Raw genomic sequence first — 114,154 nt, forward strand, 5'->3', positions numbered from 1 at the left:
CATGGCCGTCGACATGCAGCGCCGTCTCGGCGAACTCAAGGACAGATGGCGCAGAAACGGCACCGAAGAGCCTTTCGTCGTCCGCATGGGAATCAATAGCGGTTATTGCAATGTCGGCAATTTCGGCAGCAGCGACCGCATGGACTATACGATCATCGGGGCGGAGGCCAATCTCGCAGCCCGGCTGCAATCGATCGCCCAGGGAGGAGAGATCGTCATCAGCTACGAAACCTATGCGCTGGTGAACGAAATCGTCGACGCCCATCCCCTGCCGCCGATCACGATGAAGGGCATACAGCGCGAGATCGTGCCCTATGCGGTGGATGGGTTGACGCTCGGTGCGGACCATAAAAGCCGCGTTCTCAGCGAGCACCTCTCGGGCCTTGACCTGCATCTGGATATGAGCCGGCTGGAACCTGCCGACCGCCTACGGGTCAGGACCGCTCTCAAGGAGGCAATTGCCGCGCTGGATGAAACCGCGCCCGAACCGGCCGGATCATGACCAGATATCAGGCGAAGCGTGATTTTTCCGCTCGCCTCCCATATCCCGTCTAGACTTCCCGTACCCGATCTGCTATTTCGCATCACCAATCGCAAGGCCCCGGCCGCGCGAACGTTATTGTTTTGCCTCTGGCCGCTGCGCCGCCTCCGGCATCAACCAACCAAAGGAACGTGATTCTCGTGCAGGTACTTGTCCGCGATAACAATGTTGATCAGGCTCTCCGCGCTCTCAAGAAGAAGATGCAGCGCGAAGGCATTTTCCGCGAAATGAAGATGCGCGACTATTACGAGAAGCCGTCGCAGAAGCGTGCTCGCGAGAAGGCCGAGGCTGTTCGTCGCGTTCGCAAGCTGGCCCGTAAGCGCGCCCAGCGCGAAGGTCTGGTCGCACGCTGAGCGTTTCCGTCGTTTTTTCGACGTTTTCAGATGCATTGTGGCGGGGGCGATGGGTTCGCCGCCGCTTTTTTAGTTTGCCGCTGAAGATCGCATATCCGCGCACCGGATATGCCGCATGGGGAAAGCGAGCCCGAATGGCTGTCAACACCTTCAATCCGTCCCGCGCTTTGCGCTTGCAGAAAACGGCATTCCTGCCCGCTTTGGCGCTGGCGGCAATGTTCGGCCTCGCCGGCTGCGAGACGACCAATACCTCGGATGCCGTGATCCGCATCGATAAGGCGCAGGGTTCGGAAGAGAATATCGCTTCCTTGACGGCTGTTATCAACGCCAATCCGAGGGATCCGGAAGGTTACAACGTCCGTGGTTCCGCCTATGGCCGCGCCGGCCAGTTCCGCCCGGCGCTGAACGATTTCAACACGGCGCTGCAGATCAATCCGCGGTTTTTCCAGGCTTACGCCAACCGCGCTCTCGTCTATCGCAATATGGGCCAGCAGGCCCAGGCGATTGGCGACTACAATGCCGCCCTGCAGATCAATCCGAGCTACGACGTCGCCTATATCGGTCGCGGCAATGTCTACCGCATGGCCGGCCAGGACGATCAGGCTTTCAACGATTTCGACAAGGCGATCCAGCTCGGCACCACCGACGGCCGCGCCTATCACAATCGTGGCCTGATCTATCAGAAGCGCAATCAGCAGGATAAGGCTATCGACGATTTCTCGAAAGCGATCTCGCTCGCGCCGAATTCGCCCGAGCCCTATAATGGCCGCGGCATTTCCTATATTGCGTTGAACGACGATGACAACGCCTTTGCCGATTTCAACCATGCGATCGAGCTGAACGGCAACATCGCCGAATCCTGGGCCAACCAGGCTCTCGTCTACGAACGCCGCGGCGACAAGGCAAAGGCCGCCCGCTCCTATCGCCACGCGATCGGCCTCGACCCCAAATACCAGCCGGCTCGCGACGGCCTTGCCCGCGTCGGCGTCGCCCAAGCCGGCTAAGGACAAAATTGGGCGGCCCGGAGCATCGGGCCGCCCGCAACAGCCACTTGCCGGTCGCACCACCATCGGACGCCGGCAAAGGCACTGATGATTCAAACGAATCTTCCGGCTCTGGATATCATCGAGGTGATATCGTGCCACGCCAGGCGGTGGAAGCGACGTGGCGCAAAGGCCGCCGCACCGCCATTAGGACGAGACGCCGAAAAAGCGTCCGTCATCGTCCATGGCCTGTCATAGTATGTTGCAAGCTGCTCTTGCTCCCCCTAACATGGACCTGCTTCGATAGCCCGCTATCGAGCGGTCGATCACGTGTTGGGGGCGGTTTGCGAGAGATGTGGATCTTTGCTGTCCTGGCCGCAAGCGAAAACCGTTGCGGGCAACGCGCATTACAGCGCCGCGCGTCTTTTCAGACGCGCAAAGGACGCTGTAACACTTTGAATTGCGACAGATGAAGATCGTCGCGCTGTTCTTTCCGAAAGCCTCGATCGGAACCTACCTCGTCGCCATGGCGGTGGCGATCGCATTGCCGATCTTCGCCTTCGTGGCGCTGCTTCTGCTGCAGCTGGAGGACAACCAGCGTTCGACGCTGAAGCGCGAGACGGCCCAGGATGCGCTTGCCCTTTCACGCATCATCGACCGCCAGCTTCAGGACATGGCGACGACGCTGCGGCTGCTTTCGAGTTCGCCCGAGCTTGAAAACGGCAATCTCGCCTCCTTCCACGAGCGCACGGAAACGGCCCTCAGAGACAATACGCTTTTCGTCATTGCTGTCGACCGCACCGGCCAGCAACTGCTGAACACGCGCCGGGCGTTCGGCACGCCGCTCGGCAAGACGGCGAACATGACTGCCCTCGAAGCGGTCATGGCTTCCGGTCGCATCGAGGCATCAGAGGTCTTTCGCGGCCGGACCAGCGGCGAATGGGTCTATAACGTCACCCTGCCACGGAAGAATGATCCGGTCGCAGCCCTCATCATCACGCAGGACGCCAAGGATCTGGGCAAGCTCGTGACCACCGAAGGCCTTGCGCCCGGCTGGTCGGCCGCCGTCATCGATGAGAGCGGCCACGTCGTTGCAGCGACCGGCCCTGCCAATCTCGAACCCGGCACGCCCTTCGACCCACGCATTCTACCGGCGCTCACCGTGTCCCGTGGCGTCTTCCAAGACGAGACAATCCTGCCGCACATGCTCCTCGGTTATGCCCAGATTCCCGGGTGGTCGTGGAAGACGGTGATCTGGGGACCGATCGCCCAGGCGTCGATCCTCAGCACCTGGCGTTTCCTCATCATCGGCGGCGTGGCACTGGTGCTCGTCGCCGTGTTGGGCGCTTATGCCGTCGCAAGACAGGTGCGCACCACCATCCGCGATATTGCCGACATGGCAAACCGCATGGGCGAAGGCCATATCGTCTCGCCAGTCGAGACCAGCGTCATCGAAGCGAACCAGGTGGCGATTGCCCTTTCGAATGCCTCTTTCGATCGTAGCCAGACCGAGGACCGGCTGCGTTTCGTCATGCACGAGCTCGTCCACCGCACCAAGAATCTTCTGACGCTTGCCCAGGCAATGATGCGCCAGCTCGCCAAGCAGTCCGACAGCGTCGAGTCCTTCCGCGCCGCCGTCGCTGACCGCCTCGAGGGCCTGGTGCGTTCGATCGAGCTCCTGACCAGCGAACAATGGGGAGGCGTGTCGCTGCGGCGGGTCGTCGACATCCATCTGCAGGCCTTCCCGCAATCGCGCGAGCAGATCGACATCAGCGGCAAAGACTTCGTGCTGAAGCCGGATGCCGTGCAGAATCTCGGCCTCGCCTTGCATGAACTCGCCACCAATTCGGTGAAATACGGTGCGCTTTCCGTACCGCAAGGCCGTGTCCGCTTCGAATGGCGCGACCTCAAGGAGGAAGGCAAGCCGGATGCCCTGCTCCGCTTCACCTGGGAGGAGCAAGGCGGCCCGCCGGTCACCGAGCAGCCATCGCGCTCGGGCTTCGGCACGACCGTTATCAAAGCCCATGCCGCTTCCGCCTTTCGCGGCACGGTTGAGATCGATTTCCGGCGCGAAGGCCTGTTATGGGTGCTGACGGCGCAACGCGCCACGCTGGAGCGGGAATAGAGCGCCGCGTCTCTTCAGACGCGCTAAGGACGCTCTATCACCTTCAATCTGCGCCCGGAACAATCGCTACCTCCACCCGTTTCGGACAGGTCGTTCCAAAGGAGAAAGACCATGTTCAAGCAAACGATGATCGCAGCCGCGGCATTGACGGCCGCTGCCTGGGGTAGCCCGGCGGGCGCGGAAAACTATGTCACGCTTGGCCGTCTTGTCTGCGGATCGGATGGCGGCCAGGGTCTGATCGTCACCTCGCAGAAGAACCTCATCTGCACCTATACGCCGGCGGCCGGCGGCGCCAAGGCGGTCTATGCCGGCAAAATCGAGAAATTCGGCCTCGATATCGGCCAGACCGGCAAGAGCGTCATGATCTGGCAGGTGCTGGCAAAGACCGGCACGGATATTCCGCAATTCGCCCTTGCCGGCGAATATTACGGGATCGGCGCCGATGCGAGCATCGGTGCAGGCGCCGGCGCCAAGGTTATCGCCGGCGGCACCAACAAGGCCTTCATGCTGCAGCCGTTGAACGTCCAGGCTCAGGAAGGCCTGAACCTGGCGATCGGCGTCGAAAAGATGACACTCGTGCCGGGAGAGACCTGACGAAAGCGGCCGGCCAGCCAAGGCAGACAGAGTGGCCTCCCACATAAATCAAGCGGCCGCCCGAAGGGCGGCCGTATCTGCGTCGATCAGTGCGCGATCGCCTTGTTGATATCCTCGGTCATCTTCTTCGCGTCACCGAGCAGCATCATCGTGCCGTCCTTGTAGAACAGCGTATTGTCGATGCCGGCATAACCCGAGCCGAGCGAACGCTTGACGAAGAGGCAGGTCTTTGCCCGGTCGACGTCGAGGATCGGCATGCCGTAGATCGGCGAGGTCTTGTCGTCTCGCGCCGCCGGATTAGTGACGTCATTGGCGCCGATGACATAGGCGACGTCGGCCTGGGCGAATTCCGAGTTGATGTCCTCGAGCTCGAAAACCTCGTCATAGGGAACATTCGCTTCGGCGAGCAATACGTTCATGTGGCCGGGCATACGGCCTGCCACCGGGTGGATCGCATATTTCACCTCGACGCCGTTCTTCTTGAGATTGTCGGCGAGCTCGCGCAGCGCATGCTGGGCCTGGGCGACCGCCATGCCATATCCCGGCACGATGATAACCTTCGATGCGTTTGCCATCAGATAAGCCGCATCCTCGGCCGAGCCGAGCTTGACCGTCCTATCTGATGTGTCAGGTCCGCCGGACGCCGTCTCACCACCGAAACCACCTAGGATGACGGAGACGAAGGAACGGTTCATACCCTTGCACATGATGTAGGAGAGGATCGCGCCGGAGGAACCGACGAGCGCGCCCGTGATGATCAGCGCCAGATTGCCGAGCGTGAAGCCGATGCCGGCCGCGGCCCAGCCTGAATAAGAATTCAACATCGAGACGACGACCGGCATATCGGCCCCACCGATCGGCACGATCAGCAGAACGCCGAGCGCCAGCGACAGCGCCACGACGGCCCAGAAGTCGAAATGGCTTTCGGTGGCGGCAAGCCCGATGATGAAGAGCACGATCAGCACCAGCAGGCTCGCATTGATCACATGCCGGTAGGGCAGCAGGATCGGCTTGCCGGACATGCGTCCATCGAGCTTCAGGAAAGCGATGATCGAGCCGGTGAAAGTCAGCGCTCCGATCGCCACGCCGAGCGCCATCTCGATGCGCGCCTCGGTGTGGATGTGGCCGATCTCGCCGATGCCGAAGGAAGCAGGCGTGTAGAGCGCGGAGGCCGCGACCAGCACGGCAGCAAGGCCGACCAGCGAATGGAAACCGGCGACGAGCTGCGGCATCGAGGTCATGGGGATGGTGCGGGCGACATAGGCACCGACGCTGCCGCCGATGGCAAGGCCAAGGATGATCAGCACGAAGCCGCCGAAATTCGGGGTCGCCAGCACCAGCGTCGTCAGGATCGCGATCCCCATGCCGATCATGCCGTAGAGATTGCCCTTGCGGCTGGTGGCCGGATGCGACAGGCCGCGCAGCGCCAGGATGAAGAGCACGCCGGAGACGAGGTAGAGGAAGGCTGCGATATTAGTCATCAGTCCTCACCGGTCCTTCTTGCGGTACATCGAAAGCATCCGCTGGGTGACGAGGAAGCCGCCGAAGATGTTCACCGAGACGAGCACGAGAGCGACGAACCCGAAACCGGTCGCAAGCCCGCTGGTCGAGATGCCGACCGCCAGAAGCGCGCCGACGACGATGACGGAGGAGATCGCATTGGTGACGGCCATCAGCGGCGTATGCAGCGCCGGCGTCACCGACCACACGACGTAATAGCCGACGAAGATCGACAATACGAAGATGGCGAGCTGGAAGACGAAGGGATCGATCGCCCCGCCGGTCGCAGCACTTGCCGCTTCCGGTGCCTGGGCCGCCGCCGTGATGACGGCGGTCACCGCCTGGTCGAGCTGCTCCAGCGCTCTGTCCATTGCTTCACTGGCCATCAGATGTCTCCCTTCTTCGCGCCGCCGAAGGCGGGATGAACCACGTCGCCGGCATAGGTCAGCATCGTCGCCTTGACCAGCTCATCGTCGAGATTAACGACGACGCTCCGGGTTTCCTTGTTGACCATGGTCTCGAGGAAGGTCACGAGGTTCTTGGCATAGAGTGCCGATGCGCTGGCCGCAACCCGGCCCGGCATGTTGGCGAAACCGATCACCCTGACGCCTTCGACATCGGCGATCTCGCCGGGGACGACGCCCTCGATATTGCCCCCGCGCTCGACCGCAAGATCGACGGCGACCGCACCTGATTTCATCGAGGCGAGCATGGCGCGCGAAACGAGCCGCGGCGCCGCACGACCAGGGATCAGCGCGGTGGTGATGACGATATCCTGCTTGGCGATGTGCTCGGCAACCAGAGCCGCCTGTTTCGCCTGATAGTCGGCGGACATTTCCTTGGCATATCCGCCAGCCGTTTCCGCCGCCTTGAACTCGTCGTCCTCGACGGCGATGAACTTGGCGCCAAGCGAGGCGACCTGCTCCTTGGCGGCAGGGCGAACGTCGGTGGCCGAGACCGCCGCGCCGAGGCGGCGTGCGGTCGCGATCGCCTGAAGACCCGCGACACCGGCGCCCATGACGAAGACTTTGGCGGCCGGCACGGTGCCGGCCGCCGTCATCATCACCGGCATGGCGCGGTCATAAACCGCGGCGACCTCGATGACGGCCTGGTAACCGGCGAGATTGGCCTGGGACGAAAGCACATCCATAGACTGGGCGCGGGTAATGCGCGGCATCAGTTCCATCGCGAAAGTCGAAAGCCCTGCGCTTGCCAAAGCCGCGATCGCTTCGTCATTGCCGTAGGGATCCATGATGGCGATGATCACCGCGCCACTTTTATAGCCGGAGATTTCCGATCCGCTGGGCCGGCGCACCTTTAAGACCACGTCGGCGGAGGCTGCATCTGCAAAACTGCCGATCCTGGCACCCGCGGCCTCGAACTCCCCGTCCGGAATGCGCGAAGCTGCACCGGCACCGGCTTCGACGACGACGTCGAAGCCGAAACTCTTCATCTTCTTCACGGTCTCGGCGGAGGCGGCGACACGTGTCTCCTCGCCCGTGATTTCCCTTGCAACGAAAACGATATTGCCCAACTGCCCCCTCCTCCGGGTCAGCCAGACCGCCGCAGATTTCCCTGCGCGGGCCAAGCACCTAATTCACAAAGCTTCGGAGAAGCTCTCCTCCCCTCAGAGCGCCGTGCGTCCTTTCGGACGCACAAAGGACGCTCTGACCCTCTGAATCCACGCGGTCAGCGGAACAGGAAGATGCCGGCGGCGAGAAGAATGATGAAGACGAAGAGGCCGCCAAGAAGGCCGGCGCCGCCGAAGAAACCGGCGGTCATCGCAAGCAGGAGGACGATGAGAAGCATCGAGCCGTATTTCGCGCCGGCGATGAACATGTCGTAGGTCTTTTCATGTTCTTTGTAATCCATCGGCGCGCCGGTCTCGACCGGTCCGGTATGATGTTCGGCCATAAATATCGTCTCCCTGAAATGCCTCTGCGCTGCCTAATTCCCTCACCTGGGCGAGGGAAGTCCCTATGTGCAGGGATTACACAATGACAGGCGAAAGCGCAATGCATGAGAATGCCGCAGGCGCGTGTGGCAACCGCCATGTCAAAGGCCCGGAATATGATCTGAGGACGGTTGATATCGCCTGTGTCCGTCGTCCTCCTCATTTGCCCCGGCGAAGATCTCTCGCCGTCAGGGACAAGGCAAATTACAGCGGCAGGTCGGTGCCGAGTTCGCCTTGCGGCACGAAACGCGCCGTCGGAATGATGGTGAGCGGCGGCAAGGTGTCGTTGGGATTGCGCGAAAACATCATGCGCTGCTCGCTGGCGCTGGAGATGAAGAAGGGATAGCGCGTCAGCAGCTTTCGTCCGACCTCGATCACATTCGTCGCCATCAGCGTCATGTCGATCCCGTAATTCTTCGCCAGCCGGCCGGGCACGACCGTATCGGCATAGAAGACCCGCTTGTAGAAGGCCGCATGCGGCGGCCGAACGAACTGAAGAACGCGGTCGGCACGGAAATACGCCGCCGCCACGATGGTCGGCCTCAGTGTCAGATAGGGAACCCACGGCAGATCGGCGGTGAGTTCGGGATCGGCCGCAAAACGCGCCGGATCGATCAAGGTCAGCCCCGCATCCAGAAGTTCATCCATCGCCTCGGGAAAGGCGCCACCGGACTGACTGAGGCGATGTTCCGGTGTCACATAATGAACCCGGATCGTACTGACCAGTTCCCCATAATAATACAGACCGAAGATATAGGCGTGGCTGTCGAAATCGCTGTCGTCCAGCAGCCCTTTCGGGGCGAGCGCCAGCACGTCATGCGCCTTATAAGCCTTGTAGCGCAACCGTTCTACCTGCTCCATGTCTTCGCTGCTTTCGACGCGGCGATACTCGACATGATCCAAAACTTCCAAAATTTTTGTGCTGAAATCACTACGCTTGAACAGTGTCTCTGACATTTCTCGATCCGCTTGTTAACGGATCATTAATCATATGCCGGCGACATTTAGGCAAGGAAATCCGATAATTTCCATTGTTTTTAAATCGTTAAGGTTAACGCGGGGCGCGCTGTTCAGGGGGAAACCGTCCGCTCAGACCGCTCAGGCGACCTTGTTGCGGCGGCGTTGCACGACGCGGCGGCCGATGCCCTGCTGCAATAGCGTGATATTCTGGGAAGGTACCGGCGGCGAGAAAACGTAGCCCTGAACAAGATCGGCGCTGCGGTGCTTGTTGAGCAGTGCGAGCTGCTCCTCGGTTTCGACGCCTTCGATGACGATCTTCAGGCCCAGTTCGCGGGCGAGATGGACCGTGCCGCGCAGCAGCTTCAGGCGGCGGTTATCCTCGACGATGTTGCGCACGAAGGAACGATCGATCTTGACGATATCGAGCGGCAGCGTGTCGAGATAGCTGAGGCTGGAGAAGCCGGTACCGAAATCGTCGATAGCGATGGTGATGCCGCAGGCCCTGAGCTCGGCCAGGATGGCGCGCACGGCCGCCGGCTCGTCGATCAGGCAGCTTTCGGTGACTTCGAGATGCAGCCGCGCTGCGTCGAGGCCGGAATGGGCAAGTGCTTCGGCGACCACCGAAAGAATATCGGCATCGCGCAGATCCCGCGCCGACAGGTTGACCGAGACAGCGATATGTTCCGGCCAGTTCATGCATTCGCTGCACGCCTTGAACAGGACGAAGCGGGTGATGTCGGAGATGATGCCCATATCCTCGGCGAGCCGGATGAAGACGTCGGGCGGGATCGAGCCCTTCTCCGGATGAACCCAGCGCGCCAACGCCTCGGCGCATTCGATCCGCGAGCCGTCGGCCCGGAACATCGGCTGGAAGGCGAGATGCAGCGCCTGCGCCGAGACCGCCTCGCGCAGATCCGCCTTCAGCTTCTGCTGCTCGATATAGCGGCCATCCATCTCCCGCTCGAAGCCGGAAATACCGCCCTTGAAGCGCGACTTGCTTTCGAACAGCGCCAGATCCGCCTTGACGCTCCATTCATCCATCGCAAACGCGGCACTTTCGAGAATCGCGTAGCCGGCGCTGAGCGAAACGAGGAAGGTCAGCTCGTCGACCGCGTAATTGCCCTGGATTGCGGCATGCACGCGGCGGATCTCGACGTCGAGCGAAGCCGGCTCCTTGGCATGCGGGAAGAACAGGATGAACTGGTCTCCCATCAACCGGCCGAGGATGGCGTTGCCGGAGGCCTGCTTGATGCGGGCGGCGATGGCGCAGAGCAAGTGGTCGCCCGTAACGTGGCCGCGCATGTCGTTGACATGTTTGAATTCGTCGATATCGAGGACCATGAAGCCGAGCGGCCCGGACTTCCTTTGATGTTTGGCGAGATACTCCTGCACCAGCTGCCCGAAATATTCGCGGTTCGGCAGGCCGGTCAGCGCATCGAAGCGGACCATGTGCATGATCTTCTGCTCGGCCTTCACTCGGCTCGACACGTCCTCGAAGATCAGCACGGCGCCGCCGTCGGCCCTTCGGCTGGCGGAAAATTCGAGCGACAGGCTCTCGGGGAAATGAATGAGCGTGCGCGAGAGGTTGCCTTCGGCGACCTGGGTGAGCTGGCGCAGGATGAGCTCCGGCTGCGAGGCGTCCATGAAGCTGTAGCGCGCGCCGTAGCGTAGCACGGCGCCGAGATCGCGGTCCTTCAACCGATCCGGCGCACCGATTTTCAAAAGCTCGCAGGCCTTGCGATTGACGACTTGGATGCGGTTTTCGGCATCGACCATGACCAGGCCATGCGGCATGTTGTTGAGCGCCGTATCGAAGCGGTCGGCGATGATGGTGATTTCCCGGCGCGCGATGACATTCTCATAGAGGAACTCGCGCACGCCGTTCGCCATGGCCCGCGTCGTCAGCCAAAAGGGAATGAGGAAGATCGACAGCAGGCCACGATAAAAATCCAGCGCCAACAGGCTGCAGACGATCATCGGCAGACAGCAGGAGAAGGTCTGGAGGTCGACCGCCAGGCGCGAACCATAGTTGCGGCCGACAACGGAAACCATGGTCGCCATGGTGACGGCAATGCAGGCGAGCTCCGCAAAGGAATCGTGGACCACGAAGATGGCGTATCCGCTGGCGATGCCAAGCAGGGCGGTGGTGCAGGCCGCACCAGCCACCAGGATCCGCTCCCAACGCTCGATTCCGGCGTGCGACAGGCTCTCCTTGTCGACGCGGTCGAATTGCCGGAAGACGACCATGCGAACGCAGAAGACCAGGAGGAAGGCGACCGACAGCAGGATGTAGACGAAGGACTGCGTCTTGGCAGCAACGGCAAGGCAGGTCGCGACATGCACGATCACGCCAGCAAGCAGCGTCATGCGGTTCCCGGAAAGGGAACTCACAAACGACAAATACACATCTAAAGGGACCCTGTTCGGGTTATCTGGCTTCATCCACACTTTCCCTGTGCGCGGGAATTCTAAGCCCAACCTTTTAAAAATTGATTTCAATGGAATCAAACATTTGGTCAAATTTTCTAAAACCATAGGATGAACAGCACAGCCTACGCGCGCTAGTGCAGCCTGTTGGCGAGATTATTGAAATAATTTATCCACGCCTGGGTTGTTGAAATATTTGACGGCTCTGCGGCCGGGCCGATGCGTCTAAGACTATACTCCAACGCCAGGCATTTATCCTTCCAATTTCAAAGGCCGTGGTCTACATCGATTGCAAGAGGGAAAAGCTGCCGGAAAACCGGCAGGACAAGAACAAGGGGAGGCGAATGTCGGTACTTCTGGCAGCAAGCCGGCTGATCGACTCGATCAGTCAGTTCATGGGCAAAATTTCCGAATATATGGTGCTGTTCTGCTGTCTGATCAGCGCCGGAAACGCCATCGTCCGCTATGCCTTCAACTACAGTTCGAACGGCTGGCTTGAGATCCAGTGGTATCTCTTCGCCTTCGTCGTCATGCTCGGCGCTTCGCATGCGCTGCGCAACAATGAGCATGTCCGCGTCGATCTGATTTATGGTTCGGTTTCCGACAGGGCGAAGATCTGGATCGACATCGTCGGCCTCATCCTCTTCCTGCTTCCCGCATGCGTCTTCCTCACCTGGATCTGCTGGCCGTTCTTCGCACTGTCCTACCAGCAGGGAGAAATATCGGGCAACGCCGGTGGGCTGATCCGCTGGCCCGTCAAGCTGGTCCTCGTCGCCGGCTTCGGGTTGCTTTCCCTTCAGGGCGTTTCCGAACTGATCAAGCGGATCGCAGCCGTTACCGGCCATATCAGCATCGATACAAAATACGAAAAACCGCTGCAGTAGCGCGGGCTGGGAGAAACGGATTTGTTTGATTTCGGCATTATCCCGCCGGCCATGTTCCTGGGCATGGTCATCTTCATGCTCTACGGCTTTCCGGTCGCCTTTTCGCTCGCCGCCGTCGGCCTGTTTTTCGGCATAGTCGGCATCGTCACCGGCCATTTCGGCGAAGTCTTCCTGCAGGCACTGCCGCTGCGCTTCTTTGGCATCCTTTCCAACGACCTCCTGCTCGCCATCCCCTTCTTCACTTTCATGGGGGCGGTGCTGGAGCGTTGCGGGCTTGCCGAGGACCTGCTCGAAGGCACAGGCAAACTCTTCGGGGGCATACCCGGGGGCCTCGCCTATGCCGTCATCCTCGTCGGCGCCGTGCTCGGCGCGATCACCGGCACGGTGGCGGCCTCCGTCATCACCATGGGGGTGATCTCGCTGCCGATCATGCTGCGCTATGGCTACAATCCGCGCCTTGCCACCGGCGTCATCGCCGCCTCGGGCACGATCACTCAGGTGATCCCGCCCTCGCTCGTGCTCGTCGTTCTTGCCGATCAGCTCGGCAGGTCGGTCGGCGACATGTATCTCGGCGCGATCGGTCCCTCGATCCTGCAGGTGACGATCTTCGTGCTCTTCATCCTGGTGTTGTCGATCATCCGGCCGAAATCGATGCCGCCGCTGCCGAAGGAGGTGCGCGGCGACTTCAACTGGGCGCTGCTCGTGAAGGTGCTGATGGGCATGGTGCCCTCGATCGTGCTGATCTTCCTCGTGCTCGGCACGATCTTCATGGGCCTTGCGACACCGACGGAGGCAGGCGCGCTCGGCGTCGTCGGCGCCATGCTGCTCGCCGCCATGAATCGCCGCCTCACCTGGCCGCTGATCCGTGAGGCCATGGCATCGACCACGCACATCACATCCATGGTGGTGATGATCCTGATCGGCTCCACCTGTTTCAGCCTGGTCTTCCAGGGCATGGACGGCTCACGCTGGATCGAGCACATGCTGTCGGGCATTCCCGGCGGACCGGTTGGTTTCCTGATCTTCGTCAACATCTTCATCTTCGTGCTCGCCTTCTTCCTCGATTTCTTCGAGATCGCCTTCATCGTCATCCCCATGCTGGCACCCGTCGCCTCCAGTCTCGGCATCGACCTGATCTGGTTCGGCGTGTTGATCTGCGTCAACATGCAGACGAGCTTCATGCACCCGCCCTTCGGCTTCGCGCTCTTCTATCTGCGCTCGATCGCCAGCAAGGACGTCAAGACCTCGGATATTTACATGGGCGCGCTCCCCTGGGTCGGCATGCAGCTGATCCTGGTGGCGATCGTGATCTTCTGGCCGCAATCGGTAACCTATTGGCTGGATCACGGCCCGAAGGTCGACCCGAACTCGATCAAGATCGAAGTCCCGGGTTTCGGCGGCCAGCTCGGCCTGCCGCCGATGGGCGGCGGCGGCAATGGCTCACCGCAGATCCCCGGCCTGACCCTGCCACCACTGAACGGCCTGCCGGGAGCACCGCCGCCACCGGCAAAATAGTCCAGCAAAAACAAAACCCCGGACGGAAATCCGGGGTTTTGGTATCGCCTTCGTCTAAAGCGTCGAGCCTGCCGGCGGAAAGCCTTAAAGCTTCCCGGCCCGCTGCTGGATCATCATGAACGTATCGAAGGTGTACTCCGACAGCTGCATCCAGAGATAGGCATCCCGCTTGAAGGCGGTCTGGTCGTCGTAGATCTTCTTGAAATACTGGTTCGTGCCCGAAATTTCGCTGTAGATGCCTGTCGCCGCCTGGAAGCAAGCTTCCATGATCTCCTGACTGAACGGCCGCAGCGTCGCGCCTTCCGCGACCAGCTGCTTCAGCGCGGTCGGGTTCTTCGTGTCGTACTTCGCCAGCATGTTGGTGTTGGCGAAAGCGCAGGCGTCGGTCAGCGCTGCCTGATAATGCTTGGGCAGGCTGCTCCATTTTTCGAGATTGAAGAACCCATGCACCGTCGGGCCACCTTCCCACCAGCCCGGATAATAGTAGTACTTCGCCACCTTGTGGAAGCCGAGCTTCAGGTCGTCATAGGGGCCGACGAATTCCGCCGCATCGATCGTGCCTTTTTCCAGCGCCGGATAGATGTCGCCGCCGGCGATCTGCTGCGGGATGACGCCGACCTTCTCCATGACGCGGCCGGCGAGACCGGCAATGCGCATCTTGACGCCCTTGAGGTCGTCGAGCGTGTTGATTTCCTTGCGGAACCAGCCGCCCATCTGCGCACCGGTATTGCCTGCCGGCAGCGCATACATGCCCTGTGTGGCATAAAATTCATTCATCAGCTTATTGCCGTTGCCTTCATAGTACCAGGCATTGGTCAGGCGGCTGTTCAGCCCGAACGGAATGGCCGTTCCGATGGCATAGGTCGGGTCCTTGCCGACGAAATAATAGGAAGTGGTGTGGGCTGCCTCGACCGTACCGGCGGCAACGGCATCGACGGCCTGCAAACCCGGCACGATTTCACCGGCCGCAAAGGGCTGGATCGTGAAATTGCCATCTGTCGCCGCTGCAACATGCTTGGCGATATCCTCGGCTCCGCCATAGATCGTATCCAAGCTCTTCGGAAACGACGACGTCATGCGCCACGCGATCTTCGGATTCTCCTGCGCGATCGCAGGCGCTGCCAATGCCGTTGCGGCGACCGCACCGGCGCTGGCGGTTCCCGCCTTCTTGAAAAACGAACGACGATCCATCAAAAACCTCCCATATAGATGACACTGCGCGGCCAATCTCACCCCTACCCGCAGCAAGGGCAAAGCTAAGCATGGCGCAAGCCGCGATTCAAGCTTTAGTCTATTAGCCTTTGGCATCAAGACAGCAATAAGGCAACGCGCACGTATCCATCAGAATCAGCGGCTTAGCCGTAAACCGGGAAGGCAGGGTGCCGCTTCCCTCGCAATTTGGCCACCTGATACAGCCAAGCGTTGACTTGACGGCCGTTCAGGCGGAAGAAACGACGAGCACAAAGATTTTGCCTGGGGCTGATATGACGAAACCGATCGTTGCCATTCCTGCCGATATCCGCAGCTTCGACGGCGCGACCTGGCATGCCGTCCAGCATCAATATCTGCGCGCCGCACTGAACGCATCCGGTGTCATGGCCTTCATCATCCCCGCTTTCGAGGAAGGCTACGATATCGACGCGATCCTCGACCGCGTCGACGGCCTGCTGGTCTCCGGTTCGGCCAGCAATGTTCATCCCTCGCTCTACGGTGCCGAGGCGAATGACAAGGACGGCCCCTTCGATCCCGCCCGCGACGCCACCAGCCTGCCGCTCATCCGCCGCGCGATCGACCGCGCCATCCCGCTGCTCGCCATCTGCCGCGGCATCCAGGAGCTGAATGTCGCCCTCGGCGGCTCGCTGGCAAGCGAGATCCAGGAGCAGCCCGGCATCTGGGACCATCGCCGACCGGAAGGCGTCGACCGGCACGGCATGTACGCCATTCGCCAGACTGTTCACGTCAAGGAAGGCTCCTGCATCGCTGGTATTCTCGGTCCGGGCGAGATCCGCGTGAATTCCCTACATCGCCAGGCAATCGCCAGAACCGCCCCACGCCTGCAGGTCGAAGCGATCGCCGAGGACGGCACGGTGGAGGCCGTTTCCGTCATCGACGCCAAGGCCTTCGCCGTCGGCGTGCAATGGCATCCGGAATATTGGGCTGAAACCGACAAGTCCTCGAACCAGCTGTTCGCCGCTTTCGGCGACGCCGTCCGCAGCTATGCCGCCGCCAAGCTGCCGGTTCTCCCGGCACAGGCGATCGCCTGATTCCAGGCGCCCGCGAAGCGCTATGTCTGTTGCTTGGCAGCAAGCATCGTCCGCCGAGCCAACCCGCGCCTAAGCCTTCTGCGGCGTCTCCGGCACCGGCGTCAAAGCCGCACCCTTCTCGAACCAGGCAATGAGATTGTCGGCGACGAGATCGGCCATCGCATTGCGCGTCGGCACAGATGCGGAGGCGACGTGCGGCAGCAGCACGGCATTGGTCGGTTCCAGCAGGTCGGCAGGCACGGTCGGCTCTTCATAGAAGACGTCGAGGCCGGCAGCACCGAGTGCGCCGGAGGCAAGAGCGGCACTCAGCGCCGCCTCGTCCACCGTCCAGCCACGGCCGACATTGACGAGAATGCCGTCAGGGCCGAGTGCTGCCAGAATATCCGCATCGATCGTCTTGTGCGTCTGCGGCGTCTTCGGAACGATGGCGATCAGCGTATCCACCGCTTCCGCCAGCCCCTTCAACGTCGGGTGATAATCGTAGGACACGTCGGCATGGCGCGAACGTGTGTGATAACTGATCTTCACCTTGAACGGCTCCAGCCGCTTGGCGATTTCGAGCCCGATGCGACCAAGGCCGTAGAGCCCGACATGGCGACCCTTGAGCGAGAAGCGCGACAGCGGATAGGCCGTGCCCGGTTTCCAGTTGCCCGCACGCAGCCACGCTTCGGCCCGTGGCAGTTCGCGAACCGTGTTCAGCAACAGGCCGATCGCCGTATCGGCGACCTCGTCGTTCAGCACATCAGGCGTATTGGTAACGACGATGCCTTTTTCGGCGGCATGTTTCACGTCGACGCCGTCATAACCGACCCCGAAATTGGCGATCACTTCAGTATGCGGCAGCTGCTCCATCCAGGCACCCGGGAAGGAACCGGAAACGGCGACGCCGCGGATGCGTCCGGCAGTCTCGCTGTCCAGCACAAGCTTCTCCTCGCGTGCGACGGCAATAATCTCAAAACGATCCTTCAGCCTTTCGAGAACACGCTCGTGTATCTTCCCAGGAACGAGAATGGCGATGCGGGACATGGCTTTTCCTCTTGGATGGCGGTCGTGGTTCAGGCGCGGGGCCGATGGGGACTGGTTGACTGGCGAATGCGCATTTCCGGCTTGATCAGATGCATGCCATCAGGCTCATGGCTGCCGGCAAGGCGATCGAGCAGCGCCCGGGCGGCCAGGCGCCCGACCTCGGCCTGACCATTCCAGACGGTCGTCAGCGCCGGGGTGGCGATCGAGGCCTCCTCGAGATCGTCATAACCGGTGACGGAAATATCGCGTCCCGGCACTAGCCCGGCGCGTGCAATGCCGTTCATCAGCCCGATCGCCACGAGATCGTTCCAGCAGACGGCTGCGGTCGGCTTCTGTGGTAGCGAAAGGAAATGCACTGCGGCCTCGAAACCGCCCTGCTTCGAGCGCGGTCCGGGAATGCGCAGGTTCGGATCGACCTCGATGCCGGCCTTGCGCAGCGAGTTGACATAACCCTGGTAACGGTCGCGGCCGGTGGATGTCTGGTCCGTACCGCCGATCATGGCGATCGAGCGATGACCGAGGCCGATCAGGTGGTTGGTGGCAAGCGAGATGCCGTAGCTGTCGTCGCCGCGATAGGTCGGCAGGTCCTGCCCTTCCATCGAGCGGGCGACCAGGATCGCCGGCATGCCGTTGTCTTCTGCCAGCTGCACGTCCTCAGGCGGCGTACCGATCGCCGGCGACATGATGACGCCGTCGCCGCCGAGCTGCAGAAGCGTCTCGATGAAGGTGCGCTGCTTTTCGACATTGTCGTAATGGTTGGAAAGGATGAAGGTGTGGCGGCTGCGGTCGAGCTCGCTTTCGATCGCCTTCAGGATCTCCCCATAGAAGGGGTTCATGATGTCGTGCACAACGACGCCGATGATGCCGGAGCGCGACGTGCGAAGGCTGGCGGCACGGCGATTGTAGATATAGCCGAGCGCGCGCGCCTGTTCCTTGATCTTCTCCCGCGTATTGCCGGCGACGAGCGGACTGTCGCGTAAGGCAAGCGATACGGTCGCCGTTGAAATGCCGAGCGTTTCGGCGATTGTCGAAAGCTTGATCTTCTGGACCACGTGTCCTCCTCCAGGCAGCACGCAAGCAGCAAGACCCCGCCGTCAAACCGGCGCGGCCCTTAAAATGTTTAATTAAAAGATTTAATCGATGGAAGCAATTCGTCTTTCGGGGAAATTTCAGTCTTCGTCCGGTTCTTCGATATGAATGGCTTCGGCTTGCAGATTGGCATCGATCGCCTTCAGCAATCGGACGAGATTGCGAATTTCCTTCTCGGAGAACTCCTGCGTCGCCAGCATGTCGCAGGCCGAAGCCGCCAACTCGATCCCCTGCACGCTGCCACGGCCGAGTTCGGTGAGATAGACCTTGGTGAGGCGTGCATCCTCGGCATCGGGTTTGCGCTCGAGAAAGCCCTGCGCCTCCATGCGGCCGATCGTGCGCGTCATCGTCGGCGCCTTGACGCCGAGCTTCTGGGCAAGGCCGCCTGCCGTCATGCCGTCACTTTCGGCAAGCGAGAGGATGACGCCATCCTGGCCGGCATAGAGGCCGCTTTCAAGCAGGTTGCGCGAGAGCACCGTCCGCATGGAACGCGCCGCCTGGGTCAGAGCCGGGGAGAGATCGACGAGCGTATACTCGGTCTGGTCCTTCTTCTTGGACTTGTTCTTTTTGCCGTCCTTGTGCTTCTTTCCCATAGCCATCCCTTTGATCTTTAAGCCCCGACGCCGCTGCGATATGACATTGCTCAGGATCTCGTCATAAACAAGAGGCAACGACCGGATGATGACACCTTCGCCGCGCTTCGAGGACGGCAACCCGGCCTTTGCACCTGACGGGCGCCGCTTGATCGCCGTGCTTCCGCTCGGCGCCTATGAACAGCATGGCCCTCACCTGCCCTTCGAAACCGACACTCTGATTGCCGAAGGCATCGCCGGGCGATTGAAGATAGCCTTGCCCGCCGGCCTGCCGGTCACCTTCCTGCCCGCCGAATCCATCGGCTATTCCATAGAGCATATGGATGTTGAAGGAACGAAGACGCTTGCCTTCGACGAGGCGGTAAACCGCTGGCTCGGCATCGCCGAAGGCCTGGCGAAGCAGGGCATCCGCAAATTCGTGATGCTGAATGCCCATGGCGGCAATTCGCCGGTCATATCAGTCGTCGCGACCGAGGCGCGGGTCCGCTTTGCCATGCTGGCGGTGGCAACGAGCTGGACCCGTTTCGGCGTGCCGGATGGCGTGGTCACGCCGGAGGAAAAGGCGATCGGCATTCATGGCGGCGATATCGAGACCTCGGTGATGCTGGCGCTTCATCCAGACAAGGTAGATATGGCGAAGGCGGCGGACTTTTCCTCGCGACAGACGGAATTCGCCAGGCGCTTCAAGCATCTGCGCGCCTACGGGCCGCACGCCTTCGGCTGGAAGATGTCGGATCTCAACACGGAAGGCGTGGCGGGCAACGCCGCTGCTGCGACGGCGCAAAAGGGCGAGGCGCTGATTGCGCATGCGGTCAAGGGACTGGTGGAACTGCTGGAGGATGTCGATGCATTCGACATCACTCAGCTGCGGTAAATATGGGTCGTCTGCGCCGCGCAAACGATGTGATCTTATAACATTATAAAACCCTTTGAACTGCCGCGCTCAAGCCATTATATGAGACCAACCGTTCAAGCAGCCGATCCCAAGCCGCTCGGCCGCACGCCTAATCCTAGAGGTTCTCATGACCGACGCGATCTCCACCCTGAAGCCTATTCCCGTTACCGTGCTCACCGGTTATCTCGGCGCCGGCAAGACGACGTTGCTGAACCGCATTCTCTCCGAAAATCACGGCAAGAAATATGCGGTCATCGTCAATGAATTCGGCGAAATCGGCATCGACAACGACCTGATCGTCGAGTCGGACGAGGAAATCTACGAGATGAACAATGGCTGCGTCTGTTGCACGGTGCGCGGCGACCTCATCCGCGTCGTCGAAGGCCTGATGCGCCGTCCCGGCCGCTTCGACGGCATCATCGTCGAAACGACGGGCCTTGCCGATCCGGTGCCGGTCGCCCAGACCTTCTTCATGGATGACGATGTGCGCGCCAAGACCGAGCTCGACGCCGTCGTCGCCCTCGTCGATGCCAAGCACCTGCCGCTGCGCCTGAAGGACAGCCGCGAGGCCGAGGACCAGATCGCCTTCGCCGACGTCGTCATCATCAACAAGAGCGACCTCGTGACCGCGGAAGAACTTGATGTGATCGAGGATATCGTCCGCGCCATCAACCCCGCTGCCCGCGTCTACAAGACCAGCCGCTCCGGTGTCGATCTCGCCCGCGTGCTCGATCAGGGCGCCTTCAACCTGGAACGCGCGCTCGAAAACGATCCGCATTTCCTCGAGCAGGGTCATGACGACCATGTCTGCGGCCCCGATTGCGATCACGACCACCACCATCATGACCATGATCATCACGGTCATCAGCATGATGACCACGGTCACGACCATCATCACCATGGCGCCCATCAACATGGCGCGATGTCGGCCATTCACGATGTGACGGTGCAGTCGGTATCGCTGCGCGGCGGCGAGATGAACCCGGAGCGCTTCTTCCCCTGGATCCAGAAGATCACCCAGACGCAGGGGCCGAATATTCTGCGTCTCAAGGGCATCATCGCCTTCAAGGACGATCCCGAGCGTTACGTCGTTCAGGGCGTGCACATGATCATCGAGGGCGATCACCAGAGGCCGTGGAAGGAAGGTGAGAAGCATGAAAGCCGTCTCGTCTTCATCGGCCGCGAACTCGACCGCGAGAAGCTCGAAGCCTCCTTCAAGGCCTGCGGGGCAGCCGCCTGATGCCGACAGTTGCACCGCTTGATCTCGACGGCCACGTTCTGGCCGTCGAATTTTTAGGTGATGTTCCCTTCTTCGCAAGCGCAAACGGTACTTTCCACCGGCTGGAAGGCGGCGACAGGGTTTCCGAAGCCCACCAGGGCATGCTCACCGCCATTCGTGATCCCTACAGCGAGAGCCTGATCTCGGGCGGCGAGGACGGCAAGGTGCTGCGCATTGCCGCCGACGGCAGCGTCAGCGAAATCGCGACCGCGCCGCGCAAGTGGATTTCGCAGGTCGCAGCCGGCCCGCAGGGTGCCGTTGCCTATTCCCACGGCAAGAGTTCGCTCGTGCGCCTTGCCGACGGCACGACCAAGGAATTCCCCGAGGAGCGCACGGTCGAAGGCCTTGCCTTTGCGCCGAAGGGCCTACGCATCGCGGCGGCACGCTACAACGGCGTGTCGCTGCACTGGATCGGCATGAACGCCAAGCCGGTCGATCTTGAATGGAAGGGTGCGCATACCGGCGTCACCTTCTCGCCTGATGGTAATTTCCTCGTCACCTCGATGCAGGAAAACGCACTGCACGGCTGGAAGCTCGACATCAAGCCTGGCACCGAAGCCCGCCACATGCGCATGACCGGCTACCCCTCCAAGGTGAAATCGCTCTCCTGGTCGGTCAAGGGCAAGTGGCTCGCCTCTTCAGGCGCGCCTGCGGCAATCGTCTGGCCCTTCCAGGGCAAGGACGGGCCGATGGGCAAGGCGCCGCTGGAGCTCGGCACTCGCGCCAATATCATGGCGACCGCGGTGAAGTTCCATCCGCTCGAGGATATCCTCGCCATCGGCTTCATCGACGGCATGATCCTGGCCGTGCGCATCGCCGACAGCAAGGAAGCGCTGCTGCGCCGACCCGGCAAGGGCGCGATCACGGCGATGAGCTGGAGCAAAAACGGCAAGCTGCTCGCCTTCGGCTCCGAAGCCGGCGACTGCGGCGTCATCGATATTGCGGCTTGAGACCCGCTGCCGGCAATGGACGACGCCCTGACGGAACCCGAAATCGTGGCGCTGACAGTCGACCACATGCAAGCCGCAGCCGAAATCAGACGTGCCTCACTGTGGCAGCGGCTGCCATGGCTGTCGGATCTGCACACGCCCGAGGAGGAAGAGCAGTACTGGCGCATACATCTGCTGCCGAATTGCTCGGTCCTTGGCGCCGCCCTGGGAAACCGGCTCGTCGGCATCATCGCCTATGGCAACAACTGGATAGAGCAGCTTTACGTTCTCCCCGACTTTCAAGGCAAGGGCATCGGCTCCTTGCTTCTCGGCTGCGCCAAGGAAGAGATGGACGAAATCAGGCTCTGGACGTTCCAGCGTAATGCGGGCGCTCGTGCTTTCTACCAACGGCACGATTTTACCGCCGAAGAGGAGACTGATGGCGCCGACAATGAAGAACGGGAGCCGGATGTGCTCTATCATTGGCGCCGGCTTCCGGAGCGGACACCGGACCTGCAACCGTCGGACGGCTAGACTATAATCAGGGCTTGCCAAATGCCTTGCCCGGGCGAAACATGAACCACACCGGAAGCGCTTGCGCGCCACCCTGGCTGACAGAGGAAACGGGAATGTCGAAATCGACCGGCCTCGGTTTGACTGAACAACAGCCGCAGCCTTTGGGCGACGCATCCGTCTGGACCGTGATCCGCTCCGAGGCAGCTGAGCTTGCGGCACGCGAGCCGATATTGCAGCGGCTGCTTGCCGCTCAGGTAACGGACACCGCCAACAACAATGAGATCATCGCCCGCGTGCTGGCCGCGCGGCTCTCCGTGGCGCAGGTGGAAACCGGTGATCTGTTCGATCTCATCCTGTCCACACTTGATGATGATATCATGCGGAAGGTCGAGGCCGATCTCATCGCCGTGCGCGAGCGCGATCCGGCCTGCACGACATCTCTGCACGCACTTCTCAATCTGAAGGGCTTTCATGCGCTGCAGACGCATCGCATCGCCCATGCGCTGTGGATCGCCGGCCGACCGGAGATCGCCAGCTGGCTCGCCAATCTCGTTTCGCTGGTCTTCGGCCCGGATATCCATCCGGCGGCGCGGATCGGCGCGTCCATCATGCTCGACCACGGTTCGGGCGTCGTCATCGGCGAAACGGCGGTCATCGAGGATGAAGTGTCGATCCTGCAGAACGTTACGCTCGGCGGCACCGGCAAGGAGACCGGCGACCGCCACCCGAAGATCCGCCACGGCGTGATGATCGGCGCTGGCGCCAAGATCCTCGGCAATATCGAAATCGGCGCCTTCAGCAAAGTTGCAGCCGGCAGCGTCGTGCTCAAATCGGTTCCCACCCATTGCACCGTTGCCGGCGTGCCGGCAACCGTCGTGCGCATCCACCGCGCCGACGAAATCCCGGCCGAGACGATGGACCAAAATATCTAGAGCAATTCCAGCAAAAGTGCGCAGCGGTTTTGCGTCCGGAATTGCGCAAAAGCAAAAAAGATAGAGCTGCTCCGAGATAGGAACATTCGCCCCGTTCCTACGCTGCCTGCTGATTCTCCCCGAAGGCTTCGACCCGGTTGCGGCCCTCGCGCTTCGAACGATAGAGCGCCTCATCGGCCTTCTGCACCAGCCGTTCAAAATCTCCGCCGCTTTCCGCGCGCGCGGCAACGCCGATGCTCAGGGTCGGAAAGACTGCCAGATCCGGCCGCTGCATGACGGCGGCGGCGAAGGCGAGACGGATGCGCTCGGCAATCGCCACTGCATCCTCCCGGGAAACATTTTTCAGCACCGCCAGGAACTCATCCCCACCTTGACGGGCAAGCAGGTCGTCGGAGCGCATGATGCTTCTCGAAACACTGGCGAAAAGCCGCAGGATATCGTCGCCGGCGGCATGGCCATGCCTGTCGTTCAGTTGCTTGAAATGGTCGATATCGATGATCAGCAGCGAGACCGGCTGGGAACCGAGAGCCGGCAGATGCTGGGCAAGGCCACCGCGATTGAGGGCGCCGGTCAGCGGATCGTGGTGAGCGAGTTCCGTCAGCTGATTTCGGCTGCGCTCGGCAGCCATCAGCACCATGGCCATGCTGCGAAGCATGATGAACGCGACTGCCGATACCGCCATCCAGCTGTGAATTGCACTGCCGCCGAAAGGATCCGGCCCACCGATCTCACCGGTCGCCGCGAGAATGCTGCGAACCGCAAAGATTGCCGCAGTGCAAATATAGAGGCCGACCAGCAGGGCTGCCGAATAGAGCCTCTCGCGCCGGGCAATGATGATTGCCTCCCTTGCGACGGCAAGATCGCAGAGGCAGCAGATGACGGAGACGTAGAGGAGCCTCCCCGAGACTGCCGAGGGATCGCGGACGATAAGGACGACAGGAACGCTGACGAGCAAGATGGCAAGCCAGAAAGTGCGCTGGTTGAGCGCTCGTCCCGAAAACACCCGCACGGCAAAGAACATCAGCATGTAGCCGGCGATGGTGACGATATTGCCGCCATCGATCGAGACGGAGTAGGGAACGAAATTGCGCAACGCGACGAGGAAGGACCCGACGCCGACAAGAAGGTTGCTCAAACCCCACCAGAGCGGCCACCTCTCGAAGCGGCCGGTCGCATAGGCTGCAAGCTGGAGAATGCCCAGCACGAAACAACTCACGGCAACAATGAAATAGATTGTCCTGAGATCCAGCAGCATGGCGCTTTCCCGAAATTCTTGCGGAATTTACAGGAAGCGTTTTGCGGTTTGATTGGGCGCTTCGCTAAGAATTTAACGATTACGGGTTTTTCCTGCGGCATAATGCAGCAATTCAAGCGTTACAGCGTCCTTTGCGGGTCTGCAAAGACGCGCGGCGCTGTCGTCAGGCGGCCCGCACCGCGCCGATAATGTCCGCCAACAGACCGTGCAGCAAGTCCCTGTAACCGTTTCGGGCAGATGGACCGCTCTCTTCCGAGGTCATGACGACGGTGAGATCGAGCGACGGCACGATATAGAGCATCTGCCCGCCATAACCCCAGGCGAAATGCACCTGCTCGCCGCCGATCTGCCGCGTGAACCAGCCATAGCCATATTCATCGCTCGAGAAGCGCGAGCTTGTGCGCTGCTGCCACGATTGCGAGATCCAGTCGGCAGGTACGATCTGGCGGCCGTCGGCGGTCTTGCCGCCGTTGCGGTAGAGTTCGCCGAAGGCAAGCAGCGACCGGGCGCTCATCGCCATCTGATTGCCACCGAGATAGATGCCTTGCGGATCGCGTTCCCATGCACCAATGCGGAAGCCTTCGACAGGACCCAGCCATTCGCGCGCCAGCGCCAGCGTCGACCGCCGGCCGACCTTGGTGAGAATGGCCGAAAGCAGATGGGTGGATGCGGTGGAATAGAGCATCTCGCCACCGGGCTGATCGATGAAAGGCTGCGAGAGCGCAAAGCGCACCCAGTTGCGCGAAGAGACCCAGCGGCCGTAGTTCGGCCCCGACATGCGATCGAGCCCAGCCTGCATGGAAAGAAGATTGCCGATGGTGATGTCGTTGATGCGCGGGTCCGGCGTTCCAGGCAGATCGGCCTTGAGGATCGGTGCGATCTTCTGATCCGGCCCCTTCAGCAGGCCTTTGTCGATGGCGATACCGACCAGCGCCGAAATGATCGATTTCGAAGCGGATTTGATATTGGTCGATTCCGATGGCGAATGACCACGGAACCCACGTTCGCTGAGCACGCGTCCGTCGCGAGCGACAATCACCGTCTTGAGAGGCCTCATCGCGGGGTCGCTCGCCGCGCGATCGAGACGCTGACCAAGCCCGCCGACGCCGGAAGCCGTGCTCTGGGCAGCCGCCGGCCCTGTTGCGGCAAGCGGCAGGCAGAAGAGAAGCAGAAGGGAGAGAAGGCGGATCATGCGGCGCAACATAAGATATCGTCGCGATATGTTCGCGTGCCGGCGCCACTTTTCACGCGATTGTGTTTCCGCGTGCGCCGGGGAGTTGGCGACCGCGCCGCTTCAGCCGCCAAAAAGATAATCCGCGCCGCAACCACACCAGGCCCGCCTGCCTGCCTGGGTGGTCAAACGGCGCGGACATTACCAGCCGGGGGAAAGATTCCCAACCTGGCCGGCCGGTCGGCGCAGCCTTACAGAGCCGCGCGTCTAAAATCATCCTGTTCTAGGCTGCGCGGCGAACCGGCGCGCTGGCCAGCATGCGTCCCGAAGGGACGATCATGCCGGCCGCGCCGTCAAGCCACCCTTCCGTGAGCTCGAGCGCAAGAAAGCGCGAACGTTCGAACGGACCCGGCATGACAAGATGGCGAGCCTTCTCGGCAAAGAAGCCGAAACGCTCGTAATAGGCAGCATCGCCGACGAGCAGGACGGCGCCATGCCCGCGCTTCTTCGTTTCGAGGATTGCCGCGCGCATCAGCGCCGAACCGATGCCCTTGCCGCCGTGATGGGGCGCAACGGCGAGCGGTCCAAGCAACAGCGCATTGATCGGCGTGCCTTCGTCATTGACGCCGGCCTCGATGTTCCAGAGCCGCACCGAGCCGATGACATGGCCATCGCGATCGCGTGCGACGAGCGCAAGGCCCTCGGCGGGAACGCGGTTGCGACGGATCTTCTCCGACGACTTCTTGCGGCGATCGGGGCCCATGACGCGGTCGAGCAGGTTTTCACGAGCAACGACATCCGAGGGATTTTCGGCGTCGATGGCGAAAGTGGTAGGCGCAAAGAATGCGCGGACAGAATCAAGAACAGCGGCCATCTTGGCCTCCCGTACCCAATACCGTTATCAGCGGCGATGAACGAAAATTGTGAAGTTGCCGCCCCGACTGGTTACGGGGCCGGCGGAAACGACCTTAGATGATGTAGGCCTTCAGCGGGTCGAAACCGTTGAAAGCGACCGCCGAATAGGTCGTCGTGTAGGCGCCGGTGCCTTCGATCAGAACCTCGTCACCGATCGAAAGGGAAATCGGCAGCGGATAGAGGTTCTTCTCGTAGAGCACGTCGGCCGAATCGCAGGTCGGGCCGGCGATGACGCAGGGCTCCATCTCGTCGCCGTCGTGATCCGTGCGGATCGGATAGCGGATGGCTTCGTCCATCGTCTCGGCCAGACCGCCGAACTTGCCGATGTCGAGGAATACCCAGCGGGCATCGTCATTGTCCGACTTCTTCGAAATCAGCACGACTTCCGCCTTGATGACACCGGCATTGCCGACCATGCCGCGGCCCGGCTCGATGATCGTCTGCGGGATCTGGTTGCCGAAATGCGTGCGCAGCGCCTGGTAGATCGACTTGCCGTAAGCTTCTGCGGACGGAACGTCACGCAGGTACTTGGTCGGGAAGCCACCGCCCATGTTGACCATCTGCAGGTGGATGCCCTGCTTGGCAAGCGATACGAAGACGCGCTTGGCATCAGCGAGTGCCGAATCCCAGGCATCGACCTTGGTCATCTGCGAACCGACATGGAACGAGACGCCATAGGACTGCAGGCCAAGCTGATGGGCGTAGACGAGAACGTCGACAGCCATCTGCGGAACGCAGCCGAACTTGCGCGACAGCGGCCATTCAGCGCCTTCGCCATCCGTGAGCACGCGGCAGAAGACACGGGCGCCGGGGGCGGCGCGCGAGATCTTCTCGACTTCCTCGTGGCTGTCGACGGCAAAGAGGCTGACGCCGAGCGCATGCGCACGGGCAACGTCACGTTCCTTCTTGATCGTATTGCCGTAGGAGATGCGGGCGGCGGTCGCACCGGCTTCGAGCGCCATTTCGATTTCGGCAACGGATGCGCAATCGAAATTGGAGCCGAGGCCTGCAAGCAGCTTCAGCACTTCCGGAGCAGGATTGGCCTTGACGGCGTAGTAGATGGCGCTGTCCGGCATGGCGTGACGGAACGCGTGAAAATTGTCGCGAACGACGTCGAGGTCAACCACGAGGCAGGGACCATCGGGACGTCGGGTTGCGAGAAAGTCGCGGATGCGCTGGGTGGTCATATCGATTCCCTCTTCCAATTCCAGAGCTCCGGTATGAACCGGAGGACAAAGGGCATACGATAGCTCGCATTGGAACCAGCCGGTGGAGACCCCGGAACCATAGCAAGCGCTCGATGCGCGGATAGTGAACCAACGCCGCGATGCGGTGTAAGTTCGGCTTTGTCTGCCATGGATTGGAGGGAGAATCCCAACCGCACTTCCGGCAATGATGGTGTGCCTCTTCAGTAACCCCCGCTGATGGAAAGCAGGGAGAGAACAAAAAGGCCCGCACCGTCGTTGCTTCAGGCGTCCTCGCATTTTCCGGTTGGCCGGAATAGCGACTGGAGGGGTTAATTCCAGGTACCTTACCGATTTCCTCACCAATTCGAGGGTTCGGCGGACACCCATGGGCACGTGCGACTTTGGGCTGAGTGGGAAATAAGAATATTCGCCTTCATAATCAAGCGATTTTTTGATCTTGGGCTAAAAAAATAATTGAACAAGACGAGCCAATTTGTTCAACATTCCGAAACAATCCGAGGGGTGCCATGGATACCTTGACCCGCATACGTGCCTTCATCGATGTCGTCGAGGCCGAAGGCTTCTCCGCTGCGGCACGACGCACCGGCCGCTCAAAGGCGCTGCTCTCCAAATATGTGCGCGAACTGGAGGATGAGCTCGGCGCCCTGCTGCTCAACCGCACCACCCGGCAATTCTCCATGACCGAAGCCGGCCATACCTATTACCGCACCGCCTCCGATATCTTAAAGGAGATCGACAACCTCGCCGATCTCGTGCGTGAGAACAATACCCAGCTCAAAGGACGGCTGCGCATTTCCGTGCCGCGCACCTTCGTTGATGCCGATGTCGGCCAGTCGCTGATCGATTTCGCCAAGGAGAACCCGGATCTTTCACTGGAGATCGCCGCCGATGACCGGTTCGTCGATCTGATCGAGGAAAGCTTCGACGTGGCGATCCGCATCACCAAGCTCGAGGATTCCGGCATGATCGCCCGCAAGATCTCGGATTTCCGCATCCATATCTGCGCCACCCCCGAGTTTCTCGAGCGTCATCCCAACCTCGAGCATCCGACGGACCTTTCCAACGTCCCTTTCATCGTCGATACCAATGCGCGCACCCAGGCGAGCATCCGTTTCCACAATCCCGACAACACCTCGTTCGCTGTCGCCGTTTCAGGACCGATAGAGGTCAACAGTCCGCATGCGACATTACGCGCAGCACTCGCCGGCATCGGCGTAGCCTTCATCCCGGATTTCATCGCCCGCAAGCCGATCGAGAGCGGCGAACTCGTCACGCTGTTCAACGATTACATCCCGACCGACCGCGGCATTTATGCCGTCTATCCGCACCGGCGCTACCTCCCGGCCAAGGTAAGGATCTTCGTCGACTACCTGCACAACTGGTTCAAGAAGCATCCGTAGGGCAGCGCCCTTGCGAAGCGATGCGACATTCCGCCCCGCATCAACGTCCGCCCGCGCCAAAGCGATGCTGAACCCGGTCCCAATTCCGTCCCAATTTCTGGCAAGAAGTCAGGGGCAGCGAACAGGGCAGCGGGATAGATGAGACATTCAACGATACTGATCGCCGCGCTTCTTTCGCTGGCGCCGGCGGCCGCCTTTGCCCATCCGCACATCTTCGTGGAGGCGCGTCTCGAAGTCGTGGCCGGCAAGGACGGCAGCGTCGAGGAACTGCGCAATGTCTGGCGCTTCGACGAGGTCTTTTCGTCCTCTGTGGTCATGGATTTCGACAAGAACACCGACCTGAAGCTGGAACCGAACGAGCTGACCGACGTCGGCAACACGGTCAAGAAGTCGCTTGCCGATTACGACTACTACATGAACCTGACGATCAACGGGAAGAACATCACCGTCCAGAAGCCCGACATCATCCATGTCGACTACAAGGATGGCCAACTGCTGATGTTCTTCGCGGTGAAGCCGGTGGAGAAGATGCCGCTCAAGGGCAGGCTCACTTTCGGCGTCTACGATCCGACGCTCTACACCTCGATCGATTTTCCCACAGACAACGAGCTTGCGATCGTCGGAGACGGCTTCAAGGCCTGCAAACATCAGGTGGTGCGGCCGGATGCCGACGAGGTGATCTCGCAAAACAAACAGTCGCTGACAGACGCCTTCTTCAACGATCCCACCGGCACCAACATGTCCAAACTCTTCGCCACCCGGCTGGAGGTCACATGCTGACGAAACGCCTGCCCCTCATCCTTTCCGCTGCGACCCTTGCGCTGGTGACGGCTGCAAGCCTCGCTCATGCGCAATCGCCGCTTGGCATCGGCACGGCGGAGCCGAGCTTCCAGCCGACAGGCGGGCCGTTTGCACCGCTATTTCTCTACGTCAATTATGAGCAGCAAGCCTTCTACCGGGCGCTGACCGGTGCCTTGAAGGCGATGCGCCAAGACCCCTGGCAGCTGGCATCGCTGATCGGCCTCTCCTTCGCCTATGGCGTCTTCCATGCCGCCGGCCCAGGCCACGGCAAGGCGGTCATCTCCTCCTACATGATCGCCAACGAGGTCGAGCTGAAGCGCGGCGTGGTGATTTCCTTCATTTCGGCCTTCGTCCAGGGCGTGATGGCGGTGGCGCTGGTCGGCGGCGCCTGGCTGGTACTGCGCGGCACCGGCATCACGCTGACGGCGGCGACCCACGCGATGGAGATCTCAAGCTTCGTCATGGTCATCCTCTTTGGCGGCTGGCTGCTGTTCCGCAAACTGCGCTCGCTGGCGGGCAACATGCCGCGCCGCCGGCTGATGGCGACGCCGGCCGGTCCGGTCAGCATGATGCTCGACTGGAAGGACAATGCCGCCGAACGCCAGGCCTATGCCTTCAACGGCAAGGCGCAGGCTGTGGAAGCCGGCCATACCTTCGTTCCCGGCATGGTCTGCGAGACCTGCGGCAATGCCCATGTGCCTGATCCGGCCCTGCTCGCCGGCGACAGGTTCAGCGCCCGCGAGGCCTGGTCGGCGATCGTGGCCGTCGGTCTGCGCCCCTGCTCCGGCGCATTGCTGGTCATGACCTTCTCGCTGCTCAACGGGCTCTATCTCGGCGGCGTGCTTTCGGTCGCCGCCATGTCGCTTGGCACGGCGATCACCGTTTCCCTGCTTGCCACACTTGCCGTTACCGCCAAGAGTGCTGCCGTCCGCCTCTCCGGACGCGGCTCGACCGCCTCGATCTGGATCGGCAACGCCATCGAAATCCTCGGCGCCGTGCTTGTCATGCTGATGGGCGCCCTGCTGCTCGGGGCCTCGCTGCAGGGCTAGAGCACCAGCAAAAGTGCGCAGCGGTTTTGCCTCCGGAATTGCGCAATGCTGTAGACCTATTTCCCCCGGCCGCGCTGGTAGCGCGCCCGCAGCCAGAAGACTGCGAAAAACGCCATGATCAGGCAGACGCCGACGACGATCGCCAGCGTCGGTGAGAAATTGCCGATCCACAGCACGATGGTCGGCAGGAAATAGATGACGAGAGCGGCGCTGAGCAGGATGATGCCGGCGGCGGTCGCCTGCGAACGGCTTTCCGGGCTCATACCAGCCTTTCCTTTTCAAGATCGGCGCGGATGTCCTGCAGGCGACGGATCTGGTTGCCCTCGGCATCGAAATTCCCAGGCGAAAGCCAGGCCTCGAAGGCATCGTTGATCATCGGCCATTCGGCATCGATCATCGAGAACCAGGCGGTGTCGCGGTTGCGACGCTTGGAGATCATGTGCTGGCGGAAGACGCCTTCGAAGCTGAAGCCGTAACGGGCGGCCGTCGTCTTGCTCGCCTCGTTGTTATTGTCGCATTTCCATTCGTAGCGACGGTAGCCGAGATCCTCGAAGACGTGTTTGGCCATCAGGTAATGCGCCTCGGTCGACAGCGGCGAACGCTTCATCTCGGCGCCATGTGCCACACCGCCGATCTCAACGACGCCGTTTGCCGGGTCGGCGCGCATATAATTGGCCATGCCGACGATCTTGCCGGTGGCGTTGTCGCGGAAGATATGGGTGAGCCAACCGGACTTGGTGTAGACGTTTTCCAGCCAGTTGGCGAAATCGTCGATACCGGAGAAGTCGTCCTGTGCAAAATAGAGAAGCAGCGGATTGATGCCCATGCCGCCAAGCCCATCCCAAAGCGCCTCAAGATGTTCGGCGCGCCGATAAGGCTCGACAGTGACGAAACGGCCCTTCAGCGTGACCGGCTTCGGCGCCGGGCAGCCCTTGAAATTTGCAAGATCGCGCATGTCCACTCCCCTTTTCGGAAGAGTGGATAGGCCAGCCGCCCGACAAAGGCAACCGGCCTAAAGCGCGTCGCAATCTTTCAGATTCGCTCCTCGCGCTTTAGGTCTTTATTTCCGACGCCTGTCGTTATCGCAAAACCGCTGCACACTTTTGCGCGACATGCTTTGGATGTCACTGTGACAAGGTCACCTTGGCGGAGGACACCGTTGCCTCGATATGATCAACCAGCTGGTCGGCAAGGCCGAGGCGGCCGGCAAGCAGATCGAGATAACCGCGCTCGGCGCGCGAATCCGGGTCGATGGTGAGCCGCGAGGCGGTGTAAAGCTCGACGCGCTGTTCTTCCGTCGTCGCGGCGGCAACGAGCGCATCGATATCCGTCGGCGAAGCGAGTTCATGTTCGATGAAGGCCGCAGCCTCGCCGCTGACGTCGGCGGCCTTGACCTTGTCCATGATGAGGGCGCGTTCGGCATCGTCGATATGACCGTCGGCCTTGGCGGCGGCGATCATCGCGCGGATCAGCACCAGCACGAATTCATTGCTGCCGGCAGGCGACGTCGGCCCGAAACCGGACTCGGCAGGCGGCGGCAGAAGAACCGGATTGTTTGCCGACGGCGCATCCGAGGGGGCTGCGGGCGCCTGCCCCGCCTGGTAATTCTTGTAGGCCTGGTAGCCGAGGCCGGCAATCGCGGCAAGGCCGCCGATCGCCAGTGCATTGCCGGCAATACCGCGGCCGGTCTTGGTGCCGAGAAGCACGGCGGCAATGGCGCCAGTCGCCAGCGGATTGTTCTTTGCCGTCTGCACGGCGTCGCCGGCCCTGTCGCGGACCGAACCCCCGAGACCTGGCATCTGTGAACCCAAGAACTGGTCGAGAAGCTTCTTTGCGTCGAACATTCCTCGTCGTCTCCCTGTTTGAAACTGGAGGAGAACATAGGTTTGCGACGGCTGAAATACAAACAGGAGGAGCGGGATTGGGCCGTGAGGCTCACCCGCCCCTGCCGAAACTCAGGCCTTCAGCGCCGCCGCCTCTGCCGCGAGCTTGGTAATGCCGGCCCAGTCGCCGGCCGTGACCAATTCCTTCGGCGCCACCCACGAGCCGCCGACGCAGATGACGTTCGGCAGCGAGAGATAATCATTGGCATTCTTCAGCGAAATGCCGCCGGTCGGGCAGAACAGCGTGCCAGCAAGCGGCGAAGACAGCGCCTTGAGATAGGCGGCGCCACCGGCCTGCTCCGCTGGGAAGAATTTCAGCACCTGGTAGCCTTCTTCGCGCAGCGCCATGACTTCGCTGGCGGTCGCAGCCCCCGGAAGCAGTGGCACGTCGGAATCGGCGGCGGCATCGAGCAGCTCCTGCGTCGTGCCCGGGCTGACGATGAACTTCGAACCGGCCGCGACGGCGGCTTCCCAATGGGCGACATTGAGGATCGTGCCGGCGCCGACTTCGGCGCCCTCGACCTCGGCTGCGACGGCGCGGACGGCCTCGAGTGCTGCCGGCGTGCGCATGGTGATCTCGATCGCCTTCAGGCCGCCCGCGACGAGCGCCCGGGCCAGCGGCACCGCCGACTTGGCATCGTCGACGATCAAAACCGGAACGACCGGCTGGAGTTTCAGGATGGAAAGGAGCTTCTCTGTTTTCTCGCCCATGGTCGTGCGACTTCCTTGAAACGATTGAATTCGGATCCCGAATAACGCCCCCGCGGAACCTTGTCGAGATAAAACCAGACCGCAGGACAAGATGGGTATGAAATGCGTGGAAATTGGTCTACCGTGACGCAATCGTCACAAAAGGTTCACCGGTATGGCGAAAGAGATCGAGCGGAAGTTTCTTGTACGCAGCGATGGATGGCGTTCCGCTGTCGAGACGAAGTCTGTCCTCAGGCAGGGCTACATCGCCTCGATGGACGACCGTTCCGTGCGGGTACGCATCCTCGATGACAGGAAAGCGAGACTGACGATCAAGATCGGCCGCAGCACCATCACCCGTGACGAATTCGAATACGACATCCCGATCGCTGATGCCGAGGAGCTGTTGCAGAACGCGATCGGCGTCGTCATAGAGAAGACGCGCTACCGCGTTCCGCATGAGGGTTTCGTCTGGGAAGTCGACGTCTTTACCGGGGAGCATCGCGGACTGGTGATTGCCGAGGTGGAGATGACGGCAGAAACCGACGATCCGGCCCTGCCCGCTTGGCTCGGCCGCGAAGTAACCGGAGATTTCCGTTATTCCAACCAGGCCCTTGCCACAGAATACGGGCACGACAGGCATGGCCTATCGCATTCGGCCTGACGCCGATTTCACCGAAGCGTTCCGTAATGCCGCGACCAGGCAGCTGGAACACGCCATCACTGTCCTCGGGGAACGCCCGGACGGCGCGCATGAGGCGATCCATTCTTTTCGCAAGAACCTGAAGCGACTACGCTCGCTCTACCGCCTCGTGGCTCGCGAGGTGCCGGATTTTCAAGCCCAGGAAAATGCGAGGCTGCGCGATGCCGCACGCTCGCTTTCGGCGATCCGCGACGCTACAGCCCTCATCGGCACCGCGCAATATCTGCAGCATGCAGCCCGTGGGAACGAGGAGAGCGAGGCGCTCGGCCGCATCGTCACCATTCTCGAAGGGCGCCGTGACTGGATGGCGGAAGCCGAAAGCGGCCTGGAACAGCGGCTCGCGGAAACCTCCGACGTTCTGAAGGAGGCGATCGCCGCCTTGGACGCAGTCTCCTTTGATCGCGGCCACCGCAAGAATGCACGCATGCTGGCAAAAAGCTGGCGCCGCACCGCGCGGAAGGCCCAGACCGCGCTTGCGGCTTGCCACGGCGAGGCATCGGCCGACGATTTTCACGATCTGCGCAAACGCACCTACGACTATCGGCTCTACCATGCCCTTTTGCGCGACGTCTGGCCAGGCGCGATGAAGGCCAAGCGTGAAGCGGCCAAGGAACTCGTCGAGGATCTCGGCCACATCCACGATCTCACCGTACTCTCCGAACTGGTCGAGGCCGAACCGCAGCTCTTCACTCGCAATGACGACCTGGCGCGTCTGCTCGACATCATCATCTTCCGCCAGCAGGAAGACCGGCGGCAAGCGCTGATCAAAGCCGAAGCCGTCTTCGCCGATGATGCCGACGAGGAAGCCCAGCGCATCGAGCTTCTCTGGCTGATGGCCGGGAGTTGAGAGACGGCGAAACCGGAAGTGCTTGCGCGCTGCCCCCCGCATTTCCCATCGCATCTGCAATATCACAAAGAACCCTGTTGACCTCAACCAATGTTGAGGTCCTAGCTTGCGGTGGTCGAACAAGCAGAGACTTGATCCGCGAGGAAAAAATGACCGCCGAAAATGCCGTGATGCCGAGGGTGCTGGGGCTTTACGAGACCCATCTGACCGTTGCCGATCTCAAGACCTCCACGGATTTCTACCGCGATGTCGTCGGCCTCGAACCGGTAGCGTCATTCGAGGAACGTAAAGTCGCTTTCCTCTGGGTGGACGATAGGAAGACCGGCATGCTCGGCCTCTGGGAAACCGGAACCGGGCCGCTGAAGATGCGGCTGCATATCGCCTTCCGCATGACCGCCGATGGCGTGCTGCAGGCACCCGCCATTCTCAAGGCAAAGGGTGTGGAACCTCTCGGCTTTACCGGCGAACCGGTGACGGAGCCGGTGGTTCTTGGCTGGATGCCGGCGCTGTCGATCTATTTCAAGGATCCGGACGGGCACTCGATCGAGTTCATCAGCGTTCTCGACGACATCCCCGACCGGAGCTTCGGCGTGCGGCCGTTTTCCGCGTGGCAGGCGCGGGCGTAATCGGTCACCGGTCAAGGCCGCCACTGGCGAAGGCAATTGCGCGGCCCGCCGATTTTCTGTATTTCCGGTCCATGACCGACAGCCTGACACACACTAGCCCGTTCCTCGTGGCCGCACTTTACCATTTCGTTTCCGTGCCGCGCTTTGCCAGCCTGCAAGCGTCGCTGCAGACGCTTTGCGAGGAGAACGGCGTCAAGGGAACGCTGCTTCTGGCGCATGAGGGCATCAATGGCACGATCGCGGGCCCGGATGCCGGTATTCACGCCGCGCTCGCCTTCCTGCGCGCCCAGCCGGAATTTTCGGGCCTGGAGCACAAGGAAAGCCGCGCCTCGAAAATGCCCTTCCTGCGCATGAAGGTGAAGCTGAAGAAGGAAATCGTCACCATGGGCGTCGAGGATATCGACCCCAACAAGGTGGTCGGCACCTATGTGGCGGCCAAGGACTGGAACGCGCTGATCTCCGATCCCGATACCATCGTCATCGACACCCGCAACGATTACGAGACGGCAATCGGCACCTTTCGCGGCGCGCTCGACCCGAAGACCAAGACCTTCCGTGAATTTCCCGATTGGGTGCGCAACAATCCCGGCCTGCACAACAAGCCGAAGGTCGCCATGTACTGCACCGGCGGCATACGCTGCGAGAAGGCCACCGCCTTCATGAAAGCTGAGGGCTTCGACGAGGTCTATCACCTGAAGGGCGGCATCCTGAAATATCTGGAGGAAGTGCCGCAGGAGGAAAGCCTCTGGGATGGCGCCTGCTTCGTCTTCGACGAGCGCGTCTCCGTCGAGCACGGGCTGAAGCAAGGCGAACACAGGCTGTGCCACGCCTGCCGCAACCCGATCACCGCCGAGGAAATCACCTCGCCGTTCTACGAGGAAGGCGTTTCCTGCAGCCACTGCTATCACTCGCGCACGGAGGAAGACCGGCTGCGTTACCGTCAGCGGCAGCACCAGATCGCCCTCGCCAAAAAGCGTGGCCAACGGCATATCGGCAGCTGAGCCGGACTTCTGATTGGATCAGCCTTGCTGTCTGAAGATCAGGCTACCGGTCAGACAGCGCCGATACGGCGCCGAGTTTCCGGCCCGGCTGCACGCCGCTCGTTCAGCATCTCGGTGATAAGGTCTGATGTCACAGGCTTTCCGAACCAATAGCCCTGCAGGCAGTCGCAGCCGAAAAGGCGCATGGCTATCGCCTGCTCCTCGGTTTCGATGCCTTCGGCCGTCACCGGAATGTCGAGCGAGCGGGCGAGCGCTACCGTCGCCTGCAGCATCTCGCGCTGGCGTTTGTCTTCGTTGACACCCATGACCAGCGAGCGGTCGATCTTGATGCGGTCGAAGCCGAACTGCCTGAGATAACCGATCGAGGAGAAGCCGGAACCAAAATCGTCGAGCGCCACCTTTACCCCCAGCCCCTTCAGCCGTTCGATCGACTGGCGGGTGCGCTGCGGATTCTGGATCATGTAGCCTTCGGTGATCTCGAGCGTGATGCGACCGGCCTCGATCTCCGTCTGCTTCAGCACGTAGCGCACATAGTCGGTAAAGGCGGGATTGCGAAACTGGCCGGGCGAGACGTTGACCGAGACGTTGAGCTCGGGCCATTGCTTGGCTGTCTCACAGGCTTTGCGCAGCACGAACAGGCCGAGCGATTCGATGAGGCCGCTGGTCTCGGCGATCGGGATGAACAGCTCGGGCGACACAGGGCCATGGCCCGGACGGTTCCAGCGCACCAGCGCCTCGACGCCGGTCATCGCATGCGTCGCAGCATCGATCAGCGGCTGGTAGGCAAGCGTCAGGTCACCGCTTTCGATGGCGATCCGCAGATCGAGTTCCAGCGCATTGCGCTGCTCTCGATCGGCGTCCATCGACGGATCGTAGAGCGTCATGCGCGCGCGGCCGGCCTCCTTCGCCTTGTACATGGCAAGGTCGGAACGGCGCACCAGCTCCTCACGCCCGATCGCACCGAAAGGCGACATGGCGATACCAATGCTTGCCCCGACGACGACGACACGGCGACCGATCTCCAATGGCTCGACTAGAAAATCGAGAATCTGTTCGGCAAGCTGCAGGGCGGCGGCATTCTCGCTGTCGGAGAGAAAGGCGATCGCAAATTCATCGCCGCCAATACGGGCGAGAACCGCACCTTGCGGAATGAGTACATCGAGCCCGGCCGCGACCGCGCGGATCAACTGGTCGCCGGTGCCATGGCCATAGCTGTCATTGACTTCCTTGAAGCCATCGAGGTCGAGATAGAGGAGCAGCACGTTGCGCTTGGTCTGGCGTGCCTCGACGACAAAACGATCGACGGCGAGCCCGAGACCGTCGCGATTGGAAAGGCCGCTCAGCCTGTCGCGCAGCGCCTCTTCGCGGGCGCTGCCTTCCTCTGCCTTCAGGCGGCGGCCGGCAAGCCAGCCGATAACCAGCAGCACTGCGAAAAACAATCCGACGAGACCGAGCGCCTGAATGACCATCGGCCGCACCTGTGCATAGGCGATATCGCCGGGTGAACGCGAGGCCCAGACGAGCTTGCCGAGCGTTGCCCCCGTCGGATCGACGATCGGTACGAGATAGTCGGCCGCAAAGCTCGGCGGCGCCAGCCGCAGCCCACCGATGACATAGGTCTGGCCGAGAGCGGCCACCCTGTCGTCATCGAGATGGCGGGCGAAAACGAGATAGCGATGCTGGCCGGCGGGCACGTCAAGCGCACCGGACTTTTTCCGAACCAATGCTACGCCGACGGCGGCCATGCCCCGTTTGGTGGTGACGAAACCGATCGCCTGAGGACGATCGGCAGGACCGGCCGCCTTCACCGTATCGAGCAGGGTCCAGAGCGACGGCGCGAAGAAATCCGGGAGCGGCTCCTCCATCGGCTTGCCGTCGCGATAGGCCATGATCGCCTTCTTCTCACCATCGATGACGATCGCCATGTCGAACAGCGAGCTGTTGACCGACATCTCGCCGTAATTGCTCACCGTCCAGGCCATGCCGTCAGGCGCGTAGACGTTGACGGCGGCGTCGTCCCAGGCAGCGTAATCGTCGAGCGTCGCGCCGAGCTGATCCTCGAAGGTCTTCAGCGCGCCGACAGTCGTTTCGCGCGAGCGCTCGTCATCGAGGAGATTGGCATTTTCGGCCACGCGTTCGAGCGCCGTCAGCACCATGATGGTGACGACGGCGACGATGACCGCGAAGGAGAAAAGCACGCCGGTGACGGTGATGTGACGGCTTATTCCCGATCCTTTGCTCTGCGACTTTCCGGCTGTCTGCATTACGACTCCCTGACCGTCGGACTTTGCCAGCCAAGGGTTCAAAAACGTTTAAGCAACCGGCTGTTGCAGGTTTCTGACGAGCTATTTTTGTGCCGCCGCCTGAGGACGCGCCCCCTAACCCGGCTTATGATTGCCCTTCGGGAATTTTGTCGCAAGTTCGCGATACCATTTGCCGCTCTTTTTTACCGTGCGTAGCTGGGTTTCATAATCGACATGGACCAGACCGAAGCGCATGCGGTAGCCTTCCGCCCATTCGAAATTGTCCATCAGGCTCCAGGCGAAATAGCCGCGTAGGGGATAGCCGTCCTTGATGAGGCCGGCAACGATTTCGAGGTGATCGCCGACATAGTCGAGGCGCATCGTGTCATCGACCTCGCCGTCGATGACATCGGTGTTGTCGCAGGCGCCGTTCTCGGTGATGTAGCATTCCGGCAGTTCGTAGCGACGGTAGAGGTCCTCGACCGAGAGCTTCAGGCCCGGTGCATAGATTTCCCAGCCGATATCGGTCTTGACGTCGCTTGCCGGCGGCGCTTCCACCGTCCAGGGGAAATCGCCTTTGCGTTCGGCATCATCAGTGACCCGCTCGGGCTTGTAATAGTTCAGGCCCCACCAGTCGAGTTTCTGGCTGATAAGCTTCAGGTCGCCATCTTCGATGACAGGCATACGGTCGCCGAGCGCCTCGACGAATTCCTTTGGATATTCGCCCTTGAAGACGGGGTCGAAGAAGGCGCCGTTGTGGAACTGATGCGCACGCTCGCCGGCGGCAAGATCGGCCGGGTTGTCGGAGCCGGGAATGACCGAAGCGGCATTGAGCACAAGCCCGACGGGCACGTTGGGGGCCTCCGAGCGGATCGCCTCAACGCCGAGACCATGGGCAAGGTTCATGTAATGCATGGCGTGAAGGGCGGCCTGCATGTTGCGCTCGCCCGGAGCATGGATGCCGTAGAGGTGGCTGAGCCAGACGATGCACCAGGGTTCGTTGAAGGTCGCGACCCGGTCGAGGCGATCGCCAAGGCGGTTCATCACCGTCTTGGCATAACGCTGAAACGCATAGGCGGTCGAGCGCGCGGTCCAGCCGCCCTCGCCGGCGAGCAACAAAGGCAGATCCCAGTGGTAGAGCGTCGCGAAGGTCTTGATGCCGCGCGCCTTGCAGCCGTCGACCAGCCGGTCGTAGAAATCGAGACCGGCCTCGTTCACTGGACCCGTGCCGTCCGGGATAATGCGCGGCCAGGCAATCGAGAACCGGTAGGCTTCGACACCCATCTCCTTGATGAGATCGAGGTCCTGTTCCAGGCGATTGTAGTGATCGCAGGCAACGTCGCCGTTATCGCGATTATGGACGCGGCCGGGCATATTGCAGAAAGCATCCCAGATGGATGGCTTGCGGCCATCGGCCTTGCTGGCGCCTTCGATCTGAAAGGCGGCGGTGGCAACGCCGAAGGTGAAGTCGCCGGGAAAGCGCTCTGCCAGTTGTTTCGGATCGATCATCTGTAAATCCTATCTCTAGGTTGAGGCTGTTTGCCGGGATTTAGCCAAGCCTGAAGGCAAAGTACAGGTCGGCGGCGAGAAAAACTGCAACGTTGCAGGAAGCGCCTCCTTCTCCGCCCTCTCGCACTCATAACGGCAATGTCAGCAGTCGTGACTTGCTGTTGGGACCACGATCTTTACACGGGAAATAGCATCACAAATATGAAAGGAATCCAATGCTGTCTTCGATCCATCTGCTGCAGCCCCATCTGCTCAGCTTGCTGCGCATTGTCTCGTCGCTTGTGCTTTTCAGCTATGGAACGCAGAAGATTTTGCATTTTCCGATTGCGGCAAGCGTGCCGCCCGTTGGCTCGCTTTCCTGGGTTGCCGGGCTTATCGAACTCACCCTCGGCTTCCTGGTCCTGGTGGGATTCCAGACCCGTATCGCAGCCTTCGTGCTCTCCGGCCTGATGGCCGTCGCCTACTTCATCGGGCATGCATCGAAGGGCATCTACCCCGCCCAGAACGGCGGCGTCGCGGCGATCCTGTTCTGCTTCGTGTTTCTTTATCTGGTGGCGGCAGGTGCCGGACCGCTGAGCGTCGACAACCTACTGAAGCGCGGCCGCACTGCTGCTGCCTGATCAAAATAAAACAAAACACCGAGGCGACTTGAGATCGCCTCGGTGTTTTTCATTGGCCACGTGGATCATTAAATTCAGACCTTGACCCAGGCGCCGTTCCTCTTCGAAGACGCGACGCAGGCTTCGACGAAAGCCACACCCTTCACGCCGTCATCGACTGTGGGGTAGACCACCGCCTTGTCGACGGCCTTGCGCTTCTTGCGGGCGTTGATCGCATGCGCGGCTTCGGTATAGATCGTCGCAAAGGCTTCGAGATAACCTTCCGGATGCCCTGACGGCACGCGCGTGACACGGCCGGCAGCCGCGCCTGAACCGGCGCCGCCCCGGGTGATCAGCCGCTTCGGCTCGCCGAAAGGCGTGTACCACAAGTAGTTCGGGTCCTTCTGGGTCCATTCCAGCCCGCCCTTGGTGCCGTAGACACGCACCATCAGGCCGTTTTCATGGCCGGGGGCCACCTGGCTGCACCAGAGCATGCCCTTGGCCGGCTTCTCCGAGCCCTTTGCCTTGAAGCGCAGCATGACATGCGCATTGTCGTCCAGCCGGCGGCCCGGAACAAAGCTGTCGAGGTCGGCGGCGAGGCTGTCGAGCTCAAGACCTGATATGAAGGCGGCGAGATTATAGGCATGCGTGCCGATATCGCCGGTCGAGCCGCCGACGCCGGACTGCGCCGGATCGGTGCGCCAGGCGGCCTGTTTCTGGCCGGTTTGCTCGACCGCTTCCGTCAGCCAGTCCTGCGGATATTCGGCCTGGACGACGCGGATGTCGCCGAGTTCGCCATTCGCGATCATCTCCCGCGCCTGGCGGACCATCGGATAGCCGGTGTAATTATGCGTCAGCACGAAGAGTGCGCCGCTCTCGTCGGCGATCTTCTTCAGCTTCTTCGCATCGGCAAGGTTGGATGTCAGCGGCTTGTCGCAGATGACATGAATGCCGCGCTTCAGGAATTCCTTGGCTGCATCGTAGTGAACATGGTTCGGCGTGACGATCGCCACCGCCTCGATGCCGTTCTTCAGCTTCGCCTCGCGGATCGCCATCTCGCGATAGCTGGAATAAGTCCGCGACGAATCGAGACCGAGGTCGCGTCCGGATGCGATCGCCTTTTCGGGCGAAGCCGACAGCGCGCCGGCGATGAGATCGTACTGATCGTCGATACGTGCCGCGATACGGTGCACCGCGCCGATAAACGCGCCCGCCCCGCCGCCCACCATGCCGAGCCGGATGCGCGGCTCGCGTGTCTGTTCGGATGATGCTTCGATTGCCATTCTGTCCTCCTGAAATTTTCTTCCCTTCTCCCCTCGGGGAGAAGGTGGCCCGGAGGGCCGGATGAGGGGGCCAATGGCGACAGATATTGCCTTTCGCTTGTCGCTCAAGGCCTTCGTCGCTAACGCTCCTCATCCCCTCATCTGCCCTGACGGGCATCTTCTCCCCGCTGGGGAGAAGGGAAATGAAAGCCTAAAGCCCCAGCATCCGCCGGTTCGCCGCCTGGTCCGTGCCGCTGCCGGCGAAATCGTCGAAGGCTTTCTCGGTGACGCGGATGATATGCGCGGCGACGAATTCGGCGCCTTCGCGGGCGCCGTCTTCCGGATGCTTCAGCGCGCATTCCCATTCGACCACGGCCCAGCCGTCGAAATTATTCGCCGTCATCTTCGAGAACACCGCGCCGAAATCGACCTGACCGTCGCCGAGCGAACGGAACCGGCCGGCGCGTTCGACCCAGCCCTGATACCCACCGTAGACGCCCTGGCGCCCGGTCGGATTGAACTCCGCATCCTTGACGTGGAACATCTTGATGCGGTCCTTGTAGATGTCGATATTGTCGAGATAATCGAGGCACTGCAGGACATAGTGCGAGGGATCGTAGAGCATGTTGGCGCGCGGATGGTTCTTCACGCGCTCCAGGAACATCTCAAAGGTGATGCCGTCATGCAGGTCCTCGCCCGGGTGGATCTCGTAGCAGACGTCGATACCGTTCTCGTCCGCATGGTTGAGGATCGGCGTCCAGCGGCGGGCAAGCTCGTCGAAGGCAGTCTCGACCAGACCGGCAGGACGCTGCGGCCAGGGATAGATGAAGGGCCAGGCAAGCGCGCCGGAGAAGGTCGCATGCGCCTTGAGCCCGAGGTTCTTGGATGCCGTCAGCGCCATCTTGACCTGCTCGACCGCCCATTCCTGACGCGCTTTCGGATTGCCGCGCACCTCCGGTGCAGCGAACCCGTCGAAGGCTTCGTCATAGGCCGGATGCACCGCGACGAGCTGGCCTTGCAGGTGAGTGGAGAGTTCGGTGATCTCGATGCCGTTTTCGCGCGCCTTGCCGGCGAATTCGTCGCAATAGGCCTTGGACGTGGCAGCCTTTTTGAGATCAATGAGCTGGCTGGCCCAAGTCGGCACCTGGACGCCCTTGTAACCGATGTCGGCCGCCCATTTGGTGATCGCGTCCCACGAGTTGAATGGAGCAGTATCGCCCGCGAACTGGCCAAGGAAAAGGCCGGGGCCCTTGATCGTTTTCATGTCAGATTCCTCCCTGAATATCGACCGTAAACGTTTCTGAAGTGTTGTAGCACGCTATTTGGCGGGAGCAAGGCACCTCCTCGCCCTTGGCTCGTGATTTGGCGCGAGGCCAGATGCGATATGGCTGGGAGCTAAACACGATGGGCTTTGGCGGGCAAGAGGTACGTGCAGCATTTTCGGCCAGCCACTGTATGGAAGCATAAAAAATGCGCCCATCCTTTCGAATGGGCGCATGTCTCAAGTCGATGGATCAGAACGGCGAATCCGGGAAATAGAAGTCCTTGGCATTCTCCTTGGTGACGAGCGTCGCATCGAGAATGTAGCTGCCATGAACCGGGACCTGATCGTAAAGTGCCGCCGCCGTCAGCTCCATCGCCGTGCCAACCATTGCCGGCGGATAGAGAACGTCGACCGGGATCAGCTTGTCGCCGTCCATGACCTTCTTGACCATGTCCTTGGAGCCGGCGCCGGCGACGACATACTTGATGTCGGTTCGCTTGGCCTGCTCGATCGCCTGCAGAACGCCGACGGCCATGTCGTCATCCTGGCACCATACGACGTCGATCTTCTGGTACTTGGTCAGGTAGTCCTGCATGACCTTGAAGGCATCGTCGCGGTTCCAGTTGCCGTACTGGCGGTCGAGAACCTTGACGTTCGAGCCGGCAATGCCCTTGTCGAAGCCGTCCTGGCGCTGCTGGTCGATCGGGATCGGCAGACCGCGGATGATGACCACTTCGGCGTCCGGCGTCGTGTCCTTGATGTACTTGCCGGCGACTTCGCCGAGAGCCGGGTTGTTGCCGGCGACATAGAGGTCGCGCACGGAATTGTCATTGTTGCTCGGCGCACGGTCGACGAGGGCGACGAACTTGCCCTTGCCCTTGACTTCCTTGATGGCGTTGACGAGCGGATCCGGGTCCGACGGCAGGATGACGAGGGCGTCGATGCCCTGCGTATCGAGATCCTGCACGGCGTTGGCCTGGCTTGCGGCGTCCGGCGAAGTCTTGACGATGACGTTGAGACCGGGATGTTCGGCCATCAGCAGCTTGGCGACGCGTTCGGCATGGAACACCACGCCCGACGTCCAGCCGTGGTCGGCGGCCGGAATGGACACGCCGATCGTGAATTTCTTGTCCTGGGCGTGAGCGGCGCCGGCGAACGTCACCGCCGCAACCGCCAGGCCCAACATCAATTTACGCATGCTATTTCCTCCCAATAACTTCAGGGACTTTTCCATATCGGGACCGGACGCCCTGTAAGCCCGGTCAATTCATGATTTGCGCACCAGCGAGCGCTGGACGAACATGGCGATGATGATGATCGCACCCTGGATGGCGCCGATCAGATATTCGCTGATGAAATTTGAAAGCAGCATGATATTGCCGACCAGTTCGAGAATGAAGGCGCCGCAGATCGTGCCCCAGACCCTGCCCGCGCCACCCTTGAGCGCCGTGCCGCCGACGACGACGGCCGTGATCGCCTGCAACTCCCACAGGATGCCCGTCGTCGCCGACGTCGAGCCGAGACGGGGAACATAGAGCAGCACGGCGATGGCGACGCACAGTCCCTGGATGACGAAGGCGATCGTCCGCACGCGATTGACCGCGATACCTGAATAGCGGGCGACATCGCTGTTTGATCCGACAGCGACGACATGGCGCCCGTAGCGGGTGCGATAGAGGATGAAGGCCGCAACCGCTGTCACTGCCAGGATCACCACTATCGGCACCGGAATGCCGGCGACATTACCGAAATAAGCAGGGCGATAGAGCGTCTGGATATCGGCGGAGCGAAGCGTGATCGCGCCGCCTTGCGACAGCCATGTCGTCAGGCCGCGATAGATGCCCATCGTGCCGAGCGTCGCGATGAAGGGCTCGATCCTGCCCACCGTCGTGATCAGGCCGTTTGCCAGACCGCAGAGCGCGCCGGCGACGATCGTGAAGACGGCGGCGACCGTCAGCATCAAAGCCGGGTTTTCGATGGCGCCCGAATTCATCAGCAGGATCATCAGGCTGGCGACGAAGGCGACCATGGAGCCGACAGACAGATCGAGATCCCCTGCTGATATCACGAAGGTCGCACCGACCGCGATGATGGCGATGAAAGCGCTGCGCGTCGCGACATTGGCAAGGTTGGTGATGCCGATGAAATTGGGATTGACCAGAGCTCCGACGATCAGCAACAGCGCCAGAGCGACGAAGGGCGCGACCGCACGCAGGTCGACATCCCGCCAGGATCGGCGCCGGATTTCCCTGGTCTCCTCGTTGACACTCATTTCCAAAATCAACCTCCCGCCCCATATTTTCTGGGCATCTTATGTGTCGTCCTGATTGGCAAAGCCCTGCTTCAGCCTTCAGGCGGCCACCTTTTTCTTGAGCCCGGCGGCGTAACGCATGATCTCCTGCTCGGAAATCTCGTCTCCTTCGAGCACGCCGACGATACGCCCTTCGCGCATCACCGCCACTCTCGTGCAGAGACCGATGACCTCCGGCATCTCCGAGGACACGACGATGATCGAGCGGCCGTCCCGGGCGAGCGCCGAGATGAAATGATAGATCTGCTGCTTGGTGCCGACATCGATGCCGCGCGTCGGCTCGTCGATGATGATAATGTCAGGATCGGTCTCCATGACCTTGGCCAGCAGCAGCTTCTGCTGGTTCCCCCCCGACATCCGGCCGGCGACGATATTGCCGTCGCGAACCCTGATATCGAAACGGCGCTTGGCCTTTGCCATCGCCGCCGCCTCGCTGCCCGGGCTGAGATAGCCGTGACGCGCGTGCCTTCCGAGCGATTGCAGTGTCAGATTGGTCACCATGCCGGAGCGCAGCAGCAGGCCTTTCGACTTGCGATCCTTGGTCATGTAGGCGAGCCCGCAACGATTGGCGGCATGCACGTCGCCGGACGGAACCGTTTCGCCCTTGATGACCACCTCGCCCTCGAGGCGGGTCCGCAACCCGGCGATCGCTTCCATCAGTTCGGTGCGGCCGGAGCCGATCATGCCGGAAAAACCGATGATCTCGCCCTTGCGCACCTCGAAGCTCGCATCCGTCACATAGCCCGTCGACACCGAGGCGACGCTGAGGACGATCTCCTCGTCGACATCAGGCTCGACCTTGGCGGGATAAAGGCTGGAGAGTTCGCGGCCGACCATCAGCTGCGCAATCGATTCCCCGTCCAGAATGGACGTCGCCGAAGTCTTGATCCACTGGCCGTCGCGCAGCACCGTGACGCGGTCGGTCAGTTCCATCACCTCGTCGAGCTTGTGGGACACGAAGACGAAGCTAGTACCCTGGTCGCGAAGCTTGCGAACCTGCTTGAACAGCATATTGGTCTCTTCCCGCGACAGCACCGCGGTCGGCTCGTCCATGAACACCACCCGCGCATCGCGGCTGATCGCCTTGGCGATCTCGACCATCTGCTTGTCGGCGATGGAAAGCGTGCTGATCAGCGCATTCTCGTCCACATGCGAACCGAGCACGTCGAGAACCTTGCGTGTCTCCGACCGCATATATTTGCGGTCGAGCATGCCGAAGCGGGTGACTTCACGCCCGAGAAAGAGGCTCTCCGTCACGGTCAGATGTTCGGCGAGGTTGAATTCCTGGTGAATGATGACGATGCCGAGCGCCTCGGCGGCGCCATTGGGCGGCAGGACGACGGGCTTGCCGTCGAGCAGGATTTCGCCGGAACTCGGCTGTTCAAAACCGGACAATACCTTGACAAGCGTGGATTTGCCGGCGCCATTTTCACCCATGAGCGCATGGATTTCGCCGGCACGGAGATCGAAGTTCACGCTGAAAAGGACCTGCACTCCACTGAAGGATTTGCATATGCGCCTGGCGGACAGCACCACGGGTGCGGTGTCGGCGATCTCCACGGTCATCTGATCCTCCCCAAAGCGGCTCTCCGGCCGCTCCGAAGCCTTATGTAAACCTTTACATACATCATGTAAAGGTTTACATCGTTGATTTACACAGATCAGTTGAAGCGTGCCTTTGACCTCTCGACAAGTCTGTGTAGTGTCGCGGCGAAGACAGCCCAAGGCAGAGCTCAGTGTCGAATTCCACGCCCGCAACCATCGAAGACGTCGCCCGGATCGCCGAGGTCTCTATCGCGACGGTTTCCCGGGCAATCCACATGCCGGAGAAGGTCGCCAACTCCACGCGTCTCAAGGTCAACCAGGCGATCGCCATCACCGGCTATACGACCAATGCCATGGCGCGCAGCCTGAGGCTCGGCCGCTCCAACATGATCCTCGTCGTGGCGCCCGATATCGGCGATCCCAATTTCTCCAACATTCTCGTCGGGCTGGAGAACGAGGCGCGCGCGCACGGCTACGGCATCCTGATCGGCCACACGCAGAACGATGCCCAGCGCGGCCTGGAATATCTGAAATTCTTCAATTCCAACCAGGCGGCCGGATTGATCCTCTTCACCGGTATCCTGCCCTTTGGGCATCAGACGATGACCGCGCGGCTGCCGCCGAGCGTCGGCGTTTTCGAGCCCGTCTTCAACGGCGGCATTCCCTATGTCGGCGTCGACGATACCGAGGGCGCGCGGAAAGCGGTGGACCTGCTGCTGGCCGAAGGGCATCGCAAGATCGCTTTCATCGGCGATTCGCGCACCCGGCTTGCCTATACCAGGCGCCGCATGGGTTACGATGCCGGTCTCGATGCCGCCGGCATCCCGCCCGACACCAGGATCGTGCTCGAAGGTGACGGCACGATCGAAAGCGGGCGGCATGCGGTCGAACAGCTTTTCATGCGTGACACGCTTCCTACCGCCTTCATGTGCGTCAACGACCAGACGGCGATCGGCGTCATGGTCGGGCTCGGCGCGCGAGGTTACGATATTCCGCGGGATTTCTCGGTGACCGGTTTCGACGACGTGCCGCAGGCCGTCTTCATATCGCCACCGCTGACCACGATCCGCCAGCCGAGAACGGCAATCGGCAAGCAGGCGATGGCGCTGCTGCTGGAACTCCTGTCCGATGGCCGGCCAACCGAAACGGAAATCCTGCTGCGGCCGGATCTGGTGGTTCGAAACTCAGTCTCAGCGCCATCGCGCAACTGGTCGAAACGTTGAGCCGAATATAGGCTGAGGGCTTTCCGCCAACGAGCGGCCGAAGAGGCTTGCGCCGGCGGTCGATGACCGCCGGCGCGCTTCATCAAACGTAACGGTTGACGACGTTCTCCAGCAGTTCCTGCTTGCCGGATCTCGGCTGCGGGTTCACGTCGTGGCTCTCGACATAGTGGGTGATCTCGTCCAGCGAATACTCGCCGCGGAAGAGCTTCTGCGCCTCGGCGGATTCCCACCCGGCATAACGATCGGCGAGCGGCTGCGACAGAGCCTTGTCCTCGATCATCTTGGCAGCGGCCTTCAGGCCGCGGGCGCAGCAATCCATGCCGCCGATATGGCCGATCAGCAGGTCCGCCGGGTCGAGAGACTGACGGCGCAGCTTCGAGTCGAAGTTGGTGCCGCCGGTCTTGAAGCCGCCGCCTGCCAGAACATGGTAGTAGGCGAGCGCCATCTCGGGAACATTGTTCGGGAACTGGTCGGTGTCCCAGCCGGACTGGTAGTCGTTGCGGTTCATGTCGATCGAGCCGAAGATGCCGAGCGCATTGGCAAGCGCCAACTCGTGCTCGAAAGAGTGGCCGGCAAGGATCGCGTGGCCCTGCTCGATATTGAGCTTCACCTCGTTTTCAAGGCCGTGCTTCTTGAGGAAGCCATAGACGGTCGCGACGTCGTAATCATACTGGTGCTTGGTCGGCTCCTGCGGCTTCGGCTCGATCAGGATCGTGCCCTTGTAGCCGATCTTGTGCTTGTATTCGACGACGAGGTTGAGGAAACGGCCGAGCTGGTCGAGCTCGCGCTTGATATCGGTATTGAGCAGCGTCTCGTAACCTTCGCGGCCGCCCCAGAGCACGTAGTTTTCTCCGCCGAGCTTCTGCGTGGCATCGATGCAGGTCTTTACCGTCGCGGCCGCGAAAGCGAAGACATCGGGATCCGGATTGGTCGCAGCACCCGACATATAGCGGCGGTGGGAGAAGAGGTTCGCCGTGCCCCAGAGCAGCTTGGTGCCGGTTGCGGCCTGCTTCTCGGCGAAATAATCGATGATCTCGTTGAGGTTTTTGGTGTTCTCGGCGAAACTCTTGCCTTCGGGACGCACGTCGGCGTCATGGAAGCAGTAGTAGGGCGAGCCGAGCAGCGAGAAGAATTCGAAGGCAACGTCGGCCTTGAGTTTGGCGGCCTTCATCGTGTCCTCGAACCAGGGACGCAGGAAGGTCTGGCCACCGAAGGGGTCGCCGCCCGGCCAGGTGAAGGTATGCCAATAGGCCACCGCAAAGCGCAGATGGTCTTCCATGCGCTTGCCCATGACGATCTCGTCCGGTTGGTAGTAGCGGAAGGCCAGCGGATTGGTGCTGTCGGGGCCTTCGTATTTTACTTTCTGGATATCGCCGAAAAATCCGGTGCTCATGTTGATTCTCCTTGGGTTTGTATTTCAGTCTTATCGTTCGCTGCATCCAGCCCCCTCATCCGACCCTTCGGGCCACCTTCTCCCGGAGGGGGAGAAGGGGAATGAGGCATCGCTGCGAGTCTCTTCTCCCCTCGGGGAGAAGGTGCCGGCAGGCGGATGAGGGGGCCGCTGGCTCCAGTTCTCAATGCGCCAGCGACTTGATCGCCGGGTAGAGCGCACGGTAGCGCTTGTAGGCATCCTCGTAAGCGCCGCTCAGTGCCGACACCGGCTCGATCGTGCCCGCCGTCACCGGCGGCGTGCAGACGGCAATGGGATCTGCCCCCGTTGCTGCAATCAGGCCGAGGCGGGCTGCCCCGAAGGCCGCACCGAAATCCCCGTCGGCCGGCAGGTCGACCGGAACGCCGAGCGCGGTCGCGATCGACGCCAGCCAGTAACGCGAGCGCGAACCGCCGCCGATCGCCGTGACCCGGGATATGCCGGTGCCGGCCGAGCGCAGCGCTTCGAGATTGTCGCGAATTGCGAAGGCGACACCTTCGAGCACCGCCTGGGTGAGAACGACACGGCTGCTTTCGTGTTCGAGGCCGATGAAGGCGCCGCGGATGACGGCATTATTGTGCGGCGTGCGCTCGCCGGAGAGATAGGGCAGGAAAGTGACACCGGTGGGCGCCTTCAGCGTCTCGCCGACTTCGCCGGTGAGATCGGCCGCCGATTTGCCGGTCACACCGGAATGCCAGTTCAGCGCATCGGTGGCCGACAGGATGACACCCATCTGATGCCAGGTGTTCGGCAACGCGTGGCAGAAGGCATGCACGGCGCTTTCCGGCTTCGGCAAATAGGAAGCGTTGGCAGCAAAAAGCACGCCTGATGTACCGAGCGAGACGAAGGCAGCACCATCGCTGACCGTGCCCATGCCGCAGGCCGACGCCGCATTGTCGCCGGCACCACCGGCAACGACGACATCGCCTGATATACCCCATTGCGCCGCCAGTTCGGACCGCAGCTTGCCGGCCTGCTCGGTGCCTTCGACAAGCGCCGGCATCTGCTCCTCGGAAAGCTTGGTGGCGGCGAGCAGTTCGGAGGACCAGGCGCGTTTGCCGGTGTCGAGCCAGGAAGTGCCGGCCGAATCCGACATTTCCGAGATATATTCGCCGGTCAGCCAAAGACGCAGGTAGTCCTTCGGCAAGAGCACCTTGGCGATCTTGGCGAAGACATCGGGCTCATGTTTTGCGACCCAGGCGAGCTTCGGCGCCGTGAAGCCGGGAAAAACGATGTTGCCGGTGAGCGCGCGAAAGCGCGGATCGGCATCGAGTGCCGCAGCCTCGACGTAGCTGCGCGTGTCGTTCCAGAGGATGCAGGGGCGCAGGACCTTGTCGGTGGCATCGACAAGCGTTGCGCCGTGCATCTGGCCGGAAAGGCCGATGCCCAGGACCGCGGCAAGCTCCTTCGGATGTTTTGCCTTGAGGCCGGCGACGGCCTCCTCCGTGGCGCGCACCCAGTGGGCCGGCTCTTGCTCCGACCAGCCAGAATGCGGACGCGAGACGTCGAGCGAACCATTGGCCGAGCCGACGATCTTCTGATCACCGTCGATCAGCATCGCCTTGACGCCGGAGGTTCCGAGATCGAGACCCAGATACATGTGGTATTTCTCCCTTTGCCGTTACGGCAGATTGTCTTTCAGGAATATGTCGAGGCGGATGCGCTCCTGCGCTTCGATGACGGCAAGCCCGTCCGCCTTGGCTTTCAGCACGCGGATCGCGCTGCGCACCTCATGGCCGGCATCCTGGTTGAGGATCGCGTCGATCGTATTGTCCATGAGTGCTGCGCGCGTATGGGCGGTCAGCTCGTGGGCAATCACGGTCAGTACACGATCGACGGCCTTCTCCTTCAAAGCCCGGATCAGGCCGCGATTGCCGGCGCCGAGGCTGTAGACGCCGATAATGCCGGCATTCCCGAGCGCGTCGGCAACGAGCCTATGGGCGACCTCCGGGTCGTCGCGGCCTTCGAGAACCGGCAGGATCGCAAGATCGGGAAATTCCTCGGCCATGACAGCGGTGAACCCCTCCAGCCGCTCGCGATGGTCGCGCACCAGCATCGAACCGGCGAGCACGGCGATTTCGCCCTTTCGCGGCCCAAGGAATCGTCCGAGCAGGCGGGCGGCTGTGCGGCCGGCTGCGATATTGTCGACGCCGGCATAGTGATGGCGCAGCGACCCCGTGAGATCGGAAACCAGGGTGACGATGGGAAAACGCTCGCGCACCAGCCTGTCGACGGCGGCGCGCACGTCAGGCGCATCGGTCGCAACCAGCGCGATGCCGCATGGCTTTTCGCGGGAAAGCTGTTCGAGCACGGAGACGAGGGCGGCCGGATCGAAGGCCGGCACCTCGATGGTGCGGATATCGGTGCGCTCGGCCGACGATCGGAGGACTGCCTGGCGGATCTCGGCATTGAGCCCGTGCATGAAGGAGTTGTCGCTGGCCGGAAGGATGAAGACCAGCGGATAGGTGCGCCCCTTGGCAAGATTGGCGGCGGCGACGTCTCTGACATAGCCGAGCTCGCGGATCGCGGTCTCGACCTTTTCCCGCGTGACATGGCGCACACCGGGCCGCTGGTTGAGAACCCGGTCGACAGTCGCGAGACTGACACCGGCCGCGGCGGCGATATCGTGAACGGTTGGCCTCATCATTCCTCCTGACGAGACCATTAGCGCCAATTTTGATGTACGTAAATCAAAAAATCCAACAGGCCGGTTTCCACGTCGTTTTTCCGATCCGGCCGGCCATCATCCGACGGATGGCGTAGCGCATAATCCCGAAAATCGGAATCCATTTTCGGGGTTATGCGCAGATTAACGAGTTTGAAAAGACGCGCGGCGCTCTAGAGGCCGGAAAGCGGCAAACAAAAAGGCCCTCCGAAGAGGGCCTTTTCAAGGGGCGGCAGGCCGGAGGTCAGTGGCCGCCACCGCCTCCCCCGCCTTGCGGCGCGGGTTTCTTGATCATGGCGACACCGAGGATCATCGCGAGGAAAAGCGCGGTCAGGATCAGGAACACGTCGCTGAAGGAAAGGATGATCGCCTGCTTGGTGGCAAGCCCAACCATCTGCTTGATCGCGACCGAGGCGCCATCCATGCCATAGGTGTTGAAATTGGCGGCCATGTTGTTCATCTGGTCGATCGCCGCCGGATTGCCCCAATCCATATTCTCCCGCAGCCGCTCGTAGTGCACGTCCTGCCGGTTGGTGAGCACGGTGTTGATGACGGCAAGGCCGACGGCGCCGCCGAGATTTCTGGTCAGATTAAACAGGCCGGACGCGCCGCGAATGCGCGAGGGCGGCATCGTGCCGAGCGCGATGTTGTTGATCGGCACCATGCACATCATCAGCCCGAAACCGCGCAGGATCTGCGGGATGAACAGCTCGTAGAAATCCCAATCCGCCGTCAGATGCATCATGATGAAGGTGCCGGCAGCGAAACTGACGAAGCCGATCACCATCATCAGGCGCAGGTCGATCTTGGTCGACAGCCGGCCGGCGATCGGCGCGGTGAAGAACATCGCAAGCCCGGAGACAAACATCGTCTCGCCGATCATCAGCGAGTCATAGCCACGGATGCGCCCGAGATAGACCGGATAGATATAGGTGAGGCCATAGAGGCCGATGCCCATGACGAAAGAAAACACCGAGCCGAAGGAGAAATTCCGGTTCGAAAAGGCCTTGAGATCGACGACGGGGAAATCCACCGTGAAGGCGCGATAGAAGAAGACGATGGCTGCAACGCCGGAGGCAACCGCTGCGATGGAGATGGAGCTGTCGTTGAACCAGTCGTTCGAATTGCCCTCTTCGAGCACATATTCCAGTGCGCCGAGGAACACGCCCATCGAGATCAGCCCCCACCAGTCGAACTTCTTGAAGAGCGACAGTTCCGGCTTGTCGAAATCGATGAAGTTCCAGGTGACGATCGTGACGATGATGCCGGGAACGATATTGACGAGGAACAGCCAGTGCCAGGAGAAGGCGTGGCTGAGATAACCGCCGACCGTCGGACCGATGGTCGGCGCCAGCGTCGCGATCAGGCCGATGATCGGCGAGACGATGCTGCGCTTCGAGGGCGGGAAGATGGTGAAGGCGGCCGCAAAGACCGACGGGATCATGCCGCCGCCGATGAAGCCCTGGATGACGCGGTAGACGATCATCTGGTCGATATTCGTCGCGGTGGCGGCAAGCGCGCTCGCCATGGTGAAGCCGGCGGCCGAGATCGCGAAGAGATAACGCGTCGAGATGATGCGCGCCAACGTGCCGGAAAGCGGGATCATGATCACTTCGGCGATCAGATAGGACGTCTGCACCCAGCCGATCTCGTCGCTGCCGGCCGATAGGCCGGCCTGGATTTCGGCAAGCGAGGCCGAGACGATCTGGATGTCGAGGATCGACATGAACATGCCGAGCACCATCGCGAAGAAGGCGATGAGCTTCTTCGGATCCATGCGCTCGTCGGCATGGGCAGGCGCTGCCGGAAACGTCCCCGCTGTTGCTGTCGCGCTGCCGGCCATCAGACCACCTCCGCCTTTCCCAGAGCAATTCCGTTTTTCTTCGAATCACGGAATTGCTCTATCTCTTTGTTTTCACGCAATTCCGGACGCAAAACCGCTGCACACTTTTGCTGGAATTGCTCTGAAGGCTTACTTGCTCGGCGCCGTACGGGTGTCGACGTCGACGACGACGCTGAGGCCCGCGCGCAGACGCCCGCTGTCGAGCGCATCCTGCGGCAGCGCGATGCGCACTGGCACCCGCTGGATCACCTTGGTGAAATTGCCAGTGGCGTTTTCCGGCGGCAGCATCGAAAAGACCGAGCCGGAAGCCGGTGAGATCGATTCGACGGTGCCGACGACCGGATGATCGCTATAGGCATCGACCTGGACGTTGACCTTCGAGCCCGGCACCAGATGCTGGATCTGCGTTTCCTTGAAATTGGCGTCGATATAGAGCTGGCGCACCGGAACGAGTGCCATCAGGCGCTGGCCGGGAGAGACGAGGTCGCCTTCCTGGACGGAGCGGTTGCCGACAATGCCGTCATAAGGCGCCTTGAGCACGGTGAAGGAAAGGTCGCGGACGGCCTTGTCGCGCGAGATTTCCAGCGAACGGACCGAGCCTTCTGCTTCCTTGCGCTGGGCCTGGAGGATGGTGATGTTGGCCTGTGCAGCGGTGATGTTGGCGTCGCCGCCGGCAAGATTGGCCTTGGCCTGGTCGAGGGCGATATTGGCGTTGTCGAGATCGGCGGCGGTGCCGACCGACTTCGCCTGGAGGTCGCTCTGGCGCTTCTGAGTGATCTCGGCACCGCGAACGGCCGCTTCGAGTGCCACCTTCTGCGCCTGCGCCTGCACGAGGCTCGCATTCGCGCCTTCGATCTGCGCGTCGATACGCTGCAGCGAAAGCTGTTCGGTGACGATCTGGGCCTGGGCCAAGTCGAGGGCGTTCTGATAGTCGCCGTTATCAAGCGTGGCAAGCACGTCGCCCGCTTTGACTTCCTGGTTGGCGACAACGTTCACCTTCGCGACGTAGCCCGTGACCTTCGGCGAAATCGTTGCGATATCGCCTTCGATATAGGCGTCGTCGGTCGACACCATGAAGCGGCCGTTCGTCCACCATTCGTAACCATACCAGCCGCCGCCTGCGAGAAGGGCGAGCACGACGATCGGCAGCACCGGGCTGCGGCGCTTCTTTGCAGCCGCAGGTGCGGCGGCGACCGAAGCCGGCGCCGACTGCGCGGGAGCAGAGGGAACTTCGCGGGCTTCCGCCGTCGGAGCTTCTGCAACGGCCGCAACCTCGGCCTTTACCTCTTCGGTCTCGGCGTTTTCGCTGACGATACGCGCGACGTTGCTCTTCTGGTTGCTCGACATAGCCACTTTACCGATCTTGGAGTAAATAATCGAACTGAACGGTTCGGTTCAGTTGACTTAAACCTGTTTTATCGTCATATCAAGATGTATAGAACCAATCGGTTCGATTTCTTTTAAAGAAAATCCGAAACCGTCAACACGGTTAAGAGGACATGACGCTAAAACCCGACCACGCCGCCGTATTCAGCCCTCCCGCTGCCGGAGGCCGATTTGCCGCAGGCGAAGATCCGGCCAAGCGCCAGCAGATCCTCGCCGGCGCCAAGCGCGTCTTTATGAAGATGGGTTTCGACGCCGCCAGCATGAACGACGTGACACGCGAGGCCGGAGTCTCCAAGGGAACGCTCTACGTCTATTTCACCAACAAGGAAGAACTGTTTTCGGCGATGATCGAGACCGAGCGCGCCGCCTTCGTGGCGGCCGTGCGCACAGCACTTGCCGAACATGACGATCCCGAAGCCGGCCTGTACGAATTCGGGATAAGCTTCGTCACCCATATGACCGATGAAAAGGTCATCAATGCGATGCGCACCGTTCTTGGCGTTCGCGACCGCATGCCGGTGCTCTGTCAACGCTTCTTCAAGGGTCCGGAAAACCTGCGCACCATCATGCGCGACTTCCTAGAACGTCACATCGCCGAAGGCAGGTTTGAGATCGACGACATCGATCTCGCCGCCGGCCAGTTTCTCGATCTCGCCAGCGGTAGTTTCTTCAAGCTCCGCCTGTTCGGAAGCATGGAAGAACCGCCGTCTCGCGACGAAATCGAGCGCGTCATCCGCGGCGCGATCCGGGTCTTCATGGCCGCCTACGGCGCGCGCCAGCACGAGACCGCCTGACCGCACCCTTGACCGTCGCGCTCCATCGGCCAAAATCCCGCAATAGCGATCAAATCCGGCTGCCGGCCTTCCTCTAAGGAAGAAGCTGCAACCAGGAGAATGAGGATGAGCGCCGTCGGACGGGCGATCTGGTTCATCGAGAGCCATTTCGAAAGCGATATATCGCTGGAAGAGATATCGGAAGCAGCCGGATTGTCGCGCTACCATCTGTCGCGCGTCTTCGGGCTCGTCACCGGCCACTCGATCAGCAGCTATATAAGAGGGCGGCGCCTCAGCCGTGCCGTGCCCACACTGGTCGGCAGCTCATCCACCATTCTCGAGGTTGCGCTTTGCGCGGGCTACGGCTCGCACGAGGCCTTCACCCGTGCCTTCCGCGACCAGTTCGGCATGACGCCGGATGCGGTGCGCAGACAGGGGCACGCCCGTAACCTTGTCTTGCTGGAGCCAATCAGAATGGACCCCGCCCACCTCAACGACCTCGAACCGCCCCGCTTCGAAACCCTTCAGCCGATGCTGTTTGCCGGCTTGCAGGAGATTTACCCCTATGGCGGCAACGCCGCCATTCCCTCTCTCTGGCAGAAATTCAATGCCCATTTTGGTCATATCTCCGGTCAGAGAGGCAATGTCGCCTATGGCATTTGCACGCATATCGACGGCGAAGCGGAGAAATTCCGCTATATGGCCGCGGTCGAGATCTCCGATGCCGGCGATCTGCCGGGAGATTTTGCAACGCTCAAGCTTCCAGGTCAGCGCTACGTCGTCTTTGCCCATCGCGGCCACGTCTCCGGCATTCCGGCGACGATGAACCGGATTTTTGGCGCATGGTGGCCAACCTCGGGCCTGGAGCACGGCGAGACACCCGACATGTTCGAACGCTACGACGAGCGCTTCGACCCCTATACCGGCATGGGCGTCACCGAAATCTGGTTGCCGATCAGAGCATGATGCCGAAAAGTGCGAGCGGTTTTCGGACGACATCATGCTCTAACTCTTTAATTTAGAACAGGATTCAAATTTAAGGCCGACCCGGCCTTAAATCCTGTTCTAGGGAATAAAAGTCACATCGGTTTCGTATACCCCCTTGCAGCGCTTGCCTGGCAGGCCGGCAACATTACATTGCGAGCGTCATTCACGCATGTGACGCGAAAGGGATATACGCTGATGCAGGAAATCATGACGCTCATTCAGGATCCGGCCGCCTGGGTGGCGCTCATCACGCTGGTGGTGATGGAAGTCGTTCTCGGGATCGACAACCTGATCTTCATTTCCATTCTCACCAACAAACTGCCGCCCGAGCACCGGGAGAAGGCCCGCAAGATCGGTATCGGTCTTGCGCTCGTCATGCGTCTCGTCCTGCTCGGCACCATCGCCTGGATCGTGCAACTGACCGAACCGCTGTTTGAAGCCTTCGGCCACGGCTTCTCCTGGAAGGATCTGATCCTGATTGCCGGTGGTCTGTTCCTCGTCTGGAAGGCCACCAAGGAAATCCACCACACCGTCGACCCGGAAGACCATCAGGAGGATTTTATCGCCAAGTCGACCACGACAGGTTTTGCATCAGCCATCGGCCAGATCCTGCTGCTCGACCTCGTCTTCTCCGTCGACAGCATCATCACCGCCGTCGGCATGACGCCGCATCTGCCGATCATGGTGGTCGCAGTCGTCGCCGCCGTCACCGTCATGCTTGTTGCCGCGACCCCGCTTGCCAACTTCATCGAGAGGAACCCGACGATCGTCATGCTGGCGCTCGCTTTCCTGCTGATGATCGGCACGACGCTGATCGCCGAAGGCATGGGCTTCCATGTGCCGAAGGGCTACGTCTACGCCGCCATGGCCTTCTCGGCGCTGGTCGAGGTGCTGAACATGTTCGCGCGCAATGCCCGCAAACGCAAACGCGACGCCGCCCATTGAGGCTTGGGCAGGAGGGTGCGGCGGAACCGCCGCGCCCTCACGCGCTGCCATCAGGCCTTTGCAGGCGTGGTTTTTCTTGACGCGCCCGGTTGAATATGGCCTAAGGCCAGCCGAACGGACGATCGGCGGATAGTGCGGGCGCATGCCCTTTTCCGGCCGGTTTGCCGATGAAGATATCTGCATCCTTCGGCCGAACGTCGCTTTCCCATGAAAGCCGTCCGGCATTCATTGACGGGCACACACAATGACAGTTTCCGGGACAGCCGCCGGCGTCCGCGTCCGCATCGCTCCCTCGCCGACCGGCGAGCCGCATGTCGGCACGGCTTACATCGCTCTCTTCAATTACCTTTTCGCCAAGAAGCATGGCGGCGAGTTCATCCTGCGCATCGAGGATACCGATGCGACGCGCTCGACCCCGGAATTCGAAACGAAGGTGTTGGACGCACTGAAATGGTGCGGGCTGGAATGGAAGGAAGGCCCTGATATCGGCGGCCCCTACGGCCCCTATCGCCAGTCCGACCGCAAGGAAATGTACCAGCCTTACGGGCAGGAACTGCTGGACAAGAGCCATGCCTTCCGCTGTTTCTGCACGCCCGCGCGGCTGGAGCAGATGCGCGAAACCCAGCGCGCCGCCGGCAAGCCGCCGAAGTACGATGGTCTCTGCCTCAACCTCACGGCCGAGGAAGTCACCTCGCGCATGGCCGCCGGCGAGACGACCGTCATCCGCATGAAGATCCCGGCCGAAGGCTCCTGCGACTTCACGGACGGCGTCTACGGCAATGTCTCCATTCCGTGGGATTCGGTCGACATGCAGGTCCTCATCAAGGCCGACGGCATGCCGACCTATCATATGGCCAACGTCATCGACGACCATCTGATGAAGATCACTCACGTCGCACGCGGCGAAGAATGGCTGGCGTCCGTGCCGAAGCACATCCTTCTCTATCGCTATTTCGACTGGGACCAGCCGGTCTTCATGCACCTGTCGCTGATGCGCAATGCCGACAAGTCGAAGCTGTCGAAGCGCAAGAATCCGACCTCGATCTCCTATTATTCCGCGCTTGGCTACATTCCCGAAGCGTTGATGAACTTCCTCGGTCTGTTCTTCGTCCAGATCGCCGAGGGCGAAGAACTCCTGACGATGGACGAGCTCTCCGAGAAGTTTGATCCTGACAATCTCTCCAAGGCAGGTGCGATCTTTGACATTCAGAAGCTCGATTGGCTGAACGGCCGCTGGATCCGCGAGAAGTTGTCCGAAGAGGAGTTCCAAGCGCGTGTGCTGACCTGGGCGATGGAAAACGACCGCCTGCAGGAAGGCCTGCGCCTGTCGCAGACGCGCATTTCCAAGCTCGGCGAGCTGCCCGATCTCGCCGGGTTCCTGCTGAAGTCCGATCTCGGCCTGCAGCCTTCCGACTTCGCCAAGATCAAGTCACCGCCGGAGGAGATCCTCGAGATCCTCAACACCGTTCAGCCGGATCTCGAAAAGATCCTGGAATGGAACGTCGAGACGATCGAGGCGGAGCTGCGCGCGATCGCCGACCGCATGGGCAAGAAGCTGAAGGTCGTGGTCTCGCCGCTCTTCGTCGCCGTGTCCGGCTCGTCGCGCTCGCTGCCGCTCTTCGATTCCATGGCGATCCTCGGCCGGTCCGTCGTGCGTCAGCGCCTGAAGCTCGCCTCGCAGGCGGTCGCCGCCCTCGTCGGCTCGAAGTAAGAACAGTCAGAGGATTTCGACAATGGCTGACAACAAGACCGAAAACACCCTTTCCTCCGACGCGACGGAAGTGCGCGCCCAGAAGCTGAAGCTGCTGCGCGAGCAGATCGGCGAGGTCTATCCGGCGCATTTCCACCGCACGATGACCAATGCCGAGCTCATCGCGAAATATGAGAACCTGGAACCTGACGTCGAGACGCAGGATGTCGTCACAGTCGCCGGTCGTGTCTACTCGTCGCGCAACTCCGGCATGTTCATGGACATCCACGATGCCGGCGGCAAGATCCAGATTTTCAGTCACAAGGACACGACCCCGGAAGAAGCCCGTGCGCTTCTGCCGATGATCGACATCGGCGACATCATCGGCGTCACCGGTATCGTCCGCCGCACCAAGCGTGGCGAGCTGACGATCAACGCGCAGACGATCACCATGCTGACGAAGTCGCTGCTGCCGATGCCGGAGAAGTGGCACGGTCTCTCCGACATCGAGCTGCGTTATCGCAAGCGCCATCTCGACATCATGACCAACGAGGATTCGAAGCTCCGCTTCCAGCAGCGCTCGAAGATCCTCTCCGGCATCCGCCGCTTCATGGAAAATGACGGCTTCATGGAAGTCGAGACGCCAATGCTTCATTCGGTCTATGGCGGCGCCACCGCCGAGCCGTTCAAGACGCATCACAACACGCTGAAACTCGACATGTACCTGCGCATCGCGCCGGAACTGTTCCTCAAGCGCACGCTGGTCTCGGGGCTGACCGACAAGGTCTTCGAGATCAACCGGAACTTCCGCAACGAAGGCGTTTCCACCCGGCACAATCCCGAATTCACCATGATGGAGTGTTACTGGGCCTATGCCGATTACGAGGACATCATGGACCTCGTCGAGCGGCTGTTCGAGAGCTTGGCGCTCAACATTCACGGCGCGACGGAATTCCCCTTCGGCGACAAGACCATGTCCTTCAAGGGTCCGTTCAAGCGCGTTCCGATGCCCGATGCCGTCAAGGAAGCGACCGGCATCGACTTCCTCGCCATCAAGACCGATGAAGAGGCGCGCGCTGCCGCCAAGGTTGCCGGCTTTGCGGTCGAGAAGGATTGGACCTGGGGCGAATGCCTTGCCTTCATCTTCGAGGAAAAGGTCGAATCCACCCTGATCCAGCCGTCGCATGTCACGCATTTCCCGAAGGACATTTCGCCCTTCGCCAAGGAAGTGCCGGGTGAACCGCGCCTCGTCGAGCGCTTCGAGACCTATTGCAACGCCTGGGAACTCGGCAACGCCTTCTCGGAGCTGAACGATCCCGAAGAGCAGCGCCGCCGCATGGTCGAGCAGCTCGAACTGGCGCATGCCCGCGGCGAAAAGGAAAAGCAGCTGGACGAGGAGTTCCTTGACGCGATCGACCAAGGCATGCCGCCGGCAGGTGGCCTCGGCATCGGCGTCGACCGTCTCATCATGCTTCTGACCAATGCGCCGTCGATCCGCGACGTCATCCTCTTCCCGGCGCGCCGCAACAAAGCCGACTGAGAACCACATTCTTTAAATGAAAAAACGGGGCACCCGAAAGGACGCTCCGTTTTGTTTTAGGCAGACTGGTGAAAAACCGAGCCGATGGACCAAGACACAGTGGTTTGGTCGATCACGGAATGACGTTATTTCGTTGGCTTGTGTTATGACCGAGTTCGTCGTCACGCTTAGATCATGTAGCCGCCGGCGACCTCGATTGTCTGCGCATTGATCCATGCGCCGTCGTCGGACGCGAGCATGGCGATGACGCGGCCGACATCCTCGGCTTCGCCGATACGGCCGAGAGCCGTCTGTGAGGCGAGCAACGCGGCGAACTCCGGGTTCTTGTCCAGCGCGGCGTCGGCAAGATTGGTGCGGATAGGACCGGGCGAGATAGCATTGGCGCGGATCCCGCGATCGCCGAACTCCTTCGCCTGATAGCGGGTCAACGTCTCAAGTCCGGACTTGAGGGCTGCATAGGGCGCAACACCTGCTGTTGCGACGCGAACGGAAGCGCTCGTTACATTGAGGATCACGCCGCCATCGACCATCAGCGGCAGCAAGGTCTGCGTCAGGAAGAACGGCCCTTTCAGGTGGACATTCATCAGAGCGTCGAACTGGTCCGTCGTCACCGTCTCCATGAGATTGAACATGCCGAAACCGGCATTGTTGACGAGGCAGTCAAACGTATTCCGGCCCCAATAAGTGGAAAGCAGCCGTTTCACCTGCCCCGCGAAATCCGGAAAGCTGTCGGCATCACCGACATCGAGGGCAAGCGCAACGGCTTGACCACCTTCCGCCTTGATCTCGGCGATGGCTTCATCCGCACCTGGCTTGTGGCTGTTGTAGGTGAGGATGACACCCATGCCGCGCCTTGCGCATTCCTGCGCTGCCGATTGACCAATGCCACGGCTGCCGCCGGTAATGATTGCGATTTTCATCTCTGTCTCCTTTGCTTCGATGGCCGAAAGCTATGGGAAACAGCCCGCCTGCACTCCGCCGGAAACTGCCTCGTTCTTGCCTATTCCTGCTTCTACCTTGCGTCCTATCATTTGCTGGTTCAGAATTTCGCCATGCAAACAATGCTCGAAGAGATGCGCCGCTTGACGGCCCACGCTGAAAACCGCCCGACGGAAACCGGCATACCCGGCATACTGATGGTCAAGGGGGAGATCCCCGAACACAAGCTCGGCGCCGTTTATGAGCCAATGGTCAACCTGATTCTTGATGGCAGCAAGACGCTGACGATCGCCGGACAGGACTATTATTACGATCCGGCGAGCTACTTCGTGATATCGATCGATGTGCCGGCGACGGGCACAGTGCAGCAGGCAGGTCCCGACCGGCCCTATATCGGCGTCAGCCTATCGCTCGATCCAGCAAGGATCGCAGCGCTTCTCCTGGATCTTCCGCCGCAATCCTATCAGGAGGGACAAAGCGGCGGCTATTCCGTCTGTCGAATGACGCCACAACTTCTGGATGCCTGGCTGAGGATGCTCCAACTCATGGAGCGCTCGCAGGATATTCCTGCCCTTGCCCCGGCCTACGAACGCGAAATCCTCTATCGCGTGCTGCAGGGGCCGCAGGGCTGGATGCTGCGGGATATCGCAGCACCTGACAGTGCCCTGTCGCGGATACGGCTCGCCATCCGCTGGGTTCGCGAGCACTATGCCGAAGCAGTTGAGGTCGAAAAACTCGCCGCCCTCACCGCCATGAGCGTCTCGGCCTTTCATCGCCATTTCAAGGCTGTGACGGCGATGAGCCCGATCCAGTTCCAGAAGAGTATCCGCCTGTTGCAGGCCCGCCAGCTTCTGATTTCCCAATCCGGAAACGCCTCCTCGGTCGCCTATTCCGTGGGCTACGAAAGCGCTTCGCAATTCACCAGGGAATATGCGCGTTTCTTCGGCCGGCCGCCGGCGCGCGACGCCTCGCTGATAAGGGAAAATATCAGGCCTGCCGCCTGATGCTTTTTGGGTTTAGTGCCCGCTCTTGGCTGGCGGCTCCTCTTCGGGAGCGGCTTTTGCTGGAGTGGCCGCATCCTTGGCGGCTTGCTCCACAGCAGACCGCTCCTTAGCCTCCGGCGCTACGCCGTGCCCGCCGGCTGCCTTGCCCTCACCCTTTGTGGAAGCAACCGCGACCGGGTCGACGCAATCCTCGGGATCCTTGAAAGCGGCGCTGATCATGGCGATCTCGTCGAACGGCATCTCTATTCGCTCGCCGAAGAACAGCCCGTTTTCGCTGGCCTTGCCGTCGTAGTAGCGCGCTGTGTAGGACTTGTCGTCGAGGCCGGGAACGGTCTTGTCGGGATGCGGGATATAGACGACATCGGCGCCGATCGCCCGGCCGCGAATGTCGGCGCGCAACGTCGGTCCGTTCTCATCGAGCACCACCACCTGGACCAGATCCGGCTTCTGCGCGGCATAAACAGCCTGAGCGACACGAAGCGCGGTCTTGACGCGCGTCATCCCGTCGGTCGGTTCGGTCTTGATGTATTTGCGCACCCAGACGTGATCCTGCTTCTTGATCGTCACCAGGTTGACATCGCTGCATTCGAGCCCGTAGCCACCACCAGCTGCACCGATCAGCCTGTCCTTGCCGACATAGACCGCCGCGCCGCCGGAAACGCCCGCCAGAAGAGCGACTCCACCGATGATGATTGCCAATTTCCGGGAAGGCCGGAAGATGCGCAGTAAGGCCTTCACGCCAACTGCTCCGCCATCTGAAACTCCAACGCAGGACAAGTGTTGAGAACGCTAAAGAAATGACGTTTCCGAAAGTTTAAGTGGGCGTGTGAAGCCTGCGCCATTTTGAGAAAACACCAAAAAAGGTCCACTTTTTTGGGCCGCTTGCCACGGCCTATTCCGCCATGCTCTAAACGCCCATGGCCTTCACGCTTCGCCAGGTTCAATATTTCGTCGCCGTCGCCGAACAGGGTTCGGTGACGCGAGCGGCACAGAACCTTTCGATCTCGCAATCCTCGGTGACGGAAGCACTAAAGGAGCTCGAAACCGACCTCGGCGTCGAACTCTTCGAGCGCCATCCGCGCGGCCTGACGATCACCCATAACGGCCACCAGTTCCTGCGTCACGCGACGAAGATCCTGGCCTCCGTCTCCGATGCACGGACCAGCTTTTCCGGCCAGCAAAGCGCCCTCTCCGGCACGCTGAACATCGGCGTCACCTCGCTTGTCGCCGGCTACGTCCTCTCCGACCTGCTGGCGCGATATCGGCGCGCCTGTCCGGGCATCGAGGTCAGTGCCATCGAGGACAATGGTGGTTACCTCGAACATCTCCTGGTCGGCGGCGAGCTTGATGTCGCCGTCATGGTGATTTCCAACCTGCGCGACCGGATGGCGCTGCAGGCGGAGATCCTGGAAACCTCGCCCTATCGACTATGGCTGCCGATGGGCCATCCGCTGGTTTCGGCCGACATCATCTCGGTCGCCGACATCGCCCGCGAACCGCTGATCATGCTGACGGTCGACGAAATCGAGGAGAACACCGGCAAGCTGCTCTCAGCCCTCGGCGCCCGCCCGCATGTCGCCTTCCGCACCCGCTCGGTGGAGGCGGTGCGCAGCCTGGTTGCAACAGGAGCCGGCGTGGCCCTGCTTCCCGATCTCGTCTACCGACCATGGTCGCTGGAAGGCGACCGCATCGAGAGCCGCGACGTCTCCGGTTCGCTGCCGGTCGTGCAGGTCGGCATGGTCTGGCGCAAGGGCTCCAGCCTGCCGCAGGCGGCGCGCGACTTCGTCGGTATCGCCGAAACCTTAAGATCCGGCCGCATCCGCTGATATCGGAATTTCCGATACCGTCTTTCTGATAAATGAATTTGCGAAAGCGGCTTTTTCGCGTCACCTTTTCATCCGGGAACAAACCGCCACAGAAGTGGCAAACCGGGAGACGGATGATGACGAATCTGTTGAAATCCTGCACGGCAGCGCTCGCCTGCCTGAGCTTCGCGACGCAGGTGATCGCCGCCGAACCGCTGAAGGCGCTCGGCAAGGGCGAAGGTGCGGTCAGCATTGTCGCCTGGGCCGGCTATATCGAACGCGGCGAAACCGACAAGAACTACGACTGGGTCACGGATTTCGAAAAGGAGACCGGCTGCAAGGTTTCCGTCAAGACCGCCGCCACTTCGGATGAAATGGTATCGCTGATGAACGAAGGGGGCTTCGATCTCGTCACGGCATCGGGCGACGCCTCGCTCCGTCTCATCGCCGGCAAGCGTGTCCAGCCGATCAACACCGATCTGATCCCGAGCTTCAAGACCGTCGACGAGCGTCTGCAGAACGGTCCGTGGTATACGGTCGGCGGCGTGCATTACGGCGTCCCCTATCTCTGGGGGCCGAATGTGCTGATGTACAATACCGATGCCTTCAAGGACAAGGCGCCGACCAGCTGGAACGTCGTCTTCGAGGAGCAGACACTGCCCGACGGCAAGTCCAACAAGGGCCGCGTCCAGGCCTATGACGGCGCGATCTACATCGCCGATGCCGCCATGTACCTGATGGCCCACAAGCCGGATCTCGGCATCAAGGATCCCTACGAGCTGAACGAGGACCAGTACAAGGCCGCCCTCGACCTCTTGCGCGGCCAGCGCAAGCTCGTCTCCCGCTACTGGCACGATGCGATGATCCAGATCGACGATTTCAAGAACGAAGGTGTCGTCGCCTCTGGCTCCTGGCCCTTCCAGGTGAACCTGCTGCAAGCCGACAAGCAGAAGATCGCCTCCACCTTCCCGGATGAAGGCGTCACCGGCTGGGCAGACACCACCATGCTGCATGCCGACAGCGAACATCCGAACTGCGCCTATATGTGGATGGAACATTCGCTGAAGGCCAAGGTCCAGGGCGACGCCGCCGCCTGGTTCGGCGCCGTGCCCTCCGTTCCCGCGGCCTGTAAGGGCAATGAACTGATGGGTGACAGCGGCTGCGCCACCAACGGCTTCGATCACTTCGACAAGATCAAGTTCTGGAAAACCCCGGTCGCCAAATGCACGACGCAGGGCGAGTGCGTGCCCTATCATCGCTGGGTGTCGGATTATATCGGCGTGATCGGCGGACGATAACTTGCGTTCTCACTGAGGGGACTGTTGTAGCGTAGGACCCCTTCCCAACCCCTCCCCACAAGGGGGAGGGGCTTCAGCGGCGCCGCCTCGTCCCTGCTGTATGCAGCAGTAAGGTTGTATCCGGAGGGTGCCGCAGGTTAAGTCCCTCCCCCTTTCTGGGGAGGGGTTGGGGAGGAGTTTTTGCGTCTGCAAGAATCTCACCCGTTCAGTGCATCCCAAGAACCGGAGCCCCCATGACGTCAGCCGTCCGTTTCCAGCAGGTATCGCGCCATTTTGGCCAGGTTCGCGCCGTCGACGGCGTCGATCTCGAGATCGCGCCCGGCGAATTCTTTGCCATGCTCGGGCCATCCGGCTCCGGCAAGACGACGTGCCTGAGATTGATCGCCGGCTTCGAGCAACCAACCGCGGGCCATATCCAGATCTTCGGCGAAACGGCCGACGGCATTCCGCCCTATCGCCGTAACGTCAACACCGTGTTTCAGGACTACGCACTCTTTCCGCATCTCAATATCCTCGACAATGTTGCCTATGGGCTGATGGTCAAAGGCATCGGCAAGGCGGAGCGGATGAAGGCGGCAGGCGATGCCCTCGAACTCGTCAAGCTGCCGGGCTACGGCGCCCGCCGCCCCGGTCAGCTGTCCGGTGGCCAGCGGCAGCGCGTGGCGCTCGCCCGCGCGCTCGTCAACAAGCCGAAGGTGCTGCTGCTCGACGAGCCGCTCGGCGCGCTCGACCTGAAGCTGCGCGAGCAGATGCAGGAAGAATTGAAGAGCCTGCAGCGCGCGCTCGGCATCACCTTCGTCTTCGTCACCCACGATCAGGGCGAGGCCCTGTCCATGGCCGACCGCGTCGCCGTCTTCAACGACGGCAACATCGTCCAGGAGGGGACGCCGCAGGATATCTACCGCCGCCCGAAGAACCGCTTCGTCGCCGATTTCGTCGGCTCGTCGAACGTCATCGCACCTGATCTGATGGCCTCGCTCGGCGGCGAAAAGCGCTGGGCAAGCCTCCGCCCAGAGGCGATCCGGCTTGCGAGCGACGGCGTCGAGGCCCAGGTCGACAATGCAAGCTTCCTCGGAGCAGCCACGCGCCTCACCGTTGGCCTCAAGGGTGCGCGGCTGCATGTGATGCTGCCGGCGGGAGTTGATGTACCGATTATCGGCGCTGGCATCCACCTCGCCTGGCAGCCCGCCGATATCCACTACATGGATGACGCGGCATGACGGTGCTCACCATATCAAGCGGCGCGACATCGATCCTGCCCAGACGCGGCGGGTTCTTCGGCCGGCTGTCGGATGCTTTCTGGCGGCACCCGAAGCTGCTGCTCTTCCTGATGCTGACGCCGCCGCTGCTCTGGCTCGGCATCATCTATATCGGCTCGCTGATCGCCCTGCTTCTGCAGAGCTTTTTCTCGATCGACGATTTCTCCGGACTGGTGAATTACGAATTCACCCTTTCGACCTATGCGCAGCTTCTGAACCCGACGAATTTCGACATCATCATCCGCACTTTCGTCATGGCAGCGCTGGTGACCATCGCTTCCGCCTTGATCGCCTTCCCGATCGCCTACTACACAGCGCGTTATGCGCAAGGCAAATGGAAGGCGCTTTTCTATCTCGGCATCATGCTGCCGCTCTGGTCGAGTTATCTCGTCAAGATCTACGCCTGGAAGCTGATCCTCGCCAAGGAAGGCATTCTCACCTGGATCTTCGAGAAGCTCTATCTGTCCTGGCTGCTCGACGGCATTCTGAACCTGCCCGTCATCGGCGGCAATTCGCTGTCGGTCAGCTACCTCGGCACCTTCATCGTCTTCGTCTATATCTGGCTGCCCTATATGATCCTGCCGACACAGGCGGCCCTCGAGCGGGTGCCCGGCAACCTGATCGAGGCCTCGTCGGATCTCGGCGCCACGCCGCGCCAGACCTTCCGCACCGTGCTCCTGCCGCTGGCCTTGCCCGGCATCGTCGCCGGCTCGATCTTCACCTTCTCGCTGACATTGGGCGATTACATCATCCCGCAAATCATCGGCTCGTCGAGGCTCTTCATCGGCCAGGCGGTCTATACCCAGCAGGGAACGGCCGGCAATGTGCCGCTGGCGGCCGCCTTCTCCGTCGTGCCGATCGTCATCATGGCGCTCTATCTCTGGCTCGCCAAGAAACAGGGGGCCTTCGATGCGCTCTGACCAGAAGACATCGCCGCTTGCCCTGAAGATCGCCGCCGCCGGCGGGCTGCTCTTCCTGCATCTGCCGATCCTGTTGATCTTCGTCTATGCCTTCACGACGGAGGAGAAGAGCTATCAATGGCCGCCGCCCGGGCTGACGCTGCAGTGGTTTGCCGTCGCCTGGAACCGGCCTGATGTCTGGTCGGCGCTTGGCCTTTCCGTGCAGGTCGCCGTCATCGCCACGGCGATTGCGCTGGTGCTCGGCACGCTCTGCGCCGCAGCCGTCAGCCAGACGAAATTCTTCGGCCGCGAGGCGATCTCGCTGCTGGTCATCCTGCCGATCGCCCTTCCCGGCATCATCACCGGCATTGCCCTACGCTCCGCCTTCAGTCTGTTCGACATCCCGTTTTCGGTCTGGACCATCGTGCTCGGCCACGCCACCTTCTGCGTGGTTGTCGTCTACAACAATGCGGTCGCCCGCTTCCGCCGCACCTCCGGCTCGCTGATCGAGGCCTCGATGGATCTCGGCGCCGACGGCTTCCAGACCTTCCGTCATGTCATCCTGCCGAATATCGGCACCGCCCTTCTTGCCGGCGGCATGCTTGCCTTCGCCCTGTCTTTCGACGAGGTCATCGTCACCACCTTCACCGGCGGCCAGCAATCGACCTTGCCGATCTGGATGCTCGAAGAACTCATCCGCCCGCGCCAGCGCCCTGTCACCAATGTGGTCGCCATGGTCGTCGTGCTCGTCACCTTCCTGCCGATCCTGGCAGCCTATTACCTCACCCGCGATGGCGACCAGATCGCCGGCGCTGGCAAATAAAAGGGAGAACATCATGGATATCCAAATGCTGATCGGTTCCCGCTTCGAAAGAGGCACGGAGACGGAAGAGCACATCCTGAACCCGAAGACGGGCGAGACAGTGATCGACCTTCCGGAAGCCTCGCTCTCCCAGGTCGATGCTGCCGTCGATGCCGCCGAAAAAGCCTTCACAAGCTGGTCGCAGACGACGCCTGGCGAGCGTTCCGGCTACCTGCTGAAGATCGCCGACGCGATCGAGAAGGATGCCGTCGGCTTCGCCACGCTGGAGGCGCTGAACTGCGGCAAGCCGATCAATGCCGTGCTGAACGACGAAATCCCGGCGATCGTCGATTGTTATCGCTTCTTCGCCGGCGCCGTGCGCAACCTGCACGCACCGGCGGCCGGTGAATATCTGCCCGGCCACACCTCGATGATCCGCCGCGATCCGATCGGCATCGTCGGCTCGATCGCGCCGTGGAACTATCCGCTGATGATGATGGCCTGGAAGCTGGCACCGGCCATTGCCGGCGGCAATACCGTCGTCTTCAAGCCTTCGGAGCAGACGCCGCTGACGGCGCTGAAAATGGCCAAGCTGCTCTCCGAAATCCTTCCCGAAGGCGTCGTCAACGTCATCCTCGGCCGTGGCGAAAGTGTCGGCAACGCCCTGATCAATCATGCCAAGATCGGCATGGTCTCGATCACCGGCGATGTCGCAACCGGCAAGAAGGTGCTGCAGGCCGCTGCCAAGACGGTCAAGCGGACCCATCTGGAACTCGGCGGCAAGGCCCCGGTCATCGTCTTCGACGATGCCGATATCGATGCCGTCGTCGCAGGCATCCGCACCTTCGGCTATTACAATGCTGGCCAGGATTGCACGGCCGCCTGTCGCATCTATGCCGATGCCAAGGTCTACGACAATTTCGTCGCCGACCTCTCCTCAGCCGTATCGAGCATCCGCTTCAACCAGGCCGACGATACCGAAAACGAGATCGGCCCGCTGATCTCCAGGCGCCAGCGCGACCGCGTCGAGAGCTTCGTCGCCCGTGCTTCCGAGCACAAGCACATGGAGATCACCGCCGGCGGCAAGGTCTCCGGCGACAAGGGCTTCTTCTTCACGCCGACGGTCATTGCAGGCGCCCTGCAGGACGACGAGATCGTCCGCCGCGAGGTCTTCGGCCCGGTCGTCTCGGTCACCCGCTTCTCCGATGCCGATGATGCCGTTTCCTGGGCAAACGATAGCGATTACGGCCTTGCCTCCTCCGTCTGGACCAAGGATATCGGCCGCGGCATGAAGACCGCTGCCCGCCTGCAATATGGCTGCACCTGGATCAACACACATTTCATGCTGGTCAACGAGATGCCGCATGGCGGCCTCAAACAGTCGGGCTACGGCAAGGACATGTCGGTCTACGCACTGGAGGACTACACCGCCGTACGCCACGTGATGATCAATCACGGCTGACCGGCGAAAGATATCCCATGGATATGAAGCGCGCCTCGGGCCGACCGACTGCTCGACGGCGACATCCGCATCATCGACCGCGAACTCGCTTTCGGCAGCCAGGAGGAGACCGGCCTGTTGCCGCTGCATCTAGAGCCTTTCCGGGTTAGATTGAAGCATTCTGCCGGAGCAGGTTTTCGTCAGGGCAAAGGCGATTGGCGACGGGCATACCCCAAGGTACGTCCGAGCCGATCGCCTTTGATCCTGGCGCAAAGATGCCCGGCCCTTCGGGTTGGCTGAAACGGGCCGGCTGATCGACCGGCCGGCTTGGCCGTAGAGCATGGCTACGACGCGCGCCGGCCGGTCGACCATCCGACTCCGTTTCAGCCAACAGAATGCTGCAATCTAACCCGGAAAGGCTCTAGGCGGTTCTCGGCGGTGGCGCCTGCCGGAATATCTCAGGCCGTGTGGCCGTAAAGCGCCAGCAATTGTCCGCCGCCGCTCCAGATCATGTCGAGCGCGACATAGACGATGATCGCAAGGCCGATCCAGCCGATCCACCTGAAGCGATTGAGCAGCTTGCCGACGAAATTCGACGCGACGCCCATCAGCAGCGCCGAAAGGATGAGGCCGAAGATCAGCGCGTTGATGTTCTCTTTCGCGGCGCCGGCGACGGCGAGCACATTGTCCAGCGACATCGAAACGTCGGCGAAGATGATCTGGCCGATTGCATGCCGGAAGAGCTTCGGCTTGATGTGGGAGACGTCGCCGGCATGCGCCTGCTCCTCGTCCGCCGAGAGCAACTCGCGGCCCATCGTCCAGCAGATCCACAGCAGCATCAGGCCGCCGACAAGCGTGATGCCGGTGATGGCAAGAAGCCTGGCGGCGATGACGGCGAAGACGATGCGGATGACGGCGGCCGCGGCGATACCGACAGCGATCGCCTTGCCGCGCAGCTCGCTGACGAGACCGGCAGCGGCCATGCCGATGACGATGACATTGTCTCCCGACAGCAGGAGATTGATCATGATGACTTCGAAATAAGCGGAAATCGTATGCTGGTCCGGAAAAGCTGGCATGATGACAGAGCTTTCATCGACGGGGCAAATCGATAGTCCCTTGAAACAGATCCTACAGGCTTTGAAAAGACCCGCATTTCTCCGGAGAGATCGCCATTCCATTCCAACGATCTGGAACATTTTCCCGGTTGCTGCGTCTTTCCCAGGCAAACGCAAAGGATGATGTCATGCTGAAATGGGCTCTGATATTTTTCGTGATTTCGATCATCGCCGGCTTCTTCGGTTTCTCGGGCGTCTCCGCAGCTACCGCGACGATCGCCCGCGTTCTTTTCGGCATCGCGCTGGTGATCTTCCTGATCTTCCTTGTCCTTGCGCTGATGGCCGGCCAGGCAATCCTATGAGCGGTCGCGGAGCCGCTTGAAGACATCGAGGCCGCATCACTTCTGCATGCGGCCCTTCCTCTCTGTTGTCGAACGTCTCGGCCAGTTCGGCCGTACATGGAACATGGCTAGGTCTTTTGCTCCTATCGCCTATTTCAACTCGGCAAGCAGGGCATCGGCACCTTTGCGGACGCCCACCATGGAGGCGTCCATCGCCGTGAAGCTTGCGCCGATATTCATCGCATTGGGATATTGCTTGGTGACATAGGAAGACAGGAGACGATTGCTCGCTGCATCATAGATCTCCACGGCATAATTCACCGAACCGGTCATCGAACCTTCTCTGCCGCGAGCGGCCTGGACGGTGTTGTACAATCCGCCTGCGACGTCGATGCGCGTGACCGTTCCGAGTACCGCAGTCGTCGCCTTGGCGCCCGTCAACGTCAGATGCAATCTGAGAGTTGCCGGAGCGACTGCACTGACGACCGCAAAGCGCGTCTTCAATTTTTCGGTGAATTGAGTCTGCATGTAATTGGCCAGGAAGATCCTGTCCTTTTCCGGAAGCTTGCCAAACTGACTGTCAGGACCGTTATAGACGGTAACGGGATCGACGATGATCCGGTTGTACTGGCTCCAGTTGACTTTCGTCTGATAGCGATACGGCACGCGGCCGGTTTTATCCTCAGTGTTCGGCTGGAGCTGTGATGCCGAAGCAAGTCCGGAATAAACCGTGGGGTCAGGGGTCGTGCATGCGGCAACGCTCGAACAGGCGAGCATCACTGCAACGCCGATTTTCAGATTTTTTATCAATGACTTGGCTCCAGCTTTGGAAATGCCGAATGGCATGGGATCTGCTGGCACCGGTTTTATGGAATTCGAATGTTGCTGTGTTTGCTATCATATGCGGAAATGTTCGCGAGCCGTCTTTTGCTGCGAAGGCAGCGCGATGTGTGACGACGCCACGACCACGACGGGCAGTAAGTCAATGTTATGAAGGGATCGACGGCGAGCCTCCGGGCTGGATCCCCTGAGGGGCGGGAAGATCGATCACGACGACCAAGCCGGTTGGCTTCCTGTCCAACAACGTCAATTGTCCATTGTGCGCTTTGGTGACAATTCCTTTGGCGATCGGAAGGCCGAGTCCAAGCCCGGAGCCGCCTTTGGCACCGATCTGGCGGGATTTGTCCACTTTGAAGAACGGCTCCAGAACTTTCGCCTTGGCCTCATCGGTCAAACCAGGGCCGTTGTCGCCCACCGATATTTTGATCCCGCCATCGTCGCTCTCTTGCAGATCGATTTCGACTTGCTTTGCATAACGAGATGCATTGTCGACCAGATTGGTAATTGCCCGAGTAAGGGCCTGAGGTTTGCAGATAAACGCCAGCCGCCGCGGGCCGGTGAAGCTCACATCGATGCCCATGTCGGAGAAGTCTGTCGCAATCGTCTGCAGCAGGCTTGAGATATCGACCTTTCGATCAGCCTCCGCAGTTGATGCGTCCTTGAAATAGGCCAGGCACTCGTCGATCATGAAACTCAAGGTGGCGATATCGGCCAGCATCAGGCTGCGAAGCTCGGGCTCGCCGGAACGCTCGGCACGCATCCGCAATCTCGTCAGAGGTGTCCTGAGATCATGACCCACGCCACTCAGCATTCTTGTTCGATCCTCTGCCATGCTCTGGATTCGATCGCTCATGACGTTCAGCGATTCCGCCAGACTTCTAATCTCGGATGCGCCGTCCGGCTCGAAAGGCTTTTCCCAGCTGCCCTCCATGCTCGCTCGCTTTGCAGCGGCGGCAAAGTGCCTCAGAGGTTCGGTGATCAGCCAGCTGCTGAAATATGCGAGCAGCACCAATGGGATGACGATTTTCAAAAATCCGCTCGCCGCGGCTGGAACAAACCACACATAGCTGGGAAAAACCGGCAGTTGAAAGACAAGGGCGCGCATGTCATCAATTCCGACAGTCAGCACATCAGGGTGTGATTGACCGATGACGAAGCGATGAAATGCCGCGAAAATATTGTCGGCGAGCATTGTGTTGATACGCGCCACCAGCTCGCCTGGAGATACCATCTGCTGTTTGCCGGCAAGCGGCCGGTCTAGCGACAATTTTTCGACCTCAACGCCGAGCGCTGCTGCTCTCTTGAGAACGGCAACTTCGTCTTGCGCTGAACTTGACTGGGCAAATTGCTCCGCGACCATCGCCGCTCTGGCAGCAAACAGGCCGTTTTGAAACCCGCGATCATGACGGCCATAGATATAGGGCTCCATGGCGGTCGCGACGACGGAAACGAGCACGACAAGGAAGGTCGCCAATATGAGGATCTGGCTTTGGATCGAAGCTCGCCGGAAATTTCTCAAGAGAGACGCTCTACCTTGGATGCGAAGAGATAACCGCCCAGCCGCACCGTCTTTATGAACGTCGGATCTTTCAGATTTGGTTCGATCTTTTGCCTGACCCGGCTGATGTGGGCGTCGATGCTGCGCTCGACCGGCCCCGCTGATCCGGCATGTGTCATCGACAAAAGCTGTTCGCGCGTCAAAACCTTGTTGGGATTGCAGCAGAAGGCCAGGAGGATATCAAACTCCGCGGTTGTCATGGAAACCTGCGCTCCGTCGGCGTCGTGGAGTTGACGGCTTTTTGGATCGATGCGCCATCCCGAGAACATCATCGGTCCGAGTGCTTCCTCCTGATGATGAGCATATGACGCTCTGCGGAGAATACTCTTGATCCGGGCCATCAGCTCGCGGGAGTTGAATGGTTTCGTGACATAGTCATCGGCTCCGAGCTCCAGGCCGAGAATGCGGTCGATATCCTCCTGGAGCGCCGTCAGGATCAGGATTGGCACCGAGCACGACGCACGAAGCCGCCTGCAGATGCTGAAGCCGTCCTCGCCCGGCAACATCGCATCGAGGACGACGAGATCGAATTGCTGTCGCGCCATCATTCGATCCATAGCTGCGCCGCTCTCCACCGACGAGGCCTCGAAGCCGCTGGTTCGAACAAGGTCCACCAGCATATCTGCGATTGCGGGATCGTCTTCGACGATGAGGATATGAGCCTGATTGGGAACTGCCATTTCTTATGCCATCGTCATTCGTTCTCTTGCCGGGAGATGTCTCTCGGCGCGAAATTACCACGTTTCACCGTGTCTAGGTCAGGCGGCCTCGGCCACTGTCAACCGCAGTGGTTAATCTCCCGGTCATCAGACACCACACGATCTGTCGCCGCGCCGACACGGCTCCGCCTTTAGGATATCAAGTATCGTGCAATGCTATATTCGATAATGTTGAGATATGTTGCGGGATTTCCGACACGGAGTCCGCCGTCAAAACTGCCTTTCGGGGTCACCGCTGACTTCCACATGGTCACCTCGGATTGCGCTATCGATGATGACGGTGGCGATGAAACACATCCGAACGACCAGCAGGCAAAAGAACACCAGAGAGACGATCGCCGTCGTGTAATGCTTCAACGCTGAGCGCTTCGGGAGCCGTGCGGTGAGCTTGTGGAGAACGTTTCTGGCGAGACGACCGATCGCCACCAGCACGAACAATGCCGTGATGATATATCCGCTCGCTGACGCTGCCCCGAGCAACTGAAACATGAGAAGACACCCGCACCAAGTAAGAAGTTCTGGTTTCGGAATGACGCTTTCAAGCCGACGAAACCCGGTAGAAAGATGCCCATAGGATCCGTCGGGAACGTGGCGCAGCGTGGACAGCCGGAGAGACGGGGCACGGTCATCGGGATCTGAACCGGATGAAGACCGGTCCGTCGGGGATGAGAATGCGCCCACGTCTAATCGGTCCGTTCTGCGCTGGGCGCGGCGCGGCGACTTAACAGAAGAGATGTGGCGGCCCGCCACCGTGATGCCTTCGCCGTGCTTGCAATCACTGTCTCGTTTGCGGCCGGATCTCTTCGGACTGCACTAACCCTGCCTGTCCTTGACTCCGTAAGAGCCGCGATCCTTCTTAGAAATGCGTCGCTGTCGAACTCCTTCGAGGAGCGGATGGACTTCGTGGCCGACTGGACAGTATGGAAGAACACCTCCAGATTGATGACCGGTATCGGCTTGATGTTTCGGACCATGTCTATATCCGATCGCATCGTTACGGCCAGAAAATATCGGTCCGAACGCAAGGCGTCGAAGAGTTCCGGCACCGAGGACACAGCCGCCGCGACATATCCGTTCTCATTCAATTTCGAGACGATGTCGCAGGCAGCGTCTTTTGGGAGAAAGACGAGAATTGGCTTTTGCTGATTGTTTTGCGCGGAAGACATCACTGGCACACTCCTGACCTGTCGCCAAAAGTGTAGCCCGCATCGACGCTTCTGTTTGTTCGGTTTTATTCGGTTTTATTGCGCCACCGAGGGCTCGTGAAATTCATCGGGCCTTCGGATTTCGGAGCGCATTCACGACAACACCGCCCTGAGCCAAGGATGCATTCTGTTTGTTTGCTTTCTCAGCAGCTTGTCGATCGATATCGATCCCGCACCCGAAACCGCCAGGACGAACATACCGCCGGCAATCGCCAGGTCCTTCTCGAAATGCAGCAGCTCGTTCTGGCTCTCAAAATTCGTGTGAAAGAGCAAGGCGGTCGCCAGACAGAAGAGCGCCAGCGCCAGTGCGCCAAGCCGGCTGAGGAGCCCGGTCGCAACGGAAAGGCCGGCGCCGATCTGAAGGGCAATGGTGGCAAGCGCGACCGGTGCCGACAGCCCCAGTTTCGCGAAAGTGTCGATGGTCGCGGTGACATCTGCCGCGAGTGACCAACCTTCGTGCAGGAAGATCAGCGACAGCAGAAGCCTGCCGAGGAGAAGAATGAGATCGGCCAGTCGGGGCCGGCTTGACGCGTTTTCCATCATACCCTCCGGTTTTGAAGAGCGGGTGGTTCGGCCCGCTCATGCGTTCAGCTCCTCAGAGCCTCGCAGCCGCTCTGGCAAGATGCATTATAGCAGGCTCGCCCCGACATTGATCGCAAGCGCCAGGATCGTCGTGTTGAACAGGAACGACAGCACCGCATGCAGCAGCGTCAGCTTGCGCATGCTGGTCGAACTGACCGCGACATCCGCCGTCTGCGCGGCAACGCCGATGGTGAAGGAGAAATAGAGGAAATCCCAGTAGCCGGGCTCTTCGATCCCGTCAGGAAACTTGAGCCCGCCCTCCTCGGCCGCCCCGCCGTAGAAATAATGGGCATAGTGGATGGTGAAGAGCGTATGCAGGAAGATCCAGGAGATCAGGATCGTCAGAACCGCGGCACCTGCCCGTGCCAGCGCAACATCAGGTGCCGCCTCCTTGATCGAATGAAGCTCCAGGCCGATCCCGGCAATGCTGGCAAGTGCCGCACCGATCGAAAGAGCCAGCAGGACGGTGTCGGAGAAGTCGAGATCCGCGGAACGTTTCCGGATGCTTTCGACCGTCGCCCGCAGCATCTTGCGCCAGCTGAGAGCCACAAAAACGCCGGCGCTGACATTCCAGCCGAACAGGATGTTGCCGGCGCTGACTTCGCGCGACGTCAGAAGCAGGAAGACCACCAGTCCGGCAAGGGCGGCAATGATGAAGCTCGCATGCTTGTAGGCAAATGCCGCCAGCGAATTTGCTCGTTCCTCATCCGCCATATCGGTCTCCGATAGCATATGCCCTTGATAACAACACGAAAAAGGCGCGACTGCCAACCGGCAGCCGCGCCTTCGATTTCATGCCACGCCTTATCAGGCGGCGGCGAGCTGCAGTTCCTTCTGCACCATGGTGCGCAACGTTCCCAGATCCTTGGCGAAGGCGCGGATGCCTTCGGCGAGTTTTTCCGTCGCCATCGCATCTTCGTTCATCATCCAGCGGAAGGTCTTCTCGTCGACCGAGACCTTCGGATCCGGCTTGCGGCTCTCCGGCGAGAGCTTGCGCTCCAGCTTGCCTTCATCCTTGGCCAGTTCGTCGAGCAGGTTCGGGCTGATGGTCAGGCGGTCGCAGCCGGCAAGGGCTTCGATTTCGCCGGCGCTGCGGAAGGAGGCGCCCATGACGATCGTCTTGATGTCGTTCGTCTTGTAGTAGTTGTAGATTTCACGGACGGAGATGACGCCCGGATCTTCCTCAGCAGTGTAGTCCTTGCCGGTCGACTTCTTGTACCAGTCGAGGATGCGGCCGACGAAGGGCGAGATCAAGAACACTTTGGCGTCGGCGCAAGCGATCGCCTGGGCCTTGCTGAAAAGAAGTGTCAGGTTGCAGTCGATGCCTTCCTTCTGCAGCACTTCCGCAGCACGGATGCCTTCCCAGGTGGAAGCGAGCTTGATGAGGATGCGGTCCTGGCCGATGCCGCGATCCTTGTAGGCGGCGATGATTGCGCGCGCCTTGGCAAGCGAAGCCTCGGTATCGAAGGAAAGATCAGCGTCGACTTCGGTCGAGACGCGGCCCGGGACGAGCTTCACCAGGGCTGCGCCGACGGAGATGGCGAGGCGATCGGCGACGGCTGATGAAACGGCTTCGGGATTGCCGCCCTGTTTCTTGCCCCAGGCGACGGCTTCCTTGATGGCGTCGGCGAACATCGGCGTGCCGAGAGCCTTGAGCACGATGCTCGGATTCGTCGTGCAATCCACAGGCTTCAGGCGTGCGACGGCTTCGATGTCGCCGGTATCGGCGACCACGGTGGTAATCTCGCGGAGTTGGTCAAGCTTGGATGTCATGGTCAATAATCCTTGTTGAACTTGGGCTGCGACCGGCGCGAGTTCCGCCGGGCAAAGGTGATCTACCGACAGGTTGTTTGCATGCTGCAGGCGAAAATGCGCGTATCCGTCACGGATGATTCATAAACGTGAAGGACAGTGGCCGTGTTCCGGCCGCGAACGAACGGCTGCTCAAACGCAAGCGATGCCGCTTGCGGCTGGAAGGCCGGTCGTGACTTTCGGCATGCCCGCACTATGTCCTCCTCGGACGGACAAGAACGACGTGTGTCACCCGGACTATCGCCATTCGCCTTACGAAAAGTCAAGGACATTTGTGCATTTCAATTGACATAAGTGTCACACCCGTCATTATCCCCGGCAACAAAAGCGTCGCTAAGGCCTTTCATCCCATGAGGGATCTAGGGCAGGAAATCGTGCGGAGGAGATGTGGTCAAGCTCAAACGCGGCACGCACACGGCCTATTCGGAGGCATCCTCGCTGCGGCTAAGGGCGGCATGGCTTTATTACAACGAGGGCCTGACCCAGAAGGACGTCGCCGAACAGCTCGGCATCAGCCGCACCACCGTCATCCGTCTGCTCGACGAGGCCATGAAGCGCAGCGAAGTCCAGATCTGGATCAACGATTCGATCGGCGACTGCGTCGAACTTTCGGTGAAGCTGGAGCGTGCCTATGGCCTCGACGAGGCGATCGTCGTCCCTGCGCCGGTCAATGGTGACGTCAATTCGCTGGCTAAAAATGTCGGCCTGGCGCTTGGCCAGTTCCTCTCCGAAGCCATCCCCGACGACTATACCATCGGCGTCGGCTGGGGCCGCACCATGACCGCCTCGCTGTCGAGCTTCCGGCCGCCACGCCGCGCCAATTGCAAGGTCGTCTCGCTGCTGGGCGGCATCGTCGCCGTGCACCAGACCAACCCGATCGATTACACTTGGCGGCTGGCAAACCAGCTCGGCGCCGAATGCTACATGTTCCTGGCGCCGCTTCTCGTCGATTCCATCGAGACCAAGCGCAATCTGATCGAGAAATGCGGGCTGGACACGATTTATCGTCTCGCCGAGAACCTCGATCTGGCGATCGTCAGCTGCGGCGATATCGGCCCGCATTCGACCTCGCTGTCGGAAGGCTGGATATCGAAGGGAGAGTTGCAGGAGCTGATCGATGCCGGCTGCGTCTGCGACACCATGTTCAACTTCCTCGACAGGGACGGCAATTCGGTTGACCACTCGATCAATCGGCGCGTCATGTCCGTCGATCTCGACACGCTGAAGGAGGCCAAGCACATCGTGCTCTCCTCCGGCGGCGCCCATCGGGCCGTGGCGATCCGTGCGACGATCAAGCGCATCGGCTGCAACACGCTGATCACCGATGAAAGTGCTGCCCGGGCGTTGCTGGAACTGGCCGAGACATCACCATCTGCCATTTCTCCGCAGCAGGGAGAAGTGGCAGAGCGATAAGCGGCGAACGACCCGCCGCTCCGCCCAGGAAACCCATTCAGGCGTGCGCCGATTCCCAGCCGAGCATCGCCCGTTTGCGGGTGAGGCCCCAATGGTAGCCCGTCAGCGCGCCATTCTTGCCGAGCGCCCGATGGCAGGGCACCACGAAGGAGATCGGGTTTGCCCCGACCGCCGCACCCACGGCACGCTGCGCCGTCGGCCGGCCGATATCGTTGGCGATATCGGAATAGGTAACGGCCTTGCCGAACGGGATTTTCAACAGGCTCTGCCAGACGCGCACCTGGAAGTCCGTGCCGATCAACACGACACGCAGCGGCTGGTCGGAGGACCATTTGCCGGGCTGGAAGATGCGGGCGGCATAGGGAACTGTCGCCTGCAGGTCTTCGACATATTCAGCATTCGGCCAGCGGCAGGTCATATCCTCGAGGCAGGCCCTCTCGTCGCCGGAATCGCTGAAGGCAAGGCCGGCAAGGCCGCGGTCGGTCACCATGATCAACGCCACGCCGAAGGGGCAGATGTGGAAGCCGTAGCGGATGATGAGACCACCGCCCTTGGCCTTCCATTCGCCGGGCGACATCGCCTCATGCGTGACGAAAAGGTCGTGCAGGCGGCTCGGCCCGGAGAGGCCGACCTCAATCGAGGTCTCGAGCAACGGCATGTCTTCCTTGCGCAGCAGTCGCTTGGCGTGATCGAGCGTCACCGCCTGCAGGAAGCCCTTGGGCGACAGCCCGGCCCAGCGGGTGAAGGTCTTCTGCAGCTGGGTCGGCGACTGGTTGAGCCGTGCCGCGATCGCCTCCAGCGAAGGCTGGTCGCGGTAATCCTCGGTGATGAGTTCGATTACCCGACGGACAATGTCATAATCAGGACCGTCAGGCGTGATGTCTGTCTGCAGGTTGGCAATCATATTCATCGTCTTTCTCCTTGTCACAAGGAGATAGTCAATAGGGGGTGAGCAAACCACCCGATTCTTGCGCATCCGTCGGATAGGTTCAGATCCGCTGCTTGACCGTCGCCAGTGCTCCCTTGAAGGCCTTGGCGAAGCTTTCGCGATCGTCGGGATTGAGGAAGGAGCCGATATCCGTGCGCCGGCCCTCGCCGAAGATATGCATGGAAAGGATGCCGATCTCCTGGTGCCGGCGAACGAGGAAACGCGTCCAGAACGGATTGAAATGATGCTCCACCATCCGCCCTGATGGCCCAAACTTGCGCACCGAAACGTCCGTGCGCGAAACCGTCACCTCCTCGCGTACCTTCCCGGAGCGGTAGCTTAGCCAGAAGGCGCCGTAGAGAAGCACGAAATCCAGTCCGAAGAAGAAACCGATCGGCCAGGCGCCTGTGACGATGAAGAACATGCCGTAGAGGAAGCAGACGGCACCGGACAGGGCAAGCAGCACCTTGAAGCCCCGGCGGCCAAGTGACCGGTGGGGAAAGAGTTCGGCAGCGAAAACAGGCTGCTCGTTGAAGCTCTCGGCGTTGCTTTCCATCATGGCTGCTGAGTATAGAGTTTCCATGGCAAATCCGAAACGCAAATCCGTTAGCAAGACGCCTCAGGACGCGAAAGTGATCGTCAGCCGCAAATCGGCGGCGGCGGTGCGCACGGCCTATTCATTGGCCGAGCGCGAGGAGATCTTCCGTCGCTTCTCGGTGCAGCGGCCTGAACCGAGGGGCGAGCTCGAGCACACCAACCCCTTCACGCTCGTCGTCGCCGTGGCACTTTCGGCGCAAGCGACCGATGTCGGCGTCAACAAGGCGACGCGCGCGCTCTTCAAGGTTGCCGATACGCCGGAAAAGATGCTCGATCTCGGCGAGGAGCGGCTGCGCGACTACATCAAGACGATCGGCCTCTACCGCAACAAGGCGAGGAACGTCATCGCGCTCTCGCAGATGCTGATCGACCAATTCGGCGGCAAGGTGCCGGAGACACGCGACGAACTGGTGAAATTGCCGGGCGTCGGGCGCAAGACCGCCAATGTCGTGCTTTCCATGGCCTTTGGCCAGGCGACGATGGCCGTCGACACCCACATCTTCCGCATCGCCAACCGCATCAGGCTTGCCCCCGGCAAAACGCCTGACGAGGTCGAGGCGCGTCTGATGAAGGTGATCCCGAAACACTACCTCTATCATGCCCATCACTGGCTGATCCTGCATGGCCGCTACACCTGCAAGGCGCGCCGGCCCGAATGCGAGCGCTGTATCATCGCCGATCTCTGCAAATCGGCGGATAAGAGTTGGGATGTGCCGGCGCCGCTGATTGAGCTACCGCCGCAGGTAATCGGCGAGGCCGTCGAGTAGAACAGCGATCGCCTGTTCGTAAGGCCGCCTTTCAGCGCCTGCCTCGATCGCGATCGCCGCCCGGTCGAAGGCCGCCGATAGCAGCGACGTCAGCGGTTCGAGCATAGTGCCGGCCTCCGGAAGCATGGCTGCAAGCCCTGCCCGCAGCGTCGCTTCCGCATTCTCTGCATCAATCGCCGCGGTCGCAGACAAGCCGAGAACGGCAGGTGCCTCGATCAGCAGCAGCCGCGTCCGCCCTTCTGCCCTCATCGCATCGAAGTAGGCCGAGGCACCGGCAATCAGCGTGGCACGCGGCGCATCGCACGACGCCGAATGCGCCTCGATCGCCTCGGCCACCGCTTTCGCCTCGCATTCGATAACCGCGCGAAAAAGCGCCCTCTTGTCTTCAAAATGATGGTAGAGCGCGCCCCGCGTCACTCCCGCCGCCGCCACGATCTCCGGCGTCGCGGTTTCGGCATAACCTTTCTCGACGAAGAGACGCCGACCGGCGTCGATCAGCGCCTGTCTCGTCTGTTCTGTTCTCTCGCGATTGCTGCGGCTCATACGCTCTCTTTACATACAAACAGAATGTATGTTAATAGTCAAAAACATACAGGCTGTATGTAAATCGAAGAGAGGAACAGATGAAGTTGACGAGCTATTATCCTGTCATCATGACCGACGACGTCGCCGGCACCGCCAGCTTCTATTGCATGCATTTCGGCTTCAGGGCGCTGTTCGAGAGTGACTGGTATGTTCACCTGCAATCGGCAGAGGAGGAGCATATCGCGCTTGCCATCCTTGACGGCAGCCACGAAACCATCCCGGCCATAGCCCGTAGCAGGGTGTCCGGCCTGCTCCTCAATTTCGAGGTCGCCGATGTCGATGCGATCTACGCAGCCTGCCGGAGCGCCGGCCTGCCAATTCTGAGAGAAATCCGCGGCGAGGATTTCGGCCAGCGGCACTTTATCACCGCCGATCCGAACGGCGTGCTGATCGACATCATCAAGCCGATCCCGCCGAGCGCTGAATTCTTGGCGATGTACGACGTCTCCGCTCTGCCTGGCTGAGCCTCAGGCGCGCAAACCGGTATCGCGTGCGGAAACCAGCTTGTGCAGATGCACCATCATACCGGCGGCAAAAAGCGGCGTCAGAAGATTGACGATCGGGATCGCCAGAAAGAGGGCGATCACCAGCCCGCCGAGAAAGACCGTGGAGGCATGCTTGGCGCGGAAGAGCCGTGCCTCATCAGGCGAACGGGAGCGCATAGCCGCGAATTCGAAGAATTCCCGTCCGAGCAGATAGCCGTTCACCAGAAAGAACGCGACCAGATTGACGCCGGGGATGAACAGCAGCAACAATGCCACGATATTGCCGAGGATCACCACGCCGAGGAACTTGATCGAGCTTGCCATCGCCGGACCGAGCGGCATGGCGGTGCCCGGCGCGTCCTTGGGATAGTCGCGCTTTTCGATGACATCGGCGACATCGTCGAGAAACAGGCCGGCGATCAGCGCCGTGACCGGCGACAGCAGCAGCGCCAGCATCAACGCAAGGCCGATACCGGCCAGGATCGCGAAGAGGAAAGCGAGCCACCCTGCCCAATCCGGCATATCGGGAAAGAAACCCGTGAGCCAGGGAAAGAGGAAGGCCATGAAGGCCCCGCGCAGCGCGAACCAGAGGCCGACGAGCACGAGAATCGTCAGGCCGAGCACTTTCCAGAAGACAGAACGTGTTTCCGATGCGAACAAATTGGCGAGCGAAAGGCGAGCGGCGTCAAGAATCATGTCTCAGGCGTCTCCGGTTGCGCCGAAGATGTAGGAAAGATGGAGGCCACCGACAAGAGAGAATAAAATTGCATGCAGTAATAGAAAACTTGTCGAAAACTAAATACTAATATAATATTGTGACGCATATAAAATACACACGGGCCTGAGAAGCAGCTTCCGAAATAGTTGCAAAGACAAGGGGTCGCAACAGCGCATCCACGGAACGCCTCTGAGGGAAGACGGGGAGGCTGACGTGGAAGACTTTGTGCAAAAACTCAGGCAATACGCAAAAACCGGCACACCGGCCGAACGCCGTATCGCGAAATATTTCACCGAACACCTGAACGACCTGCCGTTCGAGACGGCTGCGTCCGTTGCCGACAGGCTGGATCTCTCGCCGATGACCGTCGGGCGCTTCCTGCGCTCGCTCGGTTATCAGGGATTGGACAGCGTCAAGGTGGAGATTCGCGAGACCGTGACGACATCGCCGGCGCAATTGCAGAGCGCTATGAGCGAGCTGCATGCCGACGCTGCGGAGGGCAAACCGCTCGCCGTGCTGGTTGCCGAACAGATCCAGGCCCTCCATCATATCTATCATCTGACGGCGCAGCCGCACTGGTCGGAAGCCGTCGGCTTGATCAGCACTGCCCGCGAAGTGTCGATCGCCACGCATGCGCGGCTCTCAAGCCTGGCCAATCATTTCTGTCAGCGGCTGACGCAAGCCCGCGACGGCGTTCGCACGCTCGACGCTGCCGACAACCGTTTTGCGGAACTCTTCGCCCGGCTGGCGGTCGACGACGCGCTGCTTGTCATCATCGATTGCCGCCGCTTCGCCAAGGCGCGGCTGCTTGCCAGAACGGCGCGGCGCTACGGCTATAAGGTCGTGCTCATTTCGCCGCAGCAAGCGGACTGGATGGCGGACCAGTCGAACGTCATGCTGCCCTTGCCGCCCGCTCGCGCCCCCGATCTCGACAATCTTCCGCCGCTGATCGCGCTGCTCGATTGCCTGTCTGAATCCGTCATCCTCCAAGTCGGAGAGGAGGCGGCGCTTCGCCGCCGCCGCATGATGGAATTCGCAACCGTCCTCGGCGAGACGGCAAACCATTAATTTAAAAGGCCAGCGCATAACCCCGAAAATCGGAATCGATTGTCGGAAAGGGTTATTCGCAGATTCAAAGTCATAGAGCGGCGCTCTATTGCATCGTTTCCAATTCGGCGCGGTGCCGGTGCATAGCGAGAAGACGGCGGTAGTCGCGGTCGTAAAGCGCCTGCTTGGCCTTGTCGGGAAGCCGTTCGTCGCCGCCCGGATACATCACCTCGCCGGCCGCCGCCAGATCCTTGTACAAGCCGCACGCGACGGATGCTGCGATTGCCGTGCCGAGCAGCACCGCCTCGTTCATCTTCGGCACCACGACCTTGCAGCCGGTCGCATCGCTATAAAGCGCCATCAGCACCGGGTTCTTCACATGCCCGCCGGCAATATGCAGCGTATCGGGCATGTAACCGTATTCCTTCATCATTTCCAGGATATGGCGGATGCCAAGCGCAATCCCCACCGCAGAGCGCCAATAGAGCGCGCAGAGCCCGTCGAAGGACGTATCGAGTGTCAGCCCGCTGACGACGCCGACGGCGTGCGGATCGGCGAGCGGCGAACGGTTGCCATGGAAATCCGGCAGCACGAAGATCCGCGCACCGAAGTCATCGCCCTCCTCGGCCCGCAATTCGGCGATGCGCGCGACGATCTTCTGATGCAGCGCTGCCGTCGGCTCGCCACCGGCCGCATGCATGCGCACGATGTGGTCGAGCAACGCGCCGGTCGCCGATTGCCCGGCCTCCACCAGCCAGGACTGCGGGAAGACAGCCTCGTAATAGGGACCCCACATGCCATGGCTCGGCTTGCGTTCCCGCGAGAAGGTAACGATGCAGCTCGACGTGCCGGCAATCAGCGCCAGCTGGTGCTCGCGTTTGACAGGATCGGCGGCGTAGCCGCCGAGCGCGCCGAGTGCGCCGGCATAGGCGTCGATCATCCCGGCGGCGACATGGCAGTCCGTCGTCAGCCCCAGCGCTTCCGCCGCTTCCTGCGTCAGCCGGCCGACGCTGTCTCCGACAGGCGTGGTCTCATCCGGCAGATGGCCGCGCGCCTGAAGGTCCTCGAGGCCGATCCGTTCCAGGAAATCCTGCTGCCAGCCCTTTTCGAGATGGGCGAGATAGTTCCATTTCGCCGTCAGCGTACAGCGCGAACGGGCGGGCGATCCGGTCGATTTCCACGTCATGAAATCGGCGAGATCGAAGAAATAGCCAGCCTTTTCCCATGTGGCGGGCAGCTTCTTCTTCAGCCACATCAGCTTCGGCATCTCCATTTCCGGCGACATCACGTGGCCGGAATGTTCGAGCACCCTGTGCTGCGTCGCCGTGCAAAAATCGGCTTCCTTCAGCGCCCGATGATCGAGCCAGACGATCGTGTCGAAACGCCTCTCCCCGCCTGTGGAAACGCTGAGCTGCCGGCCCTCGACGTCACGGACGACGAGCGAACAGGTGGCATCGAAGCCGATCGCTCCGACCGAGGCGGCGGCGATACCGGATTGCTCCATCGCCCTGCGCACTGCCATGCAGGCGGCCGACCAGATATCTTCGGAATCGTGCTCGGCATGGTTTTCGCGCGGCCGGTTCATCACGATCGGATGCTCGGCCTTGGCGAGCAGGCGACCGTGTGCGTCGAAGACGCCGGCGCGCGCACTGCCCGTGCCGATATCCACCGCAACCACATGATCACGCATCAAGTCTTGGTCCCGTCCAGCTTATGGTTGCGGACAAGGTGTATCAAATCCGGCATGGCGTCAAACACCACTTCCGGCGAAAGGCGGTCGAGTTCGGCACGGTATCCGGCGAAGTTGGCGTGTGATCCGCCGGTGAAGGCGAAGACCGTCATGCCTGCCGCCTTGGCCGCGGCAACGCCGGCCGGGCTGTCTTCAACGACAAGGCAATGAGCCGGCTCGACCTGCATTTCACGCGCCGCATGCAGGAAGAGATCGGGCGCCGGTTTGCCGCGCTTGACCATCGTCGCACTGAAGATGTCGGGCAGCTTGTCGAGAAGTCCGGTCACCGACAGCGACAGCCGGATTCGCTCCATCTGGCTGGACGAAGCAACGCAACAGGGAACGCCAAGCCCGTCAATCGCCGCGGCGATACCCTCGATCGGCTTCAGTTCTGTGCGAAGGCGGGCGTAGAGATCGGTGCGGATACGCTCGAGGAATTCCTCGCCGGCATGAACGTTGAATTCGGTTTCCAGCGTATCGATGAGAGTAGACAGGCTGCGGCCGAGAAACCGCTCATAAGCCTGGTCTTCGGTGATCGAGACGCCGAGATCGTTCATCGCCCCGACGAGCACGCTGATCGAGATCGGTTCGCTGTCAACGAGTACGCCATCGCAATCGAAGATCACCAGCCGTGTTTCAGCATCAGCCATGGAACACCCAACCTGAGTTCAATTCGGACGTGTTACCGTCCCGCGTCGCTCGCAAGGCCGGACGAATGGCGGCAGCAGATACCGCCATCCGGATTCCTTACACTGCGAGCTTGCCGTCGAGATAGAGCTGCAGCGTCTCCCGCGTGCCCTTTTCCCACAGGGTTTTGAGAGCATGGGCGAAACGCTTGCGAAAAAGTTCCGATTTCGCCACTTCGCCGAAAATATCGTCGAAGACGAGAAAGGCCGACGGGTCGTCCTTGGCTTTCAGCGCCGCCGCATGCAGGCGCTCTGCGCTCGCGTCGTTGAAGACGATATCCTTGCCGCTGTCGGTCTTGCCGGCGAAATAGCGGCACCAGAGTGCTGAAACCAACGCCAGGCCGACGACGTCCCTGCCCTGACGCAGATTGTCAAGCGTCGACGGCAGGATGAATTTCGGCTGGCGGTTGGAGCCATCCTGCGCCAGCCGCGGAATAGTGTCGGCAATCTTCGGATTGAGCAGGCGATGTTCGATCAGGGCGAAATAATCCGTCAGCGACGTGTTCGGCACCGGCGGCACGATCGGGATGATCTCGTCTTTCTCTAGCTTGGCAAGGAAGGCGCGGATCAGCGGGTCTTCCATGGAATCATGAACGAAATGAATGTCCATCAACGCCGCCGGATAGGCGATCGCGGCATGCCCGCCGTTGAGGATGCGGATCTTCATGTGCTCGTAGGGCGTGACATCGGGGACGAAGGTGACGCCGACCTTTTCCAGCGCCGGCCGGCCGGCCGTGAACTTATCCTCGAGCACCCATTGCTTGAATTCCTCGCAATAGACCGGCCAACTGTCCTCGATCTGGAAATTGTCCCGGAGGAAATCGACCTCGCGCTGGCTGGTCGCCGGCGTGATGCGGTCGACCATGCCGTTCGGGAAGGCGACATTCGCCCGGATCCAGTCGGCAAAGGTAGGGTCCGAAAGTGCGGCCGTGCCGACGACGGCATTGGCGGTGACGACGCCATTATGGGGAATGTTGTCGCAGGACATGACGGTGAAGGGACCGATGCCCTTGTCCTTGCGCGCTTTTAGGCCGGCGACGATCAGGCCGAACACTGTCTTCGGCGCATTGGGATTTTGTCCGTCGGCGGCGATCGCCGGATGGGTCGGATTGAATGTGCCTGATGCGTCGATGAAATAGCCGCCTTCGGTGATCGTCATCGAGACGATGCGGATCTCGGGATCGGCAAGCTTGGCGATGATCGCAGTGGCATCGCCGACCGGCAGGATGTCGATCATCGGTGCCGTGACGCGCGCCGCCGTCTTGTTGCTGTCCTGTTCGACCACCGTCGTCAGGAAATCCTGCGCCGCAAGCTTTTCGCGCATGGCGGCATCCGACGGCAGCACACCGGCGCCGACGATTGCCCAGTCGTGATCCGTGCCGGCGTTGAAGAGATCGTCGAGATAGATCGCCTGGTGGGCACGGTGGAAATTGCCGACGCCGAAGTGCACGATGCCGGCTTTCAGCGATGCCCTGTCATATCCAGGGATGGCGGCAGTGCGTGCCACATCCGAAAGTGTTGCCAGCGATAATTTGCACGTCATGTTTCAGTCCTCTTGAAGGTCTTGCCGAGACGGCCGGGCGCCATCGTCCGGCTCGCATGCCTGCCCCCAGCCCGGCGGCCCGCTTCAGATGGCAAGGCCGCCCTCGTTGAATTTGTGAATACGCGAACGGTCCGGCGTCAGGAAGACCGTGTCGCCCGCTTTCGCCGGGAAGTCGCCGCTGCCGCGCGCCGTCAACATGCCGATGCCCTCGGCGTCGATATGCAGGAAGGTGTCGGAGCCGAGATGTTCGGCGACCACGACCCTGCCCTTCCAGTCGCCGCTCTCCATCGACAACAGCACATGTTCGGGCCGGACGCCGATGGTATGTGCGTTCAGCGCGGCGGCGTGCTGGCCTGTGATGAAGTTCATCTTGGGCGATCCGATGAAGCCGGCGACGAAGAGGTTGCGGGGGCGGCTGTAGAGTTCGAGCGGCGAGCCGACCTGCTCGATATTGCCCCTGTTCAGGACGACGATCTTGTCGGCCATGGTCATCGCCTCGACCTGGTCGTGGGTGACGTAGACCATCGTCGTCTTCAGCTGCTGATGCAGCTCGCTGATTTCGAGGCGCATGTTGACGCGGAGTGCCGCATCGAGGTTCGACAGCGGTTCGTCGAACAGGAAGGCCGAAGGCTGACGCACGATGGCGCGGCCGATCGCCACGCGCTGGCGCTGGCCGCCGGACAGCTGGCGCGGCTTGCGTTCGAGATAGTCGGTGAGGTTCAGCACCCGGGCCGCATCAGTCACTTTGCGGTCGATCTCCGCCTTGTCGACGCCCGCCATCTTCAGCGGGAAGGCGATATTGTTGCGCACGCTCATATGCGGATAGAGCGCATAGGACTGGAACACCATGGCAAGGCCGCGCTCCGAGGGCGCCTTTTCGGTGGCGTCCCTGCCGTCGATGACGATCTTGCCGCCGGAGACATCCTCGAGCCCGGCGATCAGCCGCAGCAGCGTGGACTTACCGCAGCCCGACGGGCCGACGAAGACGACGAACTCGCCGTCCTTGATGTCGAGATCGATCGAAGGGATGACCTTGGCTTCGCCGAAGACCTTGGAAACCTTCTGAAGGGTAATGCTGCCCATGTTTCTCTCCCTTTTATGTTATTTCACAGCGCCGAAGGTCAGGCCGCGGACGAGTTGTTTCTGGCTGAACCAGCCAAGGATCAGGATCGGCGCGATCGCCATCGTCGATGCCGCCGAGAGCTTGGCGTAAAACAGGCCCTCGGGGCTGGAATAGGAAGCGATGAAGGCCGTCAGCGGCGCCGCCTTCGAGGCGGTGAGGTTGAGCGTCCAGAACGCCTCGTTCCAGGCAAGGATGATGTTCAAAAGCAGCGTTGAGGCAATGCCGGGCACCGCCATCGGCGTCAGCACGTAGACGATCTCCTTCATCAGCGACGCCCCATCCATGCGCGCCGCTTCGAGGATCTCGCCGGGGATTTCCTTGAAGTAGGTATAGAGCATCCAGACGATGATCGGCAGGTTGATCAGCGTCAGCACGATCACCAAGCCGGTGCGCGTGTCGAGCAGGCCAGAATTACGAAACAGCAGGTAGATCGGGATCAATGCACCGACCGGTGGCATCATCTTGGTCGACAGCATCCACATCAGCACGTCCTTGGTCCGCTTGGTCGGCGAAAACGCCATCGCCCAGGCGGCCGGAATGGCGATGATCAGGCCGATCAGCGTCGAGCCGAAGGAGATGATCACCGAGTTCATGAAGTGGCTGAGATAGTTCGACCGGCTCTGCACCTCCGCATAGTTTTCCGTCGTCCAGTGGAAGAACAGGAATTGCGGCGGCGAGGCGATGGCGTCGGCTTCCGACTTGAAGCTGGTCAGGAACGTCCAGAGAATCGGGAAGAAGATCAGGATGCCGAGCGTCCAGGCGATCGCGGTGACGATGAGCTTGCGCTGCGTTGTGACTTTTCTGGCCATCTCAAGCCTCCAGATTCTTGCCGACGAGGCGCACGAGGAAGATCGCGACGATATTGGCGAGGATAACAGCCACAATACCGCCGGCCGATGCCCCGCCGATATCGAACTGCAGCAGCGCCTGGGCATAGACGAGATAGGTAAGGTTGGTGCTGTCGGTGCCCGGCCCGCCATTGGTGGTGACGAGGATTTCGGCAAAGACCGAAAGCAGGAAGATCGTCTGGATCAGGATCACCACGGTGATGGCACGCGCCATGTGTGGCAGGATGATGTAGATGAACTTCGAGATCGGACCGGCGCCGTCCATTTCGGAGGCTTCCTTCTGCTCCTCGTCGAGCGACTGCAGCGCGGTCAGCATGATGAGGGTGGCAAAGGGCAGCCACTGCCAGGCGACGATCAGAATGACGGAAAACAGCGGCGCATTCGCCAGCCAGTCGATCGGCTGCAGGCCGAGCGCCTTGGCAAGATGCGCAAAGAGCCCGTTGACCGGGTTCATGAACATGTTCTTCCAGACCAGTGCGGCCACCGTCGGCATGACGAAGAACGGCGCAATCACCAGGATACGCACGATGCCCTGACCGTACATCGGCTGGTCGAGCAGCAGCGCAAAGGCGATGCCGCCGATGACGGTGATCAGCAACACGCCGGCGACGAGCAGCAGCGTGTTGATCAGCGCGGCGAAGAAGGCCGGATCCGTCAGGAAATATTCGTAGTTCAGAAAGCCGACGAAGCTCTCCATGCCGGGGCTGAGCAGATTGTAGTTCAGCAGCGAGAAATAGATCGTCATCACAAGCGGGACGATCATCCATGCAAAGAGCAGCAGCACGGAGGGCGCGATCATCAGGCGCGCGGCGGAGCGGGTATGTAAGGTTGCCATGGCAATCACCGATCTGGACTGAAGCGGGGAGCGGCCGCAAGGCAGCTTTGTCTGAAAAAAGAGGCCGCCGATGCAGTTCGGGCAATCGGCGGCCCAGAGGGGCGGATTGTCAAGGATCCGCCTCTTGCTCAGGAGGCTTTATTTGATGTAGCCGGCCTTGGTCATTTCGCGGGTTGCCAGCTGCTGTGCGGCCTGCAGGGCCTGGTCGACCGAAAGCTGGCCGGCAAGAGCTGCGGAGAACTGCTGGCCCACTGCCGTGCCGATGCCCTGGAATTCCGGGATCGCCACGAACTGGACGCCGACATAGGGGACCGGCTTGACGGTCGGCTTGCTCGGATCGGCCGAGTTGATCGAGTCGATCGTCGTCTTGGCGAAGGGAGCCGCTTTCTGGTACTCCGCATTCGCATAGAGCGAGCTGCGGGTGCCTGGAGGTGCATTCAGCCAGCCTTCCTTCTCGGCAACGAGGTTGGTGTAATCCTTGCTCGTGGCCCAGGCGACGAACTTCTCGGCGGCTTCGGCCTTCTGCGAACCTGCCGGGATGGCAAGGCTCCAGGCCCACAGCCAGTTGCCGCGCTTGCCGAGGCCCTTGTCGGGAGCCAGCGCAAAGCCGACCTTGTCGGCGACGGTCGATTCCTTCGGGTTGCTGACGAAGGATGCAGCAACGGTCGCATCGATCCACATGCCGCACTTGCCAGTCTGGAAGAGCGCCAGGTTCTCGTTGAAGCCGTTGGAGGAAGCGCCCGGAGGACCGGCATCCTTCATCAGCTTGACGTAGAAGTCGAGCGTGTCCTTCCATTCGGGCTGATCGAACTGCGGCTTCCAGCTTTCATCGAACCAGCGGGCGCCGAAGGAGTTGGACATGGCCGTCAGGAAGGCCATGTTCTCGCCCCAGCCGGCCTTGCCGCGCAGGCAGATGCCGTAGACTTCCTTGTCCTTGTTGGTGATCTTGCGGGCAGCGTCGGCAATGAAGTCCCAGGTCGGGGCGTCGGGCATCTTCAGGCCGGCGGCGTCGAACAGGTCCTTGCGGTACATCACCATCGAGCTTTCGCCGTAGAACGGCGCCGCATAGAGCTTGCCGTCCATGGTCAGGCCGCTGCGGATCGCCGGCAGCAGGTCGTCGACGTCGTAATTGGCGCCGAGATTGTCGAGCGGCACCAGCCAGCCCTGCTTTGCCCAGATCGGCACTTCATAAGTGCCGATCGTCAAAACGTCGTACTGGCCGCCCTTGGTCGCGATGTCGGTCGTGACCTTCTGGCGCAGTACGTTTTCTTCGAGGGTTACCCATTCAAGGTCGATGCCGGGATTCTTCGCCTTGAAATCATCCGTCAGCTTCTGCATCCGGATCATGTCGCCGTTGTTCACGGTCGCAATCGTAAGCGTTTCGGCCGAAGCCATACCGGCAAACGCCAGTGCTGAGCAGGCGCCCAGCAGAAAAGTTCTCAATGTCATAATCTTCCTCCCAGAAGATGGGGTGTGAGCATTCGCTTCGCTCATGGGCAATTACTCAACAAACGATAAAGAATGTCAATCGGCAATCGTTGCTGCAACGCCGAAGGCGGTAGTGATCCCATTGATTTAACTAGAATATTTTTTGCTCAGTTCTTGAGCAAAAACTCAGCGGTCTCTTCGTCGGTGATCAGAGCGTTGATTTGATGGCCGACAACGGCAGCCCTGATCGCCTTGAATTTGCGCTTGCCCTTGGCCAGCCCAATGACCATCGATGCGTCGCGGGACGGGATCGGCGCCGACGCGACGCGCTCGTTGATAGGGTTGTCGATCAGCCTGCCGTCGACATCGAAGATCCAGCCGCAGATCTCGCCGACAGCACCCCCGCGCATCAGCTCCATCATCTCGTCCTTCTCGAGAAAACCGTCGACGCAGAGCGGCCCATCGATGCCGAGCTCGCCTATGCCGACGAAGGTGACATCCGCTTGCGCGCTCATATTAAGCGTCGAGCGCACCAGCTGTTGGCCATGCAGCAACTCGCGCTCTTCCGCCGAGGTGACGAGCACCGGCAGCGGCATCGGATAGTGTCGCGCCTTCACCGCATCGGCCATGCTGAAGATGACGTTGTAATAGGCCGCCGATCCGTCCGGGGCGATATTGCCGGTCAGCGAAACGATGCGGTGATTGGGACATTCGATCGCCGGAAGCTGGTCGACGGCCGCCTTCAGGGTGCGGCCGGTACCGATGGCGAGTACGATGGGCTCGGGCCGTTTCAGCCACCGCTCGATCTCGGCCGCCGCCGCCTCGGCGATACCGACCGTCGTCGACGACGACGCGGGATCGCTCGGCACCACCTCCACATGTTTCAGCCCGAATTTCCGGCGCAGCTGACTGCCGAGCTCCAGGCAGGCGGCGATCGGATGATCGAGCCGCACCTTGATCAGGCGCTCGGCGACCGCCAGCGACACCAGCCGCTGCGCCGATTGCCGCGAGATACCCATCGCAGCGGCGATTTCGTCCTGCGTGCGCCCGGCGACGTAGTAGAGCCAGCCGGCACGCGCCGCATCGTCGAGCCGTGCAGGGGTCTCGGATCTTTTTACCATCTAGTGCCTACCGCGCAAAGTGAGCCGGCGTGCCGTCGCCGAACATGATTTGAGTCTGTATCGCGCCAGATCAAAACAAAATTCCGGCAAATGTCGAGCCTGTTGCAAAGAGCCCCGCCAAATAACCGCCGTCACTCGGGCAAATCCGCTCAGGCAAACCATTGCACGACAAGATAGATCGCCGCCTTCACGAGACCGTAAATCACCCCGCCGGCGATGACGAGCGACACGGCTGTCATCACGAAGCCGATGAGCGCGAAGAGACCGTCACGGCCCAATATGCCGAAAGCGAAGACCGAGATCGTGATCGCCGGCAGAATGTTGCCGAGCGGGACCGGCAGCAACAGCACAATCGACAGCAACAGGCATGCCGCCCCGGCAAGATATTCCGCCGGCGGTTCGGCGAAGATCGCCAGCCGCGGTTTCAGCATGCGTTCGGCCCAGGCGAGCCAGCGGTGGATGCGGCCGACGATGGACTCGAAATCCTCCCGGCGCATCGAACGGTTGGCAATCACCTTCGGTAGCCAGGGTTTCAGCCCGAAGGTCAGTTGCGCTGCCAGGAAGACCAATGGCGCCCCGAGCACGGCCGAGGTTCCGGGCGGAGTGGGAAAGGCGTTCGGAAGCGCGAAGATCAGCATCAACGCGCTGATCGCCCTGTCACCCATCGTGTCGAATAGATCGCCGATCGAGATCCGTTCGCGGCTCTGATCGGCGGCCATCTGCCGCAAAATGGATGAGAGGCGGCGGCCTTTGGGACGTGGTCTTCGGATGGTACTGTTTTCTCTCGTATCGATCGTCGTGGGTCCGGCAGTTGATGAAAGTGTAGGGCCGGATTCTGGCGATGCAATATGCCAATTGAATGACTTGCGGGGTTAGAAATTGCAGCTGTAATCGGAGCCGATGGGCTTGGGCTCACCCGATTTCTCCAACGTCTTGCCATGACGGAATGGAAGACGGAAACCCGTCCCGCCTATCCGATCTCCCCACCTGTGGGAGAGGTGTCCGGCAAAACAGAGGGGGTGGCAGACGGCACGCCCCTTAAGCCGGCGACACCACCGCCGAATGAGCGCTTGAAATTCCCCGCCAACAATGCAAGCAGACGCTGGGAGACCAGAAAACGGCAGAGTGGCAATGATCATTTCATTCGACATCGGTGGCACCGCCATCAAGGGTGGCATCGCTCGTTCCGAGACAGACATCGTTCCCCTCGGCCGCCGCCCGACACCCAGGGATGATTTTGCCGCTTTCGTCGAGACCCTGCGCGGCATCATCGCCGAAACCGGCGAGCAGCCGAACGGCATCGCCCTTTCCATCGCCGGCGTCGTCGATCCCGATACGCAGCGCCTGATCTGCGCCAACATTCCCTGCATCCACGACCGCACGCTCGCAGCCGATCTCGAAGCCGAACTCGGCCTGCCGGTGCTGATCGCCAACGATGCCGACTGTTTCGCTATTGCCGAAGCCGGTCTCGGCGCCGGCCGCGGCCACCGCATCGTTTTCGGCGCCATCCTCGGCACCGGCGTCGGTGGCGGCCTGGTTGCCGACGGGCGCCTCGTCAACGAGGCCGGCGGCTTTGCCGGCGAATGGGGTCACGGGCCGATCATCGCATCCGCAGCCGGCAATCCGCCCGTCGCCATTCCCGCCTATGCCTGCGGCTGCGGCCAGAAGGGCTGCGTCGACACTGTCGGCGGCGCCCGCGGCCTGGAGCGCCTGCACAAGACGCTGCACGATCTCGACTTTGCCAGCGAGGAGATCATCGCTCAGTGGCGCCAAGGAGAGGAGAAGGCGACACGGACGATCGACGTCTATGTCGATCTCGTCGCCTCGCCGTTGGCGCTGACGATCAACATCACCGGCGCGACCATCGTGCCGGTCGGTGGCGGGCTTTCCAATGTCGAGCCGCTGCTTGCCGAGCTCGACCACGCCGTGCGCGCCCGCATCCTGCGCAAGTTCGATCGCCCGCTGGTGGTGCGCAGCGAATGCCGCATCGAACCCGGCCTGATCGGCGCGGCACTGCTGGGGCTGAAGGCCGAGGCGGCCTGAAGCAATTCGACGAAAAGTGCGAAGCGATTTTCCGTCCGGAATTGCGATTCCTTAAAGCACCGGCCACATCCGCACGATCGCTGCGAAGCGATCCCAGTCCTTGCGCGCGGAAGGCGTCCAGGCAGCCTCGGCGACCGCCGGGAGACGCGGAAAAACCAGCCGGTTGAAATAGGCGCGTGAGACGAAGTTCTCGGTCCAGATGCAGGCCTGGATGCCGCGCATCTTCTCCTGCAACGCCTCCGGCAGCTCGCCCTCGGCCTCGTAAGCGTAGGTGTGTTCCGGCGGCGCGTAGCCCGCCCAGCTGGCGCCCGGCTCGGTCCAGGCCTCAGCCTGCGCCATGTCGAGATAATAGGCCTGCCCTGGCGTCATCACCACGTCGTAGCCTTCCTCTGCCAGCTCGATGCCGACGGCGGGCTTCTCCCAGGCCATCAGCAGCGTGCCGTCGCGGTCGACGCCGCCGCCATGCGAGACCTCGTTCCAGCCGGCAAGTTTCCTGCCGCGTTCCGACAGCATGGCATTGATACGTTTCAGGAAATAGGATTGCAGCTCGGCGGTGCCGGCAAGTTTCTCCCGCTCCATCAGTGCCTTGCAGAGCGGCGAGGAAAGCCAGGAACCCTGCGCCACCTCGTCGCCGCCGATATGGAGATATTCACTGGGGAACAGCGCCACCATCTCGTCGAACACCTTGCCGAGAAATTCATAGGTGAATTCCACCGCCGGATTGAGGGCGTTGTTCGGATAACCCTGCACCGAGCGGTAACTGTCCGGCGCCTCCTGTCCGTCGACGAGCTCGGGCAGCGAGAACAGCGTTGCCATGCTGTGGCCCGGAATATCGATTTCCGGCAGCACCTCGATATGCAGCGAGGCTGCATGCGCAACGATCCGCCTGGCATCCTCCTGCGTGTAATGACCGGAGCGCGTTTGCGCCCCGTCGCCGAGCTGCGGCACGAGCACTTCATCCGGCCCGCGCCGCGCGCCGATCTCCGTCAGCGCGGGATAGGCCTTGATCTCTAGCCGCCACGCTTCGTCATCCGTCAGATGCCAGTGGAAGATGTTGAGCTTGTTCCAGGCGAGAATATCAATCAGCCGGACGACGTCTGCCACCGGATAGAACTGCCTGGACACATCGAGATGGCAGCCGCGCCAGTCATAACGCGGCTGGTCGGCGATCGTGCCGAAACTGGGGAATTTGAAGCGCTCGGGATCGGCGCGGGCGCCGTGCAGCAGTTGCGCCAGGCTGATCAGCCCGTAATGCCGCCCGGCGGCATCCGCACTCGAAAGCACGATCTCATGCGCCGTAAAACGCAACTCGTAGGCGAAGACGGCGATCGACGATTCGGTGACGAAACGAATGGCCCGCCCGCCTTCGACGACACTGAGGGAAAACGGCATATTGTCGCCCGGATAGAGCCGCTGGTAAAGCGCAAGAACCAGAGAGAGAGCCTTAACCGCATCGGGCCGCGTCCGCTCGGCCGGATAAAGGACGACTGGCAGCTCTCCCGCCTTCAGCCCGAGCGCCAGCGGCCAGGGCAGCAGCGAATAAGGTTCCTCGGCCCGGCCTGGCGGCAGAAGCGGCGACGCCACGCCGCCATTCCGGCCTTCGAGCATGAGATCGCCGAAACCAACAGGAACGTGGCGTCCGTCGCCAAGTGTCAGATAGGCCGATTTGACGCCTGATGTCCTATGTTTCGGCTCCCTGGTCAGCCCCTCGACGGTGAACCGCCAGCGCCCGCCGGGCGGCACGCTCAGGTCTTCGGGCGGCAGGAATTCATGGAAATGCGCGACCTGCCGCTTGAGGCTGCCGCCGTCGCAGACATGTTTGTCGGCAACCCGCGTCTCCGAGGTATAGGCGAGCGAGAAGCCGGACAGCCGCTCGGTCGAAAGATTGAAAAGCGTGAAGGTGAGGCGCCCAAAACTGCCCTCGATCGGGCTCCAGCTTGCTTCCAGATGGTAATCGGTCATGGTCATGCCTTGCCTCGTCAATGGGTGGCCGGGATCGCGGTCGGTCTCCCGGCATGCTTTCGCAGCTTAGCTTTTTCGAGGCGGCAATGGAATCGGCGCGCAGTTCCAAGACGGAGCAGGCGGTAAAGACGCGCGGCGCTGTAGGCAGCGACGCGCTTTGATGAGTAAGCTGTGACCTGCAAGGAAAACGGCGCGGCTTTCGCCGCGCCGTCCTCACTCTGCTGCCAACGCCGGCGGATGTCTGTCATCCGCCTCTTCCTGGATGGCGTCGGCATGCTGGCCCGGCTCGTCCTTTGCCTTCGGCTCCCGGCCGAAGAAAAGGGCGTAACCGGCGGGCAGAACCAGAATGGTAAGCACGGTCGCAACCAGGATGCCGCCCATCATCGCGTAGGCAAGCGGACCCCAGAAGACACCACGCGAGATCGGGATGAGCGCCAGCACGGCGGTCAGCGCCGTCAGCATGATCGGCCGGAAACGTCGCACGGCCGCGCCGACGATCGCCTCCTGCCGGTGCATGCCGGCCTTGATATCCTGGTCAATCTGGTCGACCAGGATGATCGAATTGCGCATGATGATGCCGAGCAGTGCGATGACGCCGAGGATCGCCACGAAGCCGAAGGGCGCGCCGCTGATCAGCAATGCAGCCGCAGCACCAATGATCCCGAGCGGGCCGGTGGCGAGCACCAGCATCGCCTTGCCGAAGTGCTGCAGCTGCACCATCAGCAGCACGACGATGACGGCGAGCATGATCGGCGCCTTGGCGGCGATCGACATCTGGCTTTCCGCCGCATCCTCGGCGCCGCCCTGGATCTCGACCTTGTAGCCGGCTGGCAGGCGGTCGCGCAGGTCCTTCATGTCGGCATACATCTTCATCACCACGTCGTTCGGCTGCACATCGTCAGGCAACGTGGCGCGCACGGTGATCGTCGGCAGCCTGTCGCGCCGCCATTCGATGCCCTGCTCCATGACGGGCACGACCTTGGCGACCTGCGAGACCGGCACGAAACCGCCGAAATCCGTCGGGACATAGACCGAGTTGACCGCCGACAGCAGCGAACGGCTGGCATTCGGCTCGCGGGCGACGATCGAGACCGTCTCCTCGCCGTCGCGGAAATCGTCGAGCGCAGCCCCTGACATGGCGGTCTGCAACATCTGTCGGACACGCTGCGAGGTGACGCCAAGTGCCCGGGCGCGGTCCTGGTCGATCACCAGCTTCATCGCCGGCACCTCTTCCAGCCAGTCGTCATGGATGGCGCCGAGCATTGGATTGGCCTGGAAGCGCGCCTTTACCTGGTTGGCGATCTCCCTGACTTCCTGGCGGTCGGGCCCCATGACGCGCATCTGCACCGGCCAGCCGGTCGGGGGACCGAGGAAGAGGCGGTCGACCTTGCCGCGAATATCAGGGAAGTCTTCGGCAAGGATCGTCCGCAGCTTGACGATCAGCCGCTCGCGCGCCGGTTCGTCATTGGCCATGACGAGCAGCTGGGCGAAGTTTGGATTGCGCAGCTGCTGGTCGAGCGGCAGGAAGAAGCGCGGCGCGCCTTCGCCGATATAGGTGGCGATGAACCGCTTGTCGGGATCATCCATCATCTTGGCTTCGAGCGCCTTTGCCTGCACTTCGACTTCCTTGATGCTGGTACCCTCGGGCAGCCAGAGATCGACGAGGATTTCCGGCCGCGAGGATTGCGGGAAGAAATTCTGCGGAATGAACTGGAAGGCCCAGAGGCTGGTGACGAAGGTGCCGAGCGTCAGCAGCAGCACGATGACCCGGTGGCGCACCGCCCAGCCGACCGTGCCGCGCAGCCTGCGATAGAAGCCGGTGTCGAAGGCGTCGTGATGCTCGCCGGCGTGATGGCGCTGCTTGAGGATCATATAGCCGAGCCACGGCGTGAAGTAGACCGCGACGAACCACGAGGTGACAAGCGCGATGCCGACGACGTAGAACAGCGACCGCACATATTCGCCGGCCGTCGAGGCGGCGAAGCCGACCGGAATGAAGCCGGCCGTGGTGATCAGCGTGCCCGTCAGCATCGGGAAGGCAGTCGAGGAATAGGCGAAGCTTGCCGCGTCGATCTTGACGAGCCCCTCCTCCAGCTTTCGCTCCATCATCTCGACGACGATCATCGCATCGTCGACAAGCAGGCCGAGCGCGATGATCAGCGCGCCGAGCGAGATGCGCTGCAGGTCGATGCCGAGTTCATACATCAGCGCAAAGGTGGCGGCGAGCACCAGCGGAATGGCGATGGCGATGACGAGCCCCGATCGCCAGCCGATCGACACGAACGAGACGACCAGCACGATGATGAGGGCTTCGCCGAGCGCATGCATGAATTCGCTGACCGCATCCGTCACGACGTCCGGCTGGTTGGCGATCTGATCGACGGCGACGCCGTAGGGCAGCGCCTCTTCGAAACGCTGATAGGTCGCCTCCACGCCCTTGCCGACATCGGTCACGTTGAAGCCCTTGGCCATCACGACACCGACCTGAACGCTATCGTGGCCGTTGAAACGGTACTTGCGCTGGTAGGGATCTTCGAGCCCGGAACTGACGGTGGCGATATCGCCGAGGCGCGTCACCTGACCGCCGGCGCGAAGGCGCAGCTCGCGGATGTCGGCGGCCTTCTTCACGTCGCCTTCGACCGATATGCGCACCGAGCGCAGGCCGGTATCGACCGAGCCGGCCGGATCGACATTGTTCTGGCCTTTGATGGCGTTCTGCAGATCGAGGATCGTCAGGCCGCGCTCGGCGAGCGCCTTGGACGAGACGTCGATATAGATCTTCTCAGGCTGGTCGCCGATGATGACGGCTTTCTCGACGCCCGGCGTCGTCAGCAGCATGTCGCGCGCCTGGATCGCAAATTTCTTCAGTTCCGGATAGGAATAGCCGTCGCCGCTGATCGAATGCAGCGTGATGAAGGTATCGCCGAACTCGTCGTTGAAATAGGGGCCGAGCAGGCCCTGCGGCAGCTCATTAGAGATGTCGCCGACCTTCTTGCGCACCTGATAGAAGGCATCCGCCACCTCTTGCGAATTCGTGTCGCCCTTGACCTGCAGGGTGATGATCGCACTGCCCGCTCGGGTATAGGACTTGACCCAGTCGATATGCGGCGTTTCCTGCAGCTTGCGTTCGATCTTGTTGACGACCTGATCTTCCATTTCCTGAATGGAAGCACCTGGCCAGAGCGCCTGAACGACCATGACGCGGAAGGTGAATTCGGGATCCTCGCGCTGACCCATGCGCATCAGGCCGAGCACGCCGGTGATGATGATCAGCCCGAAGAGGAAGCGGGCGATGCTTGGATGTCCGATCGCCCAGCGCGATAGATTGAAGGGTCGCTTTTCGGTGGTGGTGGCGTCCATGGTCTTGTTCCCTATCCTATGGCGCGATCAGCGGACGGTCTGGTCCGTGGCGGCCAGGGCCGACTGCTGGTTCGGCACCTTCACCTTCAGGTTCTCGCTCATGAACTGCGTTCCGGCCGAAACGACGAGATCGCCGGTATCGAGGCCCTCGGTCACGTGCACACCGTCGCCGGTGAAATCGGCGACCTTGATGTCGCGGCCATGCACGGTCGCCGTATCGCGGTCGACGGTCCAGACCATCTGCTTGCCGTCTTTCTCGGCCAGTGCGCTGAGCGGGATCGAGACATAGCTGTTGCCATTGCTGACGTCGGCCTCGATCGTCGCCGTCATGCCGAGCAATACGCGCGGATCGTTCGGCAGGCTCACCCGGACCGCAAAGGTGCGCGACTGCTGGTCGGCGCTTCCGGAAACCTCCCGCACCTGGCCGTCGAGCACCAGCCTGTCGTCGGCCCAGAAGCTTGCCTTGACTGTTTTGCCCGGCTTGAATTCGGCAATGTCGTTTTCCGGAACCGCGATCTGCACTTCCTTCTCGCCGTCGACGGCGACCGTGACGACCGCAGTGCCAGAGCCGACGACCTGGCCGGTATCGGCATTGATAGCGGTGACGATGCCGTTCTGACCGGCCTTGAGCTCGGTGTAGCTCACCTGGTTCTTCGCCTGGTCAAGTGCGGAAAGTGCGGCATCGCGCTGCGAGATCGCCTGGTCGTGGCTGAGCGAGGCCTGTTCGACCTGTGACTTCGGGGCGACGCTCTTGTCGAAAAGCTGCTCGGCGCGTTTGTTGACGAGATCGGTGGTTTCGACGCTCCTCTCCGCTGCGGCGAGATTGGCTTCCGCCGTCTTGACCGCCAGCTGGTAATCCGTAGCGTCGACGCGGGCGAGAACGTCGCCCGGCGTCACCCGGTCGCCGATATCGACGAGGCGTTCGGTGATCTTGCCGGCGACGCGAAACCCGAGGTTCATCTCCGTGCGCGACTTGACCGAGCCGGAATAGTCGAGCTTGCGTGTGTCGCCGGCCTTGGCGATCTCGACGACCTTCACCGGTCGGATGACCTCCTTGACCTCAGCCTTCTCTTCCGAGCAGGCAGAAACACCGATGCCGATGGCGCCGATGAGCGCGAGACTGGCGACGGATGGCATGCGATGGCTGAGGGTCTTGAGCGAAAACATCTTCCGCACTCCTGGATCGTTTCGGGGGTCCCGACGGCGGCTGCCGTCCATTATTTCTTCAGCGCCCTGATCACGTAGTCGATCAGTTCGTCGACGCTTGCGCGGTTGGTTTTGGCAAGACATTGCGCCACCATCTGCGGATGGCAGAGCGTGTTCGTCGCGGCACCGAAGCAGCGCGAGGCAACGACCGGGTCCTGCTCGGCGAACTCGCCGGCTGCAATGCCTTCGGCGATGATTTCGGCAATGAGATCATGGACGCGGTCGATATGTTTTTCGATGACGTGCCAGTCGCGCTCGATCGCGACGATGATCATCTCATGCACCTTCATCTCGTCGAGCATCAGGTCCAGCGTCAACTGATGCTGGGTCTCGACATAGCGGCGCAGCCGCTCGCTGGCGCTGATCGGCTGATGGCGGATGTCGTAGGCGATCTGATAAGCGGTGGCGAGCATGCGCCCGCAGAGCGCCTGGTGGATTTCCACCTTGGAGGCGAAGAAACGATAAATATTGGCCGGCGACATGCCGAGATCGCGGGCAATGTCGGCCACCGTCGTCTTGCTGTAGCCATAGTGCCGGAACAGCCGCTCGGCCGCATCGAGAATGCGCGTGACATTCTCCTGCCGCGTGATGTCGAGTGTATTTTCCGCGATGTCATTCATAAGTTTCGGGGCCTGAATTACGACTGACGATTTTCGAATTTCGTCAGTCGTAAAATATCAGGCGTTACTTGTCAATATGCCGCGGCGCAGCACGAGGCGTCGCGGATTGAGCACCATCCGGCACAAGCGACGACTCGAGAAGATCGATGCAAGGGGAGAAGGCCTGTACCGCACGCGTCATGCCGACAGCCAATGACTTCGGAATAGGCGGACCGAGAATGCGGGCCGCAAATGGAAAGTGCCGCGGCGAGAAGCGCGCGGCACTTCGTCAATGGAGTGACGTGTCAGACAATCTTGACGTCGAGTGTGATCGGAACAGAGGCGAGCGCCTTGGAAACCGGGCAGCCGGCCTTTGCCTTGTTGGCGAGTTCGGTGAAGGTCGCCTCATCGGCACCGGGAATACGGCCGGAGAGCGAGAGATGGATGGCGGTGATGGCAAAGCCGCCCTCGACGCTTTCGAGCGTTACCTTGGCAGAGGTTTCCATATGCTCGGCGGTAAAGCCGGCTTCACCGAGGATCAACGACAGCGCCATGGTGAAGCAGCCGGCATGGGCTGCGCCGATCAGTTCTTCCGGGTTGGTGCCGGCAACGCCTTCGAAGCGGCTCGCAAAGCCGTAGGGATAATCCTTCAAGGCGCCGCTCTGCGTCGAGATCAGGCCTTTTCCGTCCTTGAGGCCACCGGTCCAATGAGCCGAAGCCGTGCGATTGATCTGCATGCCGTCCTCCTGTTTTCGATTGAGCTTTCAGAAAGCGGCAGGGCGCCGCTCCATGCCCGCGGGAGATCAGAGAGCCTCCCCGATGGGCAATATAATGCTCTATCCCGAGAAGACGACAGGCTTGTAAAAATCTGCGGAATCGAAGCCCTTTCAGGCGGGATGCTGCAACACGCTGAGGCCGCCGTCGATCGTCAGGCAGGTGGCATTGATGAACGGACACTCGTCGGAAATCATGAACACGGCCGCCATGGCAATCTCCTCCGGCGTCGCGATGCGCCCGCCGGGATGCAGTTTCATCGTCTCGGCCTTTGCCGCCTCCGGATCAGGGAAACCGTTCCAGTAATCGATCACCTTCTGGGTCGAGACATAGCCCGGCGCCAGCGCGTTCACGCGGATATTGCGGGCCGCATATTCGAGACCCAAGGATTTGGTCATCCCGAGCAGGGCGTGTTTGGCCAGCGGATAGGGAAATGTGTGCGGGATGATGGTGAAGGCGTGCGTCGAGGCGATGTTGAGGATGACGCCGCCGCCCTGTTTGATGAGGCCCGGCAGCACCGCCTTGCAGCAGTTCCATGCGCCCTTGAGATTGATGTCGAAGCAGCGGTTCCACTCCTCGTCCGTCGTCTCAAGCGGTTCGGCGAAGACATTGACCCCGGCATTGTTGACGAGCGCGTTCAGCTGTCCGATCTCTTCACTCGCCTGAGCGACCAACGTCGTGATCGTTCCGGCATCGGTAATGTCGGCCGGCAGATAACCAAGCCGGCCGCCGCTGCTCTGGAGCTCTTTCGCCGCCTTCGCCAGCAGCGCCGCATCGCGATCAACGAGAAAGACGGCGGCATCTTCCCGCATGAAAGCCTTTGCGATCGCAAGGCCGATACCCTGCGCAGCACCTGTTATCAGGATGTTCTTGCCCTGCAGACGGCTGCCCATCTTGTCACCCCTTCGGTTGAACCGGCAGCGTCGACATCAGGATCGTCACCGTGCCGGCAAGCGCCTCACCTGGCGCAAGCGGCGTGAGCCCACCGAAATCAGGAAGGTGATGCCCGTTCGGCAGATGGCTCATCGGCTCGAGGCAGAAGAAATCGCTCCGGTTGACCGGCATATACAGCATGAAGCGATCGAGCGCACCGTCGGCTTCCAACGCCGCCTGAATTCCAAGTTCCGGCCAGGCGATTGCCGCCCGCCCATTCCAACCCTCGAAGGCGTTGTTCATCCATTTCTGAGGCAACAGCTTGCCGGATCTGAAATCGAAATCATCGGGCACAGGGCCGGGCATATCGGGAAGATGGTCGGGCCGCTCGTTCCAGTAACGATCGGCCGCGATCGTCAGCCTCGTCTTTGGCGTCCGCGCAAAGAAGGGATGTTGACCGAGCCCGAAGGGAAGAGCGGTTTCGCCGCGGTTTTCCACGGAAAGTGTCAGCACCAGCGCCTCGCCGGCGAGACGGATTTCCTGCCGGGTGAGATAGGCATAAGGTGAAACCCTGTCGGCGCTACGGGAAAAGGAGAATTGCGCATCCTCCGGGCTGGAGTCTTCAAGCTGCCAGAGGCTGAGCCAGCCGTCGCCGTGCCGATAGAGCGGATCGGAAGTATTCGGCTGGAAGGCATAGTCGCGTCCGGCAAAGGACATGGTGTTGCCTTCCACGCGATTGCCGAATGGCACCATCGCGAAATTCGCCATCGCTCCCTCCGGCCCGCCGGCCGCCACGAGAAAGGGCATGTCTCGATACGTCGCGGCGGTGACAGCGGCGCCCCGACGGCTGACCCGCACGGCGAGATCGCCGTGCCTCAGTTCGATGTCGTCCCCGGCTCGTTCTTGGTTCATCCGCGTCGCCCCGCAGCCGAAGACCTCAAATTGTCGAGCAGCACTGCGATCAGCAGGATCAGCCCGCGTACGACATACTGATAGAACGCCTGGATATTCAAGAGGTTCATGACGTTTTCGGCAATGCCCATGATCAGCACGCCGACGATGACACCGCTCATCGCTGCCCGGCCGCCGGCCAGCGAAACGCCGCCGAGAACGCAGGCCGAAATCACCGAAAGCTCAAGCCCTGTCGCCGCATTCGGCTGGCCGGAGGTGATGCGCGAGGCAAGCAGGATGCCGGCAATGCCGCAGACGAGCCCCTGCAGCGCAAAGATCCAGATGCGCATATTGACGACGTTGACGCCGGCAAGCCGCGAGGCCTCGGGATTGCCGCCGATCGCCAGGGTGTTCTTGCCGAAGACGGTGCGGTTGAGCACGAAACCGAAGAGGATGAAAAGGATCAGCATGATCCAGATCGGCGTCGGCACGGTCAGGAAGCGCGACAAGGCAAGCTGGTAGAAATCGGGATCGTTGATGCCGACGGCGCGGCCATCGGACGCGATCAGCGCCAGCCCGCGCACGATCTGCATGGTCGCAAGCGTGGTGATCAGCGCATTGATGCGAAAACGCGCAATGACGATACCATTGACGAAACCGACGACGGCGCCGCAAAGCAGGGCGGCGAGCAGCCCGACGGGAATGGAGCCCGTCGCATTCGAGACCATCACGGCAATCATGCCGGAGAAGGCGACGATCGATCCGACCGAAAGATCGAAATCGCGCGATGCCAGGCAGAACATCATCGTGCAGGCAACGATGCCGATCGTGACGACCGATTGCAGCAGCCCCAGCATGTTTCGCTCGGTCAGGAAGTTCGGTACGAAGAGCGAGACGATCACGAAGGCAGCAGTGAAGATCACCACCAGCCCCTGTTCGCCGAGAAGGATTTTTTTCAACGAATTTATCGTCCGTATTCCTGGTTCTAAAGGGTGCCTGCGGCGTTCTTGTCGGGAAGCGCTGCCGTCAGGATGCTGCGCTCGTCGAAATCCGGACGAGCGACATTGGCCGCCACCCTGCCCTGGCACATCACCATGATGCGATCGGAAATGCCCATGACTTCGGGCAACTCGCTTGATATCACCACGATCGCCATGCCGCCGGCGGCAAGTTCGTAGAGGATTTCGTAGATTTCCGATTTCGCCCCGACATCGATGCCGCGCGTCGGCTCGTCGATGACCAGGACCTTGATCCCCTGCTCGGACAGCCAGCGGCCGAGAATGACCTTCTGCTGGTTGCCGCCCGAGAGGTTGATGATGTCCTGCTTGCGCGACGGCGTCCGCACTCGAAGCTTGGCGATGAACCGATCCGCCAGCGCCGCCTCTTGTCTCGGGCTCAGAATGCCGAAAGGCGAAAAATGCCGGCGCGACGAGATCGCGATATTCTCCTCGATCGATCGCCCTTGGACGATGCCGTCGAACTTGCGGTCCTCGGGGCAAAGCACCATGCCGGCATTGATCGCCGCTTTCGGATTGTTCGGCGAAACGGCAATGCCGTCGATCGTGACCTGACCCTGATGCCTGGTGTCGGCGCCGTAAAGCAGCCGCGCCATCTCGCTGCGGCCGGCGCCGATCAGGCCGAAGAAACCGAGAATCTCACCCTGGCGGACGGAGAAGCTGATCGGGTTGGGCAGCCTTGACCCCGACAGGCCCTTGACCTCCAGCCGTACGTCGCTGAGGGCGCGTTCACGCCAGCCCCAGACATTGCTGATCTCGCGTCCGACCATTTCCGAGATGATCTGCTCACGCGTCGTTTCGGCGATCTGAGGATGGTGGGCGGCAAGTTTGCCGTCGCGCAGTACCGTCAGGCTGTCGCAAAGCCGGAAGATCTCGTCGAGGCGATGCGAGACGTAGAGAATCACCGTTCCCTTCGCCTTCAGCCTGTCGATGAGCGAAAACAGGATTTCGCTTTCACGCGAGGAGAGCGAGGAGGTCGGCTCGTCGAGCGCAATCACCCGCGCATCGAGCATGACGGCCTTGGCGATCTCGACCATCTGCCGTGCGCCGATCGAAAGCGAGGCGACCTTGGCCGACGGATCGACATCGATGCCGATCTCCTCGAGCTTCGACCGCACTGTCTCGATCAGCCTCTTGGAATGGATGATGCCGCCCTTGGCCGGAAAGCGTCCGAGCCAGAGATTTTCGGCGACCGTCAACTCCGGAACGAGTTGCAGTTCCTGATGGATGACGATGACGCCGGCATGGAAGGCGTCGCGGACGGACCCGTATCTCTGCTCCTCGCCGTCGATGAGGATGTTGCCGCCATCGGCGGCCTGATCGCCTGACAGTACGCGGATCAGCGTCGATTTACCGGCACCATTTTCGCCCATCAGGCCGTGGACGGCGCCCTTCTCGACCGTGAAGGAAACATTCGCCAGCGCCTGCACGCCGGGATAACCCTTGGAGATATTGCTGAATTCGAGGAAAGCCATCATCGCTCCGTCGAGAAAGATCCGACGGCACGCTGAGCGGCCGCCGGACGATATCATCTTGGAAGGACGATCACTCGATGCCAAGATCCTTGCGGACCTTTTCGTAATCGTCGCGCAGTGCCAGGGAACCGGAGGTCAGCGTCAGCTTTGCCGGCTCCTTGTCGTTCGCGATCCAGTCGTACATGTTGAGCGCCGTCTCGTAGCCGTGGCGCTTCGGCGAGATGATGACGGTGCCGAAGAAGCCCGTCGCCGCCGGCTTCTTGAACTCGTTGATCGCCGATTCCGCGCCGCCAATGCCGACGCCGATGACGTTGGCCGCCGGAATGCCGACCGATTCGGAAGCACGGACGGCGCCGAGGACGGCTTCGTCGTTGAGGCCGAAGGCGACCCAGTATTTCACGTCGGCATGCTTGTTGAGAACGGTGGTTGCCGCGTTGAGCGCCGCTTCCGTATCCGTCTTCGCCTGTGGCGCATCATAGATGTTTTCGGCCGGGAAACCGGCGGACTTCAGCACCGAGATCGCACCTTCGACGCGGTCGACAGCGGTCGGCAGCTGGTCATAGGAAACCCGCACGGCGCCGACATTCTTCATGTCCCAGCCGCGCTTCTTGATTTCGTCGACGATCGCCTGGCCGACGGTCTCGCCGATCTTGGTGGCTGAAATGCCCATATGCGGCACCTCTTCCAGCGGCTTGCCGTCGGCGCTGACGAGGCGGTCGTCGACCGTCATCAACTTCAACTGGTTGGCTTCGGCCTTGGCGACGATGCCAGGGCCGAGCTTGACGTCGGGCGTGCAGATGATCAAGCCCTGCGCACCTTGGGCGCCGAGATTATCGATTGCCGACTGGACCTTCTCGCCGTCTTCGGCGCCGATCTTGACGACGGTGAAGCCTTTTTCCTTGGCGGCCTGGTCGGCGAATTTCCATTCGTCCTGGAACCACGGCTCCTCAGGCTGCTTGACGATAAACCCTATCTTGACGTCCGCGGAAAATGCCGAGCCGGCTGCCAGAATGGCGAAAGTGCCAGCCAGAATGGCTGCTTTGAACAAGCGCATGTCTCTCTCCCTAAACTCTCAAAAACCGAGCAGCTGCCTCCCAGGCAACGTCCAATGAATTATGATAAATCATCATACCAGTCAATTGCCAATGTATGATGATTGGAATAATAGGATTATTGACGAGATGCCGGGAGGAAGCGTCGCAAAGCGGATCGAATTCGGATAATCAGGTTCGATTGCCTAGCACGCGAGACAGAGCGGAGAGGTGAGTTGGAAACAATCGAGCGACAGAGCGGGGCCGAAAGCCGCCGCATCGAGCGCCGCCCGCGCGTACGCCGCAACGTCACGGCGGCGATCGCTCAGGATATCTGCGCGGACCGCTATCCCGCGGGCTCGCCGCTGCCCCGCGAGAACGACCTCTGCGAACTCTACGGCGTCAGCCGCACGGTCATTCGCGAATCGCTGAAAGTGCTGGAATCCAAAGGCCTTGTCCGTGGCAAGCCGCGCATCGGAACCACCGTCTGCGATAAGGATGACTGGAATATCCTCGACGCTGACGTGCTTGAATGGATGGGGCCCTATATCAAGGATTTCGACCTGCTCGGCTGCATTCTCGAAGCCCGCCGCACCATCGAACCGGCAGCCGCCGAATATGCCGCCGAGCGCGCCAGCGCCCAGGAGATCGCCGATCTCGACAATGCCTGGCGGCAGATGCGCGACAGCGCCCGCGACCCGGAAAGCTTCACCGATGCCGACGTCATGTTCCACACGGTGCTGCTCACCGCCAGCCACAATCAGGTCTTCCGCCGCCTGTCGAGCGCCATTCACGCGGCGCTGAAATATGCACTGCATGCCTCCAATATCGGTGTCGAGAATCGCGAGGATGCAGTGCTCGTTCACGGTCAGCTGGTCGAGGCCCTGCGCATGCGCGACAAGGCGGGCGCCCGCGAATGCGCCAACCGCATGCTCGATCTTGCGGTGCGCGATCTTGCCGCCGCCGAAAAAGCGATCGGCAGAACGAAATGACCGATCACGACAAATCTGCGGACGTGCCGCCGATCGCAAACCCGCGAAGAGACTGAAAGAACAGCGATGAAGATCACCAAACTCACCACCTATATCGTTCCCCCGCGCTGGCTGTTTTTGAAGGTCGAGACCGATGAAGGCATCGTCGGCTGGGGCGAACCGGTCGTCGAAGGCCGTGCGCTCACCGTTCAGGCCGCCGTCCATGAGCTGGAAGACTACCTGATCGGCAAGGATCCTTTCCTCATCGAAGACCACTGGACCGTGATGTATCGCGGCGGCTTCTATCGCGGCGGCGCCGTCCACATGAGCGCGATCTCGGGCATCGACCAGGCGCTGTGGGACATCAAAGGCAAGGCGCTCGGCCAGCCGATCCACTCTCTGCTCGGCGGCCAGCTCCGTGATCGTATCAAAGTCTATTCCTGGATCGGCGGCGACCGTCCCTCGGATGTCGCCAACAATGCCAAGGAAGTGGTTGCCCAGGGCTTCAAGGCGATCAAGCTCAATGGCTGCGAGGAAATGCAGATCGTCGACACCAACGAGAAGGTGGAGAAAGCAGTCGAGACCATCGCCGCCATCCGCGAGGCGATCGGCCCGCATATCGGCATCGGCGTCGATTTTCACGGGCGTGTGCACAAGCCGATGGCGAAGGTTCTCGCCAAGGAGCTCGACCCCTACAAGCTGATGTTCATCGAAGAGCCGGTGCTTTCCGAAAACAAGGAAGCGCTGCGCGATATCGTCAACCACACCTCGACGCCGATCGCGCTCGGCGAACGGCTCTTTTCGCGCTGGGACTTCAAGCAGGTTCTGTCAGACGGCTACGTCGACATCATCCAGCCGGACCTCTCCCATGCCGGTGGCATCACCGAATGCCGCAAGATCGCGGCGATGGCCGAAGCCTACGACGTGGCGCTGGCGCCGCATTGCCCGCTAGGCCCGATCGCGCTCGCCGCCTGCCTGCAGGTCGATGCCGTCAGCTACAATGCCTTCATCCAGGAACAGAGCCTCGGCATCCACTATAACAAGGGCAACGACATCCTCGACTACATCTCCAACAAGGAGGTGTTCCACTATGCCGATGGTTTCGTCTCGATCCCGCAGGGTCCGGGTCTCGGCATCGAGGTCGACGAAGCCTATGTCATCGAGCGCGCGAAGGAAGGTCACCGCTGGCGCAACCCGATCTGGCGGCACGCCGACGGCAGCTTCGCCGAATGGTGAGAGCGCATAACCCCGAAAATCGGAACCGATTTTCGGAAAGGATTATGCGCAACTCAAAGTGATAGGGTCGCGCAAGCGGCCCTTTTTCATTCCCCGTGTAGGATATCGCGTGTCTCGTCCGTCATAGTGGAAGCTCAAAGAGGAGATTTCAGAATGGCCAGAGCAATCGCAATCATCGTCGCCCGCATCATCTTCAGCTTCATCTTTTTCATGGCGGCCGGCTTCAAGTTCGTCGATATCGGCGCAACAGTGGGCTATATCACCGCCGCAGGCTTTCCGATGGCGACATTCCTTGCCTGGGTCGCCGCCTTCTTCGAGATCGCACTGGCGCTCGCCTTTATATCAGGAGCCTTCTTCACCGAGGCCAGCCTGCTCGCAGGCATCTATGTGATCTTCCTCGCTTTCGCCTTCCACGGCCCATCCCATTGGCAGCAGAACCAGGCCGAGTTCGGCTTCTTCATCGATCACTTTACCTTCCTCGCCGGTCTGCTCTTTGCCGCGGTCCACGGGCCGGAGAAATGGGCGTTGAGCCACAGCCTCCTCAGGAAGCTCTAGCATCGGCCCGAAAATCGGAATCGATTTTCGGAAAGCACGATGCGAGGATTGAAAGAGTTAAAGCGTCCTTTGTGCGTCCGAAAGGACGCACGGCGCTCTAGCGACCTGCTCTCCTTCCGGAACCAAGAGCCGTGCGGAACATTGGCTTACCTGCAAAACGGCAACGCAAAAACGGCAAGGAGAGCCCACCCATGGAGCTGAAGGGAAAGATCGCATTGGTGACAGGCGCCGGTTCCGGCATCGGCAAAGCGGCCGCGTTGCGGCTCGCTGCCGAGGGTGCAAGGGTGGCCGCACTGAGCCGCGCCACCGACGAGGTCGAAAAGACCTGTGCCGAGATCAGGGCCGCCGGCGGCGAGTCGATCACGTTGACGGCAGATACCAGCGACGAAACTCAAATGCGGAGCGCCGTAGCGCAACTGACCGACACCTTCGACGGCCTCGACGTCGTTGTCGCCAATGCTGGGATCAACGGTGTCTGGGCACCGATCGACGATCTCAAGCCGGAAGAATGGGACAAGACGATCGCCGTCAATCTGCGTGGCACCTACCTGACCCTGCATCTGACGGTTCCGCATCTGAAGCGCCACGGCGGCTCGATCATCGTCGTCTCTTCGATCAACGGCAC

The 114,154-nt window shown here is 61.2% G+C and carries 108 protein-coding genes (2 of these 108 cut by a window edge); 44 read left to right on the forward strand and 64 right to left on the reverse strand.

Features of this window, described 5'->3' with window-relative positions; genetic code table 11:
* From ELH03_RS18510 to ELH03_RS18530, 5 genes are all read left to right on the forward strand, one after another.
* Positions 1–502, forward strand: the 3' portion of a protein-coding gene (locus ELH03_RS18510; RefSeq protein ID WP_128412448.1) for an adenylate/guanylate cyclase domain-containing protein. It extends 1,100 nt beyond the left edge of the window; the window shows 502 of its 1,602 coding nt (coding positions 1,101–1,602); its start codon lies off the left edge, out of view; its stop codon occupies positions 500–502.
* A 179-nt stretch (positions 503–681) separates the two neighbouring features.
* Positions 682–894: a 30S ribosomal protein S21 gene (rpsU, locus tag ELH03_RS18515; RefSeq protein ID WP_003585885.1), complete on the forward strand. Its 213-nt coding sequence runs from the start codon at positions 682–684 to the stop codon at positions 892–894.
* A 134-nt stretch (positions 895–1,028) separates the two neighbouring features.
* Positions 1,029–1,898, forward strand: coding sequence for a tetratricopeptide repeat protein (locus tag ELH03_RS18520; RefSeq protein ID WP_128412449.1), 870 nt, complete (start codon positions 1,029–1,031; stop codon positions 1,896–1,898).
* Positions 1,899–2,346: 448 nt separating this feature from the next.
* The gene (locus tag ELH03_RS18525) at positions 2,347–4,002 is read left to right on the forward strand and encodes a sensor histidine kinase (protein ID WP_128403349.1); all 1,656 of its coding nucleotides are present in this window, start codon (positions 2,347–2,349) and stop codon (positions 4,000–4,002) included.
* Between the two features lie 111 nt (positions 4,003–4,113).
* Positions 4,114–4,596, forward strand: a complete 483-nt coding sequence (locus ELH03_RS18530; protein ID WP_128412450.1) for a DUF992 domain-containing protein — start codon at positions 4,114–4,116, stop codon at positions 4,594–4,596.
* A gap of 86 nt (positions 4,597–4,682) precedes the next feature.
* Here ELH03_RS18530 and ELH03_RS18535 read toward each other — a convergent pair whose 3' ends face one another.
* The 6 genes from ELH03_RS18535 to ELH03_RS18560 form a co-directional block, all read right to left on the reverse strand.
* Entirely contained in the window at positions 4,683–6,077 is a 1,395-nt protein-coding gene (locus ELH03_RS18535) for an NAD(P)(+) transhydrogenase (Re/Si-specific) subunit beta (protein WP_018446045.1), read from the reverse strand.
* Between the two features lie 6 nt (positions 6,078–6,083).
* Positions 6,084–6,482, reverse strand: coding sequence for a proton-translocating transhydrogenase family protein (locus tag ELH03_RS18540; protein WP_003542949.1), 399 nt, complete (start codon positions 6,480–6,482; stop codon positions 6,084–6,086).
* A complete protein-coding gene (locus ELH03_RS18545; protein ID WP_130766575.1) occupies positions 6,482–7,630 on the reverse strand; it encodes a Re/Si-specific NAD(P)(+) transhydrogenase subunit alpha in 1,149 nt (382 codons plus the stop codon). The genes ELH03_RS18540 and ELH03_RS18545 overlap by 1 nt, the downstream gene beginning before the upstream one ends.
* Positions 7,631–7,785: 155 nt before the next feature.
* Positions 7,786–8,010: an aa3-type cytochrome c oxidase subunit IV gene (locus ELH03_RS18550; protein ID WP_018243586.1), complete on the reverse strand. Its 225-nt coding sequence runs from the start codon at positions 8,008–8,010 to the stop codon at positions 7,786–7,788.
* A gap of 244 nt (positions 8,011–8,254) precedes the next feature.
* Positions 8,255–9,007 carry an N-acyl amino acid synthase FeeM domain-containing protein gene (locus ELH03_RS18555; protein WP_003542957.1) on the reverse strand — a complete coding sequence of 251 codons (753 nt, stop codon included), beginning with the start codon at positions 9,005–9,007 and terminating at the stop codon, positions 8,255–8,257.
* Between the two features lie 141 nt (positions 9,008–9,148).
* Positions 9,149–11,452 (reverse strand): putative bifunctional diguanylate cyclase/phosphodiesterase, encoded by a 2,304-nt coding sequence (locus ELH03_RS18560; protein WP_130766576.1) that lies wholly within the window; start codon positions 11,450–11,452, stop codon positions 9,149–9,151.
* 329 nt (positions 11,453–11,781) lie between these two features.
* On the opposite strand from ELH03_RS18560, the gene ELH03_RS18565 reads away from it, so the two are divergent.
* Together ELH03_RS18565 and ELH03_RS18570 are read left to right on the forward strand one after the other, a co-directional pair.
* Complete coding sequence (locus ELH03_RS18565; RefSeq protein WP_128403345.1) at positions 11,782–12,321, forward strand: TRAP transporter small permease subunit; 540 nt, start codon at positions 11,782–11,784, stop codon at positions 12,319–12,321.
* 21 nt (positions 12,322–12,342) lie between these two features.
* The gene (locus ELH03_RS18570; protein WP_128403344.1) at positions 12,343–13,836 is read left to right on the forward strand and encodes a TRAP transporter large permease; all 1,494 of its coding nucleotides are present in this window, start codon (positions 12,343–12,345) and stop codon (positions 13,834–13,836) included.
* 84 nt (positions 13,837–13,920) lie between these two features.
* Here ELH03_RS18570 and ELH03_RS18575 read toward each other — a convergent pair whose 3' ends face one another.
* Complete coding sequence (locus tag ELH03_RS18575; protein ID WP_018243590.1) at positions 13,921–15,027, reverse strand: TRAP transporter substrate-binding protein; 1,107 nt, start codon at positions 15,025–15,027, stop codon at positions 13,921–13,923.
* Between the two features lie 293 nt (positions 15,028–15,320).
* Between ELH03_RS18575 and ELH03_RS18580 the strand changes: the two genes are divergently transcribed.
* Positions 15,321–16,100, forward strand: a complete 780-nt coding sequence (locus ELH03_RS18580) for a gamma-glutamyl-gamma-aminobutyrate hydrolase family protein (protein ID WP_128411555.1) — start codon at positions 15,321–15,323, stop codon at positions 16,098–16,100.
* 69 nt (positions 16,101–16,169) lie between these two features.
* Here ELH03_RS18580 and ELH03_RS18585 read toward each other — a convergent pair whose 3' ends face one another.
* The 3 genes from ELH03_RS18585 to ELH03_RS18595 form a co-directional block, all read right to left on the reverse strand.
* The gene (locus ELH03_RS18585; RefSeq protein WP_128411554.1) at positions 16,170–17,126 is read right to left on the reverse strand and encodes a 2-hydroxyacid dehydrogenase; all 957 of its coding nucleotides are present in this window, start codon (positions 17,124–17,126) and stop codon (positions 16,170–16,172) included.
* 29 nt (positions 17,127–17,155) lie between these two features.
* On the reverse strand, positions 17,156–18,178 hold the full coding sequence (locus tag ELH03_RS18590; RefSeq protein WP_003542973.1) for a LacI family DNA-binding transcriptional regulator: 1,023 nt from the start codon (positions 18,176–18,178) through the stop codon (positions 17,156–17,158).
* A gap of 117 nt (positions 18,179–18,295) precedes the next feature.
* The gene (locus ELH03_RS18595; RefSeq protein WP_128403341.1) at positions 18,296–18,808 is read right to left on the reverse strand and encodes a MarR family winged helix-turn-helix transcriptional regulator; all 513 of its coding nucleotides are present in this window, start codon (positions 18,806–18,808) and stop codon (positions 18,296–18,298) included.
* A gap of 85 nt (positions 18,809–18,893) precedes the next feature.
* Here ELH03_RS18595 and ELH03_RS18600 point away from each other — a divergent pair, with 85 nt between their 5' ends.
* The 5 genes from ELH03_RS18600 to cysE all read left to right on the forward strand — a co-directional run bounded on the left by ELH03_RS18600 (position 18,894) and on the right by cysE (position 23,359).
* Positions 18,894–19,682: a creatininase family protein gene (locus ELH03_RS18600; protein WP_128411553.1), complete on the forward strand. Its 789-nt coding sequence runs from the start codon at positions 18,894–18,896 to the stop codon at positions 19,680–19,682.
* Between the two features lie 148 nt (positions 19,683–19,830).
* Positions 19,831–20,943, forward strand: a complete 1,113-nt coding sequence (locus tag ELH03_RS18605; RefSeq protein ID WP_128403339.1) for a CobW family GTP-binding protein — start codon at positions 19,831–19,833, stop codon at positions 20,941–20,943.
* Positions 20,943–21,932: a WD40 repeat domain-containing protein gene (locus ELH03_RS18610; RefSeq protein ID WP_128403338.1), complete on the forward strand. Its 990-nt coding sequence runs from the start codon at positions 20,943–20,945 to the stop codon at positions 21,930–21,932. Before ELH03_RS18605 ends, ELH03_RS18610 begins: the two co-directional genes overlap by 1 nt.
* Before the next feature lie 15 nt (positions 21,933–21,947).
* Positions 21,948–22,445: a GNAT family N-acetyltransferase gene (locus ELH03_RS18615; RefSeq protein ID WP_128403337.1), complete on the forward strand. Its 498-nt coding sequence runs from the start codon at positions 21,948–21,950 to the stop codon at positions 22,443–22,445.
* Positions 22,446–22,540: 95 nt separating this feature from the next.
* Complete coding sequence (gene cysE, locus ELH03_RS18620) at positions 22,541–23,359, forward strand: serine O-acetyltransferase (protein ID WP_128411552.1); 819 nt, start codon at positions 22,541–22,543, stop codon at positions 23,357–23,359.
* A gap of 97 nt (positions 23,360–23,456) precedes the next feature.
* On the opposite strand, the gene ELH03_RS18625 is transcribed toward cysE, so the two are convergent.
* The 4 genes from ELH03_RS18625 to odc2 form a co-directional block, all read right to left on the reverse strand.
* On the reverse strand, positions 23,457–24,614 hold the full coding sequence (locus ELH03_RS18625; RefSeq protein ID WP_128411551.1) for a GGDEF domain-containing protein: 1,158 nt from the start codon (positions 24,612–24,614) through the stop codon (positions 23,457–23,459).
* 163 nt (positions 24,615–24,777) lie between these two features.
* Complete coding sequence (locus ELH03_RS18630; RefSeq protein ID WP_164902200.1) at positions 24,778–25,806, reverse strand: serine hydrolase domain-containing protein; 1,029 nt, start codon at positions 25,804–25,806, stop codon at positions 24,778–24,780.
* A gap of 262 nt (positions 25,807–26,068) precedes the next feature.
* Positions 26,069–26,659: a GNAT family N-acetyltransferase gene (locus tag ELH03_RS18635; RefSeq protein WP_128405208.1), complete on the reverse strand. Its 591-nt coding sequence runs from the start codon at positions 26,657–26,659 to the stop codon at positions 26,069–26,071.
* Between the two features lie 94 nt (positions 26,660–26,753).
* Positions 26,754–27,887 carry an ornithine/lysine decarboxylase gene (gene odc2 / locus ELH03_RS18640; protein WP_018517632.1) on the reverse strand — a complete coding sequence of 378 codons (1,134 nt, stop codon included), beginning with the start codon at positions 27,885–27,887 and terminating at the stop codon, positions 26,754–26,756.
* Between the two features lie 527 nt (positions 27,888–28,414).
* Here odc2 and ELH03_RS18645 point away from each other — a divergent pair.
* From ELH03_RS18645 to ELH03_RS18655, 3 genes are all read left to right on the forward strand, one after another.
* A complete protein-coding gene (locus ELH03_RS18645; RefSeq protein WP_128405209.1) occupies positions 28,415–29,308 on the forward strand; it encodes a LysR family transcriptional regulator in 894 nt (297 codons plus the stop codon).
* A gap of 138 nt (positions 29,309–29,446) precedes the next feature.
* Positions 29,447–30,088, forward strand: coding sequence for a DUF1007 family protein (locus ELH03_RS18650; RefSeq protein ID WP_105007396.1), 642 nt, complete (start codon positions 29,447–29,449; stop codon positions 30,086–30,088).
* Entirely contained in the window at positions 30,082–31,158 is a 1,077-nt protein-coding gene (locus ELH03_RS18655) for a nickel/cobalt transporter (RefSeq protein WP_128405210.1), read from the forward strand. The genes ELH03_RS18650 and ELH03_RS18655 overlap by 7 nt, the downstream gene beginning before the upstream one ends.
* 56 nt (positions 31,159–31,214) lie before the next feature.
* Here ELH03_RS18655 and ELH03_RS18660 read toward each other — a convergent pair whose 3' ends face one another.
* The 4 genes from ELH03_RS18660 to ELH03_RS18675 form a co-directional block, all read right to left on the reverse strand.
* Complete coding sequence (locus tag ELH03_RS18660; RefSeq protein ID WP_017967931.1) at positions 31,215–31,421, reverse strand: hypothetical protein; 207 nt, start codon at positions 31,419–31,421, stop codon at positions 31,215–31,217.
* Positions 31,418–32,113, reverse strand: a complete 696-nt coding sequence (locus ELH03_RS18665; protein ID WP_128405211.1) for a GNAT family N-acetyltransferase — start codon at positions 32,111–32,113, stop codon at positions 31,418–31,420. Before ELH03_RS18665 ends, ELH03_RS18660 begins: the two co-directional genes overlap by 4 nt.
* Before the next feature lie 169 nt (positions 32,114–32,282).
* Positions 32,283–33,002 carry a tellurite resistance TerB family protein gene (locus tag ELH03_RS18670; RefSeq protein ID WP_018072739.1) on the reverse strand — a complete coding sequence of 240 codons (720 nt, stop codon included), beginning with the start codon at positions 33,000–33,002 and terminating at the stop codon, positions 32,283–32,285.
* Between the two features lie 111 nt (positions 33,003–33,113).
* Complete coding sequence (locus ELH03_RS18675; protein ID WP_128405212.1) at positions 33,114–33,752, reverse strand: 2-dehydro-3-deoxy-phosphogluconate aldolase; 639 nt, start codon at positions 33,750–33,752, stop codon at positions 33,114–33,116.
* Between the two features lie 154 nt (positions 33,753–33,906).
* Here ELH03_RS18675 and ELH03_RS18680 point away from each other — a divergent pair, with 154 nt between their 5' ends.
* The 4 genes from ELH03_RS18680 to trhO all read left to right on the forward strand — a co-directional run bounded on the left by ELH03_RS18680 (position 33,907) and on the right by trhO (position 36,908).
* The gene (locus ELH03_RS18680; RefSeq protein ID WP_128405213.1) at positions 33,907–34,395 is read left to right on the forward strand and encodes a CYTH domain-containing protein; all 489 of its coding nucleotides are present in this window, start codon (positions 33,907–33,909) and stop codon (positions 34,393–34,395) included.
* Positions 34,373–35,281 (forward strand): CHAD domain-containing protein, encoded by a 909-nt coding sequence (locus ELH03_RS18685; protein WP_130659310.1) that lies wholly within the window; start codon positions 34,373–34,375, stop codon positions 35,279–35,281. Before ELH03_RS18680 ends, ELH03_RS18685 begins: the two co-directional genes overlap by 23 nt.
* Positions 35,282–35,430: 149 nt before the next feature.
* Positions 35,431–35,907, forward strand: coding sequence for a VOC family protein (locus tag ELH03_RS18690; protein ID WP_128405215.1), 477 nt, complete (start codon positions 35,431–35,433; stop codon positions 35,905–35,907).
* A 71-nt stretch (positions 35,908–35,978) separates the two neighbouring features.
* Positions 35,979–36,908 (forward strand): oxygen-dependent tRNA uridine(34) hydroxylase TrhO, encoded by a 930-nt coding sequence (gene trhO / locus ELH03_RS18695; protein ID WP_128405216.1) that lies wholly within the window; start codon positions 35,979–35,981, stop codon positions 36,906–36,908.
* Between the two features lie 50 nt (positions 36,909–36,958).
* Here trhO and ELH03_RS18700 read toward each other — a convergent pair whose 3' ends face one another.
* Positions 36,959–39,172, reverse strand: a complete 2,214-nt coding sequence (locus ELH03_RS18700; protein WP_128405217.1) for a putative bifunctional diguanylate cyclase/phosphodiesterase — start codon at positions 39,170–39,172, stop codon at positions 36,959–36,961.
* Positions 39,173–39,286: 114 nt separating this feature from the next.
* On the reverse strand, positions 39,287–40,660 hold the full coding sequence (locus ELH03_RS18705; protein ID WP_128405218.1) for a GH1 family beta-glucosidase: 1,374 nt from the start codon (positions 40,658–40,660) through the stop codon (positions 39,287–39,289).
* Between the two features lie 215 nt (positions 40,661–40,875).
* Between ELH03_RS18705 and ELH03_RS18710 the strand changes: the two genes are divergently transcribed.
* A complete protein-coding gene (locus tag ELH03_RS18710) occupies positions 40,876–41,280 on the forward strand; it encodes a DoxX family protein (protein ID WP_128405219.1) in 405 nt (134 codons plus the stop codon).
* A gap of 74 nt (positions 41,281–41,354) precedes the next feature.
* Here ELH03_RS18710 and ELH03_RS18715 read toward each other — a convergent pair whose 3' ends face one another.
* The 5 genes from ELH03_RS18715 to ELH03_RS18735 form a co-directional block, all read right to left on the reverse strand.
* A complete protein-coding gene (locus ELH03_RS18715) occupies positions 41,355–42,542 on the reverse strand; it encodes a Gfo/Idh/MocA family protein (protein WP_130766577.1) in 1,188 nt (395 codons plus the stop codon).
* 190 nt (positions 42,543–42,732) lie between these two features.
* Complete coding sequence (locus tag ELH03_RS18720; RefSeq protein ID WP_130683919.1) at positions 42,733–43,785, reverse strand: sugar phosphate isomerase/epimerase family protein; 1,053 nt, start codon at positions 43,783–43,785, stop codon at positions 42,733–42,735.
* 250 nt (positions 43,786–44,035) lie between these two features.
* Positions 44,036–44,983: a substrate-binding domain-containing protein gene (locus tag ELH03_RS18725; RefSeq protein ID WP_128401473.1), complete on the reverse strand. Its 948-nt coding sequence runs from the start codon at positions 44,981–44,983 to the stop codon at positions 44,036–44,038.
* Between the two features lie 69 nt (positions 44,984–45,052).
* Complete coding sequence (locus ELH03_RS18730; RefSeq protein ID WP_003552935.1) at positions 45,053–46,057, reverse strand: ABC transporter permease; 1,005 nt, start codon at positions 46,055–46,057, stop codon at positions 45,053–45,055.
* A gap of 78 nt (positions 46,058–46,135) precedes the next feature.
* Positions 46,136–47,662, reverse strand: a complete 1,527-nt coding sequence (locus ELH03_RS18735) for a sugar ABC transporter ATP-binding protein (protein WP_128401474.1) — start codon at positions 47,660–47,662, stop codon at positions 46,136–46,138.
* Between the two features lie 170 nt (positions 47,663–47,832).
* Here ELH03_RS18735 and ELH03_RS18740 point away from each other — a divergent pair, with 170 nt between their 5' ends.
* A complete protein-coding gene (locus tag ELH03_RS18740) occupies positions 47,833–48,864 on the forward strand; it encodes a LacI family DNA-binding transcriptional regulator (protein ID WP_003543025.1) in 1,032 nt (343 codons plus the stop codon).
* Positions 48,865–48,946: 82 nt separating this feature from the next.
* Here ELH03_RS18740 and xylA read toward each other — a convergent pair whose 3' ends face one another.
* The 5 genes from xylA to ELH03_RS18770 all read right to left on the reverse strand — a co-directional run bounded on the left by xylA (position 48,947) and on the right by ELH03_RS18770 (position 56,148).
* On the reverse strand, positions 48,947–50,257 hold the full coding sequence (gene xylA, locus ELH03_RS18745) for a xylose isomerase (protein ID WP_128401475.1): 1,311 nt from the start codon (positions 50,255–50,257) through the stop codon (positions 48,947–48,949).
* 181 nt (positions 50,258–50,438) lie between these two features.
* Entirely contained in the window at positions 50,439–51,893 is a 1,455-nt protein-coding gene (xylB, locus tag ELH03_RS18755) for a xylulokinase (protein ID WP_128401477.1), read from the reverse strand.
* A 21-nt stretch (positions 51,894–51,914) separates the two neighbouring features.
* Positions 51,915–52,937: a LacI family DNA-binding transcriptional regulator gene (locus tag ELH03_RS18760; RefSeq protein WP_128401478.1), complete on the reverse strand. Its 1,023-nt coding sequence runs from the start codon at positions 52,935–52,937 to the stop codon at positions 51,915–51,917.
* Between the two features lie 265 nt (positions 52,938–53,202).
* Positions 53,203–54,801, reverse strand: coding sequence for a DHA2 family efflux MFS transporter permease subunit (locus ELH03_RS18765; RefSeq protein WP_128401479.1), 1,599 nt, complete (start codon positions 54,799–54,801; stop codon positions 53,203–53,205).
* Between the two features lie 129 nt (positions 54,802–54,930).
* Complete coding sequence (locus ELH03_RS18770; RefSeq protein WP_128401493.1) at positions 54,931–56,148, reverse strand: HlyD family secretion protein; 1,218 nt, start codon at positions 56,146–56,148, stop codon at positions 54,931–54,933.
* 152 nt (positions 56,149–56,300) lie between these two features.
* Between ELH03_RS18770 and ELH03_RS18775 the strand changes: the two genes are divergently transcribed.
* The 5 genes from ELH03_RS18775 to lysS all read left to right on the forward strand — a co-directional run bounded on the left by ELH03_RS18775 (position 56,301) and on the right by lysS (position 62,122).
* Positions 56,301–56,981 carry a TetR/AcrR family transcriptional regulator gene (locus tag ELH03_RS18775; protein WP_128401480.1) on the forward strand — a complete coding sequence of 227 codons (681 nt, stop codon included), beginning with the start codon at positions 56,301–56,303 and terminating at the stop codon, positions 56,979–56,981.
* A 105-nt stretch (positions 56,982–57,086) separates the two neighbouring features.
* On the forward strand, positions 57,087–57,926 hold the full coding sequence (locus ELH03_RS18780) for an AraC family transcriptional regulator (protein ID WP_128401481.1): 840 nt from the start codon (positions 57,087–57,089) through the stop codon (positions 57,924–57,926).
* Positions 57,927–58,142: 216 nt separating this feature from the next.
* Positions 58,143–58,892 (forward strand): TerC family protein, encoded by a 750-nt coding sequence (locus tag ELH03_RS18785; protein WP_018483685.1) that lies wholly within the window; start codon positions 58,143–58,145, stop codon positions 58,890–58,892.
* A gap of 244 nt (positions 58,893–59,136) precedes the next feature.
* Complete coding sequence (gltX, locus tag ELH03_RS18790) at positions 59,137–60,603, forward strand: glutamate--tRNA ligase (protein WP_128401482.1); 1,467 nt, start codon at positions 59,137–59,139, stop codon at positions 60,601–60,603.
* Positions 60,604–60,625: 22 nt separating this feature from the next.
* On the forward strand, positions 60,626–62,122 hold the full coding sequence (gene lysS, locus ELH03_RS18795) for a lysine--tRNA ligase (protein ID WP_128401483.1): 1,497 nt from the start codon (positions 60,626–60,628) through the stop codon (positions 62,120–62,122).
* A 167-nt stretch (positions 62,123–62,289) separates the two neighbouring features.
* On the opposite strand, the gene ELH03_RS18800 is transcribed toward lysS, so the two are convergent.
* Positions 62,290–63,042, reverse strand: coding sequence for an SDR family NAD(P)-dependent oxidoreductase (locus tag ELH03_RS18800; protein ID WP_128401484.1), 753 nt, complete (start codon positions 63,040–63,042; stop codon positions 62,290–62,292).
* Positions 63,043–63,174: 132 nt separating this feature from the next.
* Between ELH03_RS18800 and ELH03_RS18805 the strand changes: the two genes are divergently transcribed.
* Complete coding sequence (locus tag ELH03_RS18805; protein WP_128401485.1) at positions 63,175–64,065, forward strand: AraC family transcriptional regulator; 891 nt, start codon at positions 63,175–63,177, stop codon at positions 64,063–64,065.
* A 12-nt stretch (positions 64,066–64,077) separates the two neighbouring features.
* On the opposite strand, the gene ELH03_RS18810 is transcribed toward ELH03_RS18805, so the two are convergent.
* On the reverse strand, positions 64,078–64,803 hold the full coding sequence (locus tag ELH03_RS18810; protein ID WP_128401486.1) for a hypothetical protein: 726 nt from the start codon (positions 64,801–64,803) through the stop codon (positions 64,078–64,080).
* A 179-nt stretch (positions 64,804–64,982) separates the two neighbouring features.
* Here ELH03_RS18810 and ELH03_RS18820 point away from each other — a divergent pair, with 179 nt between their 5' ends.
* From ELH03_RS18820 to ELH03_RS18845, 6 genes are all read left to right on the forward strand, one after another.
* Positions 64,983–65,891, forward strand: coding sequence for a LysR family transcriptional regulator (locus tag ELH03_RS18820; RefSeq protein ID WP_018446011.1), 909 nt, complete (start codon positions 64,983–64,985; stop codon positions 65,889–65,891).
* Between the two features lie 116 nt (positions 65,892–66,007).
* Positions 66,008–67,168 carry an ABC transporter substrate-binding protein gene (locus ELH03_RS18825; RefSeq protein WP_027682820.1) on the forward strand — a complete coding sequence of 387 codons (1,161 nt, stop codon included), beginning with the start codon at positions 66,008–66,010 and terminating at the stop codon, positions 67,166–67,168.
* A gap of 233 nt (positions 67,169–67,401) precedes the next feature.
* Positions 67,402–68,388, forward strand: coding sequence for an ABC transporter ATP-binding protein (locus tag ELH03_RS18830; protein WP_128401489.1), 987 nt, complete (start codon positions 67,402–67,404; stop codon positions 68,386–68,388).
* The gene (locus tag ELH03_RS18835) at positions 68,385–69,347 is read left to right on the forward strand and encodes an ABC transporter permease (protein WP_128401490.1); all 963 of its coding nucleotides are present in this window, start codon (positions 68,385–68,387) and stop codon (positions 69,345–69,347) included. Before ELH03_RS18830 ends, ELH03_RS18835 begins: the two co-directional genes overlap by 4 nt.
* Positions 69,337–70,149 (forward strand): ABC transporter permease, encoded by an 813-nt coding sequence (locus tag ELH03_RS18840; protein WP_128401491.1) that lies wholly within the window; start codon positions 69,337–69,339, stop codon positions 70,147–70,149. The genes ELH03_RS18835 and ELH03_RS18840 overlap by 11 nt, the downstream gene beginning before the upstream one ends.
* A 13-nt stretch (positions 70,150–70,162) precedes the next feature.
* Entirely contained in the window at positions 70,163–71,590 is a 1,428-nt protein-coding gene (locus tag ELH03_RS18845) for a gamma-aminobutyraldehyde dehydrogenase (protein ID WP_128401492.1), read from the forward strand.
* Positions 71,591–72,027: 437 nt separating this feature from the next.
* Here the strand turns inward: ELH03_RS18845 and ELH03_RS18865 are convergent, their stop codons facing one another.
* Positions 72,028–72,648 (reverse strand): YjbE family putative metal transport protein, encoded by a 621-nt coding sequence (locus tag ELH03_RS18865; RefSeq protein ID WP_130766578.1) that lies wholly within the window; start codon positions 72,646–72,648, stop codon positions 72,028–72,030.
* 167 nt (positions 72,649–72,815) lie between these two features.
* On the opposite strand from ELH03_RS18865, the gene ELH03_RS18870 reads away from it, so the two are divergent.
* Positions 72,816–72,989, forward strand: a complete 174-nt coding sequence (locus ELH03_RS18870) for a DUF1328 domain-containing protein (protein ID WP_003552965.1) — start codon at positions 72,816–72,818, stop codon at positions 72,987–72,989.
* A 129-nt stretch (positions 72,990–73,118) separates the two neighbouring features.
* Here ELH03_RS18870 and ELH03_RS18875 read toward each other — a convergent pair whose 3' ends face one another.
* From ELH03_RS18875 to tal, 8 genes are all read right to left on the reverse strand, one after another.
* A complete protein-coding gene (locus tag ELH03_RS18875; RefSeq protein ID WP_197726586.1) occupies positions 73,119–73,778 on the reverse strand; it encodes a DUF3313 domain-containing protein in 660 nt (219 codons plus the stop codon).
* A gap of 178 nt (positions 73,779–73,956) precedes the next feature.
* Complete coding sequence (locus ELH03_RS18880; protein ID WP_130766579.1) at positions 73,957–75,327, reverse strand: HAMP domain-containing sensor histidine kinase; 1,371 nt, start codon at positions 75,325–75,327, stop codon at positions 73,957–73,959.
* Positions 75,324–76,046: a response regulator gene (locus ELH03_RS18885; protein ID WP_130766580.1), complete on the reverse strand. Its 723-nt coding sequence runs from the start codon at positions 76,044–76,046 to the stop codon at positions 75,324–75,326. The genes ELH03_RS18880 and ELH03_RS18885 overlap by 4 nt, the downstream gene beginning before the upstream one ends.
* A 249-nt stretch (positions 76,047–76,295) precedes the next feature.
* Positions 76,296–76,574 carry a hypothetical protein gene (locus tag ELH03_RS18890; protein WP_018243640.1) on the reverse strand — a complete coding sequence of 93 codons (279 nt, stop codon included), beginning with the start codon at positions 76,572–76,574 and terminating at the stop codon, positions 76,296–76,298.
* 194 nt (positions 76,575–76,768) lie between these two features.
* Complete coding sequence (locus ELH03_RS18895; protein WP_130766581.1) at positions 76,769–77,260, reverse strand: hypothetical protein; 492 nt, start codon at positions 77,258–77,260, stop codon at positions 76,769–76,771.
* A 123-nt stretch (positions 77,261–77,383) separates the two neighbouring features.
* The gene (locus ELH03_RS18900; RefSeq protein WP_033179599.1) at positions 77,384–77,833 is read right to left on the reverse strand and encodes a DoxX family protein; all 450 of its coding nucleotides are present in this window, start codon (positions 77,831–77,833) and stop codon (positions 77,384–77,386) included.
* A gap of 84 nt (positions 77,834–77,917) precedes the next feature.
* Complete coding sequence (locus ELH03_RS18905; RefSeq protein ID WP_128411533.1) at positions 77,918–78,586, reverse strand: DUF1345 domain-containing protein; 669 nt, start codon at positions 78,584–78,586, stop codon at positions 77,918–77,920.
* A gap of 93 nt (positions 78,587–78,679) precedes the next feature.
* A complete protein-coding gene (tal, locus tag ELH03_RS18910) occupies positions 78,680–79,645 on the reverse strand; it encodes a transaldolase (RefSeq protein ID WP_128404166.1) in 966 nt (321 codons plus the stop codon).
* Positions 79,646–80,071: 426 nt separating this feature from the next.
* Between tal and ELH03_RS18915 the strand changes: the two genes are divergently transcribed.
* Positions 80,072–81,097: a sugar-binding transcriptional regulator gene (locus ELH03_RS18915; RefSeq protein WP_128404167.1), complete on the forward strand. Its 1,026-nt coding sequence runs from the start codon at positions 80,072–80,074 to the stop codon at positions 81,095–81,097.
* A gap of 37 nt (positions 81,098–81,134) precedes the next feature.
* Here ELH03_RS18915 and ELH03_RS18920 read toward each other — a convergent pair whose 3' ends face one another.
* Together ELH03_RS18920 and ELH03_RS18925 are read right to left on the reverse strand one after the other, a co-directional pair.
* Positions 81,135–82,007 carry a methylated-DNA--[protein]-cysteine S-methyltransferase gene (locus ELH03_RS18920; protein WP_128411532.1) on the reverse strand — a complete coding sequence of 291 codons (873 nt, stop codon included), beginning with the start codon at positions 82,005–82,007 and terminating at the stop codon, positions 81,135–81,137.
* A 79-nt stretch (positions 82,008–82,086) separates the two neighbouring features.
* Complete coding sequence (locus ELH03_RS18925; RefSeq protein ID WP_128404204.1) at positions 82,087–82,584, reverse strand: DUF2244 domain-containing protein; 498 nt, start codon at positions 82,582–82,584, stop codon at positions 82,087–82,089.
* Here ELH03_RS18925 and nth point away from each other — a divergent pair.
* On the forward strand, positions 82,583–83,389 hold the full coding sequence (gene nth / locus ELH03_RS18930) for an endonuclease III (protein ID WP_197730001.1): 807 nt from the start codon (positions 82,583–82,585) through the stop codon (positions 83,387–83,389). The two genes, ELH03_RS18925 and nth, sit on opposite strands and share 2 nt — an antisense overlap.
* On the opposite strand, the gene ELH03_RS18935 is transcribed toward nth, so the two are convergent.
* Entirely contained in the window at positions 83,354–83,932 is a 579-nt protein-coding gene (locus ELH03_RS18935; RefSeq protein ID WP_130766582.1) for a TetR/AcrR family transcriptional regulator, read from the reverse strand. The two genes, nth and ELH03_RS18935, sit on opposite strands and share 36 nt — an antisense overlap.
* Before the next feature lie 80 nt (positions 83,933–84,012).
* Here ELH03_RS18935 and ELH03_RS18940 point away from each other — a divergent pair, with 80 nt between their 5' ends.
* Entirely contained in the window at positions 84,013–84,438 is a 426-nt protein-coding gene (locus ELH03_RS18940) for a VOC family protein (protein WP_128404171.1), read from the forward strand.
* Positions 84,439–84,441: 3 nt separating this feature from the next.
* Here ELH03_RS18940 and ELH03_RS18945 read toward each other — a convergent pair whose 3' ends face one another.
* On the reverse strand, positions 84,442–85,155 hold the full coding sequence (locus ELH03_RS18945) for a sulfate transporter family protein (protein ID WP_128404172.1): 714 nt from the start codon (positions 85,153–85,155) through the stop codon (positions 84,442–84,444).
* A gap of 235 nt (positions 85,156–85,390) precedes the next feature.
* Between ELH03_RS18945 and ELH03_RS18950 the strand changes: the two genes are divergently transcribed.
* Positions 85,391–86,245: a MurR/RpiR family transcriptional regulator gene (locus tag ELH03_RS18950; RefSeq protein ID WP_018072687.1), complete on the forward strand. Its 855-nt coding sequence runs from the start codon at positions 85,391–85,393 to the stop codon at positions 86,243–86,245.
* An 85-nt stretch (positions 86,246–86,330) separates the two neighbouring features.
* Here the strand turns inward: ELH03_RS18950 and ELH03_RS18955 are convergent, their stop codons facing one another.
* The 9 genes from ELH03_RS18955 to ELH03_RS18995 form a co-directional block, all read right to left on the reverse strand.
* Complete coding sequence (locus tag ELH03_RS18955) at positions 86,331–87,914, reverse strand: FGGY-family carbohydrate kinase (protein ID WP_130766583.1); 1,584 nt, start codon at positions 87,912–87,914, stop codon at positions 86,331–86,333.
* Positions 87,914–88,603 (reverse strand): HAD family hydrolase, encoded by a 690-nt coding sequence (locus tag ELH03_RS18960; protein ID WP_130766584.1) that lies wholly within the window; start codon positions 88,601–88,603, stop codon positions 87,914–87,916. Before ELH03_RS18960 ends, ELH03_RS18955 begins: the two co-directional genes overlap by 1 nt.
* A 97-nt stretch (positions 88,604–88,700) precedes the next feature.
* Positions 88,701–90,182 (reverse strand): mannitol dehydrogenase family protein, encoded by a 1,482-nt coding sequence (locus ELH03_RS18965; protein WP_130766585.1) that lies wholly within the window; start codon positions 90,180–90,182, stop codon positions 88,701–88,703.
* An 84-nt stretch (positions 90,183–90,266) separates the two neighbouring features.
* Complete coding sequence (locus ELH03_RS18970) at positions 90,267–91,265, reverse strand: ABC transporter ATP-binding protein (RefSeq protein ID WP_018072684.1); 999 nt, start codon at positions 91,263–91,265, stop codon at positions 90,267–90,269.
* Between the two features lie 18 nt (positions 91,266–91,283).
* Entirely contained in the window at positions 91,284–92,114 is an 831-nt protein-coding gene (locus tag ELH03_RS18975; RefSeq protein ID WP_018072683.1) for a carbohydrate ABC transporter permease, read from the reverse strand.
* Position 92,115: 1 nt separating this feature from the next.
* Positions 92,116–92,988 (reverse strand): carbohydrate ABC transporter permease, encoded by an 873-nt coding sequence (locus ELH03_RS18980; RefSeq protein WP_018497491.1) that lies wholly within the window; start codon positions 92,986–92,988, stop codon positions 92,116–92,118.
* 138 nt (positions 92,989–93,126) lie between these two features.
* The gene (locus ELH03_RS18985) at positions 93,127–94,437 is read right to left on the reverse strand and encodes an ABC transporter substrate-binding protein (protein ID WP_018497490.1); all 1,311 of its coding nucleotides are present in this window, start codon (positions 94,435–94,437) and stop codon (positions 93,127–93,129) included.
* A gap of 146 nt (positions 94,438–94,583) precedes the next feature.
* Complete coding sequence (locus tag ELH03_RS18990; protein ID WP_018072680.1) at positions 94,584–95,537, reverse strand: sugar-binding transcriptional regulator; 954 nt, start codon at positions 95,535–95,537, stop codon at positions 94,584–94,586.
* A 149-nt stretch (positions 95,538–95,686) separates the two neighbouring features.
* Entirely contained in the window at positions 95,687–96,265 is a 579-nt protein-coding gene (locus ELH03_RS18995) for an exopolysaccharide biosynthesis protein (RefSeq protein ID WP_018483646.1), read from the reverse strand.
* 403 nt (positions 96,266–96,668) lie between these two features.
* Between ELH03_RS18995 and ELH03_RS19000 the strand changes: the two genes are divergently transcribed.
* Positions 96,669–97,580 carry an ROK family protein gene (locus ELH03_RS19000; RefSeq protein ID WP_128404177.1) on the forward strand — a complete coding sequence of 304 codons (912 nt, stop codon included), beginning with the start codon at positions 96,669–96,671 and terminating at the stop codon, positions 97,578–97,580.
* A 51-nt stretch (positions 97,581–97,631) separates the two neighbouring features.
* Here the strand turns inward: ELH03_RS19000 and ELH03_RS19005 are convergent, their stop codons facing one another.
* The 10 genes from ELH03_RS19005 to ELH03_RS19055 all read right to left on the reverse strand — a co-directional run bounded on the left by ELH03_RS19005 (position 97,632) and on the right by ELH03_RS19055 (position 110,790).
* Positions 97,632–99,542 carry a beta-N-acetylhexosaminidase gene (locus tag ELH03_RS19005; RefSeq protein ID WP_130659604.1) on the reverse strand — a complete coding sequence of 637 codons (1,911 nt, stop codon included), beginning with the start codon at positions 99,540–99,542 and terminating at the stop codon, positions 97,632–97,634.
* Between the two features lie 213 nt (positions 99,543–99,755).
* The gene (locus ELH03_RS19015) at positions 99,756–102,902 is read right to left on the reverse strand and encodes an efflux RND transporter permease subunit (RefSeq protein ID WP_130766586.1); all 3,147 of its coding nucleotides are present in this window, start codon (positions 102,900–102,902) and stop codon (positions 99,756–99,758) included.
* A 27-nt stretch (positions 102,903–102,929) separates the two neighbouring features.
* Positions 102,930–104,069 carry an efflux RND transporter periplasmic adaptor subunit gene (locus ELH03_RS19020; protein WP_128404180.1) on the reverse strand — a complete coding sequence of 380 codons (1,140 nt, stop codon included), beginning with the start codon at positions 104,067–104,069 and terminating at the stop codon, positions 102,930–102,932.
* Positions 104,070–104,119: 50 nt separating this feature from the next.
* The gene (locus ELH03_RS19025) at positions 104,120–104,728 is read right to left on the reverse strand and encodes a TetR/AcrR family transcriptional regulator (protein WP_128404181.1); all 609 of its coding nucleotides are present in this window, start codon (positions 104,726–104,728) and stop codon (positions 104,120–104,122) included.
* A 284-nt stretch (positions 104,729–105,012) separates the two neighbouring features.
* The gene (locus tag ELH03_RS19030; RefSeq protein ID WP_017967997.1) at positions 105,013–105,444 is read right to left on the reverse strand and encodes an OsmC family protein; all 432 of its coding nucleotides are present in this window, start codon (positions 105,442–105,444) and stop codon (positions 105,013–105,015) included.
* A gap of 150 nt (positions 105,445–105,594) precedes the next feature.
* Positions 105,595–106,374 carry an SDR family oxidoreductase gene (locus ELH03_RS19035; protein WP_128412437.1) on the reverse strand — a complete coding sequence of 260 codons (780 nt, stop codon included), beginning with the start codon at positions 106,372–106,374 and terminating at the stop codon, positions 105,595–105,597.
* A 4-nt stretch (positions 106,375–106,378) separates the two neighbouring features.
* Positions 106,379–107,266, reverse strand: coding sequence for an aldose 1-epimerase (locus ELH03_RS19040; protein ID WP_128412438.1), 888 nt, complete (start codon positions 107,264–107,266; stop codon positions 106,379–106,381).
* Positions 107,263–108,213, reverse strand: coding sequence for an L-arabinose ABC transporter permease AraH (araH, locus tag ELH03_RS19045; RefSeq protein ID WP_128404184.1), 951 nt, complete (start codon positions 108,211–108,213; stop codon positions 107,263–107,265). Before araH ends, ELH03_RS19040 begins: the two co-directional genes overlap by 4 nt.
* 17 nt (positions 108,214–108,230) lie before the next feature.
* Positions 108,231–109,736, reverse strand: a complete 1,506-nt coding sequence (gene araG / locus ELH03_RS19050; protein WP_130766587.1) for an L-arabinose ABC transporter ATP-binding protein AraG — start codon at positions 109,734–109,736, stop codon at positions 108,231–108,233.
* A 70-nt stretch (positions 109,737–109,806) separates the two neighbouring features.
* Entirely contained in the window at positions 109,807–110,790 is a 984-nt protein-coding gene (locus ELH03_RS19055) for an arabinose ABC transporter substrate-binding protein (RefSeq protein WP_128412439.1), read from the reverse strand.
* 213 nt (positions 110,791–111,003) lie between these two features.
* On the opposite strand from ELH03_RS19055, the gene ELH03_RS19060 reads away from it, so the two are divergent.
* From ELH03_RS19060 to ELH03_RS19075, 4 genes are all read left to right on the forward strand, one after another.
* Complete coding sequence (locus ELH03_RS19060; protein ID WP_003543153.1) at positions 111,004–111,759, forward strand: FadR/GntR family transcriptional regulator; 756 nt, start codon at positions 111,004–111,006, stop codon at positions 111,757–111,759.
* A gap of 66 nt (positions 111,760–111,825) precedes the next feature.
* Positions 111,826–112,974, forward strand: a complete 1,149-nt coding sequence (gene dgoD, locus ELH03_RS19065; protein WP_128412753.1) for a galactonate dehydratase — start codon at positions 111,826–111,828, stop codon at positions 112,972–112,974.
* A 153-nt stretch (positions 112,975–113,127) separates the two neighbouring features.
* On the forward strand, positions 113,128–113,529 hold the full coding sequence (locus tag ELH03_RS19070; protein WP_128412752.1) for a DoxX family protein: 402 nt from the start codon (positions 113,128–113,130) through the stop codon (positions 113,527–113,529).
* 191 nt (positions 113,530–113,720) lie between these two features.
* On the forward strand, positions 113,721–114,154 hold the 5' portion of the coding sequence (locus ELH03_RS19075; RefSeq protein ID WP_128412751.1) for an SDR family oxidoreductase. Its footprint extends 346 nt past the window's final position; 434 of the gene's 780 nt are visible here — the first part of the coding sequence; its start codon is at positions 113,721–113,723; the stop codon falls past the right edge of the window.

This window comes from Rhizobium beringeri (genome assembly GCF_004306515.1).
Lineage (GTDB): Bacteria > Pseudomonadota > Alphaproteobacteria > Rhizobiales > Rhizobiaceae > Rhizobium > Rhizobium beringeri.

Bases quoted from the DNA above. Each gene is read 5' to 3' on its own strand.
- ELH03_RS18845 (WP_128401492.1), top strand. From the start codon at position 70,163: ATGGATATCCAAATGCTGATCGGTTCCCGCTTCGAAAGAGGCACGGAG.
- tal (WP_128404166.1), bottom strand. From the start codon at position 79,645: ATGACATCCAAGCTTGACCAACTCCGCGAGATTACCACCGTGGTCGCC.
- nth (WP_197730001.1), top strand. From the start codon at position 82,583: ATGGCTGCTGAGTATAGAGTTTCCATGGCAAATCCGAAACGCAAATCC.
- ELH03_RS18965 (WP_130766585.1), bottom strand. From the start codon at position 90,182: ATGACGTGCAAATTATCGCTGGCAACACTTTCGGATGTGGCACGCACT.
- ELH03_RS18645 (WP_128405209.1), top strand. From the start codon at position 28,415: ATGGATACCTTGACCCGCATACGTGCCTTCATCGATGTCGTCGAGGCC.
- ELH03_RS18770 (WP_128401493.1), bottom strand. From the start codon at position 56,148: ATGTCGAGCAACCAGAAGAGCAACGTCGCGCGTATCGTCAGCGAAAAC.
- ELH03_RS18765 (WP_128401479.1), bottom strand. From the start codon at position 54,801: ATGGCCGGCAGCGCGACAGCAACAGCGGGGACGTTTCCGGCAGCGCCT.
- ELH03_RS18535 (WP_018446045.1), bottom strand. From the start codon at position 6,077: ATGACTAATATCGCAGCCTTCCTCTACCTCGTCTCCGGCGTGCTCTTC.
- gltX (WP_128401482.1), top strand. From the start codon at position 59,137: ATGACAGTTTCCGGGACAGCCGCCGGCGTCCGCGTCCGCATCGCTCCC.
- ELH03_RS18780 (WP_128401481.1), top strand. From the start codon at position 57,087: ATGAGCGCCGTCGGACGGGCGATCTGGTTCATCGAGAGCCATTTCGAA.
- ELH03_RS19005 (WP_130659604.1), bottom strand. From the start codon at position 99,542: ATGACCGATTACCATCTGGAAGCAAGCTGGAGCCCGATCGAGGGCAGT.
- ELH03_RS18805 (WP_128401485.1), top strand. From the start codon at position 63,175: ATGCAAACAATGCTCGAAGAGATGCGCCGCTTGACGGCCCACGCTGAA.
- ELH03_RS18720 (WP_130683919.1), bottom strand. From the start codon at position 43,785: ATGAAAACGATCAAGGGCCCCGGCCTTTTCCTTGGCCAGTTCGCGGGC.
- ELH03_RS18580 (WP_128411555.1), top strand. From the start codon at position 15,321: ATGACGAAACCGATCGTTGCCATTCCTGCCGATATCCGCAGCTTCGAC.
- ELH03_RS18595 (WP_128403341.1), bottom strand. From the start codon at position 18,808: ATGGGAAAGAAGCACAAGGACGGCAAAAAGAACAAGTCCAAGAAGAAG.
- ELH03_RS18530 (WP_128412450.1), top strand. From the start codon at position 4,114: ATGTTCAAGCAAACGATGATCGCAGCCGCGGCATTGACGGCCGCTGCC.
- ELH03_RS18985 (WP_018497490.1), bottom strand. From the start codon at position 94,437: ATGACATTGAGAACTTTTCTGCTGGGCGCCTGCTCAGCACTGGCGTTT.
- ELH03_RS18690 (WP_128405215.1), top strand. From the start codon at position 35,431: ATGACCGCCGAAAATGCCGTGATGCCGAGGGTGCTGGGGCTTTACGAG.
- ELH03_RS18885 (WP_130766580.1), bottom strand. From the start codon at position 76,046: ATGGCAGTTCCCAATCAGGCTCATATCCTCATCGTCGAAGACGATCCC.
- odc2 (WP_018517632.1), bottom strand. From the start codon at position 27,887: ATGACCACCCAGCGCATCCGCGACTTTCTCGCAACCCGACGTCCCGAT.
- ELH03_RS18540 (WP_003542949.1), bottom strand. From the start codon at position 6,482: ATGGCCAGTGAAGCAATGGACAGAGCGCTGGAGCAGCTCGACCAGGCG.
- ELH03_RS18610 (WP_128403338.1), top strand. From the start codon at position 20,943: ATGCCGACAGTTGCACCGCTTGATCTCGACGGCCACGTTCTGGCCGTC.
- ELH03_RS18670 (WP_018072739.1), bottom strand. From the start codon at position 33,002: ATGTTCGACGCAAAGAAGCTTCTCGACCAGTTCTTGGGTTCACAGATG.
- ELH03_RS18525 (WP_128403349.1), top strand. From the start codon at position 2,347: ATGAAGATCGTCGCGCTGTTCTTTCCGAAAGCCTCGATCGGAACCTAC.
- ELH03_RS18905 (WP_128411533.1), bottom strand. From the start codon at position 78,586: ATGGCGGATGAGGAACGAGCAAATTCGCTGGCGGCATTTGCCTACAAG.
- ELH03_RS18655 (WP_128405210.1), top strand. From the start codon at position 30,082: ATGCTGACGAAACGCCTGCCCCTCATCCTTTCCGCTGCGACCCTTGCG.
- ELH03_RS18970 (WP_018072684.1), bottom strand. From the start codon at position 91,265: ATGGGCAGCATTACCCTTCAGAAGGTTTCCAAGGTCTTCGGCGAAGCC.
- ELH03_RS18605 (WP_128403339.1), top strand. From the start codon at position 19,831: ATGACCGACGCGATCTCCACCCTGAAGCCTATTCCCGTTACCGTGCTC.
- ELH03_RS18945 (WP_128404172.1), bottom strand. From the start codon at position 85,155: ATGATTCTTGACGCCGCTCGCCTTTCGCTCGCCAATTTGTTCGCATCG.
- ELH03_RS18730 (WP_003552935.1), bottom strand. From the start codon at position 46,057: ATGAGTGTCAACGAGGAGACCAGGGAAATCCGGCGCCGATCCTGGCGG.
- ELH03_RS18585 (WP_128411554.1), bottom strand. From the start codon at position 17,126: ATGTCCCGCATCGCCATTCTCGTTCCTGGGAAGATACACGAGCGTGTT.
- ELH03_RS19055 (WP_128412439.1), bottom strand. From the start codon at position 110,790: ATGCGCTTGTTCAAAGCAGCCATTCTGGCTGGCACTTTCGCCATTCTG.
- ELH03_RS18710 (WP_128405219.1), top strand. From the start codon at position 40,876: ATGCTGTCTTCGATCCATCTGCTGCAGCCCCATCTGCTCAGCTTGCTG.
- ELH03_RS18835 (WP_128401490.1), top strand. From the start codon at position 68,385: ATGACGGTGCTCACCATATCAAGCGGCGCGACATCGATCCTGCCCAGA.
- ELH03_RS18550 (WP_018243586.1), bottom strand. From the start codon at position 8,010: ATGGCCGAACATCATACCGGACCGGTCGAGACCGGCGCGCCGATGGAT.
- ELH03_RS18635 (WP_128405208.1), bottom strand. From the start codon at position 26,659: ATGGCCGCTGTTCTTGATTCTGTCCGCGCATTCTTTGCGCCTACCACT.
- trhO (WP_128405216.1), top strand. From the start codon at position 35,979: ATGACCGACAGCCTGACACACACTAGCCCGTTCCTCGTGGCCGCACTT.
- ELH03_RS18725 (WP_128401473.1), bottom strand. From the start codon at position 44,983: ATGCGTAAATTGATGTTGGGCCTGGCGGTTGCGGCGGTGACGTTCGCC.
- ELH03_RS18830 (WP_128401489.1), top strand. From the start codon at position 67,402: ATGACGTCAGCCGTCCGTTTCCAGCAGGTATCGCGCCATTTTGGCCAG.
- ELH03_RS18800 (WP_128401484.1), bottom strand. From the start codon at position 63,042: ATGAAAATCGCAATCATTACCGGCGGCAGCCGTGGCATTGGTCAATCG.
- xylB (WP_128401477.1), bottom strand. From the start codon at position 51,893: ATGTATCTGGGTCTCGATCTCGGAACCTCCGGCGTCAAGGCGATGCTG.
- ELH03_RS18665 (WP_128405211.1), bottom strand. From the start codon at position 32,113: ATGCGCGATCTTGCAAATTTCAAGGGCTGCCCGGCGCCGAAGCCGGTC.
- ELH03_RS18935 (WP_130766582.1), bottom strand. From the start codon at position 83,932: ATGAGCCGCAGCAATCGCGAGAGAACAGAACAGACGAGACAGGCGCTG.
- ELH03_RS18760 (WP_128401478.1), bottom strand. From the start codon at position 52,937: ATGAGGCCAACCGTTCACGATATCGCCGCCGCGGCCGGTGTCAGTCTC.
- ELH03_RS18600 (WP_128411553.1), top strand. From the start codon at position 18,894: ATGATGACACCTTCGCCGCGCTTCGAGGACGGCAACCCGGCCTTTGCA.
- ELH03_RS18630 (WP_164902200.1), bottom strand. From the start codon at position 25,806: ATGATCCGCCTTCTCTCCCTTCTGCTTCTCTTCTGCCTGCCGCTTGCC.
- ELH03_RS18865 (WP_130766578.1), bottom strand. From the start codon at position 72,648: ATGCCAGCTTTTCCGGACCAGCATACGATTTCCGCTTATTTCGAAGTC.
- ELH03_RS18555 (WP_003542957.1), bottom strand. From the start codon at position 9,007: ATGTCAGAGACACTGTTCAAGCGTAGTGATTTCAGCACAAAAATTTTG.
- ELH03_RS18980 (WP_018497491.1), bottom strand. From the start codon at position 92,988: ATGGCAACCTTACATACCCGCTCCGCCGCGCGCCTGATGATCGCGCCC.
- ELH03_RS18920 (WP_128411532.1), bottom strand. From the start codon at position 82,007: ATGAATATGATTGCCAACCTGCAGACAGACATCACGCCTGACGGTCCT.
- ELH03_RS18890 (WP_018243640.1), bottom strand. From the start codon at position 76,574: ATGTTTCAGTTGCTCGGGGCAGCGTCAGCGAGCGGATATATCATCACG.
- dgoD (WP_128412753.1), top strand. From the start codon at position 111,826: ATGAAGATCACCAAACTCACCACCTATATCGTTCCCCCGCGCTGGCTG.
- xylA (WP_128401475.1), bottom strand. From the start codon at position 50,257: ATGAGCACCGGATTTTTCGGCGATATCCAGAAAGTAAAATACGAAGGC.
- ELH03_RS18735 (WP_128401474.1), bottom strand. From the start codon at position 47,662: ATGACCGTGGAGATCGCCGACACCGCACCCGTGGTGCTGTCCGCCAGG.
- ELH03_RS19020 (WP_128404180.1), bottom strand. From the start codon at position 104,069: ATGTTTTCGCTCAAGACCCTCAGCCATCGCATGCCATCCGTCGCCAGT.
- ELH03_RS18700 (WP_128405217.1), bottom strand. From the start codon at position 39,172: ATGCAGACAGCCGGAAAGTCGCAGAGCAAAGGATCGGGAATAAGCCGT.
- ELH03_RS18520 (WP_128412449.1), top strand. From the start codon at position 1,029: ATGGCTGTCAACACCTTCAATCCGTCCCGCGCTTTGCGCTTGCAGAAA.
- ELH03_RS18940 (WP_128404171.1), top strand. From the start codon at position 84,013: ATGAAGTTGACGAGCTATTATCCTGTCATCATGACCGACGACGTCGCC.
- ELH03_RS18870 (WP_003552965.1), top strand. From the start codon at position 72,816: ATGCTGAAATGGGCTCTGATATTTTTCGTGATTTCGATCATCGCCGGC.
- ELH03_RS18715 (WP_130766577.1), bottom strand. From the start codon at position 42,542: ATGGCAATCGAAGCATCATCCGAACAGACACGCGAGCCGCGCATCCGG.
- ELH03_RS18675 (WP_128405212.1), bottom strand. From the start codon at position 33,752: ATGGGCGAGAAAACAGAGAAGCTCCTTTCCATCCTGAAACTCCAGCCG.
- ELH03_RS18785 (WP_018483685.1), top strand. From the start codon at position 58,143: ATGCAGGAAATCATGACGCTCATTCAGGATCCGGCCGCCTGGGTGGCG.
- ELH03_RS18900 (WP_033179599.1), bottom strand. From the start codon at position 77,833: ATGATGGAAAACGCGTCAAGCCGGCCCCGACTGGCCGATCTCATTCTT.
- ELH03_RS19030 (WP_017967997.1), bottom strand. From the start codon at position 105,444: ATGCAGATCAATCGCACGGCTTCGGCTCATTGGACCGGTGGCCTCAAG.
- ELH03_RS18775 (WP_128401480.1), top strand. From the start codon at position 56,301: ATGACGCTAAAACCCGACCACGCCGCCGTATTCAGCCCTCCCGCTGCC.
- cysE (WP_128411552.1), top strand. From the start codon at position 22,541: ATGTCGAAATCGACCGGCCTCGGTTTGACTGAACAACAGCCGCAGCCT.
- ELH03_RS19040 (WP_128412438.1), bottom strand. From the start codon at position 107,266: ATGAACCAAGAACGAGCCGGGGACGACATCGAACTGAGGCACGGCGAT.
- ELH03_RS18650 (WP_105007396.1), top strand. From the start codon at position 29,447: ATGAGACATTCAACGATACTGATCGCCGCGCTTCTTTCGCTGGCGCCG.
- lysS (WP_128401483.1), top strand. From the start codon at position 60,626: ATGGCTGACAACAAGACCGAAAACACCCTTTCCTCCGACGCGACGGAA.
- ELH03_RS18990 (WP_018072680.1), bottom strand. From the start codon at position 95,537: ATGGTAAAAAGATCCGAGACCCCTGCACGGCTCGACGATGCGGCGCGT.
- araG (WP_130766587.1), bottom strand. From the start codon at position 109,736: ATGGCTTTCCTCGAATTCAGCAATATCTCCAAGGGTTATCCCGGCGTG.
- ELH03_RS19025 (WP_128404181.1), bottom strand. From the start codon at position 104,728: ATGAATGACATCGCGGAAAATACACTCGACATCACGCGGCAGGAGAAT.
- ELH03_RS18615 (WP_128403337.1), top strand. From the start codon at position 21,948: ATGGACGACGCCCTGACGGAACCCGAAATCGTGGCGCTGACAGTCGAC.
- ELH03_RS18840 (WP_128401491.1), top strand. From the start codon at position 69,337: ATGCGCTCTGACCAGAAGACATCGCCGCTTGCCCTGAAGATCGCCGCC.
- ELH03_RS18660 (WP_017967931.1), bottom strand. From the start codon at position 31,421: ATGAGCCCGGAAAGCCGTTCGCAGGCGACCGCCGCCGGCATCATCCTG.
- ELH03_RS18575 (WP_018243590.1), bottom strand. From the start codon at position 15,027: ATGGATCGTCGTTCGTTTTTCAAGAAGGCGGGAACCGCCAGCGCCGGT.
- ELH03_RS18960 (WP_130766584.1), bottom strand. From the start codon at position 88,603: ATGGCTGATGCTGAAACACGGCTGGTGATCTTCGATTGCGATGGCGTA.
- ELH03_RS18625 (WP_128411551.1), bottom strand. From the start codon at position 24,614: ATGCTGCTGGATCTCAGGACAATCTATTTCATTGTTGCCGTGAGTTGT.
- ELH03_RS18685 (WP_130659310.1), top strand. From the start codon at position 34,373: ATGGCCTATCGCATTCGGCCTGACGCCGATTTCACCGAAGCGTTCCGT.
- ELH03_RS18560 (WP_130766576.1), bottom strand. From the start codon at position 11,452: ATGAAGCCAGATAACCCGAACAGGGTCCCTTTAGATGTGTATTTGTCG.
- ELH03_RS18975 (WP_018072683.1), bottom strand. From the start codon at position 92,114: ATGGCCAGAAAAGTCACAACGCAGCGCAAGCTCATCGTCACCGCGATC.
- ELH03_RS19015 (WP_130766586.1), bottom strand. From the start codon at position 102,902: ATGGACGCCACCACCACCGAAAAGCGACCCTTCAATCTATCGCGCTGG.
- ELH03_RS18565 (WP_128403345.1), top strand. From the start codon at position 11,782: ATGTCGGTACTTCTGGCAGCAAGCCGGCTGATCGACTCGATCAGTCAG.
- ELH03_RS18680 (WP_128405213.1), top strand. From the start codon at position 33,907: ATGGCGAAAGAGATCGAGCGGAAGTTTCTTGTACGCAGCGATGGATGG.
- ELH03_RS19070 (WP_128412752.1), top strand. From the start codon at position 113,128: ATGGCCAGAGCAATCGCAATCATCGTCGCCCGCATCATCTTCAGCTTC.
- ELH03_RS18820 (WP_018446011.1), top strand. From the start codon at position 64,983: ATGGCCTTCACGCTTCGCCAGGTTCAATATTTCGTCGCCGTCGCCGAA.
- ELH03_RS19000 (WP_128404177.1), top strand. From the start codon at position 96,669: ATGATCATTTCATTCGACATCGGTGGCACCGCCATCAAGGGTGGCATC.
- ELH03_RS18825 (WP_027682820.1), top strand. From the start codon at position 66,008: ATGACGAATCTGTTGAAATCCTGCACGGCAGCGCTCGCCTGCCTGAGC.
- ELH03_RS18925 (WP_128404204.1), bottom strand. From the start codon at position 82,584: ATGATGGAAAGCAACGCCGAGAGCTTCAACGAGCAGCCTGTTTTCGCT.
- ELH03_RS18705 (WP_128405218.1), bottom strand. From the start codon at position 40,660: ATGATCGATCCGAAACAACTGGCAGAGCGCTTTCCCGGCGACTTCACC.
- ELH03_RS18955 (WP_130766583.1), bottom strand. From the start codon at position 87,914: ATGCGTGATCATGTGGTTGCGGTGGATATCGGCACGGGCAGTGCGCGC.
- ELH03_RS19035 (WP_128412437.1), bottom strand. From the start codon at position 106,374: ATGGGCAGCCGTCTGCAGGGCAAGAACATCCTGATAACAGGTGCTGCG.